Annotated in this window: 118 protein-coding genes, 3 tRNA genes and 1 pseudogene; 80 read left to right on the top strand and 42 right to left on the bottom strand. The window is 56.2% G+C overall.

Going from position 1 to position 111892, the window contains the following annotated elements:
- Positions 1 to 249: 249 nt before the first annotated feature.
- Together ybaL and QLG07_RS19600 are read right to left on the bottom strand one after the other, a co-directional pair.
- On the bottom strand, positions 250 to 1932 hold the full coding sequence (gene ybaL, locus QLG07_RS19605; protein ID WP_048916874.1) for a YbaL family putative K(+) efflux transporter: 1683 nt from the start codon (positions 1930 to 1932) through the stop codon (positions 250 to 252).
- A 216-nt stretch (positions 1933 to 2148) separates the two neighbouring features.
- On the bottom strand, positions 2149 to 3348 hold the full coding sequence (locus QLG07_RS19600; protein ID WP_282469989.1) for an MFS transporter: 1200 nt from the start codon (positions 3346 to 3348) through the stop codon (positions 2149 to 2151).
- A 176-nt stretch (positions 3349 to 3524) separates the two neighbouring features.
- Between QLG07_RS19600 and ushA the strand changes: the two genes are divergently transcribed.
- The gene (ushA, locus tag QLG07_RS19595; RefSeq protein WP_099754174.1) at positions 3525 to 5279 is read left to right on the top strand and encodes a bifunctional UDP-sugar hydrolase/5'-nucleotidase UshA; all 1755 of its coding nucleotides are present in this window, start codon (positions 3525 to 3527) and stop codon (positions 5277 to 5279) included.
- Here the strand turns inward: ushA and QLG07_RS19590 are convergent.
- Positions 5276 to 5776 carry a multidrug/biocide efflux PACE transporter gene (locus tag QLG07_RS19590; RefSeq protein ID WP_133624253.1) on the bottom strand — a complete coding sequence of 167 codons (501 nt, stop codon included), beginning with the start codon at positions 5774 to 5776 and terminating at the stop codon, positions 5276 to 5278. The two genes, ushA and QLG07_RS19590, sit on opposite strands and share 4 nt — an antisense overlap.
- A gap of 141 nt (positions 5777 to 5917) precedes the next feature.
- On the opposite strand from QLG07_RS19590, the gene QLG07_RS19585 reads away from it, so the two are divergent.
- Entirely contained in the window at positions 5918 to 6784 is an 867-nt protein-coding gene (locus tag QLG07_RS19585) for a LysR family transcriptional regulator (RefSeq protein ID WP_048916871.1), read from the top strand.
- Here the strand turns inward: QLG07_RS19585 and ybaK are convergent.
- The 3 genes from ybaK to copA all read right to left on the bottom strand — a co-directional run bounded on the left by ybaK (position 6781) and on the right by copA (position 10830).
- Positions 6781 to 7260 carry a Cys-tRNA(Pro)/Cys-tRNA(Cys) deacylase YbaK gene (gene ybaK / locus QLG07_RS19580; protein WP_048916870.1) on the bottom strand — a complete coding sequence of 160 codons (480 nt, stop codon included), beginning with the start codon at positions 7258 to 7260 and terminating at the stop codon, positions 6781 to 6783. The genes QLG07_RS19585 and ybaK overlap by 4 nt on opposite strands.
- Before the next feature lie 177 nt (positions 7261 to 7437).
- Complete coding sequence (locus QLG07_RS19575; RefSeq protein WP_282469992.1) at positions 7438 to 8241, bottom strand: TraB/GumN family protein; 804 nt, start codon at positions 8239 to 8241, stop codon at positions 7438 to 7440.
- 87 nt (positions 8242 to 8328) lie between these two features.
- Positions 8329 to 10830, bottom strand: a complete 2502-nt coding sequence (gene copA / locus QLG07_RS19570) for a copper-exporting P-type ATPase CopA (protein WP_282469988.1) — start codon at positions 10828 to 10830, stop codon at positions 8329 to 8331.
- A 96-nt stretch (positions 10831 to 10926) separates the two neighbouring features.
- Here copA and cueR point away from each other — a divergent pair, with 96 nt between their 5' ends.
- On the top strand, positions 10927 to 11337 hold the full coding sequence (gene cueR / locus QLG07_RS19565) for a Cu(I)-responsive transcriptional regulator (protein WP_048916867.1): 411 nt from the start codon (positions 10927 to 10929) through the stop codon (positions 11335 to 11337).
- On the opposite strand, the gene QLG07_RS19560 is transcribed toward cueR, so the two are convergent.
- The 5 genes from QLG07_RS19560 to tesA all read right to left on the bottom strand — a co-directional run bounded on the left by QLG07_RS19560 (position 11334) and on the right by tesA (position 15277).
- Positions 11334 to 11786 (bottom strand): NfeD family protein, encoded by a 453-nt coding sequence (locus tag QLG07_RS19560; protein WP_048916882.1) that lies wholly within the window; start codon positions 11784 to 11786, stop codon positions 11334 to 11336. The genes cueR and QLG07_RS19560 overlap by 4 nt on opposite strands.
- Positions 11787 to 11788: 2 nt before the next feature.
- Positions 11789 to 12703 (bottom strand): SPFH domain-containing protein, encoded by a 915-nt coding sequence (locus tag QLG07_RS19555; protein WP_048916866.1) that lies wholly within the window; start codon positions 12701 to 12703, stop codon positions 11789 to 11791.
- A gap of 215 nt (positions 12704 to 12918) precedes the next feature.
- Entirely contained in the window at positions 12919 to 13776 is an 858-nt protein-coding gene (locus QLG07_RS19550) for a co-chaperone YbbN (RefSeq protein WP_048916865.1), read from the bottom strand.
- A 72-nt stretch (positions 13777 to 13848) separates the two neighbouring features.
- Positions 13849 to 14622 carry an SDR family oxidoreductase gene (locus QLG07_RS19545; RefSeq protein WP_282469987.1) on the bottom strand — a complete coding sequence of 258 codons (774 nt, stop codon included), beginning with the start codon at positions 14620 to 14622 and terminating at the stop codon, positions 13849 to 13851.
- Positions 14623 to 14653: 31 nt separating this feature from the next.
- Positions 14654 to 15277, bottom strand: a complete 624-nt coding sequence (gene tesA, locus QLG07_RS19540) for a multifunctional acyl-CoA thioesterase I/protease I/lysophospholipase L1 (RefSeq protein WP_048916881.1) — start codon at positions 15275 to 15277, stop codon at positions 14654 to 14656.
- On the opposite strand from tesA, the gene ybbA reads away from it, so the two are divergent.
- Together ybbA and ybbP are read left to right on the top strand one after the other, a co-directional pair.
- Entirely contained in the window at positions 15248 to 15934 is a 687-nt protein-coding gene (gene ybbA, locus QLG07_RS19535; protein ID WP_133624248.1) for a putative ABC transporter ATP-binding protein YbbA, read from the top strand. The two genes, tesA and ybbA, sit on opposite strands and share 30 nt — an antisense overlap.
- On the top strand, positions 15931 to 18348 hold the full coding sequence (gene ybbP, locus QLG07_RS19530) for a putative ABC transporter permease subunit YbbP (RefSeq protein WP_282469986.1): 2418 nt from the start codon (positions 15931 to 15933) through the stop codon (positions 18346 to 18348). The genes ybbA and ybbP overlap by 4 nt, the downstream gene beginning before the upstream one ends.
- A 46-nt stretch (positions 18349 to 18394) precedes the next feature.
- Here the strand turns inward: ybbP and purK are convergent, their stop codons facing one another.
- The 4 genes from purK to ppiB form a co-directional block, all read right to left on the bottom strand.
- Positions 18395 to 19462: a 5-(carboxyamino)imidazole ribonucleotide synthase gene (purK, locus tag QLG07_RS19525; protein ID WP_282469985.1), complete on the bottom strand. Its 1068-nt coding sequence runs from the start codon at positions 19460 to 19462 to the stop codon at positions 18395 to 18397.
- The gene (gene purE / locus QLG07_RS19520; RefSeq protein ID WP_048916860.1) at positions 19459 to 19968 is read right to left on the bottom strand and encodes a 5-(carboxyamino)imidazole ribonucleotide mutase; all 510 of its coding nucleotides are present in this window, start codon (positions 19966 to 19968) and stop codon (positions 19459 to 19461) included. The genes purK and purE overlap by 4 nt, the downstream gene beginning before the upstream one ends.
- A 150-nt stretch (positions 19969 to 20118) precedes the next feature.
- A complete protein-coding gene (lpxH, locus tag QLG07_RS19515; protein ID WP_282469984.1) occupies positions 20119 to 20835 on the bottom strand; it encodes a UDP-2,3-diacylglucosamine diphosphatase in 717 nt (238 codons plus the stop codon).
- On the bottom strand, positions 20835 to 21329 hold the full coding sequence (gene ppiB / locus QLG07_RS19510) for a peptidylprolyl isomerase B (protein WP_282469983.1): 495 nt from the start codon (positions 21327 to 21329) through the stop codon (positions 20835 to 20837). Before ppiB ends, lpxH begins: the two co-directional genes overlap by 1 nt.
- Before the next feature lie 233 nt (positions 21330 to 21562).
- Here ppiB and cysS point away from each other — a divergent pair, with 233 nt between their 5' ends.
- Entirely contained in the window at positions 21563 to 22951 is a 1389-nt protein-coding gene (gene cysS, locus QLG07_RS19505) for a cysteine--tRNA ligase (RefSeq protein ID WP_282469982.1), read from the top strand.
- A gap of 49 nt (positions 22952 to 23000) precedes the next feature.
- The gene (locus QLG07_RS19500) at positions 23001 to 24092 is read left to right on the top strand and encodes an AAA family ATPase (protein ID WP_282469981.1); all 1092 of its coding nucleotides are present in this window, start codon (positions 23001 to 23003) and stop codon (positions 24090 to 24092) included.
- A 152-nt stretch (positions 24093 to 24244) separates the two neighbouring features.
- On the opposite strand, the gene ybcJ is transcribed toward QLG07_RS19500, so the two are convergent.
- Together ybcJ and folD are read right to left on the bottom strand one after the other, a co-directional pair.
- Positions 24245 to 24457 carry a ribosome-associated protein YbcJ gene (ybcJ, locus tag QLG07_RS19495; protein WP_282469980.1) on the bottom strand — a complete coding sequence of 71 codons (213 nt, stop codon included), beginning with the start codon at positions 24455 to 24457 and terminating at the stop codon, positions 24245 to 24247.
- Positions 24457 to 25323, bottom strand: a complete 867-nt coding sequence (folD, locus tag QLG07_RS19490) for a bifunctional methylenetetrahydrofolate dehydrogenase/methenyltetrahydrofolate cyclohydrolase FolD (protein ID WP_282469979.1) — start codon at positions 25321 to 25323, stop codon at positions 24457 to 24459. The genes ybcJ and folD overlap by 1 nt, the downstream gene beginning before the upstream one ends.
- Before the next feature lie 223 nt (positions 25324 to 25546).
- Here folD and QLG07_RS19485 point away from each other — a divergent pair, with 223 nt between their 5' ends.
- The 6 genes from QLG07_RS19485 (at position 25547) to QLG07_RS19460 (ending at position 29778) form a co-directional block, all read left to right on the top strand.
- Positions 25547 to 25864: a hypothetical protein gene (locus tag QLG07_RS19485; RefSeq protein ID WP_048916880.1), complete on the top strand. Its 318-nt coding sequence runs from the start codon at positions 25547 to 25549 to the stop codon at positions 25862 to 25864.
- 172 nt (positions 25865 to 26036) lie between these two features.
- A tRNA-Arg gene (locus QLG07_RS19480) sits at positions 26037 to 26113 on the top strand.
- 165 nt (positions 26114 to 26278) lie between these two features.
- A complete protein-coding gene (locus QLG07_RS19475; RefSeq protein ID WP_282469978.1) occupies positions 26279 to 27472 on the top strand; it encodes an integrase arm-type DNA-binding domain-containing protein in 1194 nt (397 codons plus the stop codon).
- Between the two features lie 360 nt (positions 27473 to 27832).
- Positions 27833 to 28759 (top strand): hypothetical protein, encoded by a 927-nt coding sequence (locus tag QLG07_RS19470; protein ID WP_282469977.1) that lies wholly within the window; start codon positions 27833 to 27835, stop codon positions 28757 to 28759.
- A gap of 107 nt (positions 28760 to 28866) precedes the next feature.
- A complete protein-coding gene (locus QLG07_RS19465) occupies positions 28867 to 29073 on the top strand; it encodes an AlpA family transcriptional regulator (RefSeq protein ID WP_282469976.1) in 207 nt (68 codons plus the stop codon).
- A gap of 99 nt (positions 29074 to 29172) precedes the next feature.
- Positions 29173 to 29778 (top strand): Rha family transcriptional regulator, encoded by a 606-nt coding sequence (locus tag QLG07_RS19460; RefSeq protein WP_348994616.1) that lies wholly within the window; start codon positions 29173 to 29175, stop codon positions 29776 to 29778.
- 436 nt (positions 29779 to 30214) lie between these two features.
- Here QLG07_RS19460 and QLG07_RS19455 read toward each other — a convergent pair whose 3' ends face one another.
- Entirely contained in the window at positions 30215 to 30418 is a 204-nt protein-coding gene (locus QLG07_RS19455) for a YlcI/YnfO family protein (RefSeq protein ID WP_282469975.1), read from the bottom strand.
- On the opposite strand from QLG07_RS19455, the gene QLG07_RS24235 reads away from it, so the two are divergent.
- The 42 genes from QLG07_RS24235 to QLG07_RS19240 all read left to right on the top strand — a co-directional run bounded on the left by QLG07_RS24235 (position 30339) and on the right by QLG07_RS19240 (position 65528).
- Positions 30339 to 30815: a host cell division inhibitor Icd-like protein gene (locus QLG07_RS24235; protein ID WP_348994615.1), complete on the top strand. Its 477-nt coding sequence runs from the start codon at positions 30339 to 30341 to the stop codon at positions 30813 to 30815. The two genes, QLG07_RS19455 and QLG07_RS24235, sit on opposite strands and share 80 nt — an antisense overlap.
- The gene (locus QLG07_RS19445) at positions 30808 to 31011 is read left to right on the top strand and encodes a hypothetical protein (RefSeq protein WP_282469973.1); all 204 of its coding nucleotides are present in this window, start codon (positions 30808 to 30810) and stop codon (positions 31009 to 31011) included. Before QLG07_RS24235 ends, QLG07_RS19445 begins: the two co-directional genes overlap by 8 nt.
- The gene (locus QLG07_RS19440) at positions 31004 to 31237 is read left to right on the top strand and encodes a hypothetical protein (RefSeq protein WP_282469972.1); all 234 of its coding nucleotides are present in this window, start codon (positions 31004 to 31006) and stop codon (positions 31235 to 31237) included. The genes QLG07_RS19445 and QLG07_RS19440 overlap by 8 nt, the downstream gene beginning before the upstream one ends.
- The gene (locus QLG07_RS19435) at positions 31230 to 31964 is read left to right on the top strand and encodes a hypothetical protein (protein WP_282469971.1); all 735 of its coding nucleotides are present in this window, start codon (positions 31230 to 31232) and stop codon (positions 31962 to 31964) included. The genes QLG07_RS19440 and QLG07_RS19435 overlap by 8 nt, the downstream gene beginning before the upstream one ends.
- Positions 31957 to 32127: a hypothetical protein gene (locus QLG07_RS19430; protein WP_282469970.1), complete on the top strand. Its 171-nt coding sequence runs from the start codon at positions 31957 to 31959 to the stop codon at positions 32125 to 32127. The genes QLG07_RS19435 and QLG07_RS19430 overlap by 8 nt, the downstream gene beginning before the upstream one ends.
- Positions 32120 to 32311 (top strand): hypothetical protein, encoded by a 192-nt coding sequence (locus QLG07_RS19425; RefSeq protein WP_282469969.1) that lies wholly within the window; start codon positions 32120 to 32122, stop codon positions 32309 to 32311. The genes QLG07_RS19430 and QLG07_RS19425 overlap by 8 nt, the downstream gene beginning before the upstream one ends.
- Positions 32304 to 32609, top strand: a complete 306-nt coding sequence (locus QLG07_RS19420) for a hypothetical protein (protein ID WP_282469968.1) — start codon at positions 32304 to 32306, stop codon at positions 32607 to 32609. The genes QLG07_RS19425 and QLG07_RS19420 overlap by 8 nt, the downstream gene beginning before the upstream one ends.
- 101 nt (positions 32610 to 32710) lie before the next feature.
- Complete coding sequence (locus QLG07_RS19415) at positions 32711 to 33088, top strand: hypothetical protein (RefSeq protein ID WP_282469967.1); 378 nt, start codon at positions 32711 to 32713, stop codon at positions 33086 to 33088.
- On the top strand, positions 33088 to 33699 hold the full coding sequence (locus QLG07_RS19410) for a hypothetical protein (RefSeq protein ID WP_282469966.1): 612 nt from the start codon (positions 33088 to 33090) through the stop codon (positions 33697 to 33699). Before QLG07_RS19415 ends, QLG07_RS19410 begins: the two co-directional genes overlap by 1 nt.
- 9 nt (positions 33700 to 33708) lie before the next feature.
- Positions 33709 to 36360 carry a TOPRIM and DUF927 domain-containing protein gene (locus tag QLG07_RS19405; RefSeq protein ID WP_282469965.1) on the top strand — a complete coding sequence of 884 codons (2652 nt, stop codon included), beginning with the start codon at positions 33709 to 33711 and terminating at the stop codon, positions 36358 to 36360.
- A 163-nt stretch (positions 36361 to 36523) separates the two neighbouring features.
- The gene (locus QLG07_RS19400; RefSeq protein ID WP_282469964.1) at positions 36524 to 36922 is read left to right on the top strand and encodes a single-stranded DNA-binding protein; all 399 of its coding nucleotides are present in this window, start codon (positions 36524 to 36526) and stop codon (positions 36920 to 36922) included.
- 51 nt (positions 36923 to 36973) lie between these two features.
- The gene (locus QLG07_RS19395) at positions 36974 to 37897 is read left to right on the top strand and encodes a hypothetical protein (RefSeq protein WP_282469963.1); all 924 of its coding nucleotides are present in this window, start codon (positions 36974 to 36976) and stop codon (positions 37895 to 37897) included.
- Positions 37898 to 37983: 86 nt separating this feature from the next.
- On the top strand, positions 37984 to 38763 hold the full coding sequence (locus tag QLG07_RS19390; RefSeq protein ID WP_282469962.1) for an antitermination protein: 780 nt from the start codon (positions 37984 to 37986) through the stop codon (positions 38761 to 38763).
- Positions 38764 to 39446: 683 nt separating this feature from the next.
- Positions 39447 to 39521: transfer RNA gene (locus tag QLG07_RS19385), tRNA-Phe, on the top strand.
- A gap of 83 nt (positions 39522 to 39604) precedes the next feature.
- Positions 39605 to 39910 carry a hypothetical protein gene (locus tag QLG07_RS19380; RefSeq protein ID WP_048915102.1) on the top strand — a complete coding sequence of 102 codons (306 nt, stop codon included), beginning with the start codon at positions 39605 to 39607 and terminating at the stop codon, positions 39908 to 39910.
- Positions 39911 to 40450 carry a lysozyme gene (locus QLG07_RS19375; RefSeq protein WP_282469961.1) on the top strand — a complete coding sequence of 180 codons (540 nt, stop codon included), beginning with the start codon at positions 39911 to 39913 and terminating at the stop codon, positions 40448 to 40450.
- Positions 40451 to 40485: 35 nt separating this feature from the next.
- Positions 40486 to 40806, top strand: coding sequence for a hypothetical protein (locus QLG07_RS19370; RefSeq protein ID WP_282469993.1), 321 nt, complete (start codon positions 40486 to 40488; stop codon positions 40804 to 40806).
- Between the two features lie 146 nt (positions 40807 to 40952).
- Positions 40953 to 41210: a hypothetical protein gene (locus QLG07_RS19360; protein ID WP_282469960.1), complete on the top strand. Its 258-nt coding sequence runs from the start codon at positions 40953 to 40955 to the stop codon at positions 41208 to 41210.
- Positions 41211 to 41282: 72 nt separating this feature from the next.
- Positions 41283 to 41774, top strand: a complete 492-nt coding sequence (locus QLG07_RS19355; RefSeq protein WP_282469959.1) for a hypothetical protein — start codon at positions 41283 to 41285, stop codon at positions 41772 to 41774.
- A gap of 14 nt (positions 41775 to 41788) precedes the next feature.
- Positions 41789 to 43246, top strand: a complete 1458-nt coding sequence (locus QLG07_RS19350) for a glycosyltransferase family 2 protein (RefSeq protein WP_282469958.1) — start codon at positions 41789 to 41791, stop codon at positions 43244 to 43246.
- Between the two features lie 205 nt (positions 43247 to 43451).
- Positions 43452 to 44048, top strand: a complete 597-nt coding sequence (locus QLG07_RS19345) for a hypothetical protein (protein WP_282469957.1) — start codon at positions 43452 to 43454, stop codon at positions 44046 to 44048.
- Complete coding sequence (locus tag QLG07_RS19340; protein WP_282469956.1) at positions 44048 to 44356, top strand: HNH endonuclease signature motif containing protein; 309 nt, start codon at positions 44048 to 44050, stop codon at positions 44354 to 44356. Before QLG07_RS19345 ends, QLG07_RS19340 begins: the two co-directional genes overlap by 1 nt.
- Before the next feature lie 106 nt (positions 44357 to 44462).
- Positions 44463 to 44963 carry a terminase small subunit gene (locus QLG07_RS19335; protein ID WP_282469955.1) on the top strand — a complete coding sequence of 167 codons (501 nt, stop codon included), beginning with the start codon at positions 44463 to 44465 and terminating at the stop codon, positions 44961 to 44963.
- Positions 44964 to 44965: 2 nt separating this feature from the next.
- Positions 44966 to 46627: a terminase large subunit gene (locus QLG07_RS19330; RefSeq protein ID WP_282469954.1), complete on the top strand. Its 1662-nt coding sequence runs from the start codon at positions 44966 to 44968 to the stop codon at positions 46625 to 46627.
- 57 nt (positions 46628 to 46684) lie between these two features.
- The gene (locus QLG07_RS19325) at positions 46685 to 48622 is read left to right on the top strand and encodes a phage major capsid protein (protein ID WP_282469953.1); all 1938 of its coding nucleotides are present in this window, start codon (positions 46685 to 46687) and stop codon (positions 48620 to 48622) included.
- 209 nt (positions 48623 to 48831) lie between these two features.
- A complete protein-coding gene (locus QLG07_RS19320; protein WP_282469952.1) occupies positions 48832 to 50190 on the top strand; it encodes a phage portal protein in 1359 nt (452 codons plus the stop codon).
- On the top strand, positions 50183 to 51040 hold the full coding sequence (locus QLG07_RS19315; RefSeq protein ID WP_282469951.1) for a hypothetical protein: 858 nt from the start codon (positions 50183 to 50185) through the stop codon (positions 51038 to 51040). The genes QLG07_RS19320 and QLG07_RS19315 overlap by 8 nt, the downstream gene beginning before the upstream one ends.
- The gene (locus QLG07_RS19310) at positions 51037 to 51363 is read left to right on the top strand and encodes a head-tail connector protein (protein ID WP_282469950.1); all 327 of its coding nucleotides are present in this window, start codon (positions 51037 to 51039) and stop codon (positions 51361 to 51363) included. The genes QLG07_RS19315 and QLG07_RS19310 overlap by 4 nt, the downstream gene beginning before the upstream one ends.
- Positions 51272 to 51712 (top strand): phage head closure protein, encoded by a 441-nt coding sequence (locus QLG07_RS19305; protein WP_348994614.1) that lies wholly within the window; start codon positions 51272 to 51274, stop codon positions 51710 to 51712. Before QLG07_RS19310 ends, QLG07_RS19305 begins: the two co-directional genes overlap by 92 nt.
- Positions 51705 to 52094 (top strand): hypothetical protein, encoded by a 390-nt coding sequence (locus QLG07_RS19300; RefSeq protein ID WP_282469948.1) that lies wholly within the window; start codon positions 51705 to 51707, stop codon positions 52092 to 52094. The genes QLG07_RS19305 and QLG07_RS19300 overlap by 8 nt, the downstream gene beginning before the upstream one ends.
- Positions 52091 to 52492, top strand: coding sequence for an HK97-gp10 family putative phage morphogenesis protein (locus QLG07_RS19295; RefSeq protein ID WP_282469947.1), 402 nt, complete (start codon positions 52091 to 52093; stop codon positions 52490 to 52492). The genes QLG07_RS19300 and QLG07_RS19295 overlap by 4 nt, the downstream gene beginning before the upstream one ends.
- A gap of 33 nt (positions 52493 to 52525) precedes the next feature.
- The gene (locus QLG07_RS19290; RefSeq protein ID WP_282469946.1) at positions 52526 to 52981 is read left to right on the top strand and encodes a phage tail protein; all 456 of its coding nucleotides are present in this window, start codon (positions 52526 to 52528) and stop codon (positions 52979 to 52981) included.
- A 64-nt stretch (positions 52982 to 53045) separates the two neighbouring features.
- A complete protein-coding gene (locus QLG07_RS19285) occupies positions 53046 to 53417 on the top strand; it encodes a phage tail protein (RefSeq protein WP_282469945.1) in 372 nt (123 codons plus the stop codon).
- 259 nt (positions 53418 to 53676) lie between these two features.
- On the top strand, positions 53677 to 57018 hold the full coding sequence (locus QLG07_RS19280) for a phage tail tape measure protein (RefSeq protein ID WP_282469944.1): 3342 nt from the start codon (positions 53677 to 53679) through the stop codon (positions 57016 to 57018).
- A gap of 5 nt (positions 57019 to 57023) precedes the next feature.
- Positions 57024 to 57365 carry a phage tail protein gene (locus QLG07_RS19275; protein WP_282469943.1) on the top strand — a complete coding sequence of 114 codons (342 nt, stop codon included), beginning with the start codon at positions 57024 to 57026 and terminating at the stop codon, positions 57363 to 57365.
- 171 nt (positions 57366 to 57536) lie between these two features.
- Positions 57537 to 58274, top strand: coding sequence for a phage minor tail protein L (locus QLG07_RS19270; protein ID WP_282469942.1), 738 nt, complete (start codon positions 57537 to 57539; stop codon positions 58272 to 58274).
- Between the two features lie 2 nt (positions 58275 to 58276).
- On the top strand, positions 58277 to 58996 hold the full coding sequence (locus QLG07_RS19265) for a C40 family peptidase (protein ID WP_282469941.1): 720 nt from the start codon (positions 58277 to 58279) through the stop codon (positions 58994 to 58996).
- A complete protein-coding gene (locus QLG07_RS19260) occupies positions 58989 to 59627 on the top strand; it encodes a tail assembly protein (RefSeq protein WP_099753947.1) in 639 nt (212 codons plus the stop codon). Before QLG07_RS19265 ends, QLG07_RS19260 begins: the two co-directional genes overlap by 8 nt.
- A 53-nt stretch (positions 59628 to 59680) precedes the next feature.
- The gene (locus tag QLG07_RS19255) at positions 59681 to 62911 is read left to right on the top strand and encodes a DUF1983 domain-containing protein (protein WP_282469940.1); all 3231 of its coding nucleotides are present in this window, start codon (positions 59681 to 59683) and stop codon (positions 62909 to 62911) included.
- 310 nt (positions 62912 to 63221) lie between these two features.
- Positions 63222 to 63893 carry a hypothetical protein gene (locus QLG07_RS19250; protein WP_282469939.1) on the top strand — a complete coding sequence of 224 codons (672 nt, stop codon included), beginning with the start codon at positions 63222 to 63224 and terminating at the stop codon, positions 63891 to 63893.
- A gap of 83 nt (positions 63894 to 63976) precedes the next feature.
- Positions 63977 to 64210, top strand: coding sequence for a cor protein (locus QLG07_RS19245; protein ID WP_282469938.1), 234 nt, complete (start codon positions 63977 to 63979; stop codon positions 64208 to 64210).
- Positions 64211 to 64271: 61 nt separating this feature from the next.
- The gene (locus QLG07_RS19240; RefSeq protein WP_282469937.1) at positions 64272 to 65528 is read left to right on the top strand and encodes a tail fiber domain-containing protein; all 1257 of its coding nucleotides are present in this window, start codon (positions 64272 to 64274) and stop codon (positions 65526 to 65528) included.
- Between the two features lie 310 nt (positions 65529 to 65838).
- Here the strand turns inward: QLG07_RS19240 and QLG07_RS19235 are convergent, their stop codons facing one another.
- The 4 genes from QLG07_RS19235 to QLG07_RS19220 form a co-directional block, all read right to left on the bottom strand.
- Positions 65839 to 66255, bottom strand: a complete 417-nt coding sequence (locus tag QLG07_RS19235; protein ID WP_282469936.1) for a hypothetical protein — start codon at positions 66253 to 66255, stop codon at positions 65839 to 65841.
- On the bottom strand, positions 66248 to 66835 hold the full coding sequence (locus tag QLG07_RS19230) for a toxin-antitoxin system HicB family antitoxin (protein WP_282469935.1): 588 nt from the start codon (positions 66833 to 66835) through the stop codon (positions 66248 to 66250). The genes QLG07_RS19235 and QLG07_RS19230 overlap by 8 nt, the downstream gene beginning before the upstream one ends.
- A complete protein-coding gene (locus tag QLG07_RS19225) occupies positions 66810 to 67139 on the bottom strand; it encodes a hypothetical protein (protein ID WP_282469934.1) in 330 nt (109 codons plus the stop codon). Before QLG07_RS19225 ends, QLG07_RS19230 begins: the two co-directional genes overlap by 26 nt.
- 169 nt (positions 67140 to 67308) lie before the next feature.
- On the bottom strand, positions 67309 to 67545 hold the full coding sequence (locus QLG07_RS19220; protein WP_282469933.1) for a hypothetical protein: 237 nt from the start codon (positions 67543 to 67545) through the stop codon (positions 67309 to 67311).
- Between the two features lie 892 nt (positions 67546 to 68437).
- Here QLG07_RS19220 and QLG07_RS19215 point away from each other — a divergent pair.
- Entirely contained in the window at positions 68438 to 68563 is a 126-nt protein-coding gene (locus tag QLG07_RS19215) for a DUF2256 domain-containing protein (RefSeq protein WP_099754181.1), read from the top strand.
- A gap of 115 nt (positions 68564 to 68678) precedes the next feature.
- Here the strand turns inward: QLG07_RS19215 and QLG07_RS19210 are convergent.
- Positions 68679 to 69083, bottom strand: a pseudogene (locus QLG07_RS19210) (type II toxin-antitoxin system HicB family antitoxin); the annotation flags it as partial.
- A 424-nt stretch (positions 69084 to 69507) separates the two neighbouring features.
- Between QLG07_RS19210 and QLG07_RS19205 the strand changes: the two are divergent.
- Entirely contained in the window at positions 69508 to 69720 is a 213-nt protein-coding gene (locus tag QLG07_RS19205; protein ID WP_048916853.1) for a hypothetical protein, read from the top strand.
- A 127-nt stretch (positions 69721 to 69847) separates the two neighbouring features.
- Here the strand turns inward: QLG07_RS19205 and QLG07_RS19200 are convergent, their stop codons facing one another.
- Together QLG07_RS19200 and QLG07_RS19195 are read right to left on the bottom strand one after the other, a co-directional pair.
- The gene (locus QLG07_RS19200) at positions 69848 to 70588 is read right to left on the bottom strand and encodes a Fic family protein (protein ID WP_282469932.1); all 741 of its coding nucleotides are present in this window, start codon (positions 70586 to 70588) and stop codon (positions 69848 to 69850) included.
- Entirely contained in the window at positions 70585 to 70845 is a 261-nt protein-coding gene (locus tag QLG07_RS19195; protein WP_230050057.1) for a hypothetical protein, read from the bottom strand. Before QLG07_RS19195 ends, QLG07_RS19200 begins: the two co-directional genes overlap by 4 nt.
- A 149-nt stretch (positions 70846 to 70994) precedes the next feature.
- On the opposite strand from QLG07_RS19195, the gene QLG07_RS19190 reads away from it, so the two are divergent.
- Entirely contained in the window at positions 70995 to 71834 is an 840-nt protein-coding gene (locus QLG07_RS19190; RefSeq protein WP_048916852.1) for a Cof-type HAD-IIB family hydrolase, read from the top strand.
- Between the two features lie 130 nt (positions 71835 to 71964).
- On the opposite strand, the gene QLG07_RS19185 is transcribed toward QLG07_RS19190, so the two are convergent.
- Positions 71965 to 72123, bottom strand: a complete 159-nt coding sequence (locus tag QLG07_RS19185) for a hypothetical protein (protein ID WP_166643190.1) — start codon at positions 72121 to 72123, stop codon at positions 71965 to 71967.
- Between the two features lie 181 nt (positions 72124 to 72304).
- Here QLG07_RS19185 and QLG07_RS19180 point away from each other — a divergent pair, with 181 nt between their 5' ends.
- Together QLG07_RS19180 and QLG07_RS19175 are read left to right on the top strand one after the other, a co-directional pair.
- Complete coding sequence (locus tag QLG07_RS19180; RefSeq protein WP_282469931.1) at positions 72305 to 73702, top strand: hypothetical protein; 1398 nt, start codon at positions 72305 to 72307, stop codon at positions 73700 to 73702.
- 129 nt (positions 73703 to 73831) lie between these two features.
- Positions 73832 to 74305 carry a hypothetical protein gene (locus QLG07_RS19175; RefSeq protein WP_282469930.1) on the top strand — a complete coding sequence of 158 codons (474 nt, stop codon included), beginning with the start codon at positions 73832 to 73834 and terminating at the stop codon, positions 74303 to 74305.
- 154 nt (positions 74306 to 74459) lie between these two features.
- On the opposite strand, the gene QLG07_RS19170 is transcribed toward QLG07_RS19175, so the two are convergent.
- Positions 74460 to 74666 (bottom strand): hypothetical protein, encoded by a 207-nt coding sequence (locus tag QLG07_RS19170; RefSeq protein WP_048918075.1) that lies wholly within the window; start codon positions 74664 to 74666, stop codon positions 74460 to 74462.
- A 144-nt stretch (positions 74667 to 74810) separates the two neighbouring features.
- On the bottom strand, positions 74811 to 76721 hold the full coding sequence (locus QLG07_RS19165; RefSeq protein ID WP_099754185.1) for a flagellin: 1911 nt from the start codon (positions 76719 to 76721) through the stop codon (positions 74811 to 74813).
- 170 nt (positions 76722 to 76891) lie between these two features.
- On the opposite strand from QLG07_RS19165, the gene QLG07_RS19160 reads away from it, so the two are divergent.
- Complete coding sequence (locus QLG07_RS19160; protein ID WP_048918073.1) at positions 76892 to 77113, top strand: DUF2767 family protein; 222 nt, start codon at positions 76892 to 76894, stop codon at positions 77111 to 77113.
- A 20-nt stretch (positions 77114 to 77133) separates the two neighbouring features.
- On the opposite strand, the gene QLG07_RS19155 is transcribed toward QLG07_RS19160, so the two are convergent.
- Positions 77134 to 77207: transfer RNA gene (locus QLG07_RS19155), tRNA-Gly, on the bottom strand.
- Between the two features lie 170 nt (positions 77208 to 77377).
- On the opposite strand from QLG07_RS19155, the gene bamE reads away from it, so the two are divergent.
- Positions 77378 to 77665, top strand: coding sequence for an outer membrane protein assembly factor BamE (gene bamE, locus QLG07_RS19150; protein WP_099754186.1), 288 nt, complete (start codon positions 77378 to 77380; stop codon positions 77663 to 77665).
- Between the two features lie 3 nt (positions 77666 to 77668).
- A complete protein-coding gene (locus QLG07_RS19145) occupies positions 77669 to 78091 on the top strand; it encodes a DUF4186 domain-containing protein (RefSeq protein WP_282469929.1) in 423 nt (140 codons plus the stop codon).
- A gap of 252 nt (positions 78092 to 78343) precedes the next feature.
- Here QLG07_RS19145 and QLG07_RS19140 read toward each other — a convergent pair whose 3' ends face one another.
- From QLG07_RS19140 to QLG07_RS19105, 8 genes are all read right to left on the bottom strand, one after another.
- Positions 78344 to 79384, bottom strand: a complete 1041-nt coding sequence (locus QLG07_RS19140; protein ID WP_282469928.1) for a sensor domain-containing diguanylate cyclase — start codon at positions 79382 to 79384, stop codon at positions 78344 to 78346.
- A 348-nt stretch (positions 79385 to 79732) separates the two neighbouring features.
- Positions 79733 to 80401, bottom strand: a complete 669-nt coding sequence (locus QLG07_RS19135; RefSeq protein ID WP_048918069.1) for an SDR family oxidoreductase — start codon at positions 80399 to 80401, stop codon at positions 79733 to 79735.
- A gap of 53 nt (positions 80402 to 80454) precedes the next feature.
- Positions 80455 to 80958 carry a protein disulfide oxidoreductase gene (locus tag QLG07_RS19130; RefSeq protein WP_048918068.1) on the bottom strand — a complete coding sequence of 168 codons (504 nt, stop codon included), beginning with the start codon at positions 80956 to 80958 and terminating at the stop codon, positions 80455 to 80457.
- Positions 80955 to 81674 (bottom strand): DsbA family protein, encoded by a 720-nt coding sequence (locus tag QLG07_RS19125; protein ID WP_282469927.1) that lies wholly within the window; start codon positions 81672 to 81674, stop codon positions 80955 to 80957. The genes QLG07_RS19130 and QLG07_RS19125 overlap by 4 nt, the downstream gene beginning before the upstream one ends.
- Positions 81671 to 83554: a protein-disulfide reductase DsbD domain-containing protein gene (locus tag QLG07_RS19120; RefSeq protein WP_282469926.1), complete on the bottom strand. Its 1884-nt coding sequence runs from the start codon at positions 83552 to 83554 to the stop codon at positions 81671 to 81673. Before QLG07_RS19120 ends, QLG07_RS19125 begins: the two co-directional genes overlap by 4 nt.
- A gap of 46 nt (positions 83555 to 83600) precedes the next feature.
- On the bottom strand, positions 83601 to 83960 hold the full coding sequence (locus tag QLG07_RS19115) for a hypothetical protein (RefSeq protein WP_048918065.1): 360 nt from the start codon (positions 83958 to 83960) through the stop codon (positions 83601 to 83603).
- 87 nt (positions 83961 to 84047) lie between these two features.
- On the bottom strand, positions 84048 to 85439 hold the full coding sequence (locus tag QLG07_RS19110) for an amidohydrolase family protein (protein WP_282469925.1): 1392 nt from the start codon (positions 85437 to 85439) through the stop codon (positions 84048 to 84050).
- Positions 85432 to 86049 carry an ankyrin repeat domain-containing protein gene (locus QLG07_RS19105; protein ID WP_282469924.1) on the bottom strand — a complete coding sequence of 206 codons (618 nt, stop codon included), beginning with the start codon at positions 86047 to 86049 and terminating at the stop codon, positions 85432 to 85434. The genes QLG07_RS19110 and QLG07_RS19105 overlap by 8 nt, the downstream gene beginning before the upstream one ends.
- Before the next feature lie 145 nt (positions 86050 to 86194).
- Between QLG07_RS19105 and QLG07_RS19100 the strand changes: the two genes are divergently transcribed.
- Both QLG07_RS19100 and QLG07_RS19095 read left to right on the top strand, forming a co-directional pair.
- Positions 86195 to 87136, top strand: coding sequence for a LysR substrate-binding domain-containing protein (locus tag QLG07_RS19100; RefSeq protein ID WP_048918062.1), 942 nt, complete (start codon positions 86195 to 86197; stop codon positions 87134 to 87136).
- 364 nt (positions 87137 to 87500) lie between these two features.
- Positions 87501 to 88133: an SMI1/KNR4 family protein gene (locus QLG07_RS19095; protein ID WP_282469923.1), complete on the top strand. Its 633-nt coding sequence runs from the start codon at positions 87501 to 87503 to the stop codon at positions 88131 to 88133.
- On the opposite strand, the gene QLG07_RS19090 is transcribed toward QLG07_RS19095, so the two are convergent.
- A complete protein-coding gene (locus tag QLG07_RS19090; RefSeq protein WP_137268681.1) occupies positions 88134 to 88232 on the bottom strand; it encodes a YoaK family small membrane protein in 99 nt (32 codons plus the stop codon). It abuts the gene before it with no gap.
- Between the two features lie 161 nt (positions 88233 to 88393).
- Here QLG07_RS19090 and QLG07_RS19085 point away from each other — a divergent pair, with 161 nt between their 5' ends.
- The 13 genes from QLG07_RS19085 (at position 88394) to QLG07_RS19025 (ending at position 103448) form a co-directional block, all read left to right on the top strand.
- Positions 88394 to 89419, top strand: a complete 1026-nt coding sequence (locus QLG07_RS19085) for a LacI family DNA-binding transcriptional regulator (RefSeq protein ID WP_282469922.1) — start codon at positions 88394 to 88396, stop codon at positions 89417 to 89419.
- Positions 89420 to 89867: 448 nt separating this feature from the next.
- On the top strand, positions 89868 to 90593 hold the full coding sequence (locus tag QLG07_RS19080) for a gluconate 2-dehydrogenase subunit 3 family protein (RefSeq protein WP_048916831.1): 726 nt from the start codon (positions 89868 to 89870) through the stop codon (positions 90591 to 90593).
- Positions 90594 to 90763: 170 nt separating this feature from the next.
- Entirely contained in the window at positions 90764 to 92533 is a 1770-nt protein-coding gene (locus tag QLG07_RS19075) for a GMC family oxidoreductase (RefSeq protein ID WP_048916830.1), read from the top strand.
- Positions 92534 to 92546: 13 nt separating this feature from the next.
- A complete protein-coding gene (locus QLG07_RS19070; RefSeq protein WP_187498077.1) occupies positions 92547 to 93797 on the top strand; it encodes a cytochrome c in 1251 nt (416 codons plus the stop codon).
- A 113-nt stretch (positions 93798 to 93910) separates the two neighbouring features.
- Positions 93911 to 94339 carry an OsmC family protein gene (locus tag QLG07_RS19065; protein WP_187498075.1) on the top strand — a complete coding sequence of 143 codons (429 nt, stop codon included), beginning with the start codon at positions 93911 to 93913 and terminating at the stop codon, positions 94337 to 94339.
- Between the two features lie 161 nt (positions 94340 to 94500).
- A complete protein-coding gene (locus tag QLG07_RS19060) occupies positions 94501 to 94950 on the top strand; it encodes an RcnB family protein (protein WP_282469921.1) in 450 nt (149 codons plus the stop codon).
- Between the two features lie 251 nt (positions 94951 to 95201).
- The gene (locus QLG07_RS19055) at positions 95202 to 95558 is read left to right on the top strand and encodes a hypothetical protein (protein WP_133624223.1); all 357 of its coding nucleotides are present in this window, start codon (positions 95202 to 95204) and stop codon (positions 95556 to 95558) included.
- Between the two features lie 137 nt (positions 95559 to 95695).
- The gene (locus tag QLG07_RS19050) at positions 95696 to 96598 is read left to right on the top strand and encodes a homocysteine S-methyltransferase family protein (RefSeq protein WP_133624222.1); all 903 of its coding nucleotides are present in this window, start codon (positions 95696 to 95698) and stop codon (positions 96596 to 96598) included.
- A 62-nt stretch (positions 96599 to 96660) separates the two neighbouring features.
- On the top strand, positions 96661 to 98205 hold the full coding sequence (locus QLG07_RS19045; protein ID WP_048916836.1) for an ABC transporter substrate-binding protein: 1545 nt from the start codon (positions 96661 to 96663) through the stop codon (positions 98203 to 98205).
- Positions 98206 to 98211: 6 nt separating this feature from the next.
- Positions 98212 to 99204 (top strand): ABC transporter permease, encoded by a 993-nt coding sequence (locus QLG07_RS19040; RefSeq protein ID WP_048916822.1) that lies wholly within the window; start codon positions 98212 to 98214, stop codon positions 99202 to 99204.
- Positions 99205 to 99208: 4 nt separating this feature from the next.
- Positions 99209 to 100018, top strand: a complete 810-nt coding sequence (locus tag QLG07_RS19035) for an ABC transporter permease (protein WP_282469920.1) — start codon at positions 99209 to 99211, stop codon at positions 100016 to 100018.
- 3 nt (positions 100019 to 100021) lie between these two features.
- Positions 100022 to 101605, top strand: a complete 1584-nt coding sequence (locus tag QLG07_RS19030; protein WP_282469919.1) for an ABC transporter ATP-binding protein — start codon at positions 100022 to 100024, stop codon at positions 101603 to 101605.
- 187 nt (positions 101606 to 101792) lie between these two features.
- Positions 101793 to 103448, top strand: coding sequence for a methyl-accepting chemotaxis protein (locus tag QLG07_RS19025; protein ID WP_187497285.1), 1656 nt, complete (start codon positions 101793 to 101795; stop codon positions 103446 to 103448).
- Between the two features lie 167 nt (positions 103449 to 103615).
- Here QLG07_RS19025 and QLG07_RS19020 read toward each other — a convergent pair whose 3' ends face one another.
- The 4 genes from QLG07_RS19020 to QLG07_RS19005 all read right to left on the bottom strand — a co-directional run bounded on the left by QLG07_RS19020 (position 103616) and on the right by QLG07_RS19005 (position 106541).
- Positions 103616 to 104005, bottom strand: a complete 390-nt coding sequence (locus tag QLG07_RS19020) for an RcnB family protein (RefSeq protein ID WP_187497286.1) — start codon at positions 104003 to 104005, stop codon at positions 103616 to 103618.
- A 157-nt stretch (positions 104006 to 104162) separates the two neighbouring features.
- The gene (locus QLG07_RS19015) at positions 104163 to 104939 is read right to left on the bottom strand and encodes an SDR family oxidoreductase (RefSeq protein ID WP_282469918.1); all 777 of its coding nucleotides are present in this window, start codon (positions 104937 to 104939) and stop codon (positions 104163 to 104165) included.
- A 70-nt stretch (positions 104940 to 105009) separates the two neighbouring features.
- Entirely contained in the window at positions 105010 to 106155 is a 1146-nt protein-coding gene (locus QLG07_RS19010) for an iron-containing alcohol dehydrogenase (RefSeq protein ID WP_282469917.1), read from the bottom strand.
- A 23-nt stretch (positions 106156 to 106178) separates the two neighbouring features.
- Positions 106179 to 106541: a hypothetical protein gene (locus tag QLG07_RS19005; RefSeq protein WP_133624214.1), complete on the bottom strand. Its 363-nt coding sequence runs from the start codon at positions 106539 to 106541 to the stop codon at positions 106179 to 106181.
- A 518-nt stretch (positions 106542 to 107059) separates the two neighbouring features.
- Here QLG07_RS19005 and pqqU point away from each other — a divergent pair.
- Together pqqU and QLG07_RS18995 are read left to right on the top strand one after the other, a co-directional pair.
- Positions 107060 to 109159, top strand: coding sequence for a TonB-dependent receptor PqqU (pqqU, locus tag QLG07_RS19000; protein WP_348994617.1), 2100 nt, complete (start codon positions 107060 to 107062; stop codon positions 109157 to 109159).
- 259 nt (positions 109160 to 109418) lie between these two features.
- Entirely contained in the window at positions 109419 to 111800 is a 2382-nt protein-coding gene (locus QLG07_RS18995) for a glucose/quinate/shikimate family membrane-bound PQQ-dependent dehydrogenase (RefSeq protein WP_133624213.1), read from the top strand.
- The last annotated feature ends 92 nt before the right edge of the window (positions 111801 to 111892 follow it).

Here is a 111892-nt window from a genome sequence, read left to right as displayed (position 1 = left end):
GGTGTCATTATCTCGGGTCGACCGGAAAAAATGGTCGACCCCTACGGGTTACAACCGCTCCCGGCCTGGTAGGGGCTGACCCTCTTTTTCGGTCAGCCCGCAGCGGTGTCATTATCTCGGGTCGACCGGAAAAAATGGTCGACCCCTACGGGTTACAACTGCTCCCGGCGTGGTAGGGGCTGACCCTCTTTTTCGGTCAGCCCGCAATGGTGAAATGGGTAAACGGTCGTTCCATAAGATCCCGGCGGGTTAAATCGGGCACTCCTGGGGGGCTTCTTCCGTGTTTAGCAGCAGTAAATTCAACATGCTATTGGCGATCTCACGTTCGCCCATCACCACGCGATCCGCACCGCGCTCCATAATGTAATCCACTTCATCGTCATAGTGCGCACGGGCGATAATCTCAATGTTCGGGCGCTTCTCACGCGCAGCCGTCACAATCTCCCCCGCTTCATAGCCATTCGGAATAGTCAGCAGCAGCCAGCGTGCGCAGTCGAGACGCGCCAGCTCCATGGTATCGATGCGCGCCGCGTTACCCAGCACCGCTTTGATGCCCTGCTCGCGTAAGGCTTCCACGCGCGGGCGGCTGTTCTCCACCACCACAATCGGCACGCCGGCTGCCATCAGGCGGCTACCCAGCAGGCTGCCAACGCGGCCAAAGCCGACAATCACCGCGTGGTTGCACAAATCCACCGGGATCTGCTTCTCTTCCTCTACGGCCTCTTCCATCGTCAGCTGTTCGATGCTTTCGGTTTTTTGCAGATACTTCTCCAGCAGAGCAAACAGAATCGGATTGAGCATAATCGACAGGATAGCCCCCGCCAGCACCAGGTTGCGCCCGCTGTCCGGCAGCAGATTCAGGGAGATCCCCAGCCCGGCGAGAATAAAGGCGAACTCACCAATCTGTGCGAGGCTGACGGAGATGGTCAGCGCGGTTCGCTTTGAGTGACCAAACATGCTGACCAGCAGCAGCGCCACCAGCGATTTGCCCAGTACGATAATCGCCAGTGCGCCGAGCACCGCCAGCGGCTGCTGGATCAGGATCATCGGGTCGAACAGCATCCCGACCGAGACAAAGAACAGCACCGCAAACGCATCGCGCAGCGGCAGCGTATCGTGCGCCGCCCGATGGCTCAGCTCCGATTCATTCAGCACCATGCCAGCGAAGAAGGCACCGAGCGCGAAGGAGACATCAAAGAATTCTACCGCGCCAAAGGCGATACCCAGCGCCAGCGCCAGCACCGCCAGGGTAAACAGCTCGCGCGAGCCGGTGGCGGCACTGCGGGCGAGGATCCACGGCACCACGCGCCGGCCCACCACCATCATCAGCACCATAAACGCCACCACCTTACCAATAGTGATCAGCAGGTCGAACAGCACCATGCCGACGCTGGCTTTGCCCTCTTCAAACAGCCCGGCCACCGCAGGCAGCAGCACCAGCGCCAGCACCATCACCAGGTCTTCCACAATCAGCCAGCCAATCGCAATCTGTCCGCGCTGGCTGTCAATCAGCTGTCGTTCTTCCAGCGCGCGCAGCAACACCACGGTGCTGGCGGTGGAAAGGCAGAGTCCAAACACCAGCCCGGTCATCATTGGCCATCCCAGCGCCCACGACAGCCCCATTCCGAGCAGCGTGGCGGCGGCGATCTGCGCAATCGCCCCCGGGATGGCTATCGACTTTACCGCCATCAAATCTTTCATCGAGAAGTGCAGACCAACGCCAAACATCAACAGGATCACGCCCAGCTCGGCCAGCTCTGGCGCCAGGTTGGTATCGGCGACAAAACCCGGGGTAAATGGCCCGGCCAGCACGCCAGCCAGCAGATAACCGACCAGAGGAGAGATGCGCAGGCGGTTCGCCAGCATACCGAAGAGGAACGCGAGGACTAAGCCTCCGACAATCGTGGTGATAAGCGGTGTGGTGTGGTGCATATCCTCTCCTTTGAATGGAAATGTGTCCGATTGTAAGTTTTTAGTGTATGGCAAATTCTGACGGGGCGCTTGTCATAATTGGTAATAACGGCAAAAAATCTGAATCATTGAGATGAAGTCGCCAGAAAGTGCGATTTATCCCACTTATCAGTGTGCGGAGCAGGCTTTTCAGGAGAGTAACCCGGCGCGAAATACAGTTATCGCACCGGGCTGGGACTATTTACGGCGGTTATCAGGCAGGAAAGCAGTCAGGATGCCAAGAAGCGGCAGATAAGCACAGATTTGATAGACCACATCAATGCTGCTGTGGTCAGCCACCAGGCCCAGTATCGCCGCGCCCAGCCCGCCCATGCCGAAGGCAAAACCGAAAAACAGACCGGAAACCATGCCGATACGCCCTGGCATCAGCTCCTGGGCATACACCAGAATGGCGGAAAAGGCTGAGGCGAGAATAAAGCCAATCACCACCGACAGCGCGCCGGTCCACCACAGGTTGGCGTGCGGCAGCAGCAGCGTAAACGGCGCCACGCCGAGAATGGACACCCAGATCACGCGCTTGCGGCCAATACGGTCGCCGATCGGCCCGCCAATCACCGTCCCGGCCGCCACGGCGAACAGAAACGCGAACAGGTGCAGCTGCGCGCTCTGCACCGTCAGGCCAAACTTGTGCATCAGATAGAAGGTGTAATAGCTGCTCAGGCTGGTGAGATAGAAGTATTTGGAGAAAATCAGCACCAGCAGAATCGAAATGGCCAACGCCACCTGACGGCGGGGCAGCGGGCTAATGGCACTCTGCGCATGGCTTTTACTGGCGCGATGCTGAGTCTGATACCAGCGGCCGATCTGCAACAGCACCACAATCGCCAGCAGCGCGGCCAGCGAGAACCATGCGACGTTGCCGCGCCCGTAAGGGGCAATGATCAGCGCGGCCAGCAGCGGGCCGAGTGAGCTACCCAGATTGCCGCCCACCTGGAACAGCGACTGCGCCAGGCCGTGACGGCCGCCGGATGCCATGCGCGCCACGCGTGACGACTCGGGATGAAACACCGACGAGCCAGTACCCACCAGCGCCGCCGCGACCAGTACCATGGGGAAGTTATTCGCCATCGCCAGTAGCACCAGCCCGGACAAGGTAAAGCCCATGCCAATCGGTAGCGACCACGGCTGCGGGTGTTTATCGGTATAATAGCCAATCAGCGGCTGCAGCAGCGAGGCGGTCACCTGATAGGTCAGGGTGATCATGCCGATTTGCACAAAGCTCAGCGAGAAGTCACTCTGCAGCAGCGGGTAAATCGCCAGGATCAGCGACTGGATCATATCGTTTAGCAGATGGGCAACGCTGATCGCGCCGAGAATGCCAAAAGCGGTACGCTTCACCGGCAGATTCGCTGAAGCGAGGGTGTCATTACTTGCCATAAATTAACCTGTCATCGAAATTTGTTTTTATTAGAGAAGTTCAAGGGTGTGCCCCTGCCTGCAATATAAGACGGAGAGATTACCCTTCAGACCTCATCCTGCTGCATAATCAGCCGGAAGTCACAAAAAATTAAAACTTTGTTACCTAATGCAGTTGTTCAACAAGGAGAGGCAGAGTGCCAGTACTGAAAAAAAGTTTAATCAGCGTGCTGACGGTAGCGCTGTTATCCACCCCCCTGATGGCGCAGGCGTGGGTGAAAGATCGCACCTATAAATTTACCGTCCTGCACACCAACGATCACCATGGGCGCTTCTGGCCAAACGAGCATGATGAGTATGGTCTGGCGGCGCAAAAAACCATGATGGACCAGATCCGCTATGAAGTGCAGGCGCACGGCGGCGCGACGTTGATCCTCTCCGGCGGCGATATCAATACCGGCGTACCGGAATCGGACCTGCAGGATGCCGAACCGGATTTTCGCGGCATGAACCTGATTGGCTACGACGCCATGGCGATTGGCAATCACGAGTTTGATAACCCGCTTTCCGTCCTGCGCCAGCAGCAAAAATGGGCCAAGTTCCCGCTGCTTTCCGCCAATATTTATCAGAAAAGCACCGGCAAGCGCCTGTTCCAGCCCTATGCACTGTTCAACCGCATGGGCCTGAAGATTGCGGTGATCGGCCTGACCACCGATGACACGGCGAAGATCGGCAACCCGGAGAACTTTACCGACATTCTGTTCCATAAACCGGCCACCGAAGCGAAAGCGGTGGTGGAAGAGCTGCGTGCAACAGAGAAGCCTGACGTGATTATTGCTGCCACCCATATGGGGCACTACGACAACGGCCAGCACGGTTCCAACGCCCCGGGCGATGTGGAGATGGCGCGCGAGCTGCCTGCCGGTTATCTCGATATGATCGTCGGCGGCCACTCGCAGGACCCGGTGTGCATGGCGAAAGAGAATGTGAAGCAGGCCGACTATGTACCGGGCACCCCCTGTACGCCGGACCGCCAGAACGGCACCTGGATTGTGCAGGCGCACGAGTGGGGCAAATATATTGGCCGCGCCGACTTTACCTTCCTGAACGGCAAGCTGACGCTGGAGCACTACGAACTGGTGCCGATCAACCTGAAACATAAGATTACCAACGCTGACGGCAGCAGCAGCTGGGTGAACTACACGCCTGAAATTGTCAAAAACAGCGCGATGCAGAAACTGCTGACGCCGTTCCAGAAAAAAGGCGAAGCGCAGCTCGGCGTAAAAATCGGCAGCGTCAATGGCCATCTGGAGGGGGATCGCAGCAAGGTACGCTTTGTACAGACCAACATGGCACGCCTGATCCTTGAAGGGCAGATCGACCGCACCAAAGCCGATTTCGCGGTGATGAGCGGTGGCGGCGTGCGTGATTCGATTGAAGAGGGCGCAATAACCTATAAAGACGTACTCAAGGTGCAGCCGTTTGGCAACACGCTGGTGTATGTCGATATGAAAGGCAGCGAGGTGGAAAAATATCTGGCGGTGGTGGCCAATAAGCAGGTGGATTCCGGGGCTTACGCTCAGTTTGCCCGCGTCAGCCTGGTGGCCGACGGTACGGGCGTCAGCGCGGTGAAGATCAATGGTCAGCCGCTGGATGCAGAGAAAACCTACCGCATGGCGACGCTAAGCTTTAACGCCACAGGCGGTGACGGTTACCCGGTGATTGATAAGCTGCCGGGCTACGTGAATACCGGCTTTGTCGATGCGGAAGTGCTGAAACAGTACATTGAGAGCCACTCACCGCTCGACGTGGCGAAATACCAGCCTGCCGGAGAAATTGTCTATCAAAAGGGCGGAGAACAACCGGCCGAGAGTGCAAAGCCGGTAGAGGATGAGAAGCCGCTGGCGCCGAAGAAATGGCGCCAGGCGAAAATCGATACTGTCATGCGTTAACGGATTTTTTTCTCCAGGGGTCGGCCGCTTTTTGGGTCGACCCAAACGTCAGCCTGCGGGCGGACCGAAACAGCGGGGCCGCCCCGACAAATCCGTTCGCGCACTTTATCGTACAGCCAGTTATACAACATGGTGTAAGGCAGGAAGAACAGGAAAAACGCCACTTCAATCAGGAATGCCTGCCACAGCGAAATGCCCAGCATCCAGGCTGCAATCGGCAGGCCGATAAGAATAAATCCACCCTCGAAGCCCAGCGCGTGCAGCACGCGTAATCCCACTCCTCGCTTAACCTTATTACGCGGCCACAAGCGGTCAAAACCGGCGTTATAAATCATGTTCCAGACCATTGCTACCGTTGACAACATAATTGCCAGCGCGCCCATCTGGAATAACGGTTTATCCATCACCCACGCGGCCAGCGGCGAAACAATCGCAATCGCCAGAACCTCAAAACCTGCGGCGTGAAAGAACCGTTCTTTCAGGGAACGACCAGACATAGTGAACTCCATTATTTTCAGTAGTACAGGGCTAGTAAATTGCCGTAGGGGCCTGGCATGCCTGGCCCGAATATGTTGGTCATTATCCGCCGTTTTTTTGCTAAGATAAAATGACTATCCATCGATAAAAGCGATATATCTATGCGCTACTCCCCGGAATCTCTTGAAGCCTTCGTTCAGACTGTAGAAAGCGGTTCGTTCTCGGCGGCGGCGCGTGCGCTGCGCAAAAGCCAGTCCACCGTCAGCACGGCGGTGGCCAATCTGGAAAGCGATCTTGGCTTCACGCTGTTTAACCGCGAGGCGCGCACCCCGGTGCTGACCGAAAACGGCCAACGGGCGCTGGCGCAGGTAAAAGAGATCCTCGCGGCGTCATCACAGCTGGATGAGCTGGCAATGCGCCTGGCGGGGGAGGTGGAACCCTGTCTGCGGCTGGCGATCTCCGATTTCTGGCAGGCGGATTATCATGAATCGCTGCTGCAGCGCCTCTCTGCGCGTTACCCGGACATTGAGTTTGAATGCATGATTGCCGAGGATGCCGACGTTATCGATCTGCTGCAAAATGGCCGTGCGCACATTGGCGTGGTGCGGGTCCAGCAGCACTACCCGGTGGATATCTGCGTGCAGCGCTTGCAGGTTGAAGCGCAGATGGCGATCTATCTGCATCAGGATCATCCGCTGGCGCAGCAGGCGCAGGTCAGTGAAGCGGAGTTAAAACAGCTGCGCCAGCTGCGGCTCAATACCTGGGTGGAGCAGCAGCCCGCACCGGCCGGAAAAGTGTGGCTGGCACCGTCGTATCTGCTGCTGCTGGAGATGGCCGAGCAGGGCTTTGGCTGGAGTATTTTGCCGCGCTGGCTCACCGAACAGTTTGGTCATCAGCTGCTGCGCGAGCTGCCGGTGGCGGGCTGGCCGCAGAATATTCAGGTGGATGCCGTCTGGTCACGCCGGGCGCCGCCGGGGCCGGCAGGGCGCTGGATGATCGATCAGCTGATTGCCCAGCGATCGGACTAATCGCGTTTGGCGATATCGGCGAAGCGGGCGTCGAGCAGCTGCGCCAGATCCTGCGGGGCTAGCTCGATATCCAGCCCGCGGCGACCGCCGGAGACATAAATGGTGGCAAACTGCTGCGCCAGCTGGTCGATAACCGTCGGCAGGCGTTTTTTCTGCCCCAGCGGGCTGATGCCGCCCAGCAGATAACCGCTGCTGCGCTGCGCAAACTGCGGATCGGCCATTTCGACCTTTTTCGCCCCCAGCGCTTTCGCCACCTTTTTCAGATCCAGCTGTCCGGCAACCGGGGTGACCGCCACGGCCAGCGTCTTATTGTCACCATTTAGTGCGATCAGCAGCGTTTTATACACCTGATCCGCATTGAGATTGAGCTTGCGCACCGCCTCATCGCCAAAATGCGTTTCGCTGCTGTCGTGCTCGTAAGGGTGCAGCGTAAATGTGACCTTTTGTTTTTCAAGCAGTTTTACTGCGGGTGTCATAATCACTCACCTTCTTTGCGCGATATAATAAAAGAGTGAACCTCTGATGAATAAAAAACTGGCGAAATTTTGCGCTTTGAGCGACAATCTGGCCCGCGTCAGCCCGAGGGCTGAGACGATAACAAAAATCATAAAAATGTTGTTATTGACGGGCCGATTTCAACATCGGCCTTTTTTTTATGCTTTTTTCAGCAGGCCGGGCAGGTTGCCTTCGCCGTAAAGGTGCAGTGCGCCGACCGCCACCACGTAACGTCCCGGCGGGAGCTGGCGCAGCAGCTGGCTCCACTGCTGATTGCGCTGATGCATCAGCAGGTCGTTCAGACTGCTGCTGAAGGTGTTCGGCAGCTCCAGCTTGCCGAGGCTGCCCGGCGGCGCTTCCAGCCACCAGCTGACCATAGTTTGCAGCAGGCGGGCGTTGGTGTGCCAGTGCTCCAGCGTGTCCTCCAGCAGCGGCAGTCCGTTGTCCGGCAGGGAGTTCAGCAGCGCCAGCTGGGTTTCCGGCCCCTCCAGCTCAATCACCTTTTTTTCCAGCCCGCGCGCGGCCTGCAGCAGCTGATAGTCGATGCCGCAGTCGGCGTGCAGCCCAAGGCGCTGAGCCTGCTGCGCCTGCAGCATCAGCGCCACCTGCCAGGCGGGCAGCGTGTCGATGCGCTCCGGGGAGATCCCCAGCTCTGCCGCCCGCTGTTGCAGGGTGCTGAGCTGCACAGCGCTGAGGCGCTCTGCCAGCGGTGGGCAGACTGCGCTGTCGCTGAACGGCGAGCCACCGGCGGTAATATCGGCCTCCACTATCAATGCGTCGGCCTGGCGTAAACGCGCCATCAGCACGGCAGGCAGCGGCAGCATATTGCGCGTGCCCATATGAATACTGCCGACCAGATGCAGCCGGCAATCGCCCAGCGTGACGTCCAGCGCCGGATAGCTGTAGTTCACCGGCCAGAACCTGTCGCGTAGCGCCCGCAGTACCTGCACAAGATTCCTCATCATTTCCCGCCTCATCCGTTTAGTGCCACCATGCTAACGCGATAACTCGCTGACGGACAGGGCAAAACGAAGCGCAGCCGCGAGGATTCAGTGCTGCGGCGGACGATAGCGGATCAGGCGGTTGGCGTTGCTGACCACGGTAATCGAAGAGAGCGCCATTGCTGCGCCAGCCACCACCGGGCTGAGCAGCGTGCCGGTCAGCGGGTAGAGCACCCCGGCCGCGATCGGGATCCCCGCCGCGTTATAGATAAACGCCCCAAGGAGATTCTGTTTCATATTACGCAGGGTCGCTTTGGCGATGGATAACGCATCGACCACCGCATTCAGATCCTGGCGCATCAGGGAAATCGCCGCCGTTTCAATCGCCACATCACTGCCGCCGCCCATGGCAATGCCGACATCGGCCTGCGCCAGCGCCGGGGCATCATTGATGCCGTCGCCAATCATCGCCACCTGCTGGCCCTGCTGCTGCAGGTGGGCGATCGCTGCGGCTTTACCCGCCGGTAATACGCCCGCAATCACCCTGTCGATCCCGGCTTCGCGCGCAATGGCAGAGGCGGTGATTGGGTTATCCCCGGTCAGCATCACCAGCTGATAACCGCGCTGGTGCAGGCGCTGCAGCGCGCCGACGCTCTCCTGGCGCAGCGGATCGCGGATGGCAAACAGGGCGACAAGGTGGCCGTCGGCGGCCAGCAGCACCGGAGTAGCCCCCGTCTCTGCCAGCTTATCCATCTGCTGCTGCACGCTATCGGTGGCAATCTGCTGTTGCGCCATCAGCGCGGGGTTACCCAACAGCAGCGGAATGCCGTCGAGTATGCCGCTGACGCCCTGGCCCGGTATTGTACGAAATTGCGCAATGTCCGGCAGGGAGCTAAGGCCCGCACGCGCGACGATTGCCTGCGCCAGCGGATGGCCGGAACCCTGCTCCAGCGCGGCAGCCTGGCGTAATACCGACGGCTCATCGGCCCCGTTAAACAACTGAATCGCGACCACGCGCGGCTTGCCCTCGGTCAGGGTGCCGGTTTTATCGAACACCAGCGTGCTGAGGGTGCTGGCCCGTTGCAGTGCATCGGCATCGCGCACCAGCACGCCAAACTCGGCGGCGCGCCCGACGCCGGCAATAATCGACATTGGCGTGGCCAGACCGAGCGCACAGGGGCAGGCGATGATCAGTACGGTGGTGGCGATCACCAGCGTGTAAACGATTTGCGGGGCGGGGCCGAACAGATACCAGACGGCGGCGCTCAGCAGCGCAATCACCACCACGGTGGGAACAAAGATCGCCGAGATCTTATCCGCCAGCTGGCCGATCGCCGGCTTGCTGCTCTGCGCCTGGCGCACCAGCTGGATAATGCGCGACAGGGTGGTATTTTTGCCAATCGCATCGGCCCGCAGCAGCACGCTGCCATCCTGCATTACCGTTCCGGCATGCAGCGTATCGCCTGCGGATTTCTGCTGCGGAACCGCTTCCCCGGTCAGCATGGCCTCGTCCAGCCAGGCTTCGCCCTGGATAATCGTGCCGTCAACCGGCACGCGATCGCCGGTGTTGACCCGCAGCGTCATCCCCAGCGTCACTGCGCTGAGCGCCAGGGTCTGCTCGCCCCGGTCAGTGACCACGCGCGCCGTCGGTGGCGTCAGGTCAAGCAGCTTTTCCAGCGCCTGCGACGAGCGCTGGCGCGCGCGCTGCTCCAGCATATGCCCAAGGTTAATCAGGCCGATGATCATCGCGCTGGCTTCATAGTAGAGGTGGCGGGCGGCCATTGGGAACAGGTCGGGCCACAGGTTGACCGCCATGGAGTAAAGCCAGGCCGCCGCGGTGCCGAGCGCCACCAGGGTATCCATCGTTACCGTACGGTTGCGCAGGCTTTTCCACGCGCTGCGGTAGAAGTGCCCACCGGCAATCGCCATCACCAGCAACGTCACTACGCCAACCATCAGCCAGCCGCTGCGGTTGGTGGCGCTCAACATCATATTGTCGCCGACCATGCCCCACAGCATCAGCGGAATACCGAGCGCCAGCGCCAGCGCCGCCTGCCAGCGAAAACGCTGCACTGCGGCCTGCGCGCTCTGCTGCTGCTTTTCCCGCCGCTTAACGTCATCTTCGATGATTTCTGCGCCATAGCCGGCACGCGTCACCGCGTCAATCAGAGACTGCGGCTGCGCCGAACCCAGCACCAGCGCGCTGCGCTCGGCCAGGTTCACCCGCGCCTGGCTAACGCCGTCCACCTCCTGCAGCGCATGCTGCACGCGGCTGACGCAGCTGGCGCAGCTCATGCCGTCAATCAGCAGGTGAAAACTCTCTGCCGGAAGCGTGGCATTATCCGCTGTCAGCGCTTCCGGCTGAGTTTCTGAGTCTGTCAGCGGATCAGCCTTTGGGTGCGAACCGTCCTGCGCCACGCGGGCATGGTAGCCCGCCTGCTCAATCGTGGCGATCAGCTGATCGGCACTGGCGTCGCCGGAAATGCGCGCGGCATCAATGCTGACTTGCGCCAGTTCAACATCCGGGCGTTTTTCCAGCGTCTCTTTCACCCGCTTCACGCAGTGGCCGCAGGTCAGACCGTCGAGAGCCAGTAAGGTTATTTGCGACATATCATCTCTCCTGTTAATCCGGTTTGACCCGGGACTGTTTTTGCATTAGTTATGGAGGTTAAACCTTCCATCAAGGGGAAGGTCAAGGGGGCGATAATGAACATTAGCGACGTGGCAAAAAAAACCGGCTTAACCAGTAAAGCGATTCGTTTCTACGAGGAGAAAGGGCTGGTGACGCCGCCGCTGCGGACGGAAAACGGCTATCGCAGCTACAGTGCCAAACAGCTGGAGGAGCTGACCCTGCTGCGCCAGGCCCGCCAGGTGGGGTTTACTCTGGATGAGTGCCGTGAAATGGTCAGCCTGTTCAACAACCCGCAGCGCCACAGCGCCGATGTCAAAGCGCGCACGCTGAGCAAAGTGGCGGAGATTGAAGCGCATATCACCGAGCTGCAGCTGATGCGCCAGAAGCTGTTAGACCTGGCAGCCAGCTGCCCCGGTGATGACGGGGCCGACTGCCCAATCATCGATCATCTGGCGGGCTGCTGCCACAGCGCGCAACGCAGTTAGCCAGCGCGGCGCACGACGCGCAGCGTGATCCCTTCCACCGCCACCACCACAATGTCGCTTCCCGCAGGCAAATCTTCCTCCGCCTGCACGCGCCAGTTACCGTCCCCAATACGCACATGGCCGAAGCCGTTGACCAGCGGCGCATCCAGCGTCAGCTGACGGCCAACCATCTGCTGCCCGCGCTGGTTCAAGGTGGAGGGGGGCTGGTGGCGATCGCGGCCTTTCAGCCAGCTGTACCACCACAGCGCGGCAAGAATGGTCAGCACGGCGAAGCTCAGCCCCTGCCATGCCCACGGCATCGGCACCAGCCACACCAGCAGGCTGACCAGCACCGCCGCCACGCCGCTCCACAACAGATAGCCGCTGGCGCCGAGCATCTCGGCGGCCAGCAGCAGGCCGCCCAGCGTCAGCCACAGCCACCACGGATTGGCTAACAGCTCATCCAGCAGCATCAACGTTTACGCTCCGCTTTGCTTTCGCCCAGCAGTTCACCGATCCCGGCGATTGAGCCCATCAGGCTGCTGGCATCCAGCGGCATCATCACCACTTTGCTGTTGCTGGAGGAGCCGATATTTTGCAGCGCGTCGGTATATTTCTGCGCCACGAAGTAGTTAATCGCCTGAATATCCCCGGCGGCAATCGCCTCGGACACCATTTTGGTGGCCTGCGCTTCCGCTTCTGCCCCGCGTTCACGCGCTTCGGCCGCGAGGAATGCCGACTGACGCTCGCCTTCCGCTTTCAGGATCTGCGACTGCTTCTCGCCTTCGGCGCGCAGGATTGCCGCCTGACGAACCCCTTCCGCTTCGAGGATATCGGCGCGCTTGGTACGCTCGGCCTTCATCTGCGCGTTCATCGACGCAATCAGTTCGGCAGGCGGGCGCACGTCGCGGATCTCAATACGGGTAATTTTGATGCCCCACGGGTTGGTGGCTTCATCGACAATATGCAGCAGGCGGGTATTGATGTTATCGCGCTGCGACAGCATCTCATCCAGCTCCATCGAGCCAAGCACAGTACGCATGTTGGTCATGGTGAGGTTGATGATCGCCAGCTCAAGGTTGCTGACCTCATAGGCGGCGCGCGCCGGGTCGACCACCTGGATAAAGCACACGGCATCGATGGTGACGCTGGCGTTATCTTTGGAGATGATCTCCTGTGAGGGGATATCCAGCACCTGTTCCATCATATTGATTTTACGACCTACGCGATCCATAAACGGGACCACCAGGTTCAGGCCAGGCTGCAGCGTATTGGTGTAGCGACCGAAACGTTCCACGGTCCACTGGTAGCCCTGCGGAACAATTTTTATCCCGGACCAGACAAGGATCAGTGCCAGAACGATAATGACGGGAATCACAGTAAACATAAAATAACCTCCGGATTGTTATTATTGTAGGGGCTGATGGCGTTACCTGCCGCCCCTGTCTGGCACCTGTGCCAACCGTGGAGGGTTGACCGGAAAAGAGGGTCAACCCCTACGGGGTCATGCTTTGCGCAACGGTGGGGGACGACCCTGTTTTTCGGTCGTCCGGTGCGTGAATCATTTGTAGGGGACGACCCTCTTTTTCGGTCGTCCCGCTCTTAGTACAGCAGAGAATAGAGCTGACGGCGGTATTTCGCGGCCAGCGCATCGCCGGTCCCCAGCGCGGCGAGGATCTCCTGCAGCATCTTACGCGCCTGCCCATCGGCCGCGCCGAGATCTTTCTTCAGATGGCTGAACAGCAGCTCCAGCGCCTCTTCATTGCGCCCGACCTGGTGGAACTGCAGCGCCAGCTGGGTGGCCAGCTCGACATTATCCGGCTCGGCTTCAATCTGCTGCTGCAGCTGCTGAATTTCCGGCGTATCCGCCGCCTGCTTCAGCAGGTCAATCTGCGCCACCAGCCCCTGATAGCGGGTATCCTGGTCCTGCAGCGGCACCACTTTCAGCACCGCTTCAGCTTCTTCACTGCGGTTGAGGCCAATCAGCACTTCCGCCAGCAGGAAGCCGATCTCGCTATTCTGATTGCTCAGCGCCCATGCATCCTTCAGCAGCGGCAGCGCATCAATCAGCTTGCCTTCGTCCATCAGCTGCATCGCCTGCTGCGCTAACAGCTGCTCTTTTTTTGGCAGCACTTTTTCCAGCAGGGCGCGCACCGCTTCTTCCGGCTGCGGACCCTGGAAGCCGTCAACCGGCTGGCCGTTCTGGAACAGGTACACGGTCGGAATCGAGCGCAGGCCAAACTGCTGCGCTACGGCCGGCTCGGCGTCACAATCCAGGCGCGCCAGAATGAACTGTCCGGCGTACTCCTGGGCCAGGCGGTCAAGCAGCGGCGTCAGCTGCTCACAGTGCTGGCTGCGGCCGGACCAGAAGTAGAACAGAACGGGGATCTGCATCGACTGTTCCAGCGTCTGGTGCAGGTTGGTTTCGTTAATCTCGACGATCGCGGCTTGTGGTGACATGAATTTCATCTCTTTAATGACTGATGTTGCTAACTGTATGGGGGCAGAGGCCGCAGCTTCAAGGGCCGCAGGCTAATTCTGGCGTAATAACCGATCCATCATCCAGCCCGGCAGTAAACGGCGTAACGCGCTGAGCGCGTGTGCGACCAGCGTCACAGGATAGCGCAGGCGCGGGTGGCGGCTCTCCAGCGCGTGCCGCAGCTTGGGCAGAATCGCCTCCGGCGGCAGCGTGAACCGCGCGGCAATGCCGGGGTTCTTCACCGGCTGGTCCTGCTGCGACTGATGGACATTATCGGTGAAGCGGGTGTGGATCGGGCCAGGTTCGATCAGGCTGACGCGCACGCCGCTGCCGTGCAGCTCCATGCGTAACGCATCGGACCAGGCTTCCAGCGCATACTTACTGGCGGCGTAAGCCCCGCGCTTCGGCGTAGAGATCAATCCCATCACCGAGCTGGTATTAATAATGCGCCCGCTGCCGCCGTTGATCAAAGCCGGCAGCAGCAGGGTGGTGAGCTGGTGGGTGCCAAACAGATTGGTGGCGAACTGCTGCTCCAACTGCTGGCGGGAGATCGACTGCAGCGGGCCATACAGCCCGAAGCCGTCGTTGTTAAACAGCCCATAGAGATCGCCCCCGCACAGCGTGAGGATCTGCGCGGCGGCCCGCTCAACGCTGGCAGCATCGTCGAGGTCGAGCAGCACGCCGCTGAAACCCAGCTGGTTCATGCGCTCTACATCCTGCGGTTTACGGCAGGCGGCAATCACATGGTAGCCGCGCCGCAGCAGATCGTTGGCGGATACCAGACCGATACCGCTGGAACTCCCGGTAATCACTATCGATTTTTGCATTTCTTTACCTGCTATGGCGCCCAACGCCGGGTTACTCATGCTTAACTAGGGGGGCCAGTTCTTTTGCCATCAGTTCGGCAATAAAAGGCTGCGCCGCCGGATTTGGGTGGATCCCGTCATCCTGCATCCACTCCGGCTTCAGGTAGACCTGCTCCATAAAAAACGGCACCAGCGGGATTGAATACTGCTTTGCCACTTTGGGATAGATGGCGGCGAAGGATTGCGTATAGCGTTTGCCGTAGTTGGCGGGCAGCATCACCTGCATCAGCAGCGGCTGCGCGTTTGCCGCCTTTACCTGGCTAATGATCTGGTTCAGATCCTGCTCTACCTGCTGCGGCGGGAAACCACGTAAACCGTCGTTGCCCCCCAGCTCAATCAGTACCCAGCGCGGCTGATGCTGTTTCAGCAGCGCCGGCAGACGTGCCAGTCCCTGCGTCGCGGTATCGCCACTTATGCTACCGTTAACAATCAACGGCGACTTTTGCCACTTATCATTGAGTAACGCAGGCCATGCGGCCGTGGCGGACATGCGGTAACCGGCACTCAGACTGTCGCCCAGCACCAGCAGCGTATCTGCCGCCGTCGCACGCAGCGTCATCAAGGCTAATAATAACAGGACAGGGTAATGCCAGCGGAAAACATTCTTGAAGTTCATCGTCTTAGTAAGTCCGTCGGTCAGGGTGATCATCATCTTTCCATCCTTACCGGAGTTGAGCTGGTTGTCAAACCGGCTGAAACCCTCGCGCTGATCGGCGAGTCGGGATCGGGCAAGTCGACGCTGCTCGGAATTCTGGCCGGGCTGGACGACGGCAGCGAAGGCGAAGTGCTGATGCTCGGCCAGCCACTGCACAAGATGAACGAAGAGCAGCGGGCGGCGCTGCGGGCGAAAAACGTCGGCTTCGTGTTCCAGTCGTTTATGCTGGTGCCGACCCTTAACGCGCAGGAAAACGTCCAGCTACCCGCCCTGCTGCGCGGCGACAGCGACCGCCAGAGCCGCGAACAGGCCGCCGCGCTGCTGGCCCAGCTGGGGTTAGGCGAGCGCCTGACGCACCTGCCCGCGCAGCTTTCCGGCGGGGAACAGCAGCGCGTGGCGCTGGCGCGCGCGTTTAACGGCCGCCCGGCGCTGCTGTTTGCCGATGAGCCGACTGGCAACCTTGACCGCAAAACCGGCGACCGTATTGCCGACCTGCTGTTTTCCATGAACCGCGACTTCGCCACCACCCTGATCCTCGTCACCCACGATGAACAGCTGGCCGCCCGCTGCGACCGCCGCCTGCGCCTGCGCGACGGCAAGCTGTGGGAGGAAGCATGATCTGGCGCTGGTTCTGGCGCGAGTGGAAGTCGCCCTCGCTGCTGATTGTCTGGCTGGCACTGACGCTGGCGGTGGCCTGCGTGCTGGCGCTCGGCTCGCTTAGCGACCGCATGGAGAAAGGGCTGAGCCAGCAGAGCCGGGACTTTATGGCCGGCGACCGCACGCTGCGCAGCGGCAAAGAAGTGCCGGAGGAGTGGCTGTCGCAGGCGCGTGCCGACGGCTTACAGGTCGGGCGCCAGCTGACCTTTATGACCATGACGTTCGCGGGCGATACGCCCCAGCTGGCCTCGGTGAAGGCGGTTGACGATCTCTATCCGATGTTTGGTGAGCTGAGCACTGCGCCAGCCGGGTTAAAACCGGCGGCGGGCACGGTGCTGGCCGCACCGCGACTGCTGGCGCTGCTCGAGCGTAAAGCCGGGGATAACCTCGACGTTGGCGATACCACGCTGCGCATTGCCGGCGAGGTGATTCAGGAGCCGGACGCCGGCTTTAACCCGTTCCAGACCGCGCCCCGCCTGCTGATGAACCTGGCCGACGTCGCGAAGACCGGTGCTATCCAGCCCGGCAGCCGCGTCACCTGGCGCTATAAATTCTCCGGTACTCCGCAGCAGCTGGCGCGCTACGACAGCTATATCGCGTCGCGGATTACCCCGGAACAGCGCTGGATAAGCGTGGAGAACTCGGAGGATGCGCTGGGTAAATCGATGCAGCGCGCCCAGCAGTTCCTGCTGCTGTCGGCGCTGCTGACGCTGATGCTGGCCATCGCCGCCGTGGCGGTCGCCATGAGCCACTACTGCCGCAGCCGCTACGATCTGGTGGCGGTGCTGAAAACCCTGGGCGCCAATCGAGGGGCGCTGCGGCGGCTGATTGTCGGCCAGTGGCTGGCGGTGCTGCTGCTGGCGGCGATCGTCGGCAGCGCCATTGGCCTCGGCTTTGAAGCGCTGCTGCTACAGATGCTGCGCCCGGTGCTGCCCGGCGAACTGCCTGCCGCCAGCGCCTGGCCGTGGCTGTGGGCGGTGGGATCGCTGTTTGTGATTTCGCTGCTGGTCGGCCTGCGCCCGTATCGCCTGCTGCTGGCAACCCAGCCGCTGCGCGTGCTGCGGCGCGATGCGGTCGCCGATATCTGGCCGCTGAAGATCTACCTGCCGCTGATGGCGCTGGTGGTGATTGGCCTGCTGGCGCTGCTGGTCGGCGGCAGTAAGCTGCTGTGGGCGCTGGTGGCGGGCATTGTGCTGCTCTCGCTGCTGCTGGGTGCCATCGGCTGGGGGGGCCTGCTGCTGCTGCGCCGCCTGACGCTGCGCAATCTGGCCTTCCGCCTGGCGGTTAACCGCCTGCTGCGCCAGCCGTGGACGACCCTCAGCCAGCTGGCGGCGTTCTCGCTGTCGTTTATGCTGCTGGCCCTGCTGCTGGTGATGCGCGGCGATCTGCTGGACCGCTGGCAGCAGCAGATGCCGCCGGGCAGCCCGAACTACTTCCTGCTGAACATCACCGGGCAGCAGGTGCCGCAGGTGCAGGCCTTCCTTGAACAGCATCAGGTGAAGCCGGAAACCTTCTACCCGATTGCCCGCGTGCGCCTGACCGGGATTAACCACCAGCCCGCCGATCCTGAAATGGATAATTCGCTGAATCGCGAGCTGAATCTCACCTGGCTAAAAGATTTGCCGGACCATAATCCGCTGACCTCCGGCAGCTGGCCGCCGCAGCGCGGTGACGTGTCGATTGAGCAGGAGCTGGCCGGGCGGCTGGGGGTGAAGCTTGGGGATACGCTGACTTTTACCGGCGATACGCAAGAGTTCAGCGCCCGGATCACCAGCATGCGTAAAGTCGACTGGGAGAGCCTGAAGCCCAACTTCTTCTTTATCTTCCCGCCGGGCGCGCTCGACGGCCAGCCGCAGACCTGGCTGACCAGCTTCCGCCTGGACAATAACAGCGCGCTGCTGGCCCAGCTCAACCGCCAGTTCCCGACGCTCAGCCTGCTGGATATCGGCAGCATTATGCGTCAGATAGGGCAGGTGCTGGCGCAGGTTAGCCAGGCGCTGGAGATTATGGTGGTGCTGGTGACGGCCTGTGGCGTGCTGCTGCTGCTGGCGCAGATCCAGGTCGGGATGCGTCAGCGCCGTCAGGAGCTGGTGGTCTACCGCACGCTCGGTGCCAGCAAGAGGCTACTGCGCGGCACGCTGTGGTGCGAGTTTGCGCTACTCGGTCTGGTTTCCGGCGTGGCGGCCGCCATCGGTGCGGAAGCGGCGCTGTGGGGGCTGCAGCGCAAGGTATTCGACTTCCCGTGGCAGCCGGATTACGTGCTGTGGGGGGCGCTGCCGTTAACCGGTGCGCTGCTGCTGTCGATCTGCGGCGGCTGGCTGGGTATTCGTCTGCTGAAGGGCAAGGCCTTGTTCAGAGGGTATTACGCGGAATAAAGCACGGAAGGGAGAGGCATGCCTCTCCCCTACTTAAGACGGATGATTACCCGAGTTTTTCCACCGCCCACGCAATGCCGCTGGCGTACTCCGGCGGCAGCATCGGTACCAGCGCATTCAGCGCTGCGCTTAACGCCGCCGGACTGACGTCCGCCAGATTAAGGTGGCCAACCTTGCGCCCGGCGCGCACCTCTTTCTCATACCAGTGCAGATGCACCAGCGGCTGGTTCAGCCAGTCGAGGTTCAGGTCAGTGCCGATCAGGTTCACCATGACCGCCGGGGTGCTGACCACTGGCGTGGGCAGCGCCAGGCCAAGAATCGCCCGCAGGTGTAGCTCAAACTGGCTGATAGACGCGCCGTTCTGCGTCCAGTGGCCGCTGTTGTGCACGCGCGGGGCCAGCTCGTTGATCAGCAGACCTTCCGGCACCACAAAGCACTCCATCGCCATCACGCCAACGTAGTTCAGCTCATTCATGATCGCCGACAGCATGCGCTCCGCCTGCTGCTGATGCTCTGCATTCACGTCCGGCAGCACCACGCTGGTACGCAGAATGCCGTCCTGATGCAGGTTGTGCGTCAGCGGGTAGAACACGGTGTGACCGTCGTGCCCGCGCGCACCGACCAGCGACATCTCGCCGGAGAAGTTAATCCCCTGCTCAACAATGCATTCACCGTAGCAGTCAGCGGGCAGCGTCCCGGTCTCATCCGCACGCAGGCGCCACTGGCCGCGGCCGTCATACCCCCCGGTGCGCCGCTTAACGATGGCCAACTCGCCGAGGGTGGTGAACACCTGCGCCCACTCGTCGGCAGCGGACAGCAGTTGCCAGGGGGCCGTCGCCAGACCGAGGCGGTCCAGCAGCTGCTTCTGGGTTAAGCGGTCCGCCAGCAGCGGGAAAATGTCACGGTTAACGAACGCGTTGTGGCTTGCCAGCTCGCGCGTCAGGGCGGTTTCCGGCCAGCGTTCAATCTCGGCGGTGATCACGCTCTGCGCAATCGGCAGCGCTTGCGGCTCGGCATCCAGCCCGACCGGATAAACCGCAATACCCAGCGGCTCTCCGGCCTGGCGCAGCATGCGGCCCAGCTGGCCGTTACCTAATACGCAGACCGGCTTCATGCCTCCACCTGCGGATCCGGGTTGTTCAGCACGTCATCGGTCTGCGTCTGGCGCCAGTTCGCCAGGCGGCCCGCCAGCGCAGCATCGTGCAGCGCAAGGATCTGCGCAGCCAGCAGGGCGGCGTTCGCCGCACCGGCTTTGCCAATCGCCAGCGTACCGACCGGGATGCCGCGCGGCATCTGCACGATAGAGTACAGGCTGTCGACCCCGCTCAGCGCCGCGCTCTGCACCGGCACGCCCAGCACCGGCACCAGGGTTTTCGCAGCCAGCATGCCCGGCAGATGCGCCGCGCCGCCTGCACCCGCAATAATCACCTGGAAGCCGTTATCGGCGGCCTGTTCGGCAAAGCTGAACAGTTTGTCCGGGGTACGGTGCGCAGACACCACTTCACAGTGGAACGGAACGTCGAGGCTGGTGAGGATTTCCGCTGCAAACTGCATGGTTGCCCAGTCACTTTTGGAACCCATAACAATAGCAATGCGGGCCGGGGCGGCGTTGGATGACATGCGGGTCTGACTCCTGTGATTGTAAAACGTCACCGCAGCAGCACGGATACGGGCTGCGGGGTGGGAAGGGCAGAGAGAATATCACGACTGCGCGGCGAGGAAAACGGTTGCGTGGCGTCAACTGGCGCAGGATGGCGCCAAAATTTTGATTCAGAACGGGAAGGAAATCAGCGCAATCTCATCAGGGCCGACTTTGATCATCGAACCCTCTTCGTGCCAGGCGCCGAGCACCAGGCGTTCGGCGGGCAGACCGTTAATGTTCAGCGCATGCACGGCCGGGCGATGAGTATGCCCGTGGATCAGACAGGGCACCTGATGGCGGCTCATGGCGTCAACCACCGCCTGCGGATTGACATCCATAATCGCGAGATCTTTATTGCGGTTGGCCTGCTTGCTGCCGTTGCGCATCTTGCGCGCGAGGCGCTGGCGCACGAACAGCGGCAGGGCAAGGAAAACGCGTTGCAGCCAGCGCTGTTGCACCTTCTGGCGATAGCGCTGATAGCCCTCGTCGTCGGTACACAGCGTGTCGCCGTGCATAATCAGCACGCGCCTGCCGTACAGCTCCAGCACCTGCTCTTGCGGCAGCAGCGTCATCCCCGCCGCGCGCGCGAAGCGTTTCCCGACCAGGAAATCGCGGTTGCCGTGGATAAAATAGCAGGGGATGTTGAGCTGGCGCAGCGCGGTCGCCACTTCGGCGTGCAGCGGGTTCGGGTCGTCGTCACCGATCCAGGCTTCAAACAGATCGCCGAGAATATACAGCGCGTCGGCGTGCTGCGCTTCACGGCGTAAAAAATGCAGAAAACCGGCAGTGATTGCCGGTTCTTCAGTACACAGATGCAGATCTGCGATAAACAGCGTGTGCGACATTATTCGCTGACGGTGACTTTCTGGATAATCACGTCGTCTTTTGGCACATCCTGGTGCATGCCGCTGCGGCCGGTAGACACGGCTTTGATTTTCTCAACCACGTCCATACCTTCAACCACTTCAGCAAACACGCAGTAACCCCAGCCCTGCAGGCTTTCGTCACGGAAGTTCAGGAAGTCGTTGTCTGCCACGTTAATAAAGAACTGCGCGGTAGCCGAGTGAGGAGCCTGAGTACGCGCCATTGCCAGCGTGCCTTTGGTGTTTTTCAGACCGTTGCTGGCTTCGTTCTGGATCTCAGCTTTGGTCTCTTTCTGCTTCATGCCCGGCTCAAAGCCGCCGCCCTGGATCATAAAGCCGTTGATCACGCGGTGGAAGATGGTGTTGTCGTAGAAACCTTCGCGGCAGTATTCCAGGAAGTTTGCAACGGTAGCCGGTGCTTTATCGTTGAAAGTTTTGATGACGATATCGCCATGATTAGTCTGGAAAGTAACCATTTTCTCATCCTGTCAGGGTTGGAGTATTTAACATTGAGCGCCGGGGGCGGAGACGTAAGTCTTCCCCGTGCGACAGACGGCTCTTATATCACAAAAAGTGATGGCTCGTCAGCCCCGCTGCATAAAGGAAGCGGCAATACCCTTGCTTTACATAGCGCTGGGGGTAAAAATACGTCAGAATGTTCGATTCACTTTTTATCGTAATCCCGCACACGCTTAAACGGAATGTCTCAATGCTAAAGATCTTCAACACCCTGAGTCGTCAAAAAGAGGAATTCAAACCTATTCATGCCGGAAAGATTGGCATGTACGTGTGCGGCATTACCGTTTACGACCTCTGCCACATCGGCCACGGCAGAACTTTTGCCGCGTTCGACGTGGTGGCCCGCTACCTGCGCTACAGCGGTTATCAGCTGAACTATGTGCGTAATATCACCGATATAGATGACAAGATCATCAAACGCGCTCACGAAAACGGTGAGACCATCGAACAGCTGACCAACCGTATGATCGCCGAGATGCACAAGGACTTCGCCGCGCTGAACATTCTGCCGCCGGACCTGGAGCCACGCGCCACGCGCCATATCGGCGAGATCATCGAGCTGGTAGAAAAGCTGATCGCCCGCGAACACGCCTACGTTGCCAGCAACGGCGACGTGATGTTCTCCGTCGACAGCGACCCGAACTACGGCTCCCTGTCGCGCCAGGATCTGGAGCAGCTGCAGGCCGGCGCTCGCGTTGAAGTGGCCGAGAACGTTAAGCGTAACCCGATGGACTTCGTACTGTGGAAGATGTCGAAAGCTGATGAGCCAGGCTGGGGATCTCCATGGGGCATGGGCCGCCCTGGCTGGCACATTGAGTGCTCGGCGATGAACTGCAAGCAGCTGGGTGAGCACTTTGATATCCACGGCGGCGGCTCTGACCTGATGTTCCCGCACCATGAAAACGAGATTGCCCAGTCCACCTGCGCCCACGACGGCCCGTATGTGAACTACTGGATGCACTCCGGCATGGTGATGGTGGACCGCGAAAAGATGTCGAAATCGCTGAACAACTTCTTTACCGTGCGCGACGTGCTGGAGCACTACGACGCCGAGACCGTGCGCTACTTCCTGATGTCCGGCCACTATCGCAGCCAGCTGAACTACGGCGAAGATAATCTCAATCAGGCACGCTCCGCGCTGGAGCGCCTGTATATCGCTATCCGTAACACCGACGCCCATGCTGAGGTGGCCGGTGGCGAAGAGTTTGAAACCCGCTTCCGCGAAGCGATGGACGACGACTTCAACACCCCTGAAGCCTACTCGGCGCTGTTCGACCTGGCGCGTGAAGTCAACCGCCTGAAGGATACCGACAAAGCGGCCGCGAACGGGCTGGCGGCGCGCCTGCGCGTCCTGGCGGGCGTGCTCGGCCTGCTGGAGCAGGACCCGGAACAGTTCCTGCAAAATGGCGCCAATATCAATGACGAAGAGGTGGCGCAGATTGAAGCGCTGATCCAGATGCGTATTGATGCGCGTAAAGCGAAAGACTGGGCGCAGGCCGACGTGGCGCGCGACAAACTCAACGAGATGGGCATCGTGCTGGAAGACGGCGCGGGCGGCACTAGCTGGCGCCGTAAGTAACCCCGGGGGGCGCGTGATAACGCGCCCCTGTTTTTTGGACCCTGCCAACATGATCAAACAACTCTCCCTCACCAACTACCGCTCCATCCGTTTCCTCGAAATGGAACTCGGGCAGCTCAACGTTATCACCGGCCCCAACGGCTGCGGCAAATCCAACCTGTATAAAGCGGTGCGCCTGCTGCATGAAGCGGCCTGCGAACGGCTGTCGCCGGCGCTGGCGCAGGATGGCGGCATCCAGAAAGCGATGTGGGCAGGGGGCGCGCGGCGCGGCGAACGCAACAGCGAGCTGAAGCGCATGGTGCTGTCGGCGGAGCTGGACGACTTTGACTATCAGCTGGAGATTGGCTTTCCGGAGCCGCTGCTGAGCCTGTTCAATCTCGACCCGGTGGTGAAGAAAGAGCAGATCTGGCTCAGCGGACATCAGCGCCGCCGCGCTGCGCTGCTGCTGGATCGCAGCAATCAGACCGCCTTCCTGCAAAACATTAACGGCGAGCGCGTGGCCTATCCGGCATCGCTGCATGTGGAGGAGTCGGTGTTTGGTCAGCTGGCCGACCCGCATCTCTATCCGGAGGTGTCGCAGGTGCGTGAGAACCTGCGCGGCTGGCGCTTTTACCACGAGTTTGCGGTGTGGCCAGGCAGCGCGATACGCATGCCGCAGGTCGGCATCCGTTCGCCGATCCTGGCGCATGACGGCAGCAACCTCGCCGCCGCGTTTGAGACGATCCGCGAGCGCGGACACAGCGAATTACTGTTCTCCATCCTGGAGCAGGCCTTCCCCGACAGTCACTTCGAGGTAGACGCCGCCAGCGGACGCTTCCAGATGCGGATGCATCGCCAGGGGATCCTGCGCCCGCTGGACGCGGTTGAGCTGTCCGACGGCACGCTGCGTTTTCTCTGCCTGGTGGTGGCGCTGCTCAGCCCGCGCCCGCCGGCATTTATGGCGCTCAACGAGCCGGAAAACAGCCTGCACCCGGACCTGCTCCCGGCGCTGGCCCAGCTGATTGCCGAAGCCAGCCGCTACAGCCAGCTGTGGGTCACCAGCCACTCTCCGCTGCTGGCGCAGCTGATCGCCGAACATTGCGAGATCCGCCACTACCAGCTGCACCAGATCGACGGCGCCACGCAGGTCGTCACCTCGTAGGGGCCGACCCTCTTTTTCGGTCGGCCCGTGTCCCGCGCAACCTCACATGTAGGGGCCGACCCTCTTTTTCGGTCGGCCCGTGTTTTGCTTTCCCGCCGGGACCACGATCAAAAAAGGCCGCCCGCAGGCAGCCTTTCTGGTTGCGCGTTTAATCAGTCGGTGACCGTGACGCTTTCGCCGTCAAACTCAACCTTCTGACCCGCGACAATTTTGCAGCGCTTGCGGGTCTCTTTCACGCCATTCACCGTGACGTGACCGCCAGAGATCATGATTTTTGCCATCGCGCCGCTCTCAACCCAGCCTTCCAGCTTCAGCAGGTCACAGAGATCGACATGGGGATGATCGCCCAGAGAGAAAGTTGCCATTATGCTGATGCTCCATCGTCGTTATTTTCACAGGCCTGCAGGGTATTCTGGATCAGGGTTGCCACGGTCATCGGACCGACGCCGCCCGGCACCGGAGTGATGTAAGCCGCGCGCTCGGAGGCCGCTTCAAACTCCACATCGCCGACCACTTTGCCGCTCTCCAGACGGTTAATCCCGACATCGATCACGATCGCGCCGGGCTTAATCCACTCGCCGGGAATAAAGCCTGGCTTGCCCACCGCGACCACCAGCAGATCGGCGTGCTCAACGTGATGACGCAGATCTTTGGTAAAGCGGTGAGTGACGGTGGTGGTACAGCCGGCCAGCAGCAGCTCCATGCTCATCGGGCGGCCGACGATATTGGAGGCGCCCACGACCACGGCGTTCAGGCCGTAAGTATCAATATTGTAGCGCTCCAGCAGCGTGACGATGCCGCGCGGCGTACACGGGCGCAGCTTCGGCGCGCGCTGGCACAGGCGACCGACGTTGTAAGGGTGGAAGCCATCCACATCTTTATGCGGAGCAATATGCTCCAGCACCTTCACGTTGTCGATGCCCGCAGGCAGCGGCAGCTGCACCAGGATACCGTCGATCTCCGGATCGTTGTTTAAGGTGGTGATCAGGTCAAGCAGCTCTGCTTCGCTGGTGGTGGCGGGCATATCGTAAGAGCGCGAGAGGAAACCGACCTCTTCGCAGGCACGACGCTTGCTGCCGACATAAATCTGCGAGGCCGGGTTCTCACCGACCAGCACAACCGCCAGGCCAGGGGCGCGCTTACCGGCCGCCAGACGCTGCTGTACCAGCTCTGCAACCTCTTGTCGCACCTGCTGCGCAATCGTTTTACCGTCAATAATTTTTGCTACCATCAGAGAGGGGATCCATCTGTGTTGAGTTAAATCGGGGATTACGCCTATTTTGTCAGAAGCGGACGCTGCTGTCAGGCACAGATTCGCCAGTTGGCGTGCAATCGTGCAGCATCGGATTAATCCGTGCTTACAATTCCCGGTTAATTCCTAATTCATTTCCTCTCAGGCTGTGCCAGGATTGATTCGTAACACAGCAACTCATCGAAAAGATAAAGAGGGAATGATGAAAAATACCATTATTGCACTGTCTGCTTTACTGTTGGCTTCCCCGGTTTTCGCGGCAACCGTGACTGATAACACCGTTGCGGAAGCGCACAAAGGCGCCGATACCGCCAAAGAGAAGCTGCACAAAACCCAGCACGAGGGTTCTGAGATGAAGCTGAAGGCGAAGCACGCCGCGGAAGGTGAGAGCAACTCTACCAGCAGCAAAATCTCCGAAGGCACCCAAAAGGGCTGGGACAAAACCAAAGAAGGCACCGAGAAAGGCTGGGATAAAACCAAGCAGGGCGCCGAAGAGTTGAAAAACAAAGTGACCAACTAAGGCACTCTGTTCACCGCGCCAAAGATCAACCCACCGCACCCGGTGGGTTTTTTTATGGCTGACGGCCAGCGGGTTGCCTCACGACTGTTCATTAGTTCAGCATTAGATGCCCGGCGGCAGTAAAATCGTTGACTCAGCGGGATCGCACCGTATAATCCGACCCAATCACCATGCGCCCTTAGCTCAGTTGGATAGAGCACCGGCCTTCTAAGCCGTAGGTCACAGGTTCGAATCCTGTAGGGCGTACCATTCTTTCATCTTCTGAAGTCCTTCAAAGTCTACTAATCCCGCTTTTAACAAGGCTTTCAGCCAAGTCACTGTATCCTGAAGTCTATCTTCATCTATTGAAATCTACACTCATGTGGGGGTACATTTGGGGGTATGCTCCCGTTCAATGGAATCTGATACCCCCAAATGAAGCTCAATGCCAGGCAGGTCGAAGCCGCCAAGCCAAAGGATAAACCTTATAAACTGGCTGATGGTGGCGGTTTATATCTTTTTGTTGCCGTTAACGGCGGGCGCTACTGGCGTCTGAAATATCGCATTGCTGGTAAAGAAAAACTTCTCGCGCTGGGTGTATATCCTGATACATCTCTCGCCGCTGCCAGGGCCAAACGAGATGATGCAAAGAGAATGCTGGCTGCTGGCAGCAATCCAGGGGAGGCCAAACAAGCAGAGAGGCAGGCTAAAATCATGGCTGTTAATAACAGCTTCGAAGCTCTGGCGCGTGAATGGCATGACCATAAAAAACCGAACTGGTCTGAGGGATATGCTGACGACATCCTTGAGTATTTAAGAAAAGATATTTTCCCGTATATTGGGCGTCGTCCTGTCACAGATATCAAGCCTGCAGAAATGCTCGCCGTTCTTCGTAAAATGGAGCAACGCGGGGTTCTCGATAAGTTGAAGAAAACGCGCCAGGCATGCAGGCAGATTTTTACCTATGCGGTTATTACCGGGCGGGCTGAGAATAATCCTGTTGTAGACCTCTCCAGCGCATTGAAAGCACCAAAGCAAAAACACTTCCCTTATCTTCTGGTAGATCAGATTGGCGATTTTCTCCGTTCTCTGAGCGCTTACAGCGGCAGTAAGGTCACCCAGTATGCCACTCGCTTACTGATGCTCACTGCCACGCGTACAATCGAGCTACGGGCCGCAGAATGGACTGAGTTCGATTTTGAGAAAGACATCTGGCAGATACCCGCGGAACGCATGAAGATGCGGCGACCTCACATCGTCCCATTATCCAGCCAGGCAAAGTTACTTCTCGAAGAAATTCGGCAGATCACAGGCAGGTGCAGGTTTGTTTTCCCCGGTCGTAATGATGCCGGCAAGCCAATGAGTGAGGCCAGTATCAATCAGGTGATAAAACGTATTGGGTACGATGGTAAAGCAACCGGCCACGGTTTCAGACATACCATGAGCACCATTCTGCACGAGCAGGGCTATAACACTGCATGGATTGAAACCCAGCTTGCTCATGTGGATAAGAATTCTATCCGTGGCACATATAACCATGCCCAGTATCTGGATGGCCGAAGGGAGATGATGCAATGGTACGCTGACTATCTGGATTCTCTGGAGCGTACGAATACTGAGGATTTTTAGCGAAGCTTTTGAATTCTTTCACGTGTGAGAAAAGAAGGTAGGTTTAGTCGGTTCGGTCGGTTCATTTATTTATAGTCCTTTTTCTACAGTTAGTTAGGTGAAAAAAGTGAACCGACTCTGAACCGACTTTGACCTCATAAAACCGACCTTGCCGTTTTTAAGCACTAAAATTCTCAGTACTCAGGATTGTATGATGTTTTATTAATCACGATCCTGTACCAAAGTATTGCTGTATGGATATCCAGCCAGTAGACTTCTGTAGACGATGACGAAAAGGCTATGTCTAGGCTGATCCCCGAAAACCAGCACACCTCTGCTGGCTGGCATGGCCCCTAATTTTAGAGGGCGCGAGGTGGCGTTGTGGAAAGTAATCGAGGACTAAGAAATATTCCCTCCGTTGATTATTGCCGAGTATCTAGAGCGTCTGAAATTTTAGGGTGTTCTGTTGAGGATATAATCTATTGGGCTGGTGAGCGGAAAATAAAGCTTTGTATGAAGCTTTATGATGCAAAGGGTAAGTTGTTAATTCCTGCTCTCCAGGAGCCAACAAAAATTTTAATGTTCCTTATTGAAATAATGAATGCTTCCAAGGTTGATGATTTTATCCAGAAAGGGAATGAGTATATAGTGGCTCATCCTTTGATTAGTATTTTTCCTGCGCGTTTGTTCTATCCTGATAGCGAAGAACAGCTTGCTGAGTTTGCAAATGATGTTTTTCATGGTGACGGTTTCCCTGTCTCTGTTGATGGTCTGTGGGAATTGGACTCAAACTTGTTTCCATTCTATGACTTTGATAATCCGCCATTAATTGGCGGTGTTTCAGAAGAAATGCAGATGGCTGCAAAAACTATTGAAGTGCTGGGTTTAGATGTTGACTTAAGTAAGATTTTGATTATAAAAAATACATCTTTCAGAGCGAATCCGGCAGATACTGTAGGGGAAATAGGTGATTATGTCTTCATGGCAGATGTTCAATCTGAGCCAATTACATTGTCCGTAAGCAATCTATATATTACAAAATCTCAAATTTTGTATGTTTATGATAACCTGCTTGCTAGTTCAATAAAGCAAATTACAGAGGTTAATAAAAAACCAATAAAAGTTACTGTTAAACAGTCGGCATTTACTGTCGCTTTAATGAAAGAGCTTGGTGTAACAGAAAGCGATTTACAAGGAAGCATTACTGATTTGCGTAGGAAATTGGTTAGGCTCGCTCCGAGCGCCCCTGTCCCAGATGATGATAAATCTCTAATAGACTGGTTGAGAAAAGGTGGCGTAGATAGATAACTCCACGGAGTTTTCCAAAACCCCATACCAGGCCATACATCATCTGCCATGCTCCCCCCTGTTATTCCAACGTCTACACCCGACAATAGACATAAACAGGGGGCTATATGCCACAAGCAGTACAATCACTTATCCGCCTTTCAGAAGTTCAGCGCCGCACGGGCTACAGCAAGGCATGGATCTACCGCCTTATGAGCCAGAAGCGATTTCCCACCTCCGTTAAAATCGGCACCCGTGCCATCGCCTTTGTTGAAAGTGAAATCGACGAATGGATTAACACCCGCATCGAAGAATCCCGCAAGGAGGTCGCATAAACACCCTGTATGCATTTCTTGCGAGCTCTTGCGTGTCATTTCATTCATCATCTGAATGCCGTCGCGACAGCTAATACCAGCTTAAACGGAGAGTAACCAGTGAAACTCAAAAATATGCCCCTTCTCGGGGAGGTCAAGACTCACTCTGAATTTGGTTGCAGCCTTATTTCAAAGATCGTTGAACCTACTTTGTCCAGCATTGAGATGGTGGGTTACATCAATACTGAGCGCAAGGGGAAGGCTGAAGCGGAGGGGATGGCCTTTCCATGTAAGAAGTATCGCAAGCTTCGTCACGCTGATTTCACCAAAAAGGTGCCAAAAGTACTTGGTGTGGGGTATGCGAAAAATTTCGAACACCCCTTTATAAGCGAGCAGAACGGAGAAGAATACCCGGGATATAAGTTCCCTAAACGCGAAGCCTGTCTGATGGCTATGAGTTACAGCTACGAACTTCAGGCGCAGGTGTTCGATTACATGACTGAAATTGAAGGTCATGAACGTAGTGAGCTGCATGTTGCTATCCAGCATATGGAAAACATCGTGGCGACAGCCTGGAAAACATCTGACGAAGATTCATCTGACGCTGGCCGGCGTTTACGTAAACGCCAGGACGATCTGCCTGTTCTAAAGAAAGCGACGAAGTTGGTTAAGGAGTTCAGGCAGTTCCCGCTGGATTTGATTGGTGGCGGAAAGGTGAAGGCATGAGCACGGTTCCGTTTGAAACAGCACTGTGGGGTTTCCCGATTTCAAATCGGAGAACCGTTCCCTCACACCCTTTGCGGGTCAGCAATATTGACGCGCAAATATCTGCATTGCCCACGCTTGAAACAGAGGCAGTGAGCTCCGTAGCTTTACACACAGATATCAAACTCGTTGATATGCCGAGTTCAGGCAAAGAAAAGGGCAGCACTGCGAATGCCGCCCTTTGGGATGATGGTTTTTTCCATCATGAGGAAAATCAACATTATCCAGATTTGGACCGTGGACGCATCGCTGGAAGTTACGCCGATAACCAACCATCTTTAATAGGGGAGGCTCTGCGCTTGCAGGTAACCAAAAGTCACCTGCGAAACTCTCCCAGAGTTGCGCAAACCTTCCATGCCGAAATTATCGAATCAGTTACTTACGAAAGTTTCGTAGTTCAGTCCTTTGGATATTCCTTCGCATTTTTGCGCTGCCCGGCTTTGAGCTTACGTCCGCATGCATCCAGCACCCAAGAAGAGAAGTTAGCGCCCGGATTGTCTGCTTTCTCTCTCTCAACGCTGATGTTGATCTCTTCAATTAAGTCATGCGGGAAGCGAATCCCTTTTGTTGTTGACCGATTGTTTTTGAAACCTGTCGCCATATCGTTTCCCTTTGGTTGGTGTAGAAACACTATACAGGAAAACAAGCAGAATAAAATCGTTGACGTGTATGTGCACCTAAATGTAAGGTGTATGTGCACCTTGATTGTGTGTAAGGCTAAAATGGCGAAGCCCGAAAGTGCTACCAACACTTGCCGGGCTTCTATCCACAATGTAACTGAGGATTACACTATGGCATTATCACATAGTACCCAAACTCGCCCTGAGAAAACATACCTCTGGCGCTTTCTCGCCCTGAATCGCTCAGATATGAGTGCAAAACCCTGTCGCATTTCGGTTGAAGCACCAACTGAGCACGATGCTCGCCGGGTGCTTGCACCGTACTTCATCCTTTCACTGGCTGCCCATCTGCCTGCACAGGGGGTGTGCAATGCATAACGAAACCTTCGAAGTTGTCACACACGCTGAAAACGCAACCTGCTACGTCAAACAGGCGCTGTCCATGCTGGAAATATGGCTGGAAGCAGTGGGACGCAGTGACGAACAGGAAAGTAACCGCGTCGCAGCCATCCATACCCTTGTACATGAAGCTGCGGATCACCTGAAAAAGGCCACGGAGGTTCCACATGACTGAGCTTCACATCTATCACACGCAGGATGATGCGCTTCTCAGGGCTCAGCGGCTGGCTGACCTGCTGCACTGCGCTAACCACATCTGCATTAGCGGTACGGAACAAGACAAACGCTGGGTATCTGTGCTGGTGGACATTGCCTCCGACTATGCGCAGACGCTGACTAACGCGCTGGATCTCGGTGAAGTTTCACAGGTATGTAATGAACAGGGGGTGTGCAATGAGTAATGAAATTCTGGTGCGTGAGGCAATACCGACAGTGAACGGTGAGTCTCTGATAGACACGTTTGAACTGCTTGGCATTATCAATGCCGCCCGCCGGGAATATGGTGAACCGCAGATCACTCACAATAAATTCATTGCGAAAGTTGCCAGAGAGCTTGAAGGGGAGTTTTATCCAGAAATTCCAAAACCCCCTACATCGCGGGGCGGGCGTCCGACCGTTGCCTATGGGGTAACAAATGATCAGGCCATGCTGGTATCCATGCGGGAATCCAAAGCTGTGCGGCGTTCGGCCCTGGCAAAGCTGAAAGCGCGGAATACCACGCCACCCGCGTTATCAACGCTGGAGATTCTGCAGATTGCCATGGAGTCAGAGCAGGGGCGGCTGCTGGAGAAGGCCCGCGCTGATGAAGCTGAACGCACCAAATCCCTGATTGGCGACCGCAGGCAGGCAACCGCAATGGCAACGGCATCAGCAGCCGTACGCCGCAGCAACAAGCTGGCGGAGCGCTTGGGCGAGTGTGAGAAACATGCCACGGTGAAAGCCGTGAAAAACCTCACCGATATCGAATATTCATGGCGCCCGCTGAAGAAATGGTGCCAGTCGAACGGCCTGACCCCGGAAAAGATCGCCGATCCGCAGTATGGTTTTCTGAGGTCCTGGCCCGCTGAAGCCTGGCTTGCGGTGCATGGCCTGACCCTGAAGGCACTGTTCGGGGGGCACCATGGATAATCCAAGTTATCTCAATTCCCTCGACGCGCTGATGAAAATAGAGGCGCTGGCAAACGCCGCCGGTTTTCTGTTCGGCAACGAGAAGGAAAAGCAACTGAAGGAAGAGCTGATTGGCATCATCGAGTATGTGGCCCGTGAAGCGCAGGGAGGTGAGCATGCGTGAAGCCATCCCACTCGACCTCGCAGAATACCGCAGCGGTCTGGCAAACACCCTGTTTGAAATTCTGATGGATAAAGTTGGTAGCTCCGGAAATCGGGAGATCATTGACCTTATCAGTCTGACGTATGACATCAATGCGGAAGTTAACCGTGCGCTGCGGGCGCATCTTGGGGAAGACGATGAGTGATATTTACGACCACTTGGCCCAGAGGGACTTCACGGGTGTTGATAACGATACGCTGGGTGAGCTAAGCAGCCAGTGTGAAGATGCCCACAGCGCCATTCTGGCTGGTATACGGACAATGGGAAGCCTGGCTTTCTGGGCTAAAACCAGCGGAGACTATGGCAATGAAATCGCCGCGCAGGACTTACGCGCCCTGGGTGAATCGTTGATGTGCCTTCCCCGTATTGCGGAAGCCCTGAACGACACCGCCCAGAATGCCCAGTTTGAACTCTGGCGGCGAAAGGGATTTCCCAAAAAATAGCGGAACGCGCTGTGCGTAAATAACGGTTTAACCTCCTCTGAAAATTAACGGCCCTCAGGCCGGTGGCATCACTCGGCCTGAATAATGGGAAGGACTTAATTATGACAAAGAATAACCACGCATTTGAATCAAGCCGCAAGCATATCGCGGATGCGTTTATTGATTACTGTAAGCGCCGCAGTGGTGGCCTCCCGGTGTGCGCGGTTAAGGCTGCAGGAAAGCAGGTCATTCTCGGTGAGCTCACGTCACAGGCGGTTTACCGCTGTCTGACGGACTGCTTTGAAGTCGCCTGCTTTACCAAATACGGCCCGGACAACAGCCAGCAGCTACTGACAGCAACCTATTCCGGCATGCTGAACCATGACGCCAGTAAATTAACGCCGGAAGGTATTGAGTTTATGGAAGGGGTAATGAGCAATGCCGTCGAAATGGCCCTGAAGAACCCCAAAGATAATAGCCTCGGACTGGAGATGTACTGATGATAAATACTGTTCCCGAAGACTTTACCGCCGGTGAGTTTAATTTCGCACCGGGCCTGTCCGATGACGGTTTGCCGGATATTTCAGTACACGCCGAGCACGGCAGGACATTTGTGGTCACGCTGCTGGTGAATCGCATTCCGCAGTGGGTCAGTGATATGCGCGATCCGTGCGCCTTGCTGGAAACGCAACTGATGCAGTACTGGGTGAGGTACGGCGAAACCACGGATAACGAGAATATGCTGTTGTTCTGGCGCTGGGTGGTCGCCCATGCCTTTGACGAAGAGCAGCGTGAGGCTAACGGTACGGTTAATTGTGAATGGCGTCCAGGTGAGTACGTTGAGTGCACGATCTACCGGGGGCCACATGGTGCAATGAACCTGTATCCGGCGGCGGAGCGCATGGCGATGGCAAACAACATTGAGGGTGCCCTGATTGAGCGGTACGGACGCGAAGAGGGAACGCGCAATGCCATCCAGTTTTACGTGGGGATGAAGGATCCCAAAGGCGGACTGACCCTGATGGGTCGCGAGGTGATGAGCCGCATGCACGATTCGTTCATCTGCGAGATGAATGAGCACGGCATGCCCGACGGACCAGTGACCCACTGAGGAATGAGCATGCGACAGATAGACATGATACGCGATGTTACCCGTGCAGCAACGGATCGCTGGCCGGAAATCCTCGGTTCGCTGGGGATTGATGTTCCACGCGCACCGGGTGTTCACGGCCCGTGTCCGGCCTGCGGCGGTAAGGACCGCTTCCGCTTTGATGACCTCGAAGGGCGGGGAACCCACTTCTGCAACCAGTGCGAAGCCGGTGACGGCCTTGAACTGGTGATGAAGGTGAAAAGGGTCACCGCCTCAGAAGCTGCCCTGCTGGTGGCTGACGTACTTTCACTGCCGGTGAATAAGCACGCTGAAGTAACCGAACCGGTAACACATAATGTTACCGCGAAGGTAACAAAGCTGCTCGATGGCTGCAGCCGGGGAGAATCTGCCTATCTCCGCCAGAAGGGGCTTGCAAGCCCCTCCGAAGCGCTGCTGAAGGATGGTTCCCTGCTACTGGTGCTGCGCCAGATGGGCGGAGACATTACCGGCGCACAGATTATCCGACCGGATGGCACCAAAAAGCTGCTGGCCGGAACGCGCAAAAAGGGCGCTTTTATCCTGCAGGGTGAACTACCTGCATCGGCTGAAACGGTGGTGATCGCTGAGGGTTACGCCAACAGCGTTACGGCAGCGTTACTGATGCCTGACGCGCTCAGCGTGGCGGCGGTGGATGCCGGTAACCTGATCCCGGTGGCAAAAGCGTTTCGTGACCGGTTCCCGCGGGCGCGTATCGTGATTGCCGCTGATAACGACTGGCACATCCCCGGTGAACTGGACGACCACGGTAAGCCAAAGGTGAACACGGGGCGGATCGCCGCTGAGAAGGCCGCTGCTGCGGTAGGGGGGGGCGTCACGCTGCCACCCGGTGAACAGAAAGCGGACTGGGACGATTACCGCCAGCAGCACGGTACTGATGCCGCTCGACTCGCTTTTGCACAGAGGATGTTCACGCCAGTCACAGCAGAGTCAGGCCACCATGGTGCCGGTGATTTGCGGCCTTTTGTAGACGGTCGCCGGGGTGGGCTCTGGTGGGTGGAGCCGAAGATGGACAAAGACACCGGTGAAATGGTGGAGAAAGAGACCTGGCTTTCCACGTTCGTGGAGGTGGTGGGCGTGGGAGAGGATGACGCCGAGCGCTACCTGATCCTCTCCTGGACGCCGGAAGGGACGAAGGAGAAGCGCACCGAAGCCATTCCCCTGTGCGATATCGGCGAGCGGGAAGGCTGGGGGCGGATGAAGAAAGGCGGACTGCTGGTTACCACCAAAAGCGGGCTGAAGTCGATTCTGGCCGATCATCTGCAACGTAGCGGCAGGCGTGACCTGTGGGCCATCGCCGGGGCCACAGGCTGGCAGTACGGTGCCTACATCATGCCGGATGGCTCTGTGATTGGTCAGCCCGAAAAGCCGGTGATGTTCAACGGGCGTTCGGCGGCGGCCAAAGGGTACGCCACGAAAGGCACGGTTGAGAGCTGGCGCAGCAGCGTGGCGAGGCTTGCTGCCGGTAACCCTTCGATGATGCTGGCAATAGCCTGTTCTCTGGCAGCTCCGCTTATCGGCATGGCGGGCGCTGACGGATTCGGGGTGCACCTCTTCGGTGGGTCATCGGCGGGGAAAACCACCACGGCCAACGCGGCCAGCAGCGTATGGGGCGATCCGGACGCGCTGAAGCTCACCTGGTATTCAACCGCGCTGGGGCTTATCAACGAGGCGGCGGCGCACAATGATGGCTTTATGCCGCTGGATGAAATCGGGCAGGGCAGCAACCGCAGGGCGGTGGCGGAATCGGCCTATGCGCTGTTTAACGGCGTGGGCAAGATTCAGGGGGCGAAAGAGGGCGGTAACCGGGATCTGAAGCGCTGGCGGGCCATGGCCTTCAGCACCGGTGAAATTGACCTCGAAAGCTACATTCGCGCCGATGGAGGCAAAGTGAACGCCGGTCAGCTGGTGCGCCTGCTCAATGTCCCGATCTCACGGGCAGCCATCTTTCACGGGCTTAAGGATGGCAAGGCGCACGCCGACGCGATGAAAGACGCCTATCAGAATCACCACGGTGCCGCCGGTCTGGCGTGGGTGGAATGGCTTTGCGGTCACCGCAGGGAAGCAATCGAAGCGGTGCGAGAGGCGGAAAGGCGCTGGGCGGGGCTGCTGCCGGATGAGGCCAGTGAACAGGTCAGGCGCGTGGCAGCCCGTTTCGCGGTGCTGGAAGCCGCGCTGGTGCTCTCCGGCTTTCTGACCGGCTGGGAAGTTCAGCTGAGTCGCGATGCGCTGACGCACAGCTTTAATGGATGGGTGAATGAATTTGGCATGGGCAACCGTGAAACGCGGGCGTGGGTAGAGCAGGCCGAAGCATTCCTCCAGCGCTACGGACTCAGCCGTTATCTGCCATACCCAGATTCAGATCCCCGTGACCTGCCGATTAAGGATCTGGCCGGATACCGGGTGACCAGCCAGCTTAATGACGTGGTGACTTTCCACACTTGGCCTTCAGTGTTCCGCGATGAGATTGCAGCTGGTGCGAACTATGTTGCTTTTGCCCAAGTGCTCGCTGATGCGGGAATGCTCGACAAGCCAGACAAAGGGATCACCAGAAAAACGCTTCGCCATAACGGTAAGCAGCAGCGGTTTGTCGTTCTGACGATGGACGCTGATGAAGATGAATAATTTTACTCACGTGTGAGAAAAGAGGGTGGGTTTGGTCGGTTTGGTCGGTTCATTTATATATATTCCTTTTATTACAGATGGTTAAACCGAAATAGTGAACCGACCCTGAACCGACTTTGGTCTTTAAAAACCGACCTTACAACAATTACAGAGGGAAAAACGAATGGCAGCACAGATAGCAGCACACGGCAGGCTGGTGGCAGAGGTGCAGACCCGCACGACCGGCAATGGCAATCAGATGGCAATGGCAAGAATGGCGGTGAACCTGCCGTGCAGGAGCAATGAAGACGGGCAGGCCACGCTCTGGCTGTCAGTGACGGCATTCGGCAAACAGGCGGATTATCTGGCCCGCCACGACAAGGGCGATCTGATAAGCGTTTCAGGTTCACTTAACGTCAACATGCGGACGGGGAACGACGGTCAGACCCACAGCGGGTACCAGGTGCTGGCCGATTCGGTTATCAGCGCCAGAACGGTCCGTGGTGGTGGCGGAAGAAAAGCTCAGCCCTCGTCAGGCAGCCAGCCTCCAGTGAATGACCTTGACGACGCGTTACCGTTTTGAGCGGAAGGGGCGGGTTACCGCCCTGATTTAAAACGAACATAGGGTGTGCAAATGATACCAGACCAGAAAGACAGCATTATCCGGCTCAAGCGTGAGGGAAAAGGGTACAAGGCCATTTCCCGCGAGACTGGGGTAAACATCAACACGGTAAAAAGCCTCTGCCGTCGCTCGGGGCTGTTCAGGGATAATCCTGAACACCGGGTGCTCTTCACCATTCCGGAGATAAAATACAGCACCGCGCTGGCGGCACCCAAGCCTCTGCCCGTGCAACGGGTCGTGACGGGTCACAAGCAGACCGATGCTTATCTCTGGGTAGTGGAGGTGATTAAAACCGGCGAACCGGCCCATATTGCAGCCGCTGAAGATGCGCTGAAAAAGCTGACCATTACGCCAAAGCAGGCGCAAGAGAGATATACCCGGTACCTGCAGGAGCAGGGAGCAGGATGGACCGCTGCCTTTTCCACGATATGGCTGGATAATCCGCAGCACTTCATCAGCAATGCCCGTCAGCAGTATGAGGTAGCGGGCAGGGTACGCGGCGTGTTTGGTCGGCTGGAGGGGGCCTTTGACCCGGTTGATGCTGAAGTGCTGATTGAAGACGTTTACGGGCCATACCAGGATATTTATTGTGACTACATGTCTGATAAGCCGGAGAAATTCACATTCACCGATGTGCTTCCTGAGCCTTACACTCTGTCAGATGTGATACGTGAAATCCAGTACTGGGACTGGGTGTATCTGATGCGTAATGCAGCTTATAAGGAGCTCTACCCTGACAGTCACCCTCACGAAGACACGCATCTGTGGGATCGGGGCAATTACCTTGACGGCTTACTGGAAACCATAAGGCCTGTGACCCGCAGCGAAGCGCTGGACGTTCTGAAGTGGTATCTGGACTGGCCGCGCTATCAGGATATGAACGCGGACAGCGACGGGGTGTATCTGAACCTGATTGGTGCCCATATGGGAAGCTGACTTTGTTTCATTTAACGCAATGATGTGGATGTGCATTGCATAAAATGGGATAATTGCGATGTCCGGTCACAGCAAAGGTAAAGCGCATGAAACTAGAGTCAGCTGTCAAATACTTCAGCCCCAAGAGCATGAATATTTCGGGTGCCGCCCCAGCGACAACGCCAGACAGCCTGAACGGCACCGACCTGATGGGGGCGCTTGGTATGTGCCAGTCAAAATCCCCGTTCGGCATGGCTGCGTACATGGCTAAAACAGGCGTCAGCAATGACGACCGATACCGGACCATCGAGCAGCTGCTGAGCTATGCCCATCGCACGGCACCAAAACTGGTAGTCAGGGCGGCTGGCAGTAATCTGGGCAAATGCCTGGTGGTGCTGTCGAAACTGGCCTTTGAAGAATATTCCCGTTCTGCAGCCTCAACCAGTGATTGCCGTGAATGTGCCGGATCTGGATTCATCGAAGAGTCACGCGAAGTGGTGAAGTATGCCGGTTATATCAACCTCTCCGGTGAAGAGGTGATCCCGCCGCGCACCGAAACGGAACTGGTCAAAGAGCGCTGCCAGCACTGCAACGGAAAGGGGAGGGTAACAGCCCGCTGCAGGTGTAACGGTACAGGACGGGTTCGCGACCTGGCAGAGTCAGCGCGACAGGGGGCACCGGTAGACAGGCAATGTGAACGCTGCTCAGGAAGAGGCTTTAAACGCTCCCCGGGCACCAGGGCCTACCGGGCAGTTCATACACTACTTCCAGAGCTGCAGGAGCGAACCTGGAACAATAACTGGCGACCATTTTTCGACAGGCTGGTGACGAAGTGTGAAATTGAAGAAAGCCATGCTGATGCCGAGTTTCAGAAGGTGACTCGATAAATAAAGATTGAAATTTTCCGAAATTGGCATATTATTGCTAAATAGTGGGCATCGTATGTGTGCGACACTTCAGGAGTTTAAGCCTCGGCACTGCCCGGGGTTTTTTTGTTTCTTGCAAAGGTGATATCATCCATTTCTTTTTAGGATGGATGGTGTTCTATGCGAAAAAATAAAACTCGACTGCATAAATTTTCAGCAGGCACAATATTATTATTAGTAAGTACTGCATGTATTTCACAAACGTTCAATTCCTGCCCCACATACACAATGGATGACGTGAGGAAGTGGAACTCCGAAGGCGTGGTATCTGTCGAGGATCTGATTAGACTTCCTGATTCATTGCTCGCGACAATTCAGCATGAGCAGAAATGTAGGTTTCAGTTCATGGAGGAGCAAAAGGAGAGGCTTTCTAAAGAAAAGAAATCTAACGGTAATCACAGTAATTAAACTTTGCAAGCTCCCGCCAGTTATTTCAATCTTAATCTCAACAGATAAGCGCACTCTTTGACGCCAGATCCAGCGGTGAGTAACCCCGGCAGGAATAGGATATAAGCGAGTGCGCTTTTTTGTTGTGGTGAAGTGCAAGATGATAGCGCTAGAGAATCGGGGACATCAGACGCCAAAAGCTGAATACGGGCAACAGCATAACGCGACTCTGGCCACCACACTTATAATAACCACCTGCAAACTTAGCTGAGAGGGATTAGCGCTTGCCTGAAGAGCTTGAGAGAGTGGTTCGATACCACTAGTTTGCACCAATTTTTCTGGGCTGCCATTTGGCGGCCTTTTTTTATTCCTCTCCCACACACACGGCACCAGCGGCAAAAGCCGAGGTGAGTATATGAAAATGGAACAACAACCTGGAAACATCGTCACCCAGTTTTTTGCGTGGCTTGCGACCATTGCTGGCGTACTGGGATGGACGACTCAGGATCTGGTCTATTTCATTTTTGGTTTTATAGGCGTGGTGATTTCACTGGCCTCATACATTAATGGCCGGATAGATGCCCGCGCCGCACGCAGAGAAGACCAGCGCCGCACGAAGATCATGGAAGACTACATCGCTGACGTTAAACAAAAGCCTTTAGCGGAGCGCCCCAGCGCGGTTGAGGTTATTTCAGAGGCGGCAGATAAGGCTGAGGCGTAAATGGCTAACCTGAAAACAAAGCTAAGCGCTGCTGTTCTGGCGCTGGTGGTCGGTGGGGCATCTGCACCGCTGATTCTTGATCAGTTTCTGGATGAGAAGGAAGGCAACAGCCTGAAGGCTTATAAGGACGGCTCTGGCATCTGGACCATTTGTCGGGGAGTCACACGGATTGACGGTAAACCAGTTGTGCCTGGCATGGTTCTGACAGCTCAGAAGTGCCGCGCGGTCAATTCACTGGAGAACCGGAAGGCGCTCGCCTGGGTCGCCGCGAACGTGAAGGTGCCGCTGACTGAGCCGCAGAAAGCTGGCATAGCCTCTTTCTGCCCGTACAACATCGGGCCGGGGAAGTGCTTCACTTCGACGTTTTATAAAAAGCTCAATGCTGGAGACCGACCTGGTGCCTGCGCTGAGATTAAGCGCTGGGTTCATGACCGGGGCCGCGACTGCCGGCTGACGAAAGGTCAGGCGAACGGTTGCTTCGGACAGATAGAGCGCCGGGATCAGGAATCAGAATTAACGTGCTGGGGGCTGGATAAATGAACTTTAACTGGCGAGCCATTGTTTGGGGGTTACTGTTGGTTATGACTATCGCAGCGGCGAAGCTGGCCAGCAGCTACCACGCCAGAGCGACATCAGTAGAGAAGAGCCTCGCCACCTCCGAGGCTATTACCCGGAACGCTATAGCCGCCGTTAACCTGATGTACGACATCACCAAGGCGGCGAACGCCGAACGTCAGTCACTACAGCAGAAGGGTGAAACACATGTTGTCTACATTCGCGAAGCGGTTAAAGGCGATGAATGCGCTGTTCGTGATATTCCTGCTACCGCTGCTGATGATCTCCGGCTGTACGCGGACAGTGTACGTGCAGGTACCCCAGCCAAAGCTAAGCCCTGACCTGACGGCACCGACACCAATACCGCCTATACCAGCCCAGATGCGCTGGCAGGACAGCTTAGAGCTGAACGTTAGCCTGATAACGGCGATCGGTCAGTGCAACATCGACAAGGCAGCTATTCGTAAAATTGAAGAAGGCTTAAAAGATGAGTGAAGCAAAACCACGGGATGGAAGCACAGCCGAAGTCTCCCGAACCTTATCTTATGGTGAGGTCGGCAAGATGAACCAGTTTAAAGAACTGAGCCGTCAGTTTATCGAGCTGCTGCATCAGCACGGCAATGACTTAAACCGTGAAAAAGACTATGGCTTTGCATTTGACTGGCTACGCGAGGCAGAAATGGGAATGAAAAAAGCCTGCATGTACGCGTGCCGAGCAGTGGAAATTCCAGACGAAAGAAGCTGAGTGACCATCACAAGGCCCATTTGTGAGTGGGCCTGATGATGAAATCTCCTCATATCCAGCAGGAAACTCTAAATGAATATCAATGCACGTATCGTCAAAGCAGTTGTGACGCTGCCAATCCTTGGCACAGTAAGTCGTGATGCTGGTGGCAATATCAAAAAGCACGGCGAGCATTACCGTGTGAATATTTTCGCAGCAAACCCAGGCTGGAAGGAAGAAACGCTAAAAGATTTTCTTGTTGTAGGTGTGCTAACGGTCGGTGGCTATACAACTGGGTCATTTAAGCGATCTCAGCAGGTGATTCTGCCGGAAGGCCGTGAACTGGTGGCTTTAAGAATGAATGATGATGGCACGCCAGCGTCATGGGACAGCCTGCCTGTTTCAATTGATGACGGCGACACCGCTTTCACCGTCCCAGACGGTAAGGTTTACTCGACGGAAGTCGTCGTAAATACCGACACCAAAGAAAAGGAACATTCCCGGCTGGCTGAATTGGTCAGTTCTGCAATCTCTGAGCGGATTCGTAAAGAATTACTGCCTGGCGGCCTGCTGTATAGTCGTTAGTCATCGAGGTGAATATGGAAGTTGTTATCGACGGCGTGCCATATGCACCTGCAGCACAGCAACGGTCAAACGTTGGGATAGCGATCACCACCCATAACAGGCAGGCGGTGCTGGATAAAGCGCTGGAGCATCAGCTCCGGTATCTACCTCCCGGTGCGCTGGTGGTTGTGATTGATGACGGTTCATCAAAGCCCGTCACAGGTCCTGATGGTGTACGGATGATTCGCAGTGACATGTCACGCGGCATTGTTGCATCGAAGAATGCTAGTCTTGAGGCGCTGATAGATGCCGGGTGTGAGCATCTGTTTTTATGGGACGATGACGCATGGCCTATTGCTGGTGGATGGGAGCAGCCTTACATCGACTCACCCGAGCCGCACCTCGCTTACCAGTTCCTTGACCTGGCTGGACCGCGTAAGCTGAAAGACCTCGCCGTACTATACCAGGACGATAAGCACATCGCTTACACCGGGCAGCGCGGCGTGATGCTTTACTACCATCGCTCAGCAATTGAGAGGGTCGGCGGCTTCGACCCGGTTTACGGGCGCGGCATGTATGAACACTCCGATCTGGCGCTGCGCATTTACAACGCCGGGCTGACCAGTTGGGCCTTTGCTGACGTTACTGGCTCCGAAAAGCTGATTTACTCGCTGGACGAGCATGAAGCGGTGGACCGTTCAGTACCGAAGCCAGACAGGGAAGCGCAGGTTAAGCGCAACGTGACGATTCATAACGAGCGCCGCGACAGCGGATACGCGGGATACGCTGAGTATCGAAGCCAGCGTAACGTGGTTATCACTACCCTGCTTACCAGCCAGCCTGACCCGCAGCGCGGAACTAAGTTGATTCCTTCACCTGAACTGCTGAGCAAGTGGGCTGCATCACTCAGAGGTTGTAAGCGTGTAGTTCTGGCTGATGAGCTGGCTGGCGCTCCAGCATCTGTTGATTTATATCGCGTCCCTGATGTGGCTATGAATGTTTATTTCCGGCGCTGGCTGCATATTTACCAGCACCTGCGTGACCATCCCGAATACCGGTTCGTCTGGTGTACCGATGGCACTGACGTTGAGATGCTGCAGCAACCATGGGCTGAGATGGAGCCAGGGCGACTGTATGTCGGTTCGGAACCTAAGACCTACGCTGACGCATGGGCCGCTACCAATCACACGGAGTCATGCTATCAACGTTTCATCGCTGATCACCGCAACGACCTGATGTTAAACGCCGGGCTGCTTGGAGGTACACGCGAAGATGTAATGGCATACGCTCATGCGATTGTGCGCATCTGGTACCGCACAGAGTCAAACAGGTTCTGGGGTAAAGAGAAGGGCAAGCCATGCGTGGGCGATATGATCGCATTCGGCATGGTGGGTTATCAGCAGCGCGACAAGCTGGTGACCGGTCCACGTATTAACACAGTCTTCAAGACCAACGGCACCGGTAAAGAGTGCGCCTGGTGGCAACATAAGTAACCAGGGAAAGAGGTATTCATGAGTAGAAAAGCACCATCACCGCCGCCTTATAAGCCAGTCGGTAAATACGAGAGGCCAACGCCACCACCTTCACCACCACCACCACCTGTAAACAAGCATTGCTGCTGTGGCCGCTGCGGTTGCATCCCCCAACCTCAACATGATGCCCCTAACCCGCCACCAAATAAATCATAAGGGTGAGCCGATGAGTGACATTAAAGTCGTAGTAGTTGGTCATCATTCGCGGCGCGACATTGCAACACGTCTTGCTAAATTGCTTGATGCTCACCTGCTGATTGATGAAGAGGACAATGGAGCGAACTGGAATCACCGCCGCGCCATAGAGTGGGCAGGACAGCAGGCTCACAGAGTGGTGATTGTTGAAGATGATGCGTTGCCTGTCACTGGCTTCGCATCACTGGCTCGGGAATGGGTGGATAAATTCCCTGACAACATCTGTTCGTTCTACCTCGGCACCGGACGCCCGCCGCAATACCAGATGCAGATAGCAGCCAGCCTGATTGAAGCCGATAAGAAGCAGAGCGACTACATCACGATGGACAGGCTTTTGCACGGTGTTTGCTACAGCCCGCCACCGAACGGAATCAGCACAATCCTGAAGAACTGGAACAGCACGAAAGCCGCCGACTATGCCGTTGGCGACGCACTTGGCCGCAAGGTCATCTATCCGTGCTACTCACTGGTGGACCATGCCGATGGCCTGCCGGTTGAGCGGCACCCCGACAACACCCCGCGCATTGAGCGCCGCAGGGCATGGCGATTGGCACAGCAGGTAATGTAATGGCCAGACTAAAAACAATGAAGCCACGGCTATCAGTGATGAACGCCAGCAGGCTCAAGCCGGTGACCGTTGCGGATAACCGTATAACCGGCTGGAAGCTTCAGGAGCGGCGCAAGAGGCTTTGGAAGGCTAACCCCTTCTGTGTTGATTGTGGTCGGCTGACAGAGTACCCACATGGGTTCGAACTGGATCACAAGGTCGCGCTCTTCAAGGGTGGTGAAGACACTGACGCCAACTGCCAAATCCTCTGCTGCGGTGATGAAGGGTGTCACCGGAAGAAGACCAAAGCCGATATGAAGCGATACTGATTCTCATTATAGGGTGGGGGGGTAGGGCAGAAGTACGAGGCGCGTTGCTTACGAAACCGCCCCCCCTCTCACGCACAGAAAATATCTCCCTTTGGAGGGTGTAAACATGTTAACAGCCCAGAAGCGAAAATTCGCTCTGGCGCTGATTTCCGGTATGTCAAAAAAAGATGCGGCAATAAAGGCTGGATATTCTGAGAAATCCGCACGCTCCAAGGGTTCGCAGCTTGCTAAAGACCCGGAAGTCATCGCTTTTATTGCCCGTAAATCGAAAGAAAAAATCGAAGTCGATGACGTGCCAACTCATGGAAAAAAAGTTAATACCCCAGCGGTAAACACCGGGGGCGAAACTGAGTCAGAGCCGATTCCGAAAATCGTTATCGCCGCGGGTAAATATGATGATCCGCTGGAGTTTCTGAAGTCGGTTATGAATGACGATGGAGAAGACATCAACACTCGCAAAGATGCCGCCAAGGCGATGCTCCCCTATCTTCACGCTAAAAAAGGTGAGGGCGGTAAGAAAGATGCTAAGCAGGCTGCAGCACAGGCTGTGGCCAGCAAGTTTACGGGCATGGCTCCGCCTCAGCTCATTGTGAATAACGGGAGATAGAAATGCCGGAATGGTCCACTGCTTGCACTGACTGGGTTGCCAGGCTGGTTAACCGGCAGTCAATCATCCCGCCGCCTATTTTTACAGATTCCGGTCAGCATGCGCTCTCCATATTCAAAGAGCTCAAGGTTACTGACCTGCCGGGCAAGCCCACTTTCGGGGAGTGCTCAGAGCAGTGGGTATTTGATTTCGTCCTGGCAATTTTTGGCGGCTATGACCAGCAGACGGGAAAACAGCTTATCCGCGAATACGGCCTGCTGATTAGCAAGAAGAACACTAAATCGACAATCGCTGCCGGAATTATGCTGACGGCCCTGATCATCTGCTGGCGTGCTGACGAGGAGCATCTGATTCTGGCACCAACCAAAGAGGTTGCCGATAACTGCTTCAAGCCAGCGGCCAGCATGGTGCGTGAAGACGAAGAGCTTTCAGCACTCTTTCATGTGCAGGACCACATCCGCACGATCACCCATCGCGTCAACCGCAATAGCCTGAAGGTGGTGGCCGCGGACAGCGATACGGTTTCGGGTAAAAAAGCGGGGCGAATCCTGGTGGAAGAGCTGTGGCTTTTCGGCAAAAACGCTAAAGCCGATGCAATGTTCATTGAGGCACTGGGTGGACAGGTGTCACGCGATGAGGGGTGGGTTATTTACCTCACTACGCAGAGCGATGAGCCACCTGCAGGCGTATTCAAAAAGAAACTGGATTACTGGCGCAACGTCCGGGACGGAGTGATTAAGGACGGGAAAACGCTCGGCATCCTTTACGAGTTCCCGCCGGATATGGTGGAGAACGACGGGTTCCGAAACCCTGATAATTTTTATATTACCAACCCAAATATGGGGCGCTCCGTCAGTAAAGAGTGGCTGGATGATGAATACCTGAAGCGCTCGCAGGAAGATGAAGGCAGTCTGCGCAAGTTTCTTGCCAAGCATCTGAACGTTGAGATCGGCATGAACCTTCGCAACGACCGCTGGGCCGGGGCCGAGTTCTGGGAGGTGCAGGCCGACCCGTCAGTGACTTTCAAGCAGATTCTGGCGCGGTGCGAGGTCATCACCGTTGGCATTGATGGCGGCGGTCTTGACGATCTGCTTGGCCTGTCCATTGCCGGGCGTGATAGCAAAACCCGCCACTGGCTCACCTGGTCCCATGCATGGTGCCACGTTAAGGCGCTGGAGCGGCGCAAAAGCGAGGAAAGCAAACTGCGGGATTTTGAGAAGCAGGGCGATCTGACGATAGTTAAAAAAGTTGGCGACGATGCCGATGAAGTGGCGATGTATGTATCGCAGATTTATGAGGCCGGGCTGCTGGATAAAGTCGGCATGGACCCGGCAGGCATCGGGGTGCTGCTGGATACGCTGATTGACGCTGGCATACCTCAGGATTCAGTAGTTGGAGTCAGCCAGGGGTGGAAGCTCGGCGGTGCCTGTAAGACGACCGAACGTAAACTTGCCGAAGGCGCTCTCAGGCATGCGCCTCAGCCGCTGATGAACTGGTGCGTAGGTAATGCAAAAGTCGTCATCAGCGGCAATGCCCCACTGGTAACTAAAGGGGCAAGCGGGATCGGCAAGATTGACCCATTGATGGCACTTTTTAACGCCATTTTTTTGATGGCACTGAACCCGTCAGCAACCAAAAAAGATTACAGCGTGTTTTTCATTTAGAAATTCCGCTCTCAACGACCCGCTCCGGCGGGTTTTTTCGTTTCTGGAGAAAGGGAAATGAAGAATCAGCACGCCGTCAGCCTTCTTAAGGTGAAGGCGGTCAACGAGGATACGCGGGAAATCACGGGTATTGCGACAACGCCTTCACCGGATCGCTATGGCGACATAGTGATGCCAGAGGGGGCAAAGTTTCAGTTACCCATCCCGCTGCTCTGGCAGCACGACCATCAGTCTCCTGTCGGACAGGTCACCAGTGCGAAGGTGACCGCCGAGGGGATCGAAATTAAAGCCACCCTGGCAAAAGCGGACTCACCGAGCCAGCTTGCCGCCAGGCTTGAAGAGGCATGGCAAAGCATCCGCCTTGGCCTTGTGAAAGGGTTGTCAATCGGCTTCCGGCCAATTGAATACGCATATATCGACGAGGGCGGAGTCCGCTATACCAGCTGGGAGTGGTACGAACTCTCCGTTGTAACGGTGCCTGCCAACGCCGAAGGCACCATCCAGACCGTTAAATCTATCGACGAGAGACTGCGTGCCGCGTCAGGCAAACCGCAAATCGCGTCGAAAACCGAAAAATCTGCTGGCGCTACAGCACAAAAAAACTCTCAGACTAAAGGATTCAAAATGAACATTTCCGAGCAGATTAAAACCTTCGAAACCAAACGCGCTACCCTCGATGCTGAGCGTCAGGCGGTTATGTCCAAGTCTTTCGATGAAGGCCGCACGCTTGATACGGAAGAAGAAGAGAAATACGACGAGGTGAGCGCGGAAATTAAATCCGTGGATGCACACCTGGCACGCCTGCGCGACATGGAATCGGCTAAAGCCTCAACGGCTCAGCCAGTTCAGAAAGCAGCGGGTGGTGCGGTAGTAAATACGGTCGATACCCGCTCTCCTGCGGTAATCCGTGTTGAGAAACCGCTGGAAAAGGGGATCGCTTTTGCCCGTTTCGCCAAGTCACTGGCTGCAGCTAACGGTAGCCGCACAGAAGCGCTGGCCATCGCCAAAAACCAGTATCCCCTGGACGCCAAACTGCATCACGTATTAAAAGCAGCAGTTGGGGCAGGTACCACTACCGATCCGACATGGGCTGGCAGCCTGGTGGAATATCAGGAGTATGCTCAGGACTTCATCGAGTTCCTGCGCCCTCAGACACTGATTGGCCGATTCGGTCAGGGAAATATCCCTGGGCTGCGTAGTGTGCCATTCAACGTGCGTATTCCTGCGCAGACTTCAGGTGGCTCGGCCAGTTGGGTTGGTCAGGGTAAAGCCAAGCCGCTGACGAAGTTCGACTTCGAATCCATCACCTTCGGTTTTGCCAAAGTGGCGGCAATCGCGGTTCTTACCGACGAACTGATCCGCTTTTCTAACCCTGCCGCTGATGCACTGGTACGTAACGCGCTGGCAGAAGCAGTTATCGCGCGGCTTGATACTGACTTCATCGACCCGACAAAAGCTGAAGTGGCTAACGTTTCACCGGCTTCCATTACTAACGGAATTACCGGCACCGCGTCTACCGGAAACCCTGATGATGATGCGGCAGCGGCATTTGCAACATTTGTGGCCGCCGACCTCCAGCCGACCGGCGCAGTCTGGCTGATGTCCAGTACTACCGCGTTGTCTCTGTCTATGCGTAAAAATGCGCTTGGCCAGAAGGAATATCCGGATATGACCATGCTCGGCGGTACTTTCCAGGGCCTTCCGGTCATCGTCTCGCAGTATGTGGGAACTCAGCTGGTTCTGGTAAACGCGCCTGATATCTATCTGGCCGATGATGGCGGTGTCGCCGTCGATATGTCTCGCGAAGCATCACTGGAGATGTCCAGCACGCCGACCGGTGACAGCACGAAACCAACCCCGGTGGAGATGGTTTCCATGTTCCAGACTAACAGCGTGGCCATCCGCGCCGAGCGCTGGATTAACTGGAAGCGCCGCCGTAACGCAGCAGTTGCCGTTATCACTAACGTCAACTACAGCGCAAACGCTGGCAGCTAAAAGGAGATGCGGGGAGAAATCCCCGCTCTTGGCCTATGAAACAGGTTCGCTATTTGAAAAACACTCACGATGCATACGCGGGTGAGAAACGCTTTCTGCGTGACGATCACGCTGAGGTTCTCCGCTTAACCGGCTATGTCGAATTTATTGATACGGTCGAGAAGAAGGCAAAGAGCCAGAAAAAGAATTAAGCCCGGGAGAAGCTGCCAATGTTCGGTTTCCGCAAAAAGCCAAAGCAGGAAAAGGCGCTTCAGGCTGCCAGTAATGGTGGCTGGCGCAGAATTTTTGAGTCATTCACGGGGGCGTGGCAAAGAAACATTGAGGTGGACGCCACAACAGTACTGGCGTATCACGCGGTTTTCTCCTGTATTTCACTTATATCAGCAGACATTGCCAAAATGCCTCTTCAGCTGAAAAAGAAGCTGGGTAGCGGAATTTGGGCCGATCACACAGACCCCAAAATTTCACCGCTGCTGAGGAAGCCAAACAGCTTTCAGACGCGGATGCAGTTTGTAGAGTGCTGGATGAACTCAAAGCTTTCTGATGGAAATACGTATGTCCTGAAGCTGCGCGATGGCAGTGGAGAGGTCAGGCAGTTGCGCGTTCTTGACCCCAATAAGGTCACACCCTACGTTACCGACGATGGGGAGATTTTCTATCAGGTTCGCCCTGATAACGTTCACGGGATTGAGCAGCAGGTGATGGTTCCCGCGCGTGAAATCATCCATGACCGCTTCAACTGCTTTTACCATCCACTCTGTGGGCTTTCGCCTGTTTATGCATGTGGTTTAACAGCCATGCAGGGCGATGCCATCCTGACCAACTCCGCCAACCATTTTAAAAATGGTGGAAGGCCTGGCGGTGTGATTAAGGTTCCCGGCTCCGTGGACAGAGACAAGGCCAAAGATATAAAGCAGGACTGGGATGCGGGATATTCTGGTGCTAATGCGGGCAAAACTGGCCTGCTTGCTGACGGCGCTGAATTTGTCACCATATCCATGACGGCCGTTGACGCGCAGATGGTCGAGCAGCTCAAGCTGACCGCTGAAATCATCTGCTCAACCTTCCACGTGCCGATTTACAAGGTAAACACGGCCTCCACGCCCTCGTATAACAACATTGAGGCGCTTGAGCAGGGTTATTACTCGCAGTGTCTTCAGACCCACATTGAAGCGATTGAGCTGTTGCTGGATGAGTCTCTGGATCTCGACGATAAGACTGGCGTGGAGTTCGACCTCAGCATGCTCATCCGCATGGACACAGAGGGGCGCTATAAAACTTACAGCGAGGGAATAGGCGCAGGCTTCCTGACGCCAAACCAGGCGCGTAAGAGCGAAAACATGCCGCCAGTTGAAGGGGGCGATACGCCGTACCTGCAGCAGCAAAACTACGCGCTGTCCGCCCTGGCCAAAAGGGACGCCAGCGACGACCCGTTCGGAAGCAAGTCCAAATCTGAACCAGCCACCAATCCGTTACCAACCATTGACGATGAAAGCACCAGGGCTCTTTCCGAGCAGGAGCATTTCATGGTCAAAGCAATGCTGAAAGGAATGCTGACCCATGAATGAACGTGACATGTCACTGTTGAAGGCTGTCAGTGAAGCAGTAAAAGAGCAACTTTCAGCTCTGAAAAAAAGTCATGAAGAAGCCATGGCGGAGCAGGCAGCTGAAATCAAAGCGCTGAAAGGCATTATTGAGCAGCTGCAGCATGCTGCACCGGACGAAGAGGCAATAGCTAAATCCGTGCTTGCAATGATTGAGGTTCCTGCCGCGCCGGAGCTGCCAGACATCGGGCAGATGGTGAAGGATGCCGTGGCAGATATTCCGGTGCCTGAAGCGCCAGCGCTACCGGATATCGCGGCTTTAGTTTGTGAAGCCGTTTCAGCCATAGAGTTGCCGCAACCGGACCCGCTGCCAGACATCGGGCAGATGGTGAAGGATGCCGTCTCGCTGCTGCCCCAGCCTAAAGATGGCGAGGATGGGGAGGACGGAAAAGACGCGCTGCAGCTTGAAATCGCTCCTGAAATTAATGCTGAGAAATCGTATCCGCGCGGTACCTATGCCATTCATCTCGGCGGCCTGTGGCGTTCGTATCAGAAAACAACGGGCATGAACGGATGGGAGTGCCTTGTTGATGGTATCAGTGAAATCGATATTTCTCAGTCGGAAGAGCGGAGCTTCACTGTCTGCGCAGTAAAATCCAGCGGCGAAAAGACAGAGAAAACCTTCAGCGTTCCGGTGATGATTTATCGCGACATTTTCAGCGAAGGTGAGAAATATCAGCCTGGTGACAGTGTGACATGGGGCGGTTCTGTCTGGTATTGCTGCGAAGAGACGGTGGATAAGCCCGGCGAATCAGGCTCAAAAGGCTGGAAGCTGGCTGTCAAACGCGGCCGTGATGCGAGGGTGAAGCCATGATCGCGCTGGTGACGCTCGATGAGGTCAAGTCCTATCTCCGTATTGATAACGATGCCACGGATGCTGAGCTGCAGGGGGCAATTTATCAGGCAAGTGCAGTGATTTTAGATTACGTGAAGAGTTCCCGCTCACTGATTATTGATGATGATGGTGAGGTAATTGAAGGCGAGGCACTGCAAAGGGTTAAACGGTCTACCCTGATTCTGGTCGGAATTTTTGACAGGGTTAAAAATGGTGAGGAGGAGCAGCGATATGCACAGGGATATCTTCCCTTTAGCGTCACTGCATTCATCTACACCCTCCATGCCCCAACCATTGTTTGAGGATGAGCTTATGACTACGGGTCTTGAAGCTGGCCGATTGAACCAGATAATTACCCTTCAGGTAATAAATCATTCAACAGGACCGCTGGGAGAGCCGTTGCCTGGCATTCCTGTTGATATGGCGAAAGTCTGGGCTGCTGCGGAAATGGTTTCGAATCGAAAAATACGCACACTGGACCAGCAGCAGGTTGTGGAAACCTGGCATTTCACCATTCGGTCTGGCGGCCCAGCCGTTACGACCGACTGGAAAGTAAGATGGAAGGAGGCAAATTATACCGTTGTCTCAGTGGATCACAGCCGGACAGATCGGCTGGTTCTCAAAGCCGAAAGAGACGCACGACATGATTGAAAATGCCATTCGCAATTCACTCGTTATCCTTTCTGGCCTGCCGGTTTACCCATTGTTACTGCCCGACCCTGTACAGGAAGGGGTGACCTTCCAGCGGATATCCGATCCAGAAGTAGATGGTGGGTTAGTGCGCACGGGATTGGTAGCAGGGCGGTTTCAGATTTCAATTTATCGGGTTAATGATTACACGGCACTGCTGGAGCTGGACCGTACAATCTGGAACGCCTGGAAAGGTGTTCAGCACGGGGTAATAGCCGGTTATCCAGTCCAGTACGTCCAGCGCGGGGGAATAGTTCAGGATTGCACAACATTGACGAACAATAGCGTGCAATATCGACTGGCGAGGGACTATATCGTTTACTTCTTCGAGAGTTCATCATGATAAATATGCAAGTTACTGGGCTGGCAGAGCTTGAGCGCAAACTTATCGAGCTGGGGAATAAAGCCGGCACAAAGGTATTGCGAGATGCCGGGCGCGCTGCTCTTGCCGTGGTCGAAGAGGACATGAAGCAGAATGTGGGTTATGACAATGCCGCTGCTGGCCCTCACATGCGCGACTCCATCAAAATCCGCTCTACAACCCGCGCTCGTGGCAATGCCGTAGTGGTTTTACGCGTTGGCCCGAGCAAACAGCATTATATCAAAGCGCTGGCGCAGGAATTTGGCACGGTTAAACAAATACCCTCACCGTTTATTCGCCCTGCACTGGATTACAACAAGGCTAAAGTCCTCCGCATTCTGGCGGTTGAAATCCGCGATCGCATTTTAAACAACGGGTAGCGCTTGCTGCCATTTATCTGAGAGAGAAAAAACATGGCTGATAACAAAACTTCGCCGGAATACGCGATGCTGCCTGCGGGTACCGTAGTTAAGTATGGTCCATCAGGCGCTGAAGTCTCGGCGATGAAACCGCTGATTAACTGTAAGGCGCTGGGCGCTACCGGGCAGACGGGCGGTTTCGTGGACTGCACCACGCTGATTGATACCAGCAAGCAGTTTATTTCCGATCTGCCTGAAGGCCCTGAAAAGTCGCTGGGCTTCATTGACGATCCGTCTAATGAAAACTTTGCTGCTTTCCTGAACGCGGCTCAAAACCGTGAAACGGTTCAGTTCTACGTTGAGCTGCCAAACGGTCGCACTGCGAATATGATTCTGGCGCTTTCTGGCTGGCAGATGAATGAAATCACCGCGCCTGCGAGTGAAGTAATTCAGATCACCGTCCAGGGCAAGCAGAACAATATTTTCTGGGGCACCGAAGCAACATCGTAATCACCAGTGCCACGCATAAATGCCGCTTTCGGGCGGCGAATTATCCCAACATGGAAAATAAAAAATGACCGTAAATAATGATTACGATATTTCGTCACTGAAATCAGCGCTGCTGAAATCAGGTAATACCGCCACCGAGACGACTCTATTCGGCGCTAAGGTCTTTCTGCGCAGGAAGTCTGCCGGGGAGCTTATAACCTATGAGGAGACGCTTGATAAAGCCTATGTCGAAGGTGACGTGCGTAAATCCTCAGAACTCAGCGTTCAGTTGATTATCGACTGCCTGGCAAATCCTGACGGTAGCGCGATTTCCCCTGAATACCTCCCCACTGCAGCAGAGCTGATTGACGCCCACGATAACCCTACGCTCCTTGAAGCCATTGAGAAGGTGAAGAAGCACGCGATCGGCAAGCTGGAAGATGCGGAAAAAAACTAAGCAGCTCGCCCTGGCTTGAGCTGATTTTCTGGCTGGCCGATCGCTGGGGCGAGCCTGACCCCGCAAAAATTGCTGCCTTGCCCGTCGATACGCTGAATCACTGGAAGGCATTCTTCATCAGGCAGGGTGTGCTGTCACGCGCTGAAACTCAGCCTGAAGACATATCCCATAAGGCAAAACCATCCCCACCTGAACCCACGCGGAGCGCTGACCGGAGTGTTAACGAGCAGTGTAACGCGGTAATGAGAGCGCTAATGTAATGGCTGATGTTGCTTCGCTTGCGGTCGGGCTGCACCTTAACGCGGCCAATTTCAAATCTCAGTTAATTGGCGCATACGGCGATGCTGATAAGCAATCCCGGCAGTTCAACCGCAAGGCGCAGGATGATGCCAAAAAAACTGAGGATGCTTACAAACGTATCAGCACATCAGTGACGGGCCTTGCCGGGCGGCTGGCTGGTCTGGCAGGCGTTGGCCTGTCGCTCGGCACAATCATCCAGACTTCCCGGCAGTATGGTCAGGCTCTGTCTGACCTCTCCGCGATTACCGGTGCGACCGGGACCCAGCTTAAAGCGCTGGATGAAGCCGCACAGCAGATGGGGCGTACCACTGAGTACAGCGCCAGCCAGGCGGTTGAAGCTCTGAAGCTGATGGCCTCTGCCAAGCCTGAACTGCTGGAAACAGCTGACGGCCTCACCCGGGCGACTAACAGCGCTCTGGTGCTGGCTCAGGCTGCTGGCAGCACCTTACCCGATGCAACCAAAACGCTGGCGCTTTCACTGAATCAGTTCGGGGCCGGTGCGAATCAGGCCGATCGCTATATCAACGTTCTGGCCGCTGGCGCGAAGTATGGCGCATCGGAAATTAACGATACTGCGGCAGCCATCAAAAATGGCGGCGTAGCAGCCGCTCAGGCAGGTATCGGATTTGAAACGCTTAATGCTGCGATTCAGGTCCTGGCATCGCGTGAAATCAAAGGGGGCGAGGCTGGCACTGCTTTACGCAACGTTATTCTCAATCTGGAAAAGGGCACAGATAAATCGCTTAAGCCATCAGTGGTCGGTTTAAGTCAGGCGCTTGGCAACCTCGCAGGTAAGAACCTGTCTACGGCGCAGGCTGTGAAGCTTTTCGGCGTGGAAAATCTCAATGCCGCATCTATCCTGGTGGATAACCGCAGCAAGCTGGACGAACTGACCAAATCTCTGACGGGAACTCAGACAGCGCATGAGCAGGCCGCCATTCGCGTGAACAACCTCAACGGCGACTTGATGGGTCTGACCAGCGCCTTCGAAGGGTTGATCATCAAAGTGGGGCAGTCCGGCACCGGGCCATTGCGCAGCGGCGTCCAGGGAGTTACGGACGCGATTAACGGGCTGACGGATAATTTCAATACCGTTGCATCTGTCGCGCTGTATACGCTTATCCCTGTGTTGTCGACGAAACTGACCGCGGGCCTTCGCGGTAACATATCTGCCTGGGTGGATAATCAGAAAGCAGTAAGAAATGCAGCTCTGCAGCAGGCCGATATCGCCAAGAAAACGATTGAAGCTGCGCAGGCTACGCGGTTACAGGCTCAGGAAGAGGCGCGCTATTACGCCACGCGTTCTGCGGCTAATAAGGCTGCAGGCCTCAACGTCAGTTATCAGCAGGAGCAGGTTGCTCTGAGCCGTCAGATTCGCGAATCCCGGATCGCCGAGGCCAATGCTACTGCCAGTCTGGCCGCTGCTAACACGCGGCTTTCAGTAGCATCCCGTGCGGCATCCGTAGGCATAGGCCTCGCGCGCGGCGCGTTATCTTTGATTGGTGGCCCGGTCGGTGCGGCAATGCTGGCGGGTTCTGCGCTGCTCTACTTCCATCAGCAGGCGAAGGATGCGCGTCAGTCCGCTATTAACCTGAAAGATGCTGTGATCGAAACCACCGCCGCGCTGATGCAGCTTTCAGATAAACAGCTGTCGGTCAAGCAGCTCGACCTTCAGGACCAGTACCAGAACCAGGTTACTCAGCGCAACCAGTTGATGAAGGAGATTCAGGACGCGAACAGCCGTATAGATGACCTGAAAGGATTTGACCCTTTCGGCCAGCTGTCTGGCGTTCAGAAAGATAAAACCCGCGCCGAAGCCGATCTGGAATCAGTCAATAAAGGGCTGATCACTACCAAAGACAATATGGAAAATGTCGGTAAAGCGCGTTTCCTCGTTCAGACCGGTATCGCTAATTATGCAACAAACCTGCAAAACGATGTCAAGGCGCTGACGGACGCCACCGCTGCAGCAGGGAAGGGGGAGAAATCACCCTGGTCGGGCGAAGACCCCGGCAAAGCGGATAAGAAAGGCGCACAGGCGTTGAAGCAGTATGAATCTCTGCGCCGTGAAATTGAGGAAGCCAACGCAACCAGCCTGCAAAAAATTAACCTTCAGGAGAAAAATTCACGGGACAAGCTGATTAAAGAGGCCAAAGCGTCAGGCGTCAGTCAGGGCGATCTGCAGAAAACATTGCTTCTAAACGCTGAAAACTATCAGCGCCAGCGGCTGGAACTGGCAGACAAGTATGCCCCTGAGAAGGAGGTCATCCGTCAGGCCAGACAAACCAGCCAGGAGCTGAAAGGCCTGTACGATGCCCGCCTGCTGACCGAGAAAGAGTATCTGACAGCCAGGATCACACTTTCCCAGAACAGCACCAAAGAACTCCTTCAGGCGCAGGCTGACGCACAGGCAGCCCCAAGGATGAACATTGCTGGCGAAGTAGACCCGGTGGCCAGATTGCAGAATCAGCTGGTACAGCAGCAGAGCCTTTATGACGCTTACTACGCCAACGGCAAAATAAATAAAGATCAGTATGAAGCCCTGATGCAGCAATCGTCTCAGGAGTCCGCTGATGCTCAGTATCAGGCGGCGCTGAATCTCTACAGCGGACAGAGCAGGCTGCATAAGGGGTATATCAGCCTGATTGATGCAGTACGGGAGCGCACCACCAACGCCCTGACCGGGCTGCTGACTGGAACGCAGTCATTTAAGGAAAGCATGGCAAATATGTTCTCCTCGCTGGCTCAAAGCATCATTTCAAGCCTGGTGGATATGGCTGCTCAGGCCATTCTGACAAAAACGGTTTTGTCAGCGTTTATGGGGTTCGGTGGTGGCGCGATAGGCGGTGCTGGCGCATCAGCATCAGCGGGAAGTACGGGCGCAATGGGGTTAAGCACCAGCTATACGGGATATGACGAGGGTGGATATACGGGCGATGGCGGGAAGTATGAGCCGAAAGGCGTGGTCCATGGCGGTGAGTTTGTTTTCACCAAAGAGGCGACCCAGCGTATCGGCGTCAAAAACCTTTACGGCATGATGCGGGGCTACGCTGATGGCGGGCTTGTCTATCCGGCATCATCATCGGGAAGCGCTTCGGCATCGGCCCAGGGTAATCCGACTTACATTCAGGTTGATGCGCCCGTAACGATTATGCAAAGCACCGATGCCGCTGGTGATACGGGATACAAGGGTACTGCCAATGTTGCCACACAGATTAAATCGATGGTTCAGACAACGATCACAGAACGTTTGAGCAAGGAGTTTTCACCGGGCGGCCTGTTATATGGCAGAAGGGGATAAGGGCAATGGCGACAGATACTTTTGAATGGCCGGTAAGGATCAGCGGCAGTGAGCAAATCACCGTTTCAGCACTTATGGCGCAGTTTGGAGATGGTTACAGGCAGGTTGCTGAGAATGGCATTAACTCGGCTTCAGAGACCTGGAACCTATCAGTTAACGGCCAGCGTGATGAAATGGCAGCGGTTCGCACCTTTTTGAAAAATCACGTCATCCGCTCGTTCTGGTGGGTAAACCCGTGGGGTGAAAAAAAGCTCTACAGGGTGAAAACAGATTCGATAAACCCGAAGTTTATTAACAAAGGGCTTGTGGAGATCACGTTCACGTTTGAACAGGCATTTGCACCCTAAAAATGGTGTGTTAAATTAATTGCTGTGGAATTCTGGAAGGATACATGTGCCTCTCCTTAGCAGGAAGAGTGAAAGAAAGCGGAGGATAGCTCCCTTCCCGGCATGTAATCACCAGGTTCCACACCTGACAAAAAGGTCTGCATTGCGCAGGCCTTTTTTTATGGGTGAAATATGAGCTTTACGCAGGACATACAGCAGCTGGAGCCGGGGAGCATTGTTCAGCTTATCGAAATTGACGGCACTGAATTTGGCCTGGACCGAATATTCCGGTTTCACGCGTACAATATCAACGCGGAAGGCTGGAAGTCGTTTGCCGCAGAGAACCTCCCGTCAATTATCTGGCAGGGTAACGAGTACGACCCACACCCCTATGAGCTAAAAGGGATGGAGCTTTCCAGCGCGGGCGCACAGCCAACCCCCAGCCTGTCCGTGGGTAACGTTGGCAATCTGGTTACTGCGCTCTGCCTTCAGTACCAGGACCTTGTTAAAGCGAAAGTCAGGATCAGGACAACCCTGCTTAAATACCTTGACGCGGCTAACTGGGAGCAGGGCAACGCTAACGCCAACCCTAAAGAAGAGCGCGTTCAGCTCTTCTATGTTAACGCCAAGACGGCTGAAACCCGCGTGCAGGTCGACTTCGAACTCTGTTCACCTTTCGACATTCAGAATCTACAGCTCCCCACCCGACAGATTACCCCGCTCTGCACCTGGTGCATGCGCGGCTGGTATCGCACGGGGACGGGCTGCGATTACAACGGCACGAAGTACTTCACTAAAGACGGCACGCCGACCAGCGACCCATCGAAAGACGAGTGTGGCGGCCGGAAGGCTGACTGCACGGCGCGTATTGGTGAAGATCAGCCACTGCCGTTCGGGGGATTCCCTGCGGCAAATCTTCAGGGGAAATAATCATGCGGGAAAAATTACTCACTGCAATCAGAGCGCATGTCATTGCGGAGTATCCGCGTGAAGCCTGCGGCGTTGTCGTGCAGCAGGGCAGGAAACAGGTTTACATCCCCTGCCGCAACGTTGCTGAAAAGCCGGAGGAAAGCTTCACGCTGTCCCCTGATGACTACATCGCCGCCGAAAAGCAGGGCGAAATTCTGATGATTGTGCATTCCCATCCTGATGTTGCGGTGCTTGTTCCTTCAGAGACTGACCGAATCCACTGCGATCACTCCGGGCTGGAGTGGGGGATTATGTCGTGGCCTGACGGTGACTGGTGCACGCTTTCGCCCCGCTGCGATCGTGACTATGTAGGCCGCCCGTGGGTGCTGGGTCACGCTGACTGCTGGTCGCTTATCATGGATTACTATCGGCGCGAGTACGGCATAACCCTGCGTAACTGGTCGGTAGATTATGAGTGGTGGAACGAGGGACGGGAAAGCCGGTATGACGACAACTGGCAGGATGAAGGGTTCGTTGAGGTGCCACTCGCAGAAATGCGGCCCGGTGACATGATTATGTTCCAGTCTGGCGCACCCGTCACTAATCATGCAGCCCTGTACCAGGGGGACAACATCATGCTGCATCACGGGCAGGGGAACCTTTCTAACAGGGTTCCAATCGGCGCTTACTGGCGTGAGCGGATTGTCAGGGTAGTCAGACACAGGGAGCTGATTAATGCTTAAAACCATGGTCCTTAAAGGCGTGGCGGCAAAGAAATTTGGCCGAATTCACCGTTTCAACGTTGAAGACCTGAGCGAGATGCTCAGGGCTATGTGTTCTCAGGTACCGGGTTTCAAAAAGTATCTGGCCACTGCTCACCATGACGGCGTTCAGTTTGCGTTCTACCGGAGCGGGGAGAACATCGGCGTTCAGGAATTTAACATGTGCTCCACCGCCGTTGAATTCAGCATGGTTCCGATCCCGCAGGGTTCCAAACAGCTCGGCGCACTACAGGTGGTCATTGGTGCCATTGCCCTTGTTGCTGCCTTCTTTACTGCTGGCGGGAGCATGGCCGCCTGGGGGGCTACGCTGGCGGGTACAGCTGGTGCTGCAACAGGTACCGCTGCAGTCGCTACCGTGGCCCTTACCGGATTAGGCCTGTCAATGGCGCTCGGTGGTGTGGTTCAGATGCTGACGCCGCAGCCCAGCTACAGCATCGGCGCATCATCTAGCACTGATAACAAGCCGAACTACGCTTTCGGCTCGCCTGTAAACACCGTGGCAATGGGCTATCCGGTGCCTGTCCTGTACGGGCAGCGGGAAATCGGTGGTGCGATCATCAGCGCGGGAAGTTTCACCAGCGATCAGCAATAAACATTATTCAGTGAATATCAGCCACCTTCGGGTGGCTTTTTTATGGGTGGGATATGCAAATTATCAATGGCGTGGAATTTATTCATGGCAGGAAAGGGGGCGGTGGCACTCCCCACACTCCTTACGAACAACCTGATGACCTTCTTTCCACCGCAAAGCTTAAAATGCTTCTGGCTATCGCTGAGGGTGAAATCGAAGGCGACCTGACTGCTCAGGATATTTTGCTGAATGATACTCAACTGGCAAACGACGATGGCAGCTACAATTTCACTGGCGTTGTATGGGATTACCGCAAAGGCACGCAGGACCAGACCTATATACAGGGCATGCCAGAGATTGATAACGAGCTGGCAGTCGGCATCGAGGTAAAACAGAATACCCCGTGGACCCGCCAGCTGACTAAGCTGGACCTTGACGCCGTTCGCATAAAACTGAGCCTCCCCCGCCAGTATCTTTATAAAGATAACGGGGACATGGTGGGCACCGTCACCGAATACGCTATCGACCTGTCGACAGACGGCGGATCGTGGAAGGAAGTGGTAAAGGCGAGTTTTAAAGGTAAAACAACGTCTGAGTACCAGCGCGACCACCGCATCAATCTGCCCAAGGCAACTTCACTCTGGGCAATCCGCGTGCGCAGAATTACACCGGACTCCCAGACACCCAGCAAGCTGATGAATGCCTTCAATGTTTACTCCTACGCAGAGGTGGTCGACAGCAAACTGCGTTACCCGAATACAGCACTGCTCTACGTCGAGTTTGATGCCGCCCAGTTTAACGGCAATGCACCTAAAGTTACCTGCAGGCCAAAAGGCCGCAGAATTCGCGTTCCGTCGAACTACAACCCCGTCACCCGGGAGTATACCGGCGCGTGGGACGGCAATTTTGTGTGGGCGTACAGTAATAACCCGGCATGGATTTTTTATGACCTTGTGCTGAATAAAATTTTCGGCATGGGAAATCGTGTCGATGCCTCCATGATTGACAAGTGGGAGTTATATTCCATCGCTGCTTACTGCGATGAAAAGGTATCTAACGGCGCTGGCGGTACTGAGCCGCGATTCACCTGTAACGTTTATATCCAGAGCCAGCAGGACGCGTATAACGTTCTGAAGGATATCGCAGCAATATTCCGGGGCATTACATTCTGGGGGAATAATCAAATTTTCGTCAATGCCGATATCCCGCAGGTGACGTCTGACGGGCATGTTGACCCTGACTGGACCTATACAGCCGCAAACGTCATCAATGGCCTGTTCACGACTGCAGGCGGTTCTTACAAAAACCGTTATTCATCCTGTCAGGTCAGCTATTCCGATCCTCAGAATCACTACACTGATACCGTGGAAACCGTTTACGACTCTGAGCTGGTGGCGCGATACGGCGTGCAGGAAATGCAGCTTACGGCAATTGGTTGTACCTCGCAGAGTGAGGCGCATCGCAGGGGGCGGTGGGCTCTTTTGACCAACGCAAAGGATGGCTCGATCTCATTCGGCGTTGGCCTTGACGGTCACATTCCATTACCGGCTTCAATCATCGCCGTAGCCGATCCTTTCCTGGCTGGCAGGCAAAACGGCGGGCGTATTCACGCGGTAAATGGCCGTTCAGTGACGCTGGACAGGGTAATTGATTATGCAGCAGGCGATCGCCTCATTCTTAACACGACTGACGGAAAGACGCAGACGCGAACCATCAGCGCAATCAGCGATGATAAGCGCACCGTAACGGTCAGCACGGCATGGGCATCCGTGCCTGTGGCGGGCGCGGTATGGAGCATCGACAGCGACGATCTGGCCGTGCAGTACTACCGCGTCACATCGGTAATGGCTAACGGTGATGATGAAGGTACGTTTACGGTCTCCGGCGTGCAGCATGACCCCAATAAATTCCGATACATTGATGATGGCGTGCGCATTGAAAGCCCGCCCGTAACCGTTACACCGATTGCGGTAATGAAACCGCCAGCCAATATAAAAATCTCAGAGAACAGCTTTGCATCACAGGGGTTGTCAGTGGCAAGTATGGAGGTCTCATGGGATAAGGCCGAGGGTGCAATTCGCTATATGGCGCAGTGGCGAAAAGATAATGGTGACTGGGTTAACGTAAGCCAGACCAGCGCAACGGGCTTCAGTATTCAGGGCATTTATGCCGGGGTTTATGATGTCCGCGTCCGTTCGGTCAATGCTGCAGATGTGTCATCGCCGTGGGGCAACGCAGAGACGACCACCCTCAACGGAAAAGTCGGTAAGCCTGGTACGCCTGTCAGCCTGCTCGCCACCACTAACGTTGTGTGGAATATCGATGTTACCTGGGCATTCCCCGCTGGCTCTGGCGACACCGCTTACACAGAACTGCAGGTGGCCACCACAGCAGATGGCCAGAACCCGCAGTTTCTGACCTATGTCCCATACCCCGGCGTCAGCTATCAGCACGGGCCCATGCCTGGTGGCGTTCGCCGCTGGTACCGGGCGCGGCTGGTGGACAAAATCGGCAATGTGGGTGACTGGACTGCATTTGTGGGCGGCGCAACAAACTCCAGCGCAAGCGAGCTGATTGATGATGTTGTCGAAGAGTTTTTGACCTCACCGGACGGCCAGGCGTTGCTTGACCCGCTCATTACTGACCCGGAAGCCGCCATGAAGGACATTCTTGCGGGCTACGACAACGTGACTCAGCAGTGGTCACAGTATGGTGAAAACCGCGCTGGCATCATTGAGGCCAGCAAGGTGGCAACGGATGCGCAGTCATCTGTCGCCAGCCTGGCAACGGTTGTAACTGCCAACTACAACGAACAGCAGGCGGCAATTCAGCAGAATTTCGTCGCATACGCTGATGTCGATAACCCCTCAGCCATTTACACGCTGAAGACCGGCATCAGATATAACGGCACGAACTACGATGCGGGCCTGTCTGTGGCCGCAACAGTCAACGGCACCAGCGTTGATACGCGCGTTGCTGTGAACGCTAATCAGTTCGTTGTCATCAGTGGTTCACAGGGTAATTATTACTCCCCGTTCATCATTAAAGACGGGCAGGTACTGATTAACCAGGCATTCATTGGCACCGCCTGGATCGGGCGCGGCAACATTACTGATGTGCTTCAGTCAGATAATTGGGTTGCGGGCCAGTCCGGGCTTTCTCTCAACTTCAAAACAGGGGTGATTGAAAACTATGGCTCAACTGCTGGCGAAGGTAAAATGAAGCAAACTAACCAGACGATTAGCGTTGCTGACGGCAACGGAAGACTTCGAGTCCAGATTGGTCGCATTACAGGGGCATTCTGATGGCAGATTGGGGTATTGCTACCTGGGACGCTAATGGAGTAGATAACAACACGGGCATTGTACGTGTTCTGGTCCTGGGAACTGCAACCCTTACAGACGGGCAGACCACAGGAACGTGGTCTTACACAGTACCTACCGGGATGCGGATAGATTATCTTTTCCAGAACACTTCAGGTACGGGAACAATGGATCGCCGGAAGTTCACCATAAACGGCGGGACAGTTACTATATCAGCGGTAGGTTCTGATTATTCTGCAGGAACAGAGCCACGTTCCGCCGGGCGCGTTGTTTTTTATTTAAGGACAGCATAATGGCTAATTATGGTGCTTTCCTCGCAGACCAACAGGGTAATCCTTATTACGTCCTTGACACGCTTCCCCTGTGCTTAATAGAGAAAAAAACTTACAATATAACTGGTGGTAGAGGAATAAGCGTTATACACCCTAACGACAGCACTTTCAGATTGGTTTTCTGCCGAACCAATGTAGCAGGTAGTTCATTTTCTTATTATCTCGACACGGTGACAACCGGCAACTATGTAGTTGATAGCAGAGGGGCTGCGAGCGGCTTTACACTGGATGTCTATGTATTTGGATATCAATACCAGACACCGCCTAAGTATGGGATAGCTATTTGGGATGCCGCCGGGCGTTGCGTGATAACAAACGAGACGAAGGTTTTAAGAGGTGTTGAAGTCGTAGGAAACCAGGCAGATCCCAACGCTTCAGGTTACAACGCCACCGCCACCTTAGTTGGTGAGTGGGCTGTAGCGCCAGACGTAATGGGAAGTTTCAATGGGGTGATAAACCAGGGCGGACAGGTGTACCCAATCCAGGCCATTGCTTACACCTCAGCATATAAATCGGGGAGTAGCACGGTAGTAAAGTCTGAATTTGTTGGGGATTCAGGCAGTGGGGCCAGTAACGTTCAGTTTTACAACCGCAGAAACACTATAAAAGCGATAAATGTAAGCATGTACTAATTCGATCGAAACGATCGAAAACTCAAATCATTCCCCCACATAAAATTGATTAATCTGTATGAAACATATTTAGAGGTTTCATAATGTATAAGTTATCAATTATTCTCGGGGTTCTTCTGGTGTCCGGTTGTAGCGGATTACTTGAAAAGCAGCAGTCAGTTTGTGAAGGTGTTGCATTGATTTCTGGCAACGAGACCACTGTACAAATTTATGATGTACGCCAGCAGGCAAATCAAACTCAGTACAAAGCCGGTTATCCTTTCAACTGGCAATGGGTAAGTAAGAATAACTTCACCCGAACAACATGTGATAAATAGCTCACACAAACATCTTTGAACCCGGCCACCGTGCCGGGTTTTTTATTGCCCGGAGATAACTATGCCAGCAGGCACTATTGCGTTAACCAACAACTCAACCACTGTGGGTGGCACCGGAACCGCGTTCACTACTGAGCTGAAAGCAGGTGACTTCATCGGCGTTACTGTCGGCGGTGCGCCTTATACCATGATTGTCGCGTCGATCGCTTCGAACACGCAGCTCACCATTGTGCAGGCGTACAACGGACCAACGGCCAGCGGATTGTCCTGGTACGGCGTTCCGGCAACACTGAAGTACGCAATTACTCAGCAAGTTTTGAATGATATGGCAACGAACCAGCGCGGGATGATTGCGCAACTGGCGAACTGGCAGAAGATTTACAGTGACGCCGCATCGGTTACAGTGGAGCGCCCTGACCGCAGCACGTTCACTGGCCCGAGCTGGGGCTATATGGCAGCTCAGTACGCGAATAAGGCAGCAAAGGGAGCTAATTCTGATATCACCTCGCTCACGGGCCTGACTACAGCGCTCAGTGTTGCTCAGGGTGGCACAGGAGGTAAAACACAGGCAGAAGGCCGTTCAGGGCTCGGGGCAGCTGCATCTGGCGCGAACACAGACATTACCAGCCTGACTAAGATTAACGCGACTATTACGCGCGATAACTGGGTTGCGGATAATGGGGTCATTGTCACCCTTGATGCACAGAATAACGTCTCTTATAACAACAAAGCTTTCACAGCCACAACCAAGCATAACGGCATTACTTTAAACACCTCATTCGGATATACCATTGCTTCAGACGGAAGTGCGTCCCTGTCAGGCCCGGCATTGTTTTGCACAGATACATTAAATTACACGCGCGCGTGGAAATTCCAGAACGGCACAGGAATCATCGCTACAACTTCAGGAAACATTACTCCGGGGGCATCAGATGAGCGAGTGAAGAACATAATCAGGGAGATTACCGAAGATGAGGCAGTACGCTTTATCTCGGGCCTTAAGCCCATTCGCTATGCCTTCAAATGGTCTCCAGAATCTGTAAAGGTGGGATACTCAGCCCAAAATGTCGAATCACTCGACTCAGAGCTCCTGTCTACGACACCACTGACAATCCCTGATGAAGCTCACCCTGATGACCCACTGGCCAGCGTAGTTATTGAGGACGGAAAAGTGGTAGACCCAGGTGAAATTGGTGCTGCATATCTTGTTCCTGTCGTACAGCAACTTCTCCGCAGGGTTAGGGATTTAGAGAATCAGCTCAAGCCAGGTGAAGGCGTGGGGCAGAATGCAGCAGAGGGCGAGGAGCAAACCAGCTAAGCTAGCGTTGGCACTAAAATCTCAGACAAAAAAAATGCCCGCAAAAGTTATGGCGGGCAGAAATCCTTGTTACGTCGAGCATTAGCTCTGTGAGGTAGGCACTATTTTGTGCCAATTTGAGTTTAGTCGGGCCATTGATAAATGCAAATTTCAGGCATAAAAAAACCCGGCTTAGGCCGGGCGGTATAATCTGCACCATAAAAGGAACCAGCAATGATCCCTAACATGAGGGTAGTCCTAAACTGCATCTTCGCAAGCTGTGATCCAAAAAACTGGCACAATAAACCCGGCTCGGTGGCCAGGTTGGGATTTAATTATCTACCTGTAAATCCTGCAGGCTTAGCGGTAGCTTAAAGCCTCCAAGACCAGTGCTTACCACGGCAGCAATTATTTTACGCCTGAAATCTAGATAGCAAAAAGAGGCACTTAGCGCAGCTCTCTCTAAGGGTTCAACTGAAAAATATGGTTCTTTATCAATAATTTCGAAAAAATAATCATTTTTCAGATGCATGTTAAATATGACTTTATCATCAGAATCACGAGCTTCAGATACCACTTCAAAGCTTAGTTTAAACCTATCTGCTTCGGACTCAGAATCATGGAGTTCCGTTTTAATGGATAGGCTTATGTCAGCATCCTCTTGGGACATGGCATCTTTGTCAAAGTCCACTTTGTATGTATTAGTAGCAACGCCGCGAAGCTTGATTGAATTTAAAATACTAATCATTTGCATGTGACCTTGAAACGTTTACGGAGCAGAAATTTCTCACCCTTGAAATAGCCTCAGAATCATCTTCTGTCTGAAGCGTGACACGAGAACGTAGCGTTACGCTTTTTTGTTGTGCCAGTTGCGTGTAAATGGTTTTTTGGATATTACTGTCATTCCTTATGCCGCGAACCATTGTTGCAATATCTTGCAGCTGAGTCTGTATGTTCGACAATCCATACAAAGAAGATTGAGCTTGGAGGCAAGAGGCGATGAAGGTGTTCAAGCTCACTCCCTCTAGATCAGCCAACCGTATGCATTGAGCGTGCAAAGTTTTTTTCAAGCGAAGGGTAACTCTTCCGCTAACATCATTCTCTTTGAATATTTTTGGTGACGGGAAAGGAGTGCCTTCAGCTATGCACATATCTTGCCCAACTTTTATGGTGAAGATTGCGTTTGTGTATGCATCCTCACGATTTTCCCCGAACTCAAGTACATCAGGCAGCTCGTCTACTCTTGCTACCCAGAGACACATTCCGTCCATCACTTCTTTCCTGACGGAAATCGTGTACTCTTCAGGATTGTGTTTGATTGGTTTCATCGTATATTTCCTTTAACTCATCTTTATACTTTCTCAAAACGCGAAGCACTGTGTTGGGGTAGCAAGGCAGAAGCGATTTTTTCATACCATGACCGCAATCGACACCAAAGGTGGTGAAGTCTTTACGCTTTTTTGATAGTGAAGGGTGAGTAAAAACCCTATGATTGTCTGATTTTCCAGGTTTATGCGAAAAGCCCAACATTTCGAGATAAAACAGGATTCCAGTTCTGCTTTGACATCCGATGTTGGCTTTCCTCCTAGAAATGTCAGTGATTATATCGTCGATAACATGTACTGAACTCATAATAGATGACATCACCTGTAGTGTCACATTGAAAATTGTAACTGCTGAGATAGGCTGAATCTAGTCGAAAAATCTTAATCATTATCGACACAACAAAATTTTTCGTATCACTTTCAGGCCGCATCTCTGCGACCTCACCCGAACGTATTCTCCGGCCACTGGATGCAGGTCAATCCTCATCACCCGAATCTCGCGCTGACGAACTGCTGCGCTGCTTCATTTCTCGAACATGCTTGTTGTAGTCGACACCGCAGTCAGCTGAGCAGAACGCTGTATCGGGAACTACCGGCTGGTCTTCACACCATATGCACATGCCGTCAGGGCTTTTAGGGCTCTTCTGGCGACTAACCAAAGAGGACTGGATAATTGCCTGCTCCAATTCCTGCGCTAAATCTGCGTCATCCATAACTGCCTCACTGTGATGAAAGTTGAATAAGAATCCGTGCAAACTCAGCAATCATAACCTGGCGTGATGTATTAGAATAAGTGGACATTCATTCAGTATGTATGAATGTCCAGTCAGGCAACCCTAACTCATTGGGGGGCTCTTCAGATATCGTTAGCCAGCCACATATCAGCCTCTTCAAACATCTCCTCAATCGCGGCAGCGCCCCTGTGTTCAAATACTCGTTTCTCCCCAAAACCGACCTGAAAAATTACATTTCCTTTATTATCTAATTGATTTTATTGATTATCCATTCTCATAATCGACCAGTAGCCCCAGAAAACCGACCAATCCAACCGCAAGGTCGGTTTTTTAAAACACTCTACCTGTCTGAATAATAACGATATTTACACAAAAAACCGACTTACCCGACCAAACCGACCATGTTTTGCTTATATATAGAAATTTTGCCGTCAGAAATCCATAATCAGGTATTAAATTTTTGGTGAAATATTATTCAGCTTTTGCCAATTAGTATGCACATTAGAGGGAGAGAAAAATTATTGGGGGTATGTATGGGGGTATGTAACTAGATTGAACTAAGTAAAAACCATTAAATACAATGGCTTATTTGTTTATGTGCAATCCTGTAGGGCGTACCAATATTTTTCAATAAGTTACGCAATTCTTAATCCCGCCTGAATGTCTCCCTGCATGTAGAGTGGCTTGCCTGGCTGCTACGGAATATTACACCACGATTCTTCCACGCCATTTCCAGTATTTGGCTGTTCAGTTTGCTTTCCGGAGAGAACGGCATGGCGTTTGTTTGCCAATCCACACTCCCTTATCCACTCACAGGCTATTCTGAATCAGTCTAATATAATGTGATAACACCTACCGGAGGCAGCTGTTGATGAAGAAGTCAGAACTCCCTACGAAAATCTGCAGCGTGTGCGGGCGCCCTTTTACATGGCGTAAAAAGTGGGAAAAGTGCTGGGATGAAGTGCGCAAATGCTCAGAGCGTTGCCGTCGAAAGTAAGGGCTTAGCCCTCATAAAAGGCCGCCAGAGGAGAAAGCCCCACCATAATCGAGCCATTTCCAAAGCACATGACCGCGAGCATGAGTTCCGATGGCACAAACCGACCGCTTTGCTGCTTTAGCAAAAAATGGCTACGATCGCGATATATCCCTTGCCGGTCTTTATCCGGATATCAATGCGGTTTATCAGCATATTGGGTTGAGCGATATTAATCCGCTGGCTTACCTTCAAAGCGCGACAAATCCACGTCAATGACAAACCAGGAATCATAATCAACATATTCTTTATCACGTGAATAGCTCAGATATCCTGCATCTTGAATCTGGTCCACTGAAAGATTCCCATTTAACACCATATCTTCCACAGTGAGCAGTATTGCGTCCCGCGCTATTTCAGCAATCTCGCCCTGCGTATCAGCGGCTGAAAAGCAGCCATAATCGTAAGCTGAAAAAGCCGGAACAATCATGCCAAACGCGGTATTTTCATCTTTGGTTGTCTCAACGCCGACAGAGAAAAACATATTTACCTCCTGACTCCGAGTTTAAAATAAGTGTTTTATCGTTCCACCCAAGGATGGAGAGCGGCTTGCAGTGTATTTCTTTCTGTCAGAGTTCCCACCCAACCAAAAATGCTAAAGCTCAAAATTCAGCCAAATAAATCCTTGTCGCGGGTCAGCATCTGACAATATGATCCCTGAGCTGCCCCACAATGGGCAGCCGGGTTTAGCAGCCTGTTTCAAAGTGCGGGGATATACCGCTATAATTCAGCGGTTTTTTTATTCCTGCTAGGGACGCGTTACGCCAGAATAATGGTGAGGCGTAGCGGGGGAGTGCTTGCACTCGCCGGGTTCCACTTTGACCGGTCTGCTAACCCCGCTACGTCTTACCACCCCATTTAGCAGTGGGTTGGTGAGGTATGGATTACTTCAAAGTGAGAACACCCATATGACCACTGAAGACACCTCCTACGCCGTGCTTTCTGCCCCCGAAATGGACGGTATGTTTACCGCCACCGCCGTGACTGAACCGGAATTGCTCGACCAGTGTCGTGCGCTGGTTTACGCCATCACCGAGCTGACCAACTCCACCGCCCGCGACTGTCTCACCTGGCTGTTAATGGAACGGCTGGAGATTATGCGGGAGGTTGCGGATGCGTAACCAGTGGCTGGCGGCAAAGGCGGTGGGGGAATAACGCTCGGGGTACGGTCGATCAGGCTGAACTGCCTGCGGCTTTACTCAGCACGCGATTCCCCGTCAGAAAAGAGTGCCACTGTTTGAGTGGCACTTAACTATCATGTCGTTGAGTTTTGTACGTTGCGTAGATTTTCACTATATCTGGATCATCCAGACTTCCATAAACAATGCCTTCTTTGTCCAGACCATCCAAACCTTTAATACTGCCAATAATCTCAGGCCATTGCTCGCGACTGTTGATTTCAATAACAAAGGGTTGCAGGTATTTGTCCAGATGACCTTTGAAAGGCTCGCGGATCTCTTCGCTGAGCGCCCTCAGGTAGTCGTCTTTCGTCGTTTTGGACCAGTCTATCGCGAAATTAGCACGGTAGCAGAGTTCCATGAACGTGAGCAGAATAGAACGACCATTGCCATCCAGAAAAGGGTGTGCAAAGCAAAGTTGTCCCATAACTTCCCCGGGCCGTTCTTTAAAGCGATTATGATTTGCAGCGAGCCTCAGCGCGTATTCCACCGACATTTTTATCGTATTAGGATGTTCAAACACAGTGCTGTGTTGATCTTGTGGGGAACCTTTGAACACGGCCAGATGTGGGACGAGTGCCTGACGGTCTTTTCCCGCCCACGGATAGCATCCGGAGAACAAAATTTCATGAACGTTAAGCAGGGTGGAATAGCTGATTGATTCTTCGGAAGCCAGGAGGGCAAGAGCGTCTTCGATACTCATTTCGAAAGAAAGATGTTCGAATTCTTTCACCTCAGCAGGATCTTTGAGTTTTTGGGCGTTCTGAAGATATCCGGCAGTATCGAAATCCCCGAAAGGATCAAAGCTCATACGGAGAATTTCTTGTTAAGGTGCCTTTTCTCCTGAAGATATTCCCCCTGGATGTTCAGGGCTTCAGACTTGCTCAGTACGCCTTTTCTTTTGAGATTAACCAACAGCTGCTGGATGTTGTCCAACTGTACTTCGTCACCGGCAAGGCGCGTAATCGCCACGGCCATGCGGCTGATATCGTCTGGTTCAGCGGTCACGTTGTGCGACTGAGCCAGCCTGCGAACCCGGTTAGCAACGCTGATTTCGCTTGTTCTCATCGTCAATCCCCTTTCAGATTTATGGTCAAATTATAACAGGCTGCCGTTTTGTTGTCTCTGCGCCGCTGCTGACTTTCTCTGCGCTTTCTCCACCCACCAGGTTATCCTCTCTGTAACCCTTTTCCCCTGCAAAACGTTAAGGAGTCATGATGACCGTGGTAAAAATGGTGGCGGTAGATAAAGACGGCACCTTCCTCGACGACAATAAACAGTACAACCGGGCGCGTTTCCAGGCCTGCTATCAGCAAATGAAGCAGCGCGACATTAAGTTCGTCGTCGCCAGCGGCAACCAGTATTACCAGCTGAAATCCTTCTTCCCCGACATCGCCAGCGAGATCGCCTTTGTGGCAGAGAACGGCGCGTGGATCATCGACCGTGACGAAGAGCTGTTCTGCGGCTCGTTCTCGCGTGCCGATATTGATGCGGTGCTCGACACCCTGCATAACGGCAACTATCCCGACCTGCGCTACATCCTGTGCGGGCGTGAAAGTGCCTACTACTTTGAGGGCATCCCCGAGAGCTGGCTGGTGAAAATGCGCCACTACTGCCACCGCCTGAAGGCGATCCGCAGCCTCGACGACGTGGGTGACGATAAGCTGTTCAAGTTCGCGCTCAACCTGTCGGATGATTACGTCGAGCCGCTAATGGCGGATATCGCCCGCCTGCACAAGGATGCCGCTGCCGCCACCTCCAGCGGCCACGGCTCGGTGGATTTAATCGTGCCCGGCAACCATAAAGGCCACGGGCTGGATCTGCTCGGCAAGCGCTGGGGCATCGATCGCAGCGAGATCCTGGTGTTTGGCGATGGCGGTAACGATATCGAGATGCTGCAACAGTCGGGCTTCAGCTTCGCGATGGCCAATGCGCCGCAAAAGGTCAAGGATGTCGCGCGCTATCAGGCGCCAAATAATAACGAAGAGGGGGTGCTACAGGTGATTGAGCAGATGCTGGCAGGTAAACCGCCGTTTGATAAAGCAGGCGGGCAATAACAGAGCCGTCAGGCCCATCGCACCCATAACTGGCAGAGAGCAAAAGCTCTCTGTTTACTGACCCCGCGTTATTATTCCGCTGCGATTGACTTCGTGACGAAATTATTTCGCCTGCAGCCGGATAAGCGTTTCAGCCCAGGCTGATGCCGATTACCGCATTGACAAAACCTGCGATAAGCAGAACAAAGCCGGGAATGAGGTAATTCTTCTCTTTCTTTTTATAGAACAGCGCTATCAGCGCCAGGCCTGTCGCTATAAAGGGAAATGCGATGAGGGTGAATGTTGACATACGGCATCCTTATCTGAAATTTATTCCGTTAAGTGTCTGGTCAATGATAAACCAGAAACTCAATTCAGGCTCTGAATGAATAGCGTACGGGGATAATTGAGATCCCGAGCAGGAAAAACCGCGTGCTATTATGCAATATTCTGTCGCCCAAAGGCCATATCGTTTAATTAAAGGACTATTCATGAAAGGGTTATCGCTGCTTGCACTGAGCTGCATTTTTACTTTTCCTGCTTTTGCCCAGCCTGCTGCCGGGATTGAAAAAATGGAGTGGCAGCCAGCCAGCGCTTTGCGCGTCGGCAACAGCATTAATTCCCTGTACCGCATCTGGACCACCACCGGGCAAACCACCGATCTGTGGCTGAAGGTTGATTGTCAGAGCGGCGTCAAAACGCAGCTGTTTGCCGAGGTCAGCTCTCCGGCGGGCAAAGCGGTGCGCGTTTACGGCAGCGATGCGATTTCCCGCTACGCTCCGGGCGTGGTGATCGAGCCGGATGCCGACAGTCTGTTAGCGACCCAGCCAGACCTGAATGTCTGCCAGCAGCAGGTCGCCGTGCCGCAGTGGCGTGCGCTGGCGCCTGCCGATGAGCAGGGCAATCAGATGTATCTCGACGTCAGCCGCAGCGAGCGCAGCGCGGACGTTCTGCACCTGCGGCTGGCGAAAGATTTTGCCCTCGAGTATCGCGACAGCACCTATGCTGCCCCTTACGCGGTGAAAGTCACGGACTGGACGCTGCACTGCGATACACAGCAGGCCACTGCCCGCGCGGAATACTCCCTCGACAGTGCGGGTAACCTGACCGATTACCGCCTTGCCGCGAACAGCAGCACAGAGCTCGCCGCGCCGCTGAAGCAGCAGCTCTGCGCGATAAAAACATTGCGTGATTATCAAGGCAGCGGCCAGACTCTGCTCTGGCAGCAGAAGGCCCCGGCAGACCATCAGTTAGCCCTGCCGGATTTTTCCCGCAACGATGCGGCGATACTGCAGCCCTATCCGTTACCTGACGAGGTTAAGGAGCATATGGCTATCGCGCTTAATTCTCCGCAGCAGCAGCCGGGCTTTCGTCACCTGAGCTTCAGCCAGCAGCAGGATAAAGAGATCGGCGGGGCGTACAGCGTCACTATCGACAAAATGCCGGATGGCACCACCTTAACGCTGGAGAAGCTAACGCTGGGGCAGGTGACGTTTAACACCCAGTCGGTGCGCCTGTTTAATCTGGTAAGCCTGAAAAAATGGGACTCTCTCGCGAAACAACCGTCTATCGCCCGCACGCTGGAGAATGAGTTCCGCCTGCCGCCGAGAGCGGGGATGAAATATGCCTGGCGTAGCCAGCAAAGCGACGGAAAATCGCTCGGCCAGCAGTGCCGCACCGCCGCCGACTGGAAGCAGGCCAGCACCATTAATCCGGCCTTCCCCGGCCGTTATCTGGAGTTTAACTGCATTGACGATCGCGGTGACGGTAAGAGCGCGAGCAGTGATTATGCCTACCTGGAGCGGCTGCGCATCTTTATCCGCATCGGCTATCAGGAGCAGCGGCAGAAGAGACGCTTTACGTTTGAGGATGTGGTGGTGAAGTATTGAGCAGGAGAACCCCAGGCTGGAAGGGTAAAGTTTGTTGCGAGTAAGCCGATAAGTATTGATATCGGCAAGCCGCTATAACCTTATTGTAAGCTTGCACCCGGCAAACGTTATGTCATTACAGGAGTATACATGTCGCCACTGCTAACCGGGCGCCTTGCGCGTCTGAAAGAAAAATTGCCTCTTAGCGGTCATCAGACACCGGAAGACAAGTTAATTCCAGCCGATGCTGAATTTTCCAGTGAGTTGCAGGAGGCTGAGCAGCTCACTGTCGCTAAAAAAAATTTAGTACCGGAAAAGTACCGTGCGATTGTAGAAAACGTCGTGTTCAATGGGCTGCTTGGGATTGCAGAAGATAAACTTAATGACGATGAGTTTATTAATAACCTGTTCAATAAAGTTTATGAAATATTACCAACACCAGTGAGACTTATTCTCAGTCGCGAGCGCTGCTTACAATATCTGATGAGTAATAAAGGCCCCTTGCTCACAAAACTTCAGGATTATCGTAAAACCCAGCAACCTGAAAATACTGCCATTGAGCCGATAACATTAGCCGGGCAGGAACATATTCCTCTATCATTAACACCGCCTGAAGCGCGATAGTTAAGGCCAAAAAGCTGGGTGTATAAAAGGCCAGAATCTTCATACTTCTATGAAGTAAAATAAAAGATAAAACGTTTCAGGTCATAAAATCAGGGCCGCTGCCGGATACCGTGCAGGGCCCTTTTCGTTTCGGATTATCGCGTCGCGAAGATCCTCACTCAATGCGTTGTTTCATCTCGCGCTTGTGCTTAGAGTAATCCTCACCACAGTCGGCGGAGCAGAACGCAGAGTTGGCGACAATTGGCTCATCGCGGCACCACAGGCACAGGCCATCCGGGCTTTTCAGCGACGTTTCACGGGCTGACAGCGCCGCCGTGATAATAGCCTGTTCGCGTTCCTGAGCTAAATCTGCATCATCCATAATTATTCCTTTTCGGTCTCAAAGTAGCCCATCTTTATAGCATATATCTCGCCAAAGCTTAATTGCGGGCACAAATCTTGACATTTTTGTGCGTTCATCTGGCAATGATTCAGCGTAAAAAACAATCAACACAGAACCTTTGAATCACCCCTCAAGCAGAGAAAGCACCATTTGCGGCGTCATCGTCATCACCTTCGATAATAGCGTGCTGCCCGATTGTTGCAGGATCTGTGCACGCGTCAACGCCGAAACCTCCAGCGCATAATCGGCATCCTCTATGCGCGAGCGCGCCATGGCGAGGTTAGTGGCGGTGGCGCTTTGTACACTCTGAACAGAGGTCAGGCGGTTGGCCGTAGCACCCAGCTGTGAGCGCTGGCTGTCAACGCGGCCGATCGCCCTGTCGAGGGTGGCCAGCGGATCATCAGGATTGCGCAGGCGGATCTCAGAGCCGACTTCCGCAATGCTCATCTGGGTATAGTTGGTTGCGGCATCGGTACTGGCGCCCAGGGTGGTGGCAAAGTAGATCTGCACATCGCCAATCCCCTGCAGAGTTTTTAGCAGGATGGTGCCGTCCTTCTGCTCGACCAGCGTGGCCGTCTTATCGACTGTGCCGTTGCCGTTATGCACATCCATATAATAGTTGCCGTCTGCATCCAGCCGCAGTACGTCGCTGTAGCTTGCACCGTTAGCATCAACGTAGCGGGTTTCTACATTTCCCGGGTCGAGCGTGACCACTGAGGTGCCGTTAACAGTAGTCACCGCCGTAAAGCTGTTCTGGCTACTGATGCTGTTGGCGCTGACATTGAGCGAGGTCGTGCTGCCGTCGCTGCTGGCGCTGAGGGTGGCATTGTAATAGTGAAAGTAACCGCTGCCATCGGCGACTTCCATCATGTACTGGCTGCCATTTTTTACCAGCCGCGCATCGCTGTTGGCCACGGCATTGCCGTTGGCATCGGTAAATGTGACGGTGGCAGTACCCGGATCAATCACCGGCGTGGTCGTTAACTGGGTGGGCAGCGGGTTGAAATCGGTGTCGGGCTGGCCGCTGGCATTGGATATCTGCGCCGTGACCGCGCCGGAGGTGCCAAAGCGGATATCGGCGGCGTAATAGATATCATTTTGTGCAATGTAATACTGACCATTGCTTTCAGTTAGCGTCGGCGGCGGGCTGTTGTTGAGCGCGTTACCACTGTCATCCAGATAGCTTACAGAGGGAATCGTGCGGGCCGGAACGCGACTGACATCGCTATAGAGCGTGCTGCTGCCGAGAGCGCCGATATCTACCGTGCCGCTCGCCGTCGCGGTATACCAGGTGGCGTCGTAAGAAGCAGGGTAATAGGCCGGGTTGCCGTTGGCGTCGTTTCCCTGGATGTAGAGCATATTGCCATTGCTGCTTCTGACCAGCTGCGCGGAGGTCAGATTAGTCGGCGTGCTGTAGCTCACCGCCACCGAGGCGCTGCTGAGCGAGATATTGCTGGCGCTGCCGATAATCGTGTTAACCGGTGTGACGGAGCCGCTGATGCCGCGAATAATCAGATCTTTTAAACCCAGCTGTTCCACACTGAAACCGCGCGATAAATCGAGGTCAATTTTTTGATTATCGTTCGCGCCGACCTGCAGGCCCACTCTGCCTGCACTACCGCTCAGCAGGCTGATGCCGTTAAAGCTGGCGGTACTGTTCAGCCGGTCGATCTCTTTCAGGTTGAGGTTGATCTCGGCCTGAATGGCGTCGCTGTCGGTCTGTGAATAGGTTTCGCTCAGCCCCTGAACTGCCAGTTCGCGGATGCGCTGCAGGCGGTCGTTGATTTCGCTCAGCGCTCCCTCTGCCGTATTGGCCAGCGACAGGCCATCGGCTGCATTACGCTGCGCCTGTGCCAGTCCTTTCTGCTGGCTGGTAAAACGGTTAGCGATCGCTTGCCCGGCAGAGTCATCACTGGCGCTGTTGATCCTCATCCCGGAGGAGAGGCGGCGAATAGACTCGTCGAGTGCCGAGCTGTTTTTCAACGACTGCTGCTGAACCATCAGGGCCGGAACATTGGTTTTAAGAGTGAGCATTATTCTGCATACCAATCAATTTCACTGCTGAAGGTTATCGGCAAGCGTTAGCAAAATTTTACCAAAAATTTCGCTTAGGTTGCCTTTGCTCCGGGCAACAAACTGGAAACTGCTGGTTAGCATTCTACGCTTACAGGTGATGGTCAGTAGAATAGAGGAGAAATAAGCAGATGAAGCGCGATGTACTGAGCGAAGAGTATTACGACGAAGTGTGCCGGGTGATAGGGGATGCGGCGATCGTCCTGGTGGAGGCTGGCATGGATACGCGGCGCGAAACGTTAGCGGAGCTGCTGAAAAGGACCCGCCATGACCGTATGGATGCGGATCGGGAAGAGCAGAAGGTGCTGGAGCACGCAATCCGGCTGGTGAAGCCCGAGGAGAAAAAGGGATAAGTCCGTGATGCGAGAAACAGTGGAGCGGCCAACGGGAATCGAACCCGTGTCATCAGCTTGGGAAGCTGAGGTAATACCATTATACGATGGCCGCCTGATGCAGGATGTTAACACAGAGGCCGCTGATAAAGTTGATATATTTCATAAATCTTGCCCTGAATGCTGACCTGTCCTGAATGAACGTGACGCGGAGACCCTGCGCATTTTTATGCGCCTGCCATGAACTGTGCCAGAATAGCCAAAATTCTGACGGTACGGTTAAACATGCTTAAAACAATTCTGCTGTGTCTGATGCTGGTGGGGTGTACCGCTTCGGTGGGGAACAACTTTGATGACAGCAAGCTGGCGCAGATTAAAACTGACCAAACTACCCGGCAGCAGCTGATTGCACTGTTTGGTCAGCCCTCAACGGAAACACCGTTCCCGGAAGGGCAAAGCATCCTGATGTGGACCTACAGCCAGGCGAAAGCGATGAGTACTACCGAAGGCAGAACCCTGACAATCCGCCTGATGAACGGCAAAGTGAAAAGCTATACGGTGAGTAAAACCTGACCTATGCCTTCTCTCGACGATCTCTTTCAGCGACTCTCACAATCTCCGTTCCGCCAGCGTTTTCATCTGGGCAGCGCGGAATATCGCTATTTCCTCGAGAAAGGTGAAGAGGCGATCGGCCAGCATGCGGAGGCGTTTATCCGCGCCCGCCTGGCGCCGGCAGAACCGGTTAATGACGGTAAACAGACCCCGATGCGCGGCCATCCGGTGTTTATTGCCCAGCACGCCACCGCCACCTGCTGTCGCGGATGTCTCAGCAAATGGCACAATATTGCGGCGCATCAGCCCATGAGCGTGCAGCAGCAGGAGTGGGTCAACGCGGTGATAATCAGATGGCTGAAAAGCGAAATGCTGCGCCCGCAACCGCCGGAAAAGCGCGTTAACAAGCCCGGTGCCGGCAGTGGCGGTCAGCTGGAACTGTGGTAAAAAGCCGTGAGGGGCATCCCGCCCTGGCGCAATAAAAAAGCCGACAGGTTTGTCGGCTAACTTTTCATGAGTCAATCAGCTTGTTCACGCCTCATCCCTTAAGGACTAAAACCACATATAGGTTGCCAGGCAGTAAGCGATGGTCACTGATAGCAGAATCAGCTCTGCAGGCTTAATCAGGTACATGATGTTTCCGGTCTGTTCAGGATGAGTGCTAATACCATCGGTCACTTTTCCGGAAACTTTAGTCTTTTACCTGACCCGCGCCAGTGGGCTGGCGGCCTCAGCCGATGCCTGCTTACGGCGTTTCTTCTCTTCATACATCGCGCTATCCGCATCGCGCACCGCGCTTTCCGGGGTGCTGAACAGCGGATTCACCGCGATCACCCCCACGCTGGCGCCCTGATAATCCAGCGCGCAGGCTGGCATCGCGTAGCGCCCGGCCAGCAGCTGGCTCAGGCGCTGCCTGAAAGCTGCCGCCGCGTTCGGTGCAGCCGCGTCGGGCAGGAGGGCGGCAACCATAAATTCGTCCCCGCCCAGGCGGCCGAATACCTCGCCCTGGCGAGTGCCGCCCAGCAGGCGCTGGCCGACCAGCTTCAGAAACTGATCTCCGGTTTCATGACCGTACTGGTCATTAATCTGCTTAAAACCGTCGAGGTCAATAAAAGCCATCAGCAGCTGCTGCTCAGCGCCGCGCGCGCGGCTGAACAGCGCGGGCAGGCGTTCGAAGACGGCGCGACGGTTGGGCAGGCGAGTCAGTTCATCGGTATAGCTCACCGCCGTCAGCGCCGCATTAGCCTCCTGCAACTCCTGCAGCAGCTGCTCTTTACGGATGTACTGGGCAATCAGCTCGGCAAACAGCGAGAGGATCTGCGTGGCGTGCTCGCTCATCTCACGGCTCTGGGCGCTGGTGGCACATAGCGTGCCGTACAGTTCGCCGCTGCCGGTCATCACCGGGGTGCTGACGTAGGTCATGATGCCCAGCTCTTTGGCCGCCGCCGAATCACCCCAGACCTCGGGTACATCGCAGGTATAGGGGCGGCCCTCATCCAGAGCACGTTTGCACAGCGTGTCCTGCCACGGCACCGACAGCCCTTCAGGGATCTGCATCTGCTGGCTGTTGCGCGCATAGAGAATATGCTGGCGGATGCCCTCCGGGTCGAGATGCGTCAGATAGGTGGACTCCATCCCGGTCACCAGCTCCAGCATCTCCAGTAGCTGGCGCACAAAGCCCTCAAGCGTTTTTTCTGAAGCCAGCGCCGTTGAGATGCGCTCAATTACGTTGTCCTGCATAGGTCCGATTTCCTGGTGTTGGTGTACAGCGAATGCGGGCAATCGCAGCGCCCGATTAAAATAACTGCTTAAAATAATGGAAATTTTATTTAGATATCCCGCAGTGATAACGACACTTTAGTCGCGGGCGTTTCACTTTATCATCGGACAAGGACGAAAAAAATTGAGGAAACAGGGCAAATTGGCGAGGGATGATGAGGGCTGACAGTGAATCGTTGTGACAGGTTTCGCCTGCTCAGTTCAGTATGGCTGGCGCGGGTACTCCTTCAGCAACCAGGGTAGGGATCGGGCTTCACAGGCCAGACCGCGACAGAGACTGAGCCGCGGCCAGGTTTGCTGTCAATCCGGCTACCACGTCAGCTCTTTACCCGCGTAGTCAATAAAGTGATGGCCGCCTTTGCCGCGCCAGGCGATCAGCCGATCGGCAATGCCCCCGGCGCTTTGTGCCACCGTCAGTGGCGCACTGGCTCCGCCCATATCGGTCTGCACCCAGCCGGGATGCACGCACAGCAGCGTCTGCTGCGCTTTATCAGCCTGCGGCAGCAGCCCGCGCACCAGCATATTCAACGCACCTTTACTGGCGGAGTAGAGCGGGTAAGTGGCGTCCGGGTTTTCGTTCAGGCTGGCGAGCTGTGAGGTCATCAGCGCCATAATTCCGCCGGGCTTCACCCGCGGCAGCAGCAGCTCGGCGCAGCGCACCGGGGAGAAGGTATTGGTCATAAACAGCGCCATCAGCTGGTCGTCGCTGGTGCGCGCCAGCTGCTGGTGATCCGGCCCGTAAATGCCGGCATTGATGAAGATGACGTCAAACTGGCTGTCGGCCAGCTGGGTGGCCAGCGCCTCACGCTGCGGCGCCAGATTGATATCCAGCGTCAGCCAGCGGATAGAGGCTTGTGCCTGCGGCGCGTCGCCGCGCGCGGTGGCGGTGACCTGCCAGCCACGCTCGGCCAGCGTGTTCGCCAGCCCAAGGCCAATACCGCGTGAAGCACCAATAATCAGAGCCTGAGGGGTTGTCATTGCCTTACCTGCCTTGTTGTGAATGTTCAGGGGCGGCGTCCCGCCCCCTGTTGTTAACGGCGCCCGGCCCACCACAGTCGTAACTTGATGCCCCAACTGCTGGTCCAGCCGGTAGTGGTACTGACGATAGCGCCTTTGTCGATCACCACCAGCGTTGGCGTCACGCCAATCTGCCAGCTGCCCGACAGGCTACCCTGCGGGTCATTGATGGTGGCCAGCGGATAGCGCTTTGCCTGCAAATAGCGCTGCACTTTTTCATCTTCGCCGGAACGCAGCGCCACCGAGATCACATTCTGGCCGCTGCTGGCTAATTCCGCCACCTGCGGGGTGACGAAGCGGCATACGCCGCACCAGCTGGCCCAGAAATAGACCAGCAGCGGGCGCTCTGCGCTCAGCGCGGCCAGCGTGACGTCGCGGCCATCAAGGGTCTGCAACGGCTGGTCGGCGAAGGCGAGGGGAGCGTGGGGCGCACGCCACAGATCCATCGCCCACAGCACGCCGGCCAGCAGAACGACAAACAGCAGTAGCTCGCGCCCCCAGCGTTTCAGCCGCGTCATTTAACTGCGGCCAGCTGCTGCTTGACCATCGCTTCCAGCTGCTCATAGCTCACCGCGCCCGGCAGCAGCGTGGTGCCAATCAGCGTCGCAGGGGTGCCTTCGATACCGAGATGCTGCGCCAGCTTCAGATTGTTGTTGATGGTATCGAGGCTCTGCTTGTTCGGCTCTTTCAGCGTGACGCCGCTCTTCTGCTCGGCGCTGAGAATGCTGGCGTCATCGTGGTAGCCCTTCTTCGCCATCATACGCTGGTGCAGCGCCAGCCAATGGTCCGGGTGCTGCTGCCAGGTGGTCAGCACGGCGCGCGCCGAGGTCAGCGAGCTTTCCGAGCGGTAAGGCAGCGGCTTAATCACCACCGCCACGTCCGGGTACTGCTTAACGAGTTTCTCCAGCAGCGGATCGAACTGCTTACAGTACGGGCAGTTGTAGTCGGTGAATGACACCAGGGTCAACTTCGCCGTTTTCGCCCCGATGCGCGGTGAACCGGCATCGTTGAACAGCGCATCTTTGTTCTGCTCAATCACCTGGCCTACCACGTCAGCCTGCTGTTTTTGCGCCTGCTTGTCATAAGCATCCGCCGCTTCCGCGAGGATCTGCGGGTTCTGCACCAGCGTCTCTTTGATCAGTTCTTTAATGCGCACTTCCTGCTCCGGGGTAAACGGGGCCGCGGCCCAGAGTGGCGTGGCGACAAACAGCAGTGCGAGAGTGAGTTTTTTCATTGTTCAGTTCCTTTGGCTTCGGCCAGGGTTTTTAACAGGGTGGCACGGTCAAGCAGGGGGGAGAGGACTTCACCCTGCGGCAGGCCTGGCCCGTAGATTTGATTGAAGGGGATAGCCACGCTGCCGCGCTGCTTTAAGAAGTCGGTGATGGCGGCAGAAGGCTGGCTCCAGTCGCCGCGCAGGGCAACAACATCATCAGCCTGTAACGCTTGCTGCACGTCATCGCGCAGCATCACGTTGATTTTGTTTGCTTTGCAGGTCACGCACCAGTCGGCGGTCACGTCGATAAATACGCGTTTTTTATCGTGCAGCGCCTGCTGAATAGCCTGCTCGCTCAGCGGCTGCCAGTGGATCTCATCCGGCAATTTCAGGCTGTTGTTGACCAGCCCGACGCGGCTGGCCAGCAGGCTGAGCAGCCACAGGCAGGAAGCCAGCATAAGCAGGCCCAGCGCGATGCGTACGGCGTTCATCCAGCGGCCGGGTCGCGGTAGTTTCAACGCCAGCGCGGGCCAGGCAGCGATCAGCAGCCACGGCAGGCTCATGCCAATGCCGAGTGCAATAAACATTACCCACAGCAGCGGCAGGGAGGCCGCCAGCGCAAAGGCCACGGCGGTGCCGAGGAAGGGCGCGGAGCACGGCGTGGCCAGCAGGGTGGCAAAGGCCCCCTGACAAAAGTGGCCGCCCAGCCCGTGTCCGCCGCTGGTTGCCAGCCGCGTGTTCAGCGCGGAAGGCAGCCGCAGGTGGAACAGGCCAAACAGGTTGGCGCTGAACAGCAGCGTCACCAGCGCCATCACGCCAATAAACCACGGGTTCTGGAACTGAATGCCCCAGCCCAGCGCATGATTACCAAGGCGCAGCACCGTCATCAGCAGCGCCAGCGCCATAAACGAGGTGATAATCCCGGCGCTGGAGGCGATAAACTGCAGGCGCACGCTGCGGCGGTCGCGCTGCTCCACGCTGATAATGCTGCCGAGCTTCATGCCCAGCACTGGCAGTACGCACGGCATCAGATTAAGGATAAAACCGCCCGCCAGCGCCATCAGCAGCATCTGCCACAGCGGCAGCGATGAGTCGCTGCTGAGCGGCTGTGCGCTGCCGAGGGTGACGCTGCTCTGCTGTGCCAGACCGCTATCGGCAATCACCAGCGAGAGGATTTTTCCGCGCAGATCGGGCGCGCTGTCGCCCCATTCATCGCTGACCGGCACGCGTGCCTCCAGGCGTGAGCCGTCAATTTTCACCACCGGCTTGCCGATGCTGGCGCCGCTTAGGGTATCGAAGAACAGCTCAGGCTGCTGCCAGCCGGCGGCGCGTTCGGCGACAATCTGCAGTTCCCCCGGCTGATATCCGGCGCTTAGCGTCTCGCTCAGGCCGCTGGCAATCGGCACTTTGCCCATCGCGTTGGCGAAATCGAAGTTAAAGCTCTGTGCGTTGGGCTCGCTCAGGTCGAGGCTGAACGGGTAATCGGTCAGAATGCAGACGTTGCTACAGATTGACAGCGTCAGCGTACCGGCCAGCGTGCGTGGGGCCTTGCCGTCAATGACGATCGGCAGGCTGACGTGTTGGTGATAGCCCTGAGTGCTGATACCGGCTACCTCAAAGCGCTGCGGCGTTGGCCAGAACCAGCGGGCTTTTAGCGCCGGATCCTGCCAGCGGATCTGCGGCGCAATGCCACCTTCACCCGGCGAGCGCCAGTAGGTTTTCCAGCCGTTTTGCAGCTGCACATCCAGCAGCAGGCGCGTGCCTTCTTTGCCGCTGGAGTCAGCGCGCAGGCGCACTTCAGCATGGGTGTTTTGCGGGTTTTGCAGGCTGATATCGGCCGCCTGAACGACAGGCAGCCAGCACAGCAGCAGGAGCACAGCGCTCCTGAATAGGGTAAACATAGTTTTTCTCCGTGAATGATGTTTCAGAACCGGGGTGAGCGGTCGATCATTCGCGGAAGTTGCAGTGCAGGAGGTGTATTCGCAGCAGCGGGGCACGGAACTCATGTGCCGGAGGGTAAAACAGCGGGCGCGGGCGCAGCAGGGCCAGCACTATCAGCAGCAGGCCGAGCAGCGGTAAGGCACTGTCGAACAGGAGTGGGGTGGCGCACAGCGCTTTCGCACTCAGTTCACACGGGGTTACCGGGCTCTCTTTTGCGCTGCGGGAGCTGTCGGCACCCTGGGCGCTGACCGTCTGCGGCAAAATTTGCAGGGCGTGCAGGTTCGCCACGCGCTGAGCCATACAAACCAGTATGACCAGGCATGTCAGGAAGAGAAATCCTGTCGCGATGCGCTGACGTTTTTGCATAATCTGCCCAAGTAGAAAGAGCGACTATCTTAACGGCAGTACACCGTTTGGCAATAGTCACTCTTGTAAACTTTTGTCACCCGTCGGTTATGCGGCGCTGACCGCGCCCCACACCATGCGCCCCTGATGGAAGGTGGCGGTGCGAGGAGAGATGCGCGCCACCGCTTCCGCGGAGCAGGAGGCGTCAACCAGCACGAAGCTGGCTTCATCCTGCACCTGCGGCCAGGCGCGCTGGCCTTTGTCATCCAGCGGCAGGCGGTTTCCGGTAGCAATCGCCAGCGAGCGCGACAGCGCAAACTCGCCGGGGCGAGTGTACAGCTGGGCATACAGATTGGCTTTTTCCAGCATGTCGCCAAGGCCAAACGGGGACCAGTGATCAATCACGCTGTCGGTCCCGGTCACGACAAATACGCCGCTCTCCTGCAGCTGCTTCAGCGGCATATGCAGTGTACCAATCGGCACGGTGGAGGCGATGGTGACCTGCTGCGCGGCCATGCGCGCTGCGGTTTCCGCCACCTGCTGCGGGGTCAGCGTGGCGAGGGCGAACGCGTGGCTGATGGTCAGTTTCCCCTTCAGCTGCGGGGTTTTCTCGACGGTGGTCAACATGTAGTCGATGGCGGCCACGCCCGCCGGGCTGGTTTCGTGCAGGTGGATATCCACACCTTTGTCGTAGTCGAGCGCGATCTGGAACATCGTATCCAGCGAGCGCTGCATATCACCGTCGACGTTGGTCGGGTCCAGCCCGCCGACGTAGTGCGCCCCGGCCTGCATCGCTTCGCGCATCAGAGGTTCACTTTTTGACAGCAGCAGGCCGTGCTGAGGAAACGCGACGATCTCGCAGCTAAAGCCCGACTTGCGGCGTTCCAGCACCGCCTGCAGATTCTCCAGATTCTTCAGCCCGGAGACCGGCTCGATATTGCAGTGGCTGCGTGCCACGGTAGAGCCTTTCGACTGCAGCAGGTCAATCAGCTTGCCCGCGCGCTCCTGAGTATAGGGTTGCAGCTCCGGCAGCAGGCGATGCTCAAGGGCGATCATATCTTTAATGGTGGTGCCTTCCGGGCGCGACTGAACGCGCCATGGGCCGCCGTAAAAGGTCTTATCGAGGTGAATGTGCATGTCACGCATGGCGGGCAGCAGCAGTTTCCCCCCGGCGTTAAAGCGCGGCAGGCTGGCATCGGCAAACGAGTGATTAGCCGCGATGGCAACGATCTTGCCGTTATTGATCTCAAGGCTATGCAGCGCTGTTTCGGTGGCAACCACCACCTCATCCTGATAGCGGAAGCCGGTCTCCAGCAGCACGTTATCCAGATAATAGTGGTTGCTGTTAATGGTGGTCATCCTGCTCTCCGGTTGGGCGCAGCGGGCGGAATTGCCCGCTGCAAAGGCGGGGGCGCTGCCCGCGCCGATCATCGCGCAGGCGGCAAGCATTTTTCCGCCGTGGCTGAGAAATTCGCGGCGGTTAGGGTCGGTATTATTCATCGTCTGCTCCTGCATCCATTAACAGAGTCGCAATGGCCGTGAAGCCGAGCGAGCGCGCCAGCTGCAGCGGCGTTTTACCGTATTTATCGGTCATATGCGGGCTGGCACCGTGCGCCAGCAGCAGCCGCACGATCTCCTGCTGGCGCGCGCCGCCGTCGTTAAGCACGATGGCTTCCAGCAGCGGTGTCCAGCCTAAAAAGTTGGTGTGGTTGACGTTGATCGCGGTTGAGGTCAGCAGCTCACGCACGATCTCCACATGGCCTTTTTCACAGGCGGGCGTCAGGCCGACCCCGCCAAAGCGCGTCAGGCGCGTCAGGTCAGGCGTGGCGGGTAACAGCAGGCGCAGCAGAGTCAGATCGCCGCCGAGGCAGCTAAGCAGAAACGGATTCAGGCAAGTATTGTCCTGCTGATTGATGTCGGCGCCGGCCTCGATCAGCCACTCAACGCAGGCATAGTGCTGATGTTGTGCTGCGAGGGTGATGGCGCTGGTGCCCTGACGATTGACGCTGTTCAGGTCAACGCCCGCCGCCAGGCACTGTTGTAACGTTGCCAGCTCTCCCGCCTGCGCGGCGCTGAGGAAGCGGGTAGTCCGATCGCTAGCTGATGACATAAGATTCCCTTTAAACCGAAGGTGAGCAATTCATCGACAATAACAGCGACTGATAATCAGGAGAATACGCTTGAAATTAATTCACCGTTTACGCTGAGATTGTTGAATACTGTTCAATATTATTGGCTGGCGGGCGCGGGCGACAATGAACTCGATCTTTAATGAAGAAAATCTCCAGGTACTGATCAGCGTGGTGCGCTGCGGCAGCTTCAGCAGAGCCGCGCAGGAGCTTGGCATCACCACTTCGGCCGTCAGCTATGCGATAAAACGCATCGAAACCGGGCTGGGCGTGGCGCTATTTACCCGCAGCACCCGCAGCGTGGAGCTGACCGAGGCCGGGCACTATTTCTGGCGCAAGTGTGGCGAATTGCTCAACGACATTCAGCGCATTAAACGCGGGGTGGACACCATTGCTCAGGGTATTGAGCCGCGCGTACGCATCTGCATCAACCAGCTGCTGTACACGCCGCATCACACCGCGCGCTTACTCCAGCTGTTGGATAAACAGTTTCCAGGCTGCCAGGTGGTGATCACCACGGCGGTCTATAACGGCGTGTGGGATGCGTTGGTCAATCAGCAGGTTAACGTGGCGATAGGTGCCCCGGATACGCTGCCGGATGGCGGCGGCATTGATTATCTGGCGATTGGCAGCGTGCGCTGGCAGTTCGCTATCGCTCCCGATCATCCGCTAGCTCGCCTGGCGCAGCCGCTGGGCGAAAGTCAGCTGCGCCAGTGGACCACCATCATGGTGGAGGACACCGCTGAAACGCTGAATAAAAAAGTGGGCTGGTTACTGCACGGTCAGCAATCGCTGGTTGTACCGGACTTTGCCACCAAGTACCACTGCCAGATGCTGGGGCAGGGGATTGGTTTTCTGCCGGATTATCTGGTGCGCGAGGCGGGTCAGCGGCTGGTGACGCTGGCAGTACAGAACCCGCGCCAGGACTCTCCGATGCTGCTGGCGACGCAGCATGCGGCCAGCGGGCAGGTGACACAGTGGATCAGAGAGCAGTTTGCCGCAGGCGGCGTGCTAAGTGGGCTGTACCAGGATTTACTACACCTGGATAAAAATACAGACATTATGTAACGAACGTGTTAAGGTGGCGTTTCTTACAATAAGAATCGTAAATCAAAAAAGGCAGTTACCTATTCAAAATATCAAATATCAGTGCCCGTCATGTCACGGTTGTCAGTATCGTTTTTCCCCGTTCAGTATCAGCGCAAAAAATCCGCACGGTGCAAACTGCATCTTCTGCAAAGCGCAGATGCAGGTGAGCTACAAAATCTACGCTAGCTAATCGTTCCCGCTGACCGTTAACGCCCTCGCTTTCCCGTCCTGTTCTGCGATGTCCTGAGATAACCCCAAGGCTGTTTTCACTGACCCAATCAGTGTTACCATTAACGGCTATTTATCGAATTCCACGTTTCAGGACCCGAACATGACCCCCTCAATGGCAAAACTCCTCTCACTCTGCAGCGACAGTCTGGCGCCCGCGCCGGAAGAAATGCAGTTCGACACTTCCGCTCATCCCGCGCTGGTGGATGAGTTGCGCCAGCTGCTGGGCAGCAAAAACGGCTGCTATGGGTTTGTCTCTGCGCTGCATATCTTTCCGTGGCAGAGCAGTGGCGAAGAGATGGGCATCCAGCAGTGGAACCAGCCGGAGCTGTGGATTGATGCCTATGAAGATATGGCGCGCGATGCGCTGTTCTTTGCGGAAGACATTTTCGGCGTACAGTTCTGCCTGCGCGGGGATGCGGTGTGCAGCTTTGAGCCGGAAACCGGTGAATTCAGCTGGCTGGCCGCCAGCCTTGAGCACTGGTGCGCGCTGATCCTTGAAGAGTATTCGGTGCTGACCGGCTACCCGCTGGCGCAGGACTGGCAGGAACAGCATGGCGCATTACCCTCAGGCTGCCGCCTGATGCCAAAGCTGCCGTTTGTTGCCGGGGGCGAATTTGTCCCTGAGAATCTTCAGGCGGTACGCAGTATCCAGGCGATGCGCCACCGTGCGCAGTTTGCGCTGCAAATTCGCCATATGCCCGACGGCCAGCAGGTAGAGATCGGCGCGGACCAGCCCGCCGGATAGTCAGCTGCCCGGCATTGCGGCGCCGGAAGCAATAAACCACACCAGAAATGCCATCGCGGCAATAAAGATCAGGGTGGGGGCAATCGCTCTTTTATTCACGGCTTTACACCTTTCGGTTGTTTAACGGTTGGGGAGCGCCCGCTCCCCGGCGGCGGCGAGTGTAGCATAATCCCCCTTGTCCCGACATGCCGTTAAACCCTGTTACACCTGGACAATTTATGAAAAAATGATTGCGCAATCATTTAGCCGACAGGAAGCCGATGAAAAACCGTAACGATGCGTTCGCACCCGCCGTCAGTAAAACCCCCACGCTGGAAGATGTCGCGCGCGTGGCGGGGCTGTCACCGATGACCGTCAGCCGGGCAATTAATAAGCCGCAGGTGGTGCGCCCGGCGACGGTGGCAAGGGTGATGGAGGCGATCCAGGCGACCGGCTATATTCCCAATATGCTGGCGGGTGGGCTGGCTTCAAAGCGCAGCCGTCTGATCGCCGTGGTGGTGCCGCAGATCAACAACAGCATGTTTGTTGATACCGTTCAGGCCATCAGCGATCGGCTGGCGCAGCGCGGCTACCATATGCTGCTGTGCGTAACGGGCTATTCGTATGACCGGGAAGCGGAGATCGTCGCGACCATCCTCTCACGCCGTCCTGATGGCATGGTGCTGACCGGCATTCATCACAGCCCTGAGCTGCGCAAGACCATCCTCAACGCCGGGCTACCGGTGGTGGAAATCTGGGATATGACGCCGACGCCGCTCGATATGCTGGTCGGTTTTTCGCACGAAAAAATCGGCACCTGCATTGGTCAATACTGCCTGCAGCGCGGCTACCTGAATCTCGGGCTGGTGTGGGCAGGCGACCGCCGCGCTCAGCAGCGGCGCAAAGGGCTGGTTGATGCAATGCAGGGCCAGGCTGGCAGCCGAATTCGCGGCGTTAATGCCCCGGTACCGACCTCGCTCGCGGCCGGGCGGCAGGGGCTGAAACAGCTGCTGGCGCAGGGAGAGCGCTTCGACGCGATTATCTGCAGCTCGGATACCCTGGCGCAGGGTGTCATTATGGAGGCCTGCGCACGCGGGCTGCCCGTGCCGCAGCAGCTGGCGGTGATCGGCTTTGGCGACCTCAGCTTTGCTGCCTTTAACCAGCCCGCCATTACCACGGTGGCGATCGACCGGGTGAAAATGGGTGAGGATGCGGCAACGCGGCTGGCCGACAAAATTGAAGGCCGCAGCCCGCAGGATGCGGTGGTTGACCTTGGATTTCAGCTGGTTGAGCGCGACTCCGGCTGAGGGGAAGCAGCCTTAGCAACTTCTCCGCAGCCACAATGTTTTCCCTGTTGTTGTGCTTATCGCCTGGAAAAATCTCTGGCATGCCATGGTGCAGGCTAATGGCATAGTGACATCAGGGGGAATGAAGAATTCTTTGACTTTATTACTGTGAGTTATTATCTCGGTAGTTAATCAAATGCGCGCATTTCTTGCCCGTTTTTACGGCAGGCGTGCATAAATTTCCGCTAAGTCCCACGCTTTAATCCCCGTAATTAATGGTGACATTGTTATGAAATGTTAGAGCCATTATTAATGTTAACTTTAAAATAAAATGTCTTTTATTTTTACATTTAGAAATATCTGTATGGTTAACATTGCCCCAATGTAAACAGATAAAAACAGTTATTTAACCTCAATTACACCTGCTTTACGGGGGTGTACTTTTCATGCAAGTGAGAGTCGTAACGCTATGCTTCTTCAAAAAGAAACCACCCGCCGTAAGTTTTTAATCGGGTCGCTGTTGGCATTACCGTTAGGGGAGATGGTGTTTAAAGGGCTGACCGCAGCCCAGGCGGCAGAAATGGCCGCGCCAGAACTGACGGAGTACCAGCCGATCTTCTTCAGCAGCGACGAGTGGCAGTTTATTCTCGCCGCCTGCGACAGCCTGATCCCCGCCGGCGGCAAGGGCAAAGCACCCGGCGCGCTGGAAACCAACGTCCCGATCTTTATCGATCAGCAGATCCACGGTGATTCTGGCGATGAAATCTATATGAAAGGGCCGTTTGATGCGCACGCCCCGGCCACCATGGGGTATCAGATCCCGTTTCGTCCTCAGCAGATCTACAAAACCGGCATCAAACTGGCCAATCAGTGGTGCCAGCAGAACCACCAGAAACCCTTCCATCAGCTGTCTGCGCAGGATAAAGACAGCGTCCTGACCCAACTGCAAAAAAACGATATTAAGTTTGCCGACCTTGGTGAGCCGGACCTGAAGGCGTCGCAGTTCTTCAGCGGGCTGCTGGCCGATACCAAGCACGGTTATCTCTCCGACCCGATGTACGGGGGTAATAAAGGGATGAAGGCGTGGATCGCCATCGGCTTCCCCGGCGCGCGCGCCAGCTACCTGGAATGGGTGAAGCAGCACAACGTCCCGTATCCACTCGGCCCGATCAGCATCAAGGGCGAGCGCGCCTGAGTCCGCTGTTACTTTTTTCGTTTTTTATCAATGACAGCCAAAAGATTTCGCGTTGCGGCAAGGCGGCAACTTAACCAACCCCCTGAAGCTTACAGAAGTCAGTGAACAGGGTGAATAAAGGCAGCCCACACAGCTGCAACGCGATAGATGAAGGGTTGATAGGGTTAATTATGTCTCAAATCAATAAAGAAGAAGTCGACGTCGTTGTCGTCGGCCTGGGATGGGCTGGCTCGCTGATGAGCATTGAGCTGGCGATGGCTGGCCTGAAAGTACGGGCGCTGGAGCGCGGTGCCGATCGCGGCTATGAAGAGTTCGCTTACCCGAAACCGGCGGATGAGTACGCCTACGCGGTGCGTAACAAAGTGATGGCGACCACCGCCGAAGCGGCCGTCACCGTACGTTACAACATGAGCCAGACCGCGCTGCCGACGCGCAAATGGGGCGCATTCTGCCCGGGTAACGGCGTCGGGGGTTCCGGCCTGCACTGGACGGCGGTGCTGATCCGCCCAACGCCAACCGACCTGAAGCTGAAAACCTATGCTGACCAGGCTTACGGCCCGGGCGTGCTGCAGGACGATATGCGTATTATGGACTTCCCGTTCAGTTGGGAAGAGATCGAACCCTATTACGAAAAATTTGAGATGATCTGCGGCCAGTCCGGTACTACCGGCAACCTGCGCGGCCAGATACTGGAAGGCGGCGACCCTTTTGAAGGCCCGCGTGCTAACCCCATGCCGCTACCGGCGCTGGAAGACACGCTGAACAACACCCTGTTTGTGAAAGCGGCAAAGAAGCTCGGCTACCATCCGTTCCCGAACCCGTCGGCCTGCGTATCTCGCGCCTGGACCAACCCGTACGGTAACCAGATCGCCCCCTGTAACTACTGTGGCTACTGCAGTAAGTATCCGTGCCTTAACTATTCAAAAGCCTCACCGCAGACCGCCGTGATGGACGCGCTGAAGCGCATGGATAACTTCTCCTATGAAGTGCATGCCAACGTGATGAAAGTGGTGCTGCACGACGATAAGAAGACCGCCAAAGGCGTGATCTATATTGATAAAGACGGCAACGAATGCTTCCAGCCGGCGAAAATCGTGGTGCTGAGCAGCTTCCAGTTCTGCAACGTGCGTCTGATGCTGCTGTCCGGCATCGGCAAGCCGTATAACCCGATCACTGAAGACGGTGTGGTCGGGCGCAACTACGCTTTCCTCAGTAACGGCGGCGCGACGCTGTTCTTTAAAGATCAGAACTTCAACCCGTTTGCCACCGCCGGTGCGACCGGGCAGATGTTTAACGATATCTCTCCGGGTAACTTTGACGGTCCTGGCCTCGGTTTTATCGGCGGCGCGAAGATCCACAGCTCGCAGGCTACCGGTACGCCCATCAGCACCGCACTGCCGAAAGGCACTCCGAGCTGGGGCGCCGGCTGGAAAGAGGGGATGGAAGAGTGGTACGGCCATTCGATGAAGATCAGCATCACCACCACCTGCATGTCGTATCGCGATATCTATCTCGATCTCGATCCGAACTACACCGATGATTACGGCTACCCGCTGCTGCGCATGACCTTCGACTGGAAGCAGAATGAACTGAAACTGCAACAGCACCTGAAGGGTATCGTCAGCAACATCACTAAAGAGCTGAACCCGGACAGCTTCAGCGAAAGCTTCCTGCCAATGGACGCGCACTTCGACCTGACCAAATACGTCTCGACGCACAACGTCGGCGGCGCGGTGATGGGCGACAACCCGCAGACCTCCGCGCTGAACAAGTATCTGCAGAGCTGGGATGTGCATAACGTCTTTGTGCCGGGCGGTAACGCCTTCCCGCAGAACTTCCAGGCGAACCCGACTGACACCATCGGTGCTATCACCCTGATGGCGGCCCAGGCGATTAAAGATATTTACCTGAAAAACCCCGGCCCGATGGTTCAGGCATAAGGAGATGACGATGATGAACTTCAAACGTTTACTGCTTGCCAATGCTGTGCTGCTGGCGGCGACTTTTGCGGCTTCGGCTCAGGCCGATGACAGCCTGGTAAAGCAGGGGGAGTACATTTCCCGCCTTGGCGACTGCGGCGCGTGCCACACTCTTCCGGGCAAACCGGCATTCTCCGGCGGGCTGGCGATCGAGTCTAATCTCGGCACCATTTACTCGACCAATATCACGCCGGATAAACAGCACGGCATTGGCAATTACAGCGAGCAGCAGTTCTCGGACGCGGTGCGCAAAGGCGTGCTGCCTGACGGCACGCGCCTCTACCCGGCGATGCCGTATCCGGATTACGCCAAAATCAGCGATGCCGATATGCACGCGCTCTACGCTTACTTTATGCAGGGCGTGAAGCCGAGCGCCGAGCAGCCGCCGGAAACCGATCTCAGCTTCCCGTTCAGCCAGCGCTGGGGCATGCGTTTTTGGAACTGGGCCTTTACCAGCGATAAACCGTTCCAGCCCATTGGCGGGGCAACGGCGGAAGTCAATCGCGGTGCCTACCTGGTGGAGAGCCTCGGCCACTGCGGCAGCTGCCATACGCCACGCGGCATAGGGATGAACGAGAAAGCCCTCGACAGCAGCGACAGCAAGTTCCTCTCCGGCGGGTCACTAAACGGCTGGGAAGTCCCCTCGCTGCGCGGCCTGCCGAACTGGACCGGGCAGGAAACCGTGGATTACCTGGCGACCGGGCGTAACGATAAAGCGGCGGTGGGGGGGGAAATGACCTCGGTTATCGAGCACAGTACCTCGTGGATGACGGAAGCGGACCTCAAGGCAATCACTGCCTACCTGAAGTTTATCGGCGGCAACCCGCCTGCTCCGGCGGCGGCAACCCACAGCGTGAGCCCGACCGAAGCTAAACTGACGGCGGCGAAAAACCTGACCACCGGCGAGCGCCTGTACCTCGATAACTGTGGTGCCTGCCACTTCGTTACCGGTAAGGGCGCGCCGCGCATCTTCCCGCAGCTGGACCAGGCGACGATTGTTAATGCCGGCGATCCGACCGGGCTTATCCATACCATTCTGGCCGGTGCGCAGCAGCCCTCTACCGCTAAAGCACCGTCGACGCTGGCGATGCCGGGCTTTGCCAACCGCCTGAGCGACGACGAGGTGGCGCAGCTGGCGACCTTTATCCGCCAGGGCTGGAGTAATAAAGCCGCTGCGGTGAGCGCCGATCAGGTGCAAGAGGTCAGGGCAAACCTGAAAAAATAATCCCCCTGTCAAACCCGCCGCCCGGCGGGTTTTTTTCGTCTGCTCAGTAAACAACCTGCGCTGTCGCCGACAATGTCTATACTGGTAGCTGACTAAACAACCGGAGGATAACAATGACCATTCATAAGAAAGGACAGGCACACTGGGAAGGCGACATCAAAAAAGGTAAAGGCACCATCACTACCGAAAGTGGTGCGCTAAGCCAGCAGCCCTACGGTTTCAATACCCGCTTTGAAGGCAAACCAGGCACCAATCCGGAAGAGCTGATTGGCGCGGCCCACTCCGCCTGCTTCTCCATGGCGCTGTCGCTGATGCTGGGCAACGAAGGCTACACCCCTGAAAGCATCGATACCGTTGCCGATGTGTCACTGGATAAAAAAGGGGATGGGTTCGCCATCACTAAAATTGAGCTGCAGAGCAAGGTAGTACTGCCGGGCATTGATGAAGATAAGTTCGACAGCATCATCCAGAAGGCCAAAGCGGGCTGCCCGGTCTCGCAGGTGCTTAACGCTGAGATCACCCTTGACTACCAGCTGAACTAACGGCGGCTTGTCATACGGTTAAGTAAGGATTGCGTTAAGAAGGTGAAAATAAGACGCTAATCATTCGGTTTTAGGAGTTCGTGAGATAGGGAAGTGTTGCGTTATCCCCGATATTTAAGCCACGGCAGTCAGCAGGCCGTGAGCAAATCGAGGATACACCCATGAAAAAAACAACACTGGCACTGATTATTAGCGTTTTCACAGCAAGCAGTCTTTTCACCACCCTCTCTTACGCAGACGGTCCGGGTAATGGCCCGGACCGCGAGTGGCATCAGCAGGGCGGTCACGATAATCACGGTGGCGATGAGCGTCACGACGATCGCCATGACGATCGTGGGCATAATGAGCGCGGCGACGACCATCGCGGTCGCGGTGGTCCACGCGAGCGTGACCATTTTGCCTGGCAGGGCCATGACTTCCGTCGCGGCCACCCGGCACCGGACCGCTTCCGTGGCGACGATTATCGGGTTGACGACTGGCGCGATCGCGGCCTGGATGAGCCACCGCGCGGTGAGCACTGGGCCTATGTTGACGGCAATTATGTGCTGATTGCTGCGGCCACCGGGATAATCACTTCGATCATTCTCGGCAATATTGTCGGCAACCATTAACCGCTTCTCTGCCGGTGGCACTCGCCACCGGCATCTTCGTCTCCGCGCAGAAAATCCTCTTACCTGAACACCTAACTCGTTAACTTATCAGTACTTTATTTTCCTTAGTTGCACTGCATTACATCGTGATTTTTCGGCCTGCGCCGCAAAAAACCGTGCCCTGAGCGCTTGCTGCAGGCTAAGAAACGGTTATAAGATCGTCCCGGCTTGAGCAAGGTTTAATCAGACGCGCACATACAAAGGACGAGAAAATGGACAATCGCATGGACAGGCTGGAAGGGCACGTGGGTATTTTGCAGGGTGACGTCAGTATCTTAAAAAAAGATGTGGGCGTTCTGCAAAAGGATGTTGGCATCTTGAAAGTCGATGTCGACAGGTTGAAAGATGACGTCGGCGTGCTTAAGAGTGATGTTAAGGAATTAAAGGAGGACGTCAGCACCCTGAAAATTGATGTCGGGATTATCAAATCGAATTATGCCACCCAAAGCGATGTGAACGGTTTACGTGTCGAACTGCATCAGTGCCTGGCTGCGCAAACCCGCTGGATCGTCACTTCACAGTTCGCGGTCTTAGGCTTTGGTCTTGCCATTGCCAAACTGATCTTCTAGCGCCTGCGGGCGCTTTACCCTCTTTATACCCTGTGTGAGTAAACTATCCCGAACTTTCCCATATAGACGTCTGGACATGTAGCCATCAATTTCGGTAGCATGGCCACCATTAGAAATTTCTCAATGGGAACAGGCCAATGACGCAGCATATCGAGATTCTGGACGGTGGGATGGGGCGTGAGCTGGCGAGGGTGGGGGCGCCCTTCCGCCAGCCGGAGTGGTCGGCACTGGCGCTGTATGAGGCACCTGAACAGGTGCGTGCGGTCCACGACAGCTTTGTCGAGGCTGGCGCAGGTACCCTGACCACCAACAGCTATGCCGTGGTTCCCTTCCATATCGGCGCAGCGCGTTTTGCCGCAGACGGTGAGCGCCTTGCTGCGCTGGCCGGTCAGCTGGCGCGCCAGGCAGCCGATGCTGCCGCACATCCGGTAAGAGTCGCGGGCAGCTTGCCGCCCGCCGCCGGTTCCTATCGCCCCGATCTGTTTGTCGCTGAGCAGGCCATCGCAATCCACCGGGTGCTGGTGGCTGCTCAGGCACCTTACGTTGACGTCTGGCTGGGTGAAACCATCAGCTCCATTGCTGAAGCCGTGGCGATCCATCAGGCGGTTGCCAATCAGCCGCAGCCGCTGTGGCTGTCGTTCAGTCTGCACGATGACCCGGACCAGCCGAAAGCTGCCAGCACGCTGCGCTCGGGCGAGAGCGTGACGGCCGCCGTGGAGAAAGCGCTTGAGCTGGGGGCAGAAAATATTCTGTTCAACTGTAGCCATCCTGAAGTGATGCTCTCTGCGGTTCAGCAGGCGCAGGCCACGCTGCAGCGTCTCGGGTCGGCTGCCGGGATTGGCGTTTATGCCAACGCATTCGAGCACGGCAGCAACGGCGGCGGGGCCAACGAAGGGCTGAGCGGCCTGCGTAAAGACACGCATCCGGAAGGGTATCTGCACTGGGCGCAGGAGTGGGTTGCTGCCGGGGCCACGCTGGTCGGCGGCTGCTGCGGTATCGGGCCGCAGCATATTGCGCGGCTGGCCGCCGCGCTGAAGTAAACGCCTTATTTTCACCGCGCCATGCGCCATAACAACGATAAAAAAACAGGGAATACACCATGATGAATCGTCGCGATTTTATCAAAACTACCGGCGCGCTCTCCGTGGCGGCAGCCTGTTCCGGCCTGCCATTCCAGTCGGTGTGGGCAGCGGATACCGCTGCGGCCACGCCGAAAAAGGGCGGCCATCTGAAGGTCGGCATGGACAATGCCTCAAGCACTGACCGCCTTGATCCGGCGTTCTGGTTTGAATCCTATATGTACTTCGTCGGCTCGCAGCTGTTTAACTGCCTGGCGGAAGTGGATGAGCACGGTAAGATCACACCGTCGCTGGCGGAGAGCTGGGAAACCCGCGACGGTAGCAAAACCTGGGTGCTGAACATCCGCAAAGGGGTGCAGTTCCACGACGGCCGCACCCTGACGGCAAAAGACGTGGTTTACTCGCTGAACCATCACCGCGCTGAGAAATCCAGTTCGTCGGTGAAAGGCTACCTCGATCCGGTGGTGTCGCTGGAGGCGACGGCACCCAATCAGGTGACCATCAAGCTGAAGGAGCCGAACGTCGAGTTTATCGCGCTGCTGAGCGATGTTCACTTTGCCATCACTGCCGAAAATGAAAACTTCGACAAAGGTATTGGCACCGGGGCGTTCATTCTTGAAAGCTTCAAGCCGGGCGTGCGCACGCTGGTGAAGCGTAATCCGAACCACTGGAACCCGGCGCGCGGCCACGTCGACTCGGTAGAAACGCTGGCGATGAATGACTCTACTGCCCGCGTCGCGGCGCTGGCCAGCGGCTCAGCACATTTGATCAACCGCGTTAATCCGCGCATTGTTGAGCGCCTTAAGCACATGCCGAATATCCAGCTGCTGCGTTCGCGCGACAGCCAGATCTTCACGTTCCCCGGCCTGGCGACGGCCGCGCCGTTTAATACCCTGGACGGTCGCCTGGCGCTGAAATACGCCATCGATCGCGAGCAGATTATCAAAACCGTGCTCGGCGGCTTCGGCACCGTGGCGAATGACAACCCAATCTTCCCGTCCAGCCCCTATTTCGCCAAAGATATCCCGCAGCGCCCGTATGACCCGGAAAAAGCCAAATATCACTGGCAGAAAAGCGGCTTCAGTGGCCCGCTGGTGCTGTCGGTGGCAGAGGCCGGATTCCCTGGCGCGGTGGATGCCGGGCAGCTGTATCAGAACTCGGCAGAAAAGGCCGGTATCCCGCTGAAGGTAGAGCGCGTACCGGATGATGCCTTCTGGGACAACGTCTGGATGAAAAAGCCGTTTGTCTCCTCTAACTGGTCGCTGCGCCCGACGGCGGATGCGCTGCTGTCGCTGGTGTTCACCAGCAGTGCGCCGTGGAATGAGTCGCAGTGGAAAGAGCCAGCGTTTGACCAACTGGTGACCGCCGCGCGCGGGGAGCAGGACGAGCAGAAACGCCGCCAGATTTACCACGATATCCAGCTGATGCTGGTGGAAAAAGGCAGCGAAATTATTCCGCTGTATGCCGATGCGCTGGACGCCGCCAGCAGCAAAATTAACGGCTTCGTGGCGATCCCGGGCTTCACCATGAGCGGTAACCGTGCAGCGGAAAAAGTGTGGTTTGCATAACAGCTAATGAGTCATTTATCTGAACGCCGGGGGAAGGGCCACCTTCCTCTGTTAAAACTGATTGGCCAGCGCCTGCTGGCGGGTGTAGCGATGCTGCTGGTGGTCTCTGTGCTGATTTTCGTCGGTATCCAGCTGCTGCCGGGCAATGCTGCGACGGCTATCCTCGGCCAGACCGCCACGCCGCAGGCGGTGGCGGTGCTTAATCAACAGCTGGGGCTGGATCAGCCCGCTGCCGGGCGCTATCTTGCCTGGCTGGGCGGCGTGCTGCAGGGTGATTTTGGCCACAGCTTTACCAGCCGCGAAGCTATCGGCCCGGTGCTGCTCGACAGGCTGGCAAATACGCTGTCGCTGGCGTTTTTCACCGCCATCGTTGCCGTGCCGCTGGCGCTGGTGATTGGCTTTGTCTCGGCGCGCTTTCAGGGCAGTTGGATCGATCGCCTGCTCAACTTCTTCACCCGCGCCGCCGTCTCGCTGCCGGAGTTCTTCTCCGGCTATCTGCTGATCCTGATCTTCTCGATCACTCTGTTCTGGCTGCCGAGCAATAGCAGCATCTCCGACGGCATGCCGCTGGGGGATCGCCTGCTGGCCGTCGCGCTGCCGTGCATGACGCTGATCTTCGCTATCCTCGGCCATATGAGCAATATGACCCGGGCAGCGTTAGTCAGCGCGCAAAACGCGGCGTATGTTGATACTGCGCTAATGAAGGGGCTGTCACCCTCGGCTATCCTGTTTCGTCACGTGCTGCCCAACGCCTGGGGGCCGATCGTTAACGTGATCGTGATTAACCTGGCGTGGCTGATGGTCGGCGTGGTGATCGTCGAGAACGTGTTTGTCTATCCGGGCCTCGGACAATATATGGTCGACAGCATCAGCAAGCGCGATATCCCGGTGATCCAGGACTGCGCGCTGCTGCTGGCGGGGATCTACATTCTGCTTAATCTGCTGGCGGATATCATCACGCTGCTGGCTAACCCGCGTCTGCGTTTTACAAGGAATTGATCTGATGTTCAGGCTGAAACTTTCCGTACTGCCCGGCGTTATCGGGCTGAGCCTGTTTGTGCTGGTGGCGCTGCTGGCGCCGTGGCTGGCGCCGTTTGCGCCGGACCAGGTGGTCGGCAGCGCCTGGGCGGGCGTGTCGCCGGACAGCTGGCTGGGCACTGATAACCTCGGGCGCGACCTGCTGTCCCGCCTGATCTGGGGCACGCGCACCTCGCTCAGCGTCAGCGCGGTGGCCACGCTGCTGGCTTTTGCCATTGGCACCTTCCTCGGCTTTCTGGCCGGTTACTTCGGCGGTTGGGTGGACCAGCTGATCTCGCGCCTCAACGATATTCTGATGGCCATCCCGACGCTGATTCTGGCACTGGTGGTGTTAGCCATGCTGCCGAAGACCATCTCGGTGATCGTGCTGGTGCTCGGCATTCTGGAGTCGACCCGCGTGCTGCGCGTGGCGCGTGCGCTGGCGCTGGAGATTGCCGCGCAGGAGTTTATTGAGGTGGCGCGGCTGCGCGGTGAGCGCCTTGGCTGGGTGCTGTGGCGCGAAATTCTGCCGAATGCCTTTACCACGCTGGTGGCCGAATTTGCCCTGCGCTTTATCTTTATCCTGCTATTTCTTTCAGCGCTGTCGTTCTTAGGGCTGGGCATTCAGCCGCCGACCGCCGACTGGGGCGGACTGGCGCGCGATAATAAAGATGGCATTCTGTTTGGCGTTTGGGCGGCGCTGATCCCCGGCGCGGCGATTGCGCTACTGGCACTGGCATTAAACAGCGTGGCCGACTGGCTGTTAAGCCAGCACACCCGCAGCTGGCAGGAGTAGAGCATGAGCGAACAGGCGTTATTACAGGTTAAACAGCTGCGGGTGACCGCAGGCGCGGCTACCCTGGTGGAAGAGATCTCCTTTACCCTGCGCAAGGGGGAAGTGCTGGGGCTGATCGGTGAGTCCGGCGCGGGCAAGTCGACCATCGGCCAGGCTATCCTCGGCCACTTCCGTCACGGCATGCGGCTTAGCGGCGGGCAGATCCTCTTCGACGGTAGCGATCTGACTGCGCTATCGGAACGCCAGTGGCGCAAGGTGCGCGGCGCGAAAATCGCCTACGTTGCCCAGTCGGCCAGCGCGGCGTTTAACCCGGCGCAGAAGATCGGCGAGCAGGTAATTGAAAGCGCGATTCGCCACCGCGTACTGGATCGCCAGGCGGCGATCCGTCGTGCGCTTGAGATCTTCAGTCAGCTACAGCTGCCGCAGCCGGAACAGTTCTTCCATCGCTATCCGCATCAGGTTTCTGGCGGTCAGCTGCAGCGTGCGATGATTGCCATGGCGATCTGTGCCGGACCGCAGCTGATTGTCTTTGATGAGCCGACTACCGCGCTGGACGTGACCACCCAGCTGGAAGTGCTGAAATCGATCCAGCAAATTATCCGACTGACCGGCGTGGCAGCGCTCTATATCAGCCACGACCTGGCGGTGGTGGCGCAGCTCAGCCAGCGCATTATGGTGCTGCGTCACGGTCGTGAAGTGGAAAGTGGCGAGACGGCGGCGCTGCTGAGCCATCCGCAGCAGGCCTATACTCGCCAGCTGCTGCACAGCCACGGCGAGCCGAACCCGCCGCGCAGCAGCACGCTGCCGCTGCTGACCGCGACGGAAGTCAGCGTGGATTACCACGGGGAGGCGGTGCTGCATGCGGTGTCGCTGGCAATCGGCCGCGGCCGCACGCTGGCGCTGATCGGTGAATCCGGCGCGGGTAAATCGACGCTGGGCCGCGCGGTGTGTGGTCTGGTCGCGCCGTCCCGGGGCGAAATCCGTTTTAACGGCCAGCTGCTGCCTGCCACGCTGCGCCAGCGCACGCGCCAGCAGCTGCAGCGCGTGCAGCTCATTCATCAGCACCCTGACACTGCCCTGAATCCACGGCTAACGATCGGCCTGCAGATTGAGCGGGCGATGGTCTGCCTGAGTGAGCGGACCGCACTGCAGCGTAAGGCACGGGTGAATGAACTGCTGGAGAAAGTTGGCCTGTCGCCGCAGCTGGCAGAGCGTTATCCCCATGCGCTGTCCGGTGGCCAGAAGCAGCGCGTCTGCATCGCCCGGGCGCTGGCGGTAGAGCCGGAGCTGATCGTCTGCGATGAGCCCACCTCAGCGCTCGATCCGCTGGTCGGGCGTGAGGTGCTGGCGCTGCTGAAAACCCTGCAGCAGGAAACCGGCGTCTCGCTGCTGTTTATCACCCATGACCTGCACGTGGTGCGCGCGGTGGCGGATGAGGTGATGGTGCTGCGCTACGGCAAAGTGGTACGCCAGGGGGCGCTCGGTGAAGTATTCAGCGCCCCGCTGGATGACTACACTGCCGAACTGCTGCGCGCGGTGCCGGAAATGCGTCCCGGCTGGCTGGCAGAGGTGACGGCAGTAGGTTAATGCTGTAGTAACGCAAATTGAAACGATATTTTCCCCTGTCGTCACTCGTCAGTAAAGTTCCCCGACTAAAGTTCCGATAACCCCCTGTTGAAGCCCCCCGGAGATTAACCGGGGGGATAATCGTGGCTGACCGAAAACAGCCCGCTTAGCGCCCAATTACTGGCACACCACACGCAGGGGATTTAGTATGACCATCACCAAAAGGCTGTTTTTAATCTTTTCCCTCCTGGCGCTTTCTCTGATCGCGCTTTCCGCTTACTCCCTGTACGCCATCAGCGGCTTCCAGTCGCGCTTTGAATATGTGCAGGTGAATGCGATCCCCAGTATTAAGGATCTGAATAAGGCTATTAGCACCACCAGCGATCTGCGGGTGGCGCTTTATATCCACCAGAGTGAAAGTGACGGCAGCAAGCAGCCAGGCCAGGAGACGCATATTGAGCAGCTGGTCGGCAAGCTGAAAACGCTGACCGATTACTATATGGCGAACGACATCTCCAGCGATCGCGACCGCCAGATGACGCAGGATGCGCTGGCCAATATTGATGCGATCCAGAGTGCACTGCCGGCATTTTTTACCGCTTCGCGCGCGCACAATGATGCCATCTCGCTGCCGCTATTACAGGGTGAGAGTGGTGTTGGAGCAGAGGTGCGCAAGCTGGTTAACAGCTTAAACGCTCAGATCCAGCTCAACATTGATATTGGTAACGGGTTGCGCGTGGAGAATGCGCATAGCTACAGCACCACTTTCTGGGGCATGCTGATTTTTGCCAGCGTCATCATTATTGTGATGGGGCTGCTGGCGGTGAAAACTATTCTTAGCGTGCGCAACAGCCTGAACGGCATGCAGAGCGTGATGGAATCGGTCAGTGAATCCCTTGACCTGACCCAGCAGGTTGATGCGTCGCGCAACGATGAGATCGGTAAAACCGCTCTGGCGTTTAACAGCCTGATGGCGCGCGTTTCCGGGGTGCTGACCTCCGTGACCTCGTCGGCGCAGTCGGTCAGCTCGGCGTCCACCCAGATCGCCGCCGGTAACGAAGATCTCTCGGCGCGCACCGAAGAGCAGGCGGCTTCGCTGGAGCAGACTTCGGCCAGCATCAGCACCCTGAACGATACGGTGAAACAGAACGCCGAAAACGCCCGCCAGGCCAGCACGCTGGCCAGCACCGCCAACGATCTGTCGGTCCACAGCGGCAACGCCGTGGCGGCGATGGTCGGCACCATGGAAAAAATTAAAACCAGCTCCAGCAAGATCTCTGATATTACCGGGCTGATTGAGGGCATCGCCTTCCAGACCAATATTCTGGCGCTGAACGCGGCGGTGGAAGCGGCGCGTGCCGGTGAGCAGGGGCGCGGATTTGCGGTAGTGGCAAGCGAAGTGCGCAGCCTGGCGCAGCGCTCCTCCACTGCAGCAAAAGAGATCAAAGATCTGATTGTGACTTCAGCACAGCTGGTCGAAAGCGGTTCTGTTCAGGCCGCTGACGTCGGTGACAATATGGCGAAGGTGCAGGGATCGATTCGTCAGGTGGCTGATATCGTGGGCGAAATGGCGGCAGCAACCTCAGAGCAGAGCCAGGGGATTGAGCAGGTGCACCTGGCGATTGGACAGATGGATACCGTGACGCAGCAGAACGCCGCGCTGGTGGAAGAGGCTTCCGCAGCTTCGCAGTCGCTGCAGGAGCAGGCGGTGAATATGAACCAGCTGGTGGCGGCCTTCCGCCTGCAGTCTGGCCGCCCGGTGGTGGCTGCGGCCAGCGCGGGCAAAGTTCCGGCGATCGCCCCGGCACCACGCCTGGCGAAACCCGCGCTGGCATCGGTGGACGATAACTGGAGTTCATTCTGATTTAACATTTCGGGTCGGGCGTGCCCGACCCCTACAGATTCTTTGCTGATTTAACATTTCGGGTCGGGCGTGCCCGACCCCTACAGGTTCTTTGCTGATTTAACATTTCGGGTCGGGCATGCCCGACCCCTACAGTAGCCGGTATGTTGCGACGGCAAAGGGCGAATTTAATGATGCGCAATCACCGAGGCAATCACCCCGGTCGCGACGGCAATTAACACGTAATTACCCTTCACATTCACCCAGCGGTGGCCGGACGGCGGTGCTTTCAGGCCGCGTTTGTGCCAGTCGTTAACCTGATATCCCTCACCACGATACTGCTGCGGCAGCGGGCGACCGCGACGAAAGTCGGGCTGGCGCTGCTGTGGGTGGTTGTTGGCCTGGTGCTCAGCGCCGCGCTGCGGTATTCCACCCTGATTCTGCTGATGGGGCTGATTTTGCTGCGGGTGCTTAACCGGCTGCTGGCCGGGCCCCTCGTCAGGACCCTGAGCAAACGCGCTCAGGCTCAGGCTGCTGAATATCATTGCTGACAGGGCAATAGTGCGGCTTTTTTTCATCTTGTTATTCCTTGCGGTTGAATCAATGTTCAGACAGAAGGAATGTGGCGTCTGGCGGCGGGGCGAACAAGGGTAAAAGTCTGAAGCGGCAGGGTTTAACGAAATCTTTAATCTTCACTAACGAAAAACAGGCACCGCACGGCGCGGTGCCGGCTGTTCAGAACGGGGTTTCGACCACGCCCCCATCGACGCGCAGCGCCGCGCCGGATGTTGCGGACGACAGCGGGGAGCAGACGTACACCACCATATTGCTGACCTCTTCAACGCTGGCGGCGCGCTGGATCACCGAGGTCGGACGATTGGCCTTGACGAATTTCACGCCCAGCTCTTCCAGATCCGCACCGTCAGCCAGCTCCTGTTTAAAGAAGTCGGCAAAGCCGTCGGACAGCGTAGGCCCGGGCAGTACGGCGTTGACCGTCACGCCGGTCCCGGCTGCGGCTTTTGCCAGCCCGCGTGACAGCGCCAGCAGCGCGGTTTTACTCACGCCGTAGTGGATCATATCAGCAGGAATATTGATGGCGGACTCGGACGAGAGGAACACCACTCGCCCCCAACCGGAGTCGATCATCTGCGGCATATAGGCGCGGCTGAGGCGCACGGCCGACATGACATTAATGTCCCAGATGCTCTGCCACAGTTCGTCGTCGGTTTCAAAGAAGTCACCGCCGGGGAAGATGCCGACATTATTCACCAGCACATCGCAGCGCGGTTCGGCTTTCAGCAGGGCTTTGCAGCCTTCCGGGGTACCGAGGTCAACCGCATGTCCGCGTGCGTCGTGGCCCAGCGCGTTGACCAGCGCATCAACCTGCGGCTGGGTGCGCCCGGTGACGACCACCGTGGCACCTGCTGCAGCCAGACCCTGAGCAATACCTTTACCAATACCTTTAGTGGACCCGGTGACAATGGCGGTTTTGCCGCTTAAATCAATCTTCATCACGTTCTCCCGTTTATAGAGCCAGGGAGTAAGTGTAGACACGATTAAGCCGCTTTTGCCGCCCGCGGCATTAATCGCTAATCGAATACGCCTCGCTCAGCAGCCGGTTCTGCTGCTCACGACTGTAGCTGACCAGCGAATTTTTGCTGTTGGAACGCGCCAGGATCCAGTCCACTTCGGCGGCGCTCAGCGCGGGCGGGGAGTGCCAGAACGGGGTAATGGCGTTAGTGCGTAACCACTCACTCAGCTGACGGGCTGGGGCATCGGGTGAGGCCAGCGGGAAAAGCAGCGCGGCCAGCTGCTGCATCAGTTTGACCTGCTGCGCATTTTCGCTCTGCTCCAGCAGGCTGAGGAACGGCAGCAGCAGGCGGCCACACACTTCGCCGTGATGATAATCTTTGATGGCGCCAAGCTCCCCGGCAATGCCGTGGATCACCCCCAGCCCGGCCATGCTCAGGCTCTGTCCGCCCAGCCAGGAGGCCAGCATCATCTGTTCGCGGGCTTCATCCCCGCTGGCATCTTCACGATTAAGCGCCGACCAGCCGCGAATAAACGCCTGCATCCCGGCGATGGCCGTCTGGCGGCTAAAGGCGTTGCCTTTTGCAGAGAGATACGCCTCGAACAGGTGGGTAAAGGCATCAATACCGCAGCACGCCAGCACGTGGTCGGACGCGCCGCGCAGCAGGTGCGGGTCGAGGATCGCAATCTGCGGCACAAAGTTAGCGTGGCGCAGCGAGGCTTTGACTTTGATCGCCGCTTTATCGGTGATCACTGCATTCTGCGTCACTTCACTGCCGGTTCCGGCGGTGGTCGGAATGGCGATCAGCGGCAGGGTCGCGCCGCTGACCGGCGTATCGCCAACCTTTTCCAGGTAGCGCAGGGTGTTGAGCGGGTGCTGGCTGAGGGCGGCGACCGCTTTCGCGGCGTCTATCACGCTGCCGCCACCAATGGCGACCACGCGCTGCGCCTTGCCGCGCCAGCGTGCTACCCAGCCGTCTATTTCCGCGGGCGAGGCCTCGTGGCTGACCACTTCGATGCCGCACAGCAGCGGTTCCACCCCGGCCTGTAGCCGTTGCCAGGCGGGGCCATTAAGAAACGAGCGGCCGCAGAACAGCACGGTCGCCAGCGGCTCGGCGTTGAGCAGCGGCAGCAGCTGTTGCAGGCTGCCAGCGCCAAAAAAGGTCTGTCGGTTGCTAATCAGTAGGCTGGTGTTCATCGGCAGGGCATCTCTTCGCAAAGTTAAGGGCAGGTAAAAGTGATGTTCCGATCTTTTGGCGCGTTGATAATACTGAACCGGTGCTCAGAAATACGCTGGGCCAGCCAGCCGTCCGGCGTGGTGGCCGAAGGGATGTAGAGCTGGCGATCGGAAGAGAGCAGTGCGCCGCTCTCCACCTGTAAATCCGGCAGAGTGACTGAGAACGAACTAAAGCGGTCAATAACTTTGCCCTGAGTCGTACCCAGCGACTGGCCGCTGAGCGTCGAGACTGTCGCAGCGCACGTTTCCCCCTGATAGTCGGAGGAGCAGGCGCTAAGCAGCAGAGCCAGCGCAACAGGCAGTGGGAAGAGTAATGAGGATATTTGCCGGGTTCCTGAAGACTGCATAGCACATCCTGTTGGTTGAAGGGCCACTCAGTTTATGAGAATCGGCTTAGTATAGCCCGGCGAAGCGGCGCAGTCATTGCGGCAGAATGCTCTGAGAAATAGTTAGCATTCACTTTCATTGTGCTGTGCCTGCGGCAATAACCCTGCGTTTTGTAACATTAAACTGAATCAATTCAGCTAAATCGTTAACAATAGTTCGCAAGCAAATTAATGAGTGCTACAATCGCCTCCGTTTTGAGACTTGGATCACATTAGTGCGGCGAAGCAACCCGATTGCGGCGGGCACAACAGGCGATACAACCTATCGCAGGAATCACTGACTTGTGTAATTTCCAGGCAAACTGGTCAAGGGGTTATATACTTTTGGCAGGTTGCCTCGCTGATACATAACAGTTGGACGTCAGGGAGTGACGGGCGCCTATCCGGCGGAGCCGGGCAGGCCTTTTGGTAATTTTACTTATCGAATAATTCCAGTGAATAAAAAAACCTCTGCTCTCTTTTTGACGCCGCTATTTCTGATGACGCCGGTCGCCATCAGCTATGCGCAATCCTCTGCCGCCGCCACTCAGGAGCAGGAACCTTCCCTGATGGTGATTAAACAGCGTACCGGCCTCTCCGAGCTGGATACGCCTGCCGCCGTCAGCGTGATTGATGGCGATGATATGCGCCACGCCAGCGCTCAGGTCAATCTTTCCGAAAGCCTTGGCAGCGTGCCGGGGTTACAGATCCAGAACCGTCAGAACTACGCCCAGGATTTACAGCTGTCGGTGCGCGGTTTCGGCAGCCGTTCGATGTACGGCGTGCGCGGCGTGCGCATGTACGTTGACGGTATTCCGGCCACCATGCCGGACGGTCAGGGCCAGACCTCAAACATCGACATTAATTCGATTGGCAAAGTTGAAGTGCTGCGCGGCCCGTACTCTGCGCTGTACGGTAACGCCTCCGGCGGCGTGGTGAATATCGATACCACCACCGGGACTCAGCCCACCACGCTCGAAGCGGGTACTTACTTCGGCAGTTTTGGCAGCTGGCGTAACAGCGTCAAAGCCAGCGGCGCCACCGGTGACGGCACTCACGCCGGGGATGTGAATTACACTCTGTCCGGCTCGCGCTTCACCACCCACGGCTTTCGTGACCATAGCGGCACGCAGAAAAGCCTCGGCAACGGCAAGTTTGGCGTGCGCCTCGATGACGTCAGTACCCTGACGCTGATGTTCAACAGCGTATCGGTGGATGCCAACGATCCTGGTGGCCTGACCGAAGACGAATACAAAGCCAACCCGCGCCAGTCGCCGCGTGGCGATAACTTTAACACCCGTAAGAGCCTCGACCAGACCCAGCTCGGCCTGCGCTATCAGCGCGAGATGAGCGACAACGACCTGCTGACGCTCACCACCTGGCACGGCGAGCGCCATACCACTCAGTACCAGTCGATCCCCCAGGGACCGCAGAACAATCCGGCCTATCCGGGTGGCGTAATCGTGCTGGAGCGTAAATATCAGGGCGTCGATACCCGCTGGAAGCACGATGGCCTGCTCGGTGCGATGCCGGTAACGCTGACCGGCGGCATCGACTATGAAACCATGACCGAGCGCCGCCAGGGCTTCCAGAACTTTAATCTGGTGGGTGGCGTGCCGGAGTTTGGCGAGAAAGGGGCGCAGCGGCGCAACGAGAAGAACACCATGTGGAACCTCGACCCTTATCTGCAAACCAGCTGGCAGCTAACGCCAAAGTGGACGCTGGATGCCGGCCTGCGCTACAGCACCGTCAGCTTTGACTCCACCGACTACTACATTACCACCGGCAACGGTGACGACAGCGGCAGCGCGCGCTACCACAAGCTGCTGCCGATGGGCTCGATCAACTATGCCGTCAGCGACGCGTGGAATGTCTACTTCTCCGCCGGGCGCGGTTTTGAAACCCCGACCATCAATGAGCTTTCGTATCGCTCCACTTCCGGCACGCAGACCGGGCTGAACCTCGGGCTGAAGCCGGCCACCAGCGATACTTTTGAGCTGGGCAGCAAAACCCGTATCGGCTATGGCCTGCTGACTGCCGCCGTGTTCCAGACCAACACCGATAACGAGCTGGTGGTCGACAGCAGTTCCGGCGGACGTGCGGTATATAAAAACGCCGGTGAGACCCGCCGTCGCGGCGTCGAGCTGGGCTTTGACCAGCAGTTTGCGATGGACTGGCGCCTGAAAATGGCGTGGACGCTGCTGGATGCCACCTACCGTAACGAAACCTGCTCTGCCAGCGGCAGCTGCACCCCTGCGGGCAATCGCCTGGCGGGCATCGCGCGCAATATGGGCTACGCTTCGCTGGAGTATGCACCGGAAAGCGGCTGGCATGCCGGGGCCGATATTCGCTATATGAGCAGCATTCAGGCCGATGACGCCAATGACGCCCAGGCAGCGACCTATACCGTCGCCAGCCTCAACAGCGGCTATCGCTTCAACTGGAGCCAGTGGTCCCTGGATCTGTTTGGCCGCGTCGACAACCTGTTCGACCGCCAGTACGTTGGCTCAGTGATTGTTAATGAAGGCAACGGGCGCTACTTCGAACCGGCGCCGGGGCGCAACTGGGGTGGCGGCGCGACGCTCGCTTATCAGTTCTGATAGCAAAGAATCCAGCAACAGCCTGCGAACGTTCGCGGGTAAAAAACACCCGATGGATAGGGCAGTACATACCTTAAATAGTTCGAGTTGCATCAAGGCGGCAAGAGAACGAATCCCGATGAGCTTACATAAGTCAGTGATTCGGGTGAGTGAGAGCAGCCAACGCAGAGGCAGCTTGAAATATGACGGGTAAAAGGGTGTTTTAAAAGATTGGGCTTAAGCTCAATCGACGACTTTAAATTTTGGTAAGGTTCAAACTATGCAAAGTAAAGCATCAAGAATACTGATCCTGTTAACGGCTATTTTCGCCACGCTGAGTGGTTTATACCTGTTAATCGGTGGTATCTGGTTGGCTAAATTGGGCGGTTCGCTCTACTACATCATCGCGGGTGTGGTTCTGCTGATTACCGCTTTCCTGCTGTATCGTCGCCGGGGTGCAGCCCTGCTGCTGTACGCACTGTTCCTGCTGGCCACCACGATCTGGTCGCTGTGGGAAGTGGGCTCTGACTTCTGGGCGCTGACTCCGCGCCTCGACGTCACCTTCTTCCTTGGCCTGTGGCTGGTGCTGCCGTTCATCTGGCGTGGCCTGGGCTCTAAAGGCGCGTTCCCGCGCGTGGCGCTCTCTGCCGTGCTGGTGTTCGTGGTGGCGGTGCTGGCTTACTCGGTGTTTAACGACCCGCAGGAGATCAACGGCACGCTTAGCCACGATCAGGCTGCTGCCGCGCCGGCTGACGATGGTATTCCTGCCGGTGACTGGCCTGCCTATGGCCGTACCCAGGGCGGTACGCGCTACTCGCCGCTGAAGCAGATCAACGACGGCAACGTTGATAAGCTGCAGGAAGCCTGGACCTTCCAGACGGGCGACCTGAAAACCGCCAGCGATCCGGGTGAAATCACTAACGAAGTGACCCCGATTAAGATCGGCGACGCTCTCTACCTGTGTACTGCGCACCAGAAGCTGTTTGCTCTGGATGCCGCGACCGGTAAGCAGAAGTGGATGTTCGATCCGAAAATGAAGACCGACCCGACGTTCCAGCATGTGACCTGTCGCGGTGTGTCTTACGTGCAGACGCCGGAAGCGGCGGCCACGCCTGCGGGCAGCAAGCCTGCGTTGTGCTCACGCCGTATCCTGCTGCCGGTGAACGATGGCAGCATGTACGCGCTGGACGCGGAAACCGGTGCGCTGTGCCCGGAGTTTGGCGAAAACGGCAAACTGAATCTGCAGAGCAACCTGCCGTATAACAAAGTCGGTTCTTACGAGCCAACTTCACCGCCGATCGTGACCGATAAAACTATCGTGATGGCCGGGGCAGTCACCGATAACTACTCGACCAAAGAGCCATCCGGAGTAATCCGTGGCTTTGACGTTAACAGCGGTAAGCTGCTGTGGGCGTTTGATACCGGCGCGAAAGATCCGAATCTGATTGCCGAAGGCGATCAGCACTACACGCCGAACTCGCCGAACTCGTGGGCACCTGCTGCTTACGATGCCAAGCTGGACCTGGTTTACCTGCCGATTGGTGTCTCGACGCCGGATATCTGGGGCGGTCACCGTACCCCGGAAATGGAGCGCTTCGCCACCGGTATGCTGGCACTGAACGCCACCACCGGTAAGCTGGCCTGGTTCTACCAGACCGTGCACCACGACCTGTGGGATATGGACGTTCCGGCACAGCCGACGCTGGCTGACATCAACGATAAAGATGGCAACAAAGTTCCGGTTATCTACATTCCGACCAAAACCGGCGACATCTTTGTGCTGAACCGGACCAACGGTAAGCCCGTGGTTCCGGCACCGGAAATGAAAGTACCGGGTGGTGCGGCGAAGGGCGACCATGTCTCCCCAACCCAGCCTTACTCTGAACTGAGCTTCCGTCCTAAGGCCCAGCTGGCCGGTAAGGATATGTGGGGCGCGACCATCTACGATCAGCTGATCTGTCGTGTGATGTTCCATCAGCTGCGTTACGAAGGTCCGTTCACCCCGCCATCCGAGCAGGGCACCCTGGTGTTCCCGGGTAACCTGGGGATGTTCGAGTGGGGCGGTATTGCCGTCGATACCGATCGTCAGGTCGCGGTGACTAACCCAATGGCGCTGCCGTTTGTGTCCCGTCTGATCCCACGCGGCCCGGGCAATCCCATCGAGCCGGATGAGAATGACAAAGGCGGTACCGGTACCGAGTCTGGCGTGCAGCCACAGTACGGCCTGCCGTACGGCGTGACGCTGAACCCGTTCCTCTCTCCGCTGGGCTTCCCATGCAAGCAGCCTTCATGGGGCTACATCTCTGCGGTTGATCTGAAGACTAACGATATCGTGTGGAAAAAACGTATCGGTACCGTGCGCGACAGCTCACCGGTTCCGCTGCCGTTTAAAATGGGTATGCCGATGCTGGGCGCACCGGTTACCACTGCCGGTAACGTGTTCTTCATCGCGGCAACCGCCGATAACTACCTGCGTGCCTTCAACGTTTCTAACGGCAAACAGCTGTGGGAAGCGCGTCTGCCAGCGGGCGGTCAGGCTACGCCAATGACCTATGAAGTGAACGGCAAACAGTACGTACTGATTGTTGCCGGTGGTCACGGTTCGTTCGGCACCAAGCTGGGCGACTACGTGAAAGCCTATGCACTGCCGGACAGCAAATAACGGGATCGAATAACGGGCGAGGCATGCCTCGCCCCTACTAAAATCGGTAGGGGCCGGGCATGCCCGACCCGCTAAAATCGGTAGGGGCCGGG

The organism is Erwinia sp. V90_4 (assembly GCF_029967685.1).
Taxonomy (GTDB): Bacteria; Pseudomonadota; Gammaproteobacteria; order Enterobacterales; family Enterobacteriaceae; genus Erwinia; species Erwinia aphidicola.
The sequence above is the reverse complement of the archived record's forward strand: the minus strand, read 5'-3'. Positions and strand labels throughout refer to the sequence as shown.

Excerpts from the sequence above, each read along its gene's own strand:
- ybaL (WP_048916874.1), bottom strand. The coding sequence starts at position 1,932 with ATGCACCACACCACACCGCTTATCACCACGATTGTCGGAGGCTTAGTC.
- QLG07_RS19600 (WP_282469989.1), bottom strand. The coding sequence starts at position 3,348 with ATGGCAAGTAATGACACCCTCGCTTCAGCGAATCTGCCGGTGAAGCGT.
- QLG07_RS19590 (WP_133624253.1), bottom strand. The coding sequence starts at position 5,776 with ATGTCTGGTCGTTCCCTGAAAGAACGGTTCTTTCACGCCGCAGGTTTT.
- QLG07_RS19585 (WP_048916871.1), top strand. The coding sequence starts at position 5,918 with ATGCGCTACTCCCCGGAATCTCTTGAAGCCTTCGTTCAGACTGTAGAA.
- ybaK (WP_048916870.1), bottom strand. The coding sequence starts at position 7,260 with ATGACACCCGCAGTAAAACTGCTTGAAAAACAAAAGGTCACATTTACG.
- QLG07_RS19575 (WP_282469992.1), bottom strand. The coding sequence starts at position 8,241 with ATGAGGAATCTTGTGCAGGTACTGCGGGCGCTACGCGACAGGTTCTGG.
- copA (WP_282469988.1), bottom strand. The coding sequence starts at position 10,830 with ATGTCGCAAATAACCTTACTGGCTCTCGACGGTCTGACCTGCGGCCAC.
- cueR (WP_048916867.1), top strand. The coding sequence starts at position 10,927 with ATGAACATTAGCGACGTGGCAAAAAAAACCGGCTTAACCAGTAAAGCG.
- QLG07_RS19555 (WP_048916866.1), bottom strand. The coding sequence starts at position 12,703 with ATGTTTACTGTGATTCCCGTCATTATCGTTCTGGCACTGATCCTTGTC.
- QLG07_RS19550 (WP_048916865.1), bottom strand. The coding sequence starts at position 13,776 with ATGTCACCACAAGCCGCGATCGTCGAGATTAACGAAACCAACCTGCAC.
- QLG07_RS19545 (WP_282469987.1), bottom strand. The coding sequence starts at position 14,622 with ATGCAAAAATCGATAGTGATTACCGGGAGTTCCAGCGGTATCGGTCTG.
- ybbA (WP_133624248.1), top strand. The coding sequence starts at position 15,248 with ATGCCAGCGGAAAACATTCTTGAAGTTCATCGTCTTAGTAAGTCCGTC.
- tesA (WP_048916881.1), bottom strand. The coding sequence starts at position 15,277 with ATGAACTTCAAGAATGTTTTCCGCTGGCATTACCCTGTCCTGTTATTA.
- ybbP (WP_282469986.1), top strand. The coding sequence starts at position 15,931 with ATGATCTGGCGCTGGTTCTGGCGCGAGTGGAAGTCGCCCTCGCTGCTG.
- purK (WP_282469985.1), bottom strand. The coding sequence starts at position 19,462 with ATGAAGCCGGTCTGCGTATTAGGTAACGGCCAGCTGGGCCGCATGCTG.
- purE (WP_048916860.1), bottom strand. The coding sequence starts at position 19,968 with ATGTCATCCAACGCCGCCCCGGCCCGCATTGCTATTGTTATGGGTTCC.
- lpxH (WP_282469984.1), bottom strand. The coding sequence starts at position 20,835 with ATGTCGCACACGCTGTTTATCGCAGATCTGCATCTGTGTACTGAAGAA.
- ppiB (WP_282469983.1), bottom strand. The coding sequence starts at position 21,329 with ATGGTTACTTTCCAGACTAATCATGGCGATATCGTCATCAAAACTTTC.
- cysS (WP_282469982.1), top strand. The coding sequence starts at position 21,563 with ATGCTAAAGATCTTCAACACCCTGAGTCGTCAAAAAGAGGAATTCAAA.
- QLG07_RS19500 (WP_282469981.1), top strand. The coding sequence starts at position 23,001 with ATGATCAAACAACTCTCCCTCACCAACTACCGCTCCATCCGTTTCCTC.
- ybcJ (WP_282469980.1), bottom strand. The coding sequence starts at position 24,457 with ATGGCAACTTTCTCTCTGGGCGATCATCCCCATGTCGATCTCTGTGAC.
- folD (WP_282469979.1), bottom strand. The coding sequence starts at position 25,323 with ATGGTAGCAAAAATTATTGACGGTAAAACGATTGCGCAGCAGGTGCGA.
- QLG07_RS19485 (WP_048916880.1), top strand. The coding sequence starts at position 25,547 with ATGAAAAATACCATTATTGCACTGTCTGCTTTACTGTTGGCTTCCCCG.
- QLG07_RS19475 (WP_282469978.1), top strand. The coding sequence starts at position 26,279 with ATGAAGCTCAATGCCAGGCAGGTCGAAGCCGCCAAGCCAAAGGATAAA.
- QLG07_RS19465 (WP_282469976.1), top strand. The coding sequence starts at position 28,867 with ATGCCACAAGCAGTACAATCACTTATCCGCCTTTCAGAAGTTCAGCGC.
- QLG07_RS24235 (WP_348994615.1), top strand. The coding sequence starts at position 30,339 with ATGTTGATCTCTTCAATTAAGTCATGCGGGAAGCGAATCCCTTTTGTT.
- QLG07_RS19455 (WP_282469975.1), bottom strand. The coding sequence starts at position 30,418 with ATGGCGACAGGTTTCAAAAACAATCGGTCAACAACAAAAGGGATTCGC.
- QLG07_RS19445 (WP_282469973.1), top strand. The coding sequence starts at position 30,808 with ATGCATAACGAAACCTTCGAAGTTGTCACACACGCTGAAAACGCAACC.
- QLG07_RS19440 (WP_282469972.1), top strand. The coding sequence starts at position 31,004 with ATGACTGAGCTTCACATCTATCACACGCAGGATGATGCGCTTCTCAGG.
- QLG07_RS19435 (WP_282469971.1), top strand. The coding sequence starts at position 31,230 with ATGAGTAATGAAATTCTGGTGCGTGAGGCAATACCGACAGTGAACGGT.
- QLG07_RS19430 (WP_282469970.1), top strand. The coding sequence starts at position 31,957 with ATGGATAATCCAAGTTATCTCAATTCCCTCGACGCGCTGATGAAAATA.
- QLG07_RS19425 (WP_282469969.1), top strand. The coding sequence starts at position 32,120 with ATGCGTGAAGCCATCCCACTCGACCTCGCAGAATACCGCAGCGGTCTG.
- QLG07_RS19420 (WP_282469968.1), top strand. The coding sequence starts at position 32,304 with ATGAGTGATATTTACGACCACTTGGCCCAGAGGGACTTCACGGGTGTT.
- QLG07_RS19415 (WP_282469967.1), top strand. The coding sequence starts at position 32,711 with ATGACAAAGAATAACCACGCATTTGAATCAAGCCGCAAGCATATCGCG.
- QLG07_RS19410 (WP_282469966.1), top strand. The coding sequence starts at position 33,088 with ATGATAAATACTGTTCCCGAAGACTTTACCGCCGGTGAGTTTAATTTC.
- QLG07_RS19405 (WP_282469965.1), top strand. The coding sequence starts at position 33,709 with ATGCGACAGATAGACATGATACGCGATGTTACCCGTGCAGCAACGGAT.
- QLG07_RS19400 (WP_282469964.1), top strand. The coding sequence starts at position 36,524 with ATGGCAGCACAGATAGCAGCACACGGCAGGCTGGTGGCAGAGGTGCAG.
- QLG07_RS19395 (WP_282469963.1), top strand. The coding sequence starts at position 36,974 with ATGATACCAGACCAGAAAGACAGCATTATCCGGCTCAAGCGTGAGGGA.
- QLG07_RS19390 (WP_282469962.1), top strand. The coding sequence starts at position 37,984 with ATGAAACTAGAGTCAGCTGTCAAATACTTCAGCCCCAAGAGCATGAAT.
- QLG07_RS19380 (WP_048915102.1), top strand. The coding sequence starts at position 39,605 with ATGAAAATGGAACAACAACCTGGAAACATCGTCACCCAGTTTTTTGCG.
- QLG07_RS19375 (WP_282469961.1), top strand. The coding sequence starts at position 39,911 with ATGGCTAACCTGAAAACAAAGCTAAGCGCTGCTGTTCTGGCGCTGGTG.
- QLG07_RS19360 (WP_282469960.1), top strand. The coding sequence starts at position 40,953 with ATGAGTGAAGCAAAACCACGGGATGGAAGCACAGCCGAAGTCTCCCGA.
- QLG07_RS19355 (WP_282469959.1), top strand. The coding sequence starts at position 41,283 with ATGAATATCAATGCACGTATCGTCAAAGCAGTTGTGACGCTGCCAATC.
- QLG07_RS19350 (WP_282469958.1), top strand. The coding sequence starts at position 41,789 with ATGGAAGTTGTTATCGACGGCGTGCCATATGCACCTGCAGCACAGCAA.
- QLG07_RS19345 (WP_282469957.1), top strand. The coding sequence starts at position 43,452 with ATGAGTGACATTAAAGTCGTAGTAGTTGGTCATCATTCGCGGCGCGAC.
- QLG07_RS19340 (WP_282469956.1), top strand. The coding sequence starts at position 44,048 with ATGGCCAGACTAAAAACAATGAAGCCACGGCTATCAGTGATGAACGCC.
- QLG07_RS19335 (WP_282469955.1), top strand. The coding sequence starts at position 44,463 with ATGTTAACAGCCCAGAAGCGAAAATTCGCTCTGGCGCTGATTTCCGGT.
- QLG07_RS19330 (WP_282469954.1), top strand. The coding sequence starts at position 44,966 with ATGCCGGAATGGTCCACTGCTTGCACTGACTGGGTTGCCAGGCTGGTT.
- QLG07_RS19325 (WP_282469953.1), top strand. The coding sequence starts at position 46,685 with ATGAAGAATCAGCACGCCGTCAGCCTTCTTAAGGTGAAGGCGGTCAAC.
- QLG07_RS19320 (WP_282469952.1), top strand. The coding sequence starts at position 48,832 with ATGTTCGGTTTCCGCAAAAAGCCAAAGCAGGAAAAGGCGCTTCAGGCT.
- QLG07_RS19315 (WP_282469951.1), top strand. The coding sequence starts at position 50,183 with ATGAATGAACGTGACATGTCACTGTTGAAGGCTGTCAGTGAAGCAGTA.
- QLG07_RS19310 (WP_282469950.1), top strand. The coding sequence starts at position 51,037 with ATGATCGCGCTGGTGACGCTCGATGAGGTCAAGTCCTATCTCCGTATT.
- QLG07_RS19305 (WP_348994614.1), top strand. The coding sequence starts at position 51,272 with ATGGTGAGGAGGAGCAGCGATATGCACAGGGATATCTTCCCTTTAGCG.
- QLG07_RS19300 (WP_282469948.1), top strand. The coding sequence starts at position 51,705 with ATGATTGAAAATGCCATTCGCAATTCACTCGTTATCCTTTCTGGCCTG.
- QLG07_RS19295 (WP_282469947.1), top strand. The coding sequence starts at position 52,091 with ATGATAAATATGCAAGTTACTGGGCTGGCAGAGCTTGAGCGCAAACTT.
- QLG07_RS19290 (WP_282469946.1), top strand. The coding sequence starts at position 52,526 with ATGGCTGATAACAAAACTTCGCCGGAATACGCGATGCTGCCTGCGGGT.
- QLG07_RS19285 (WP_282469945.1), top strand. The coding sequence starts at position 53,046 with ATGACCGTAAATAATGATTACGATATTTCGTCACTGAAATCAGCGCTG.
- QLG07_RS19280 (WP_282469944.1), top strand. The coding sequence starts at position 53,677 with ATGGCTGATGTTGCTTCGCTTGCGGTCGGGCTGCACCTTAACGCGGCC.
- QLG07_RS19275 (WP_282469943.1), top strand. The coding sequence starts at position 57,024 with ATGGCGACAGATACTTTTGAATGGCCGGTAAGGATCAGCGGCAGTGAG.
- QLG07_RS19270 (WP_282469942.1), top strand. The coding sequence starts at position 57,537 with ATGAGCTTTACGCAGGACATACAGCAGCTGGAGCCGGGGAGCATTGTT.
- QLG07_RS19265 (WP_282469941.1), top strand. The coding sequence starts at position 58,277 with ATGCGGGAAAAATTACTCACTGCAATCAGAGCGCATGTCATTGCGGAG.
- QLG07_RS19260 (WP_099753947.1), top strand. The coding sequence starts at position 58,989 with ATGCTTAAAACCATGGTCCTTAAAGGCGTGGCGGCAAAGAAATTTGGC.
- QLG07_RS19255 (WP_282469940.1), top strand. The coding sequence starts at position 59,681 with ATGCAAATTATCAATGGCGTGGAATTTATTCATGGCAGGAAAGGGGGC.
- QLG07_RS19250 (WP_282469939.1), top strand. The coding sequence starts at position 63,222 with ATGGCTAATTATGGTGCTTTCCTCGCAGACCAACAGGGTAATCCTTAT.
- QLG07_RS19245 (WP_282469938.1), top strand. The coding sequence starts at position 63,977 with ATGTATAAGTTATCAATTATTCTCGGGGTTCTTCTGGTGTCCGGTTGT.
- QLG07_RS19240 (WP_282469937.1), top strand. The coding sequence starts at position 64,272 with ATGCCAGCAGGCACTATTGCGTTAACCAACAACTCAACCACTGTGGGT.
- QLG07_RS19235 (WP_282469936.1), bottom strand. The coding sequence starts at position 66,255 with ATGATTAGTATTTTAAATTCAATCAAGCTTCGCGGCGTTGCTACTAAT.
- QLG07_RS19230 (WP_282469935.1), bottom strand. The coding sequence starts at position 66,835 with ATGAAACCAATCAAACACAATCCTGAAGAGTACACGATTTCCGTCAGG.
- QLG07_RS19225 (WP_282469934.1), bottom strand. The coding sequence starts at position 67,139 with ATGAGTTCAGTACATGTTATCGACGATATAATCACTGACATTTCTAGG.
- QLG07_RS19220 (WP_282469933.1), bottom strand. The coding sequence starts at position 67,545 with ATGGATGACGCAGATTTAGCGCAGGAATTGGAGCAGGCAATTATCCAG.
- QLG07_RS19215 (WP_099754181.1), top strand. The coding sequence starts at position 68,438 with ATGAAGAAGTCAGAACTCCCTACGAAAATCTGCAGCGTGTGCGGGCGC.
- QLG07_RS19205 (WP_048916853.1), top strand. The coding sequence starts at position 69,508 with ATGACCACTGAAGACACCTCCTACGCCGTGCTTTCTGCCCCCGAAATG.
- QLG07_RS19200 (WP_282469932.1), bottom strand. The coding sequence starts at position 70,588 with ATGAGCTTTGATCCTTTCGGGGATTTCGATACTGCCGGATATCTTCAG.
- QLG07_RS19195 (WP_230050057.1), bottom strand. The coding sequence starts at position 70,845 with ATGAGAACAAGCGAAATCAGCGTTGCTAACCGGGTTCGCAGGCTGGCT.
- QLG07_RS19190 (WP_048916852.1), top strand. The coding sequence starts at position 70,995 with ATGACCGTGGTAAAAATGGTGGCGGTAGATAAAGACGGCACCTTCCTC.
- QLG07_RS19185 (WP_166643190.1), bottom strand. The coding sequence starts at position 72,123 with ATGTCAACATTCACCCTCATCGCATTTCCCTTTATAGCGACAGGCCTG.
- QLG07_RS19180 (WP_282469931.1), top strand. The coding sequence starts at position 72,305 with ATGAAAGGGTTATCGCTGCTTGCACTGAGCTGCATTTTTACTTTTCCT.
- QLG07_RS19175 (WP_282469930.1), top strand. The coding sequence starts at position 73,832 with ATGTCGCCACTGCTAACCGGGCGCCTTGCGCGTCTGAAAGAAAAATTG.
- QLG07_RS19170 (WP_048918075.1), bottom strand. The coding sequence starts at position 74,666 with ATGGATGATGCAGATTTAGCTCAGGAACGCGAACAGGCTATTATCACG.
- QLG07_RS19165 (WP_099754185.1), bottom strand. The coding sequence starts at position 76,721 with ATGCTCACTCTTAAAACCAATGTTCCGGCCCTGATGGTTCAGCAGCAG.
- QLG07_RS19160 (WP_048918073.1), top strand. The coding sequence starts at position 76,892 with ATGAAGCGCGATGTACTGAGCGAAGAGTATTACGACGAAGTGTGCCGG.
- bamE (WP_099754186.1), top strand. The coding sequence starts at position 77,378 with ATGCTTAAAACAATTCTGCTGTGTCTGATGCTGGTGGGGTGTACCGCT.
- QLG07_RS19145 (WP_282469929.1), top strand. The coding sequence starts at position 77,669 with ATGCCTTCTCTCGACGATCTCTTTCAGCGACTCTCACAATCTCCGTTC.
- QLG07_RS19140 (WP_282469928.1), bottom strand. The coding sequence starts at position 79,384 with ATGCAGGACAACGTAATTGAGCGCATCTCAACGGCGCTGGCTTCAGAA.
- QLG07_RS19135 (WP_048918069.1), bottom strand. The coding sequence starts at position 80,401 with ATGACAACCCCTCAGGCTCTGATTATTGGTGCTTCACGCGGTATTGGC.
- QLG07_RS19130 (WP_048918068.1), bottom strand. The coding sequence starts at position 80,958 with ATGACGCGGCTGAAACGCTGGGGGCGCGAGCTACTGCTGTTTGTCGTT.
- QLG07_RS19125 (WP_282469927.1), bottom strand. The coding sequence starts at position 81,674 with ATGAAAAAACTCACTCTCGCACTGCTGTTTGTCGCCACGCCACTCTGG.
- QLG07_RS19120 (WP_282469926.1), bottom strand. The coding sequence starts at position 83,554 with ATGTTTACCCTATTCAGGAGCGCTGTGCTCCTGCTGCTGTGCTGGCTG.
- QLG07_RS19115 (WP_048918065.1), bottom strand. The coding sequence starts at position 83,960 with ATGCAAAAACGTCAGCGCATCGCGACAGGATTTCTCTTCCTGACATGC.
- QLG07_RS19110 (WP_282469925.1), bottom strand. The coding sequence starts at position 85,439 with ATGAATAATACCGACCCTAACCGCCGCGAATTTCTCAGCCACGGCGGA.
- QLG07_RS19105 (WP_282469924.1), bottom strand. The coding sequence starts at position 86,049 with ATGTCATCAGCTAGCGATCGGACTACCCGCTTCCTCAGCGCCGCGCAG.
- QLG07_RS19100 (WP_048918062.1), top strand. The coding sequence starts at position 86,195 with ATGAACTCGATCTTTAATGAAGAAAATCTCCAGGTACTGATCAGCGTG.
- QLG07_RS19095 (WP_282469923.1), top strand. The coding sequence starts at position 87,501 with ATGGCAAAACTCCTCTCACTCTGCAGCGACAGTCTGGCGCCCGCGCCG.
- QLG07_RS19085 (WP_282469922.1), top strand. The coding sequence starts at position 88,394 with ATGAAAAACCGTAACGATGCGTTCGCACCCGCCGTCAGTAAAACCCCC.
- QLG07_RS19080 (WP_048916831.1), top strand. The coding sequence starts at position 89,868 with ATGCTTCTTCAAAAAGAAACCACCCGCCGTAAGTTTTTAATCGGGTCG.
- QLG07_RS19075 (WP_048916830.1), top strand. The coding sequence starts at position 90,764 with ATGTCTCAAATCAATAAAGAAGAAGTCGACGTCGTTGTCGTCGGCCTG.
- QLG07_RS19070 (WP_187498077.1), top strand. The coding sequence starts at position 92,547 with ATGAACTTCAAACGTTTACTGCTTGCCAATGCTGTGCTGCTGGCGGCG.
- QLG07_RS19065 (WP_187498075.1), top strand. The coding sequence starts at position 93,911 with ATGACCATTCATAAGAAAGGACAGGCACACTGGGAAGGCGACATCAAA.
- QLG07_RS19060 (WP_282469921.1), top strand. The coding sequence starts at position 94,501 with ATGAAAAAAACAACACTGGCACTGATTATTAGCGTTTTCACAGCAAGC.
- QLG07_RS19055 (WP_133624223.1), top strand. The coding sequence starts at position 95,202 with ATGGACAATCGCATGGACAGGCTGGAAGGGCACGTGGGTATTTTGCAG.
- QLG07_RS19050 (WP_133624222.1), top strand. The coding sequence starts at position 95,696 with ATGACGCAGCATATCGAGATTCTGGACGGTGGGATGGGGCGTGAGCTG.
- QLG07_RS19045 (WP_048916836.1), top strand. The coding sequence starts at position 96,661 with ATGAATCGTCGCGATTTTATCAAAACTACCGGCGCGCTCTCCGTGGCG.
- QLG07_RS19040 (WP_048916822.1), top strand. The coding sequence starts at position 98,212 with ATGAGTCATTTATCTGAACGCCGGGGGAAGGGCCACCTTCCTCTGTTA.
- QLG07_RS19035 (WP_282469920.1), top strand. The coding sequence starts at position 99,209 with ATGTTCAGGCTGAAACTTTCCGTACTGCCCGGCGTTATCGGGCTGAGC.
- QLG07_RS19030 (WP_282469919.1), top strand. The coding sequence starts at position 100,022 with ATGAGCGAACAGGCGTTATTACAGGTTAAACAGCTGCGGGTGACCGCA.
- QLG07_RS19025 (WP_187497285.1), top strand. The coding sequence starts at position 101,793 with ATGACCATCACCAAAAGGCTGTTTTTAATCTTTTCCCTCCTGGCGCTT.
- QLG07_RS19020 (WP_187497286.1), bottom strand. The coding sequence starts at position 104,005 with ATGAAAAAAAGCCGCACTATTGCCCTGTCAGCAATGATATTCAGCAGC.
- QLG07_RS19015 (WP_282469918.1), bottom strand. The coding sequence starts at position 104,939 with ATGAAGATTGATTTAAGCGGCAAAACCGCCATTGTCACCGGGTCCACT.
- QLG07_RS19010 (WP_282469917.1), bottom strand. The coding sequence starts at position 106,155 with ATGAACACCAGCCTACTGATTAGCAACCGACAGACCTTTTTTGGCGCT.
- QLG07_RS19005 (WP_133624214.1), bottom strand. The coding sequence starts at position 106,541 with ATGCAGTCTTCAGGAACCCGGCAAATATCCTCATTACTCTTCCCACTG.
- pqqU (WP_348994617.1), top strand. The coding sequence starts at position 107,060 with ATGACGCCGGTCGCCATCAGCTATGCGCAATCCTCTGCCGCCGCCACT.
- QLG07_RS18995 (WP_133624213.1), top strand. The coding sequence starts at position 109,419 with ATGCAAAGTAAAGCATCAAGAATACTGATCCTGTTAACGGCTATTTTC.